Annotated in this window: 96 protein-coding genes, 2 tRNA genes and 2 pseudogenes (2 of these 100 cut by a window edge); 36 read left to right on the top strand and 64 right to left on the bottom strand. The window is 70.3% G+C overall.

Features of this window, described 5'->3' with window-relative positions; translation table 11 throughout:
* A protein-coding gene (dacB, locus tag OG485_RS24160) for a D-alanyl-D-alanine carboxypeptidase/D-alanyl-D-alanine endopeptidase (RefSeq protein ID WP_328670660.1) crosses the window boundary here: on the bottom strand, positions 1–1529 show its 5' portion. The gene continues 28 nt to the left of window position 1, outside the view; the window shows 1529 of its 1557 coding nt (coding positions 1–1529); its start codon is at positions 1527–1529; the stop codon falls past the left edge of the window.
* Positions 1530–1608: 79 nt separating this feature from the next.
* On the opposite strand from dacB, the gene OG485_RS24155 reads away from it, so the two are divergent.
* Together OG485_RS24155 and OG485_RS24150 are read left to right on the top strand one after the other, a co-directional pair.
* Complete coding sequence (locus OG485_RS24155; RefSeq protein ID WP_326786340.1) at positions 1609–2100, top strand: inorganic diphosphatase; 492 nt, start codon at positions 1609–1611, stop codon at positions 2098–2100.
* Between the two features lie 155 nt (positions 2101–2255).
* The gene (locus tag OG485_RS24150) at positions 2256–3914 is read left to right on the top strand and encodes a threonine/serine ThrE exporter family protein (protein WP_328670659.1); all 1659 of its coding nucleotides are present in this window, start codon (positions 2256–2258) and stop codon (positions 3912–3914) included.
* A 46-nt stretch (positions 3915–3960) separates the two neighbouring features.
* Here OG485_RS24150 and OG485_RS24145 read toward each other — a convergent pair whose 3' ends face one another.
* Positions 3961–5211, bottom strand: coding sequence for a DedA family protein (locus tag OG485_RS24145; RefSeq protein ID WP_328670658.1), 1251 nt, complete (start codon positions 5209–5211; stop codon positions 3961–3963).
* Positions 5212–5347: 136 nt separating this feature from the next.
* On the opposite strand from OG485_RS24145, the gene OG485_RS24140 reads away from it, so the two are divergent.
* A complete protein-coding gene (locus OG485_RS24140; protein WP_326786343.1) occupies positions 5348–5713 on the top strand; it encodes a YbjQ family protein in 366 nt (121 codons plus the stop codon).
* 133 nt (positions 5714–5846) lie between these two features.
* Here the strand turns inward: OG485_RS24140 and OG485_RS24135 are convergent, their stop codons facing one another.
* On the bottom strand, positions 5847–6614 hold the full coding sequence (locus OG485_RS24135) for a MerR family transcriptional regulator (RefSeq protein WP_328670657.1): 768 nt from the start codon (positions 6612–6614) through the stop codon (positions 5847–5849).
* A 152-nt stretch (positions 6615–6766) separates the two neighbouring features.
* Here OG485_RS24135 and OG485_RS24130 point away from each other — a divergent pair, with 152 nt between their 5' ends.
* Together OG485_RS24130 and OG485_RS24125 are read left to right on the top strand one after the other, a co-directional pair.
* Entirely contained in the window at positions 6767–8053 is a 1287-nt protein-coding gene (locus tag OG485_RS24130) for an ion channel protein (protein ID WP_328670656.1), read from the top strand.
* A gap of 96 nt (positions 8054–8149) precedes the next feature.
* A complete protein-coding gene (locus tag OG485_RS24125) occupies positions 8150–9556 on the top strand; it encodes a glutamate decarboxylase (protein ID WP_328670655.1) in 1407 nt (468 codons plus the stop codon).
* Here the strand turns inward: OG485_RS24125 and OG485_RS24120 are convergent.
* The 5 genes from OG485_RS24120 to OG485_RS24100 all read right to left on the bottom strand — a co-directional run bounded on the left by OG485_RS24120 (position 9462) and on the right by OG485_RS24100 (position 14173).
* A complete protein-coding gene (locus tag OG485_RS24120; RefSeq protein WP_328670654.1) occupies positions 9462–10277 on the bottom strand; it encodes an ABC transporter ATP-binding protein in 816 nt (271 codons plus the stop codon). The two genes, OG485_RS24125 and OG485_RS24120, sit on opposite strands and share 95 nt — an antisense overlap.
* A 146-nt stretch (positions 10278–10423) precedes the next feature.
* Positions 10424–11065 (bottom strand): PadR family transcriptional regulator, encoded by a 642-nt coding sequence (locus tag OG485_RS24115; protein ID WP_328670653.1) that lies wholly within the window; start codon positions 11063–11065, stop codon positions 10424–10426.
* 25 nt (positions 11066–11090) lie between these two features.
* Positions 11091–11639: a DinB family protein gene (locus OG485_RS24110; protein WP_328670652.1), complete on the bottom strand. Its 549-nt coding sequence runs from the start codon at positions 11637–11639 to the stop codon at positions 11091–11093.
* A 114-nt stretch (positions 11640–11753) separates the two neighbouring features.
* A complete protein-coding gene (locus OG485_RS24105; RefSeq protein WP_328670651.1) occupies positions 11754–13214 on the bottom strand; it encodes an aldehyde dehydrogenase family protein in 1461 nt (486 codons plus the stop codon).
* A 134-nt stretch (positions 13215–13348) separates the two neighbouring features.
* Positions 13349–14173, bottom strand: a complete 825-nt coding sequence (locus tag OG485_RS24100) for a helix-turn-helix domain-containing protein (RefSeq protein ID WP_328674609.1) — start codon at positions 14171–14173, stop codon at positions 13349–13351.
* Positions 14174–14510: 337 nt separating this feature from the next.
* Here OG485_RS24100 and OG485_RS24095 point away from each other — a divergent pair, with 337 nt between their 5' ends.
* Positions 14511–15032, top strand: a complete 522-nt coding sequence (locus OG485_RS24095; RefSeq protein WP_328670650.1) for an ATP-binding protein — start codon at positions 14511–14513, stop codon at positions 15030–15032.
* Between the two features lie 138 nt (positions 15033–15170).
* Here the strand turns inward: OG485_RS24095 and OG485_RS24090 are convergent, their stop codons facing one another.
* The 4 genes from OG485_RS24090 to OG485_RS24075 all read right to left on the bottom strand — a co-directional run bounded on the left by OG485_RS24090 (position 15171) and on the right by OG485_RS24075 (position 17300).
* Positions 15171–15455, bottom strand: coding sequence for a DUF397 domain-containing protein (locus OG485_RS24090; protein ID WP_328670649.1), 285 nt, complete (start codon positions 15453–15455; stop codon positions 15171–15173).
* A 206-nt stretch (positions 15456–15661) separates the two neighbouring features.
* Positions 15662–16204, bottom strand: coding sequence for an SRPBCC family protein (locus OG485_RS24085; protein WP_328670648.1), 543 nt, complete (start codon positions 16202–16204; stop codon positions 15662–15664).
* Positions 16201–16608, bottom strand: a complete 408-nt coding sequence (locus OG485_RS24080; RefSeq protein WP_328670647.1) for an ArsR/SmtB family transcription factor — start codon at positions 16606–16608, stop codon at positions 16201–16203. The genes OG485_RS24085 and OG485_RS24080 overlap by 4 nt, the downstream gene beginning before the upstream one ends.
* 305 nt (positions 16609–16913) lie before the next feature.
* Positions 16914–17300, bottom strand: coding sequence for a VOC family protein (locus OG485_RS24075; RefSeq protein ID WP_328670646.1), 387 nt, complete (start codon positions 17298–17300; stop codon positions 16914–16916).
* Between the two features lie 196 nt (positions 17301–17496).
* Between OG485_RS24075 and OG485_RS24070 the strand changes: the two genes are divergently transcribed.
* Both OG485_RS24070 and OG485_RS24065 read left to right on the top strand, forming a co-directional pair.
* Positions 17497–18003: a hypothetical protein gene (locus OG485_RS24070; RefSeq protein ID WP_328670645.1), complete on the top strand. Its 507-nt coding sequence runs from the start codon at positions 17497–17499 to the stop codon at positions 18001–18003.
* Positions 18004–18179: 176 nt separating this feature from the next.
* Positions 18180–18737 (top strand): DUF4232 domain-containing protein, encoded by a 558-nt coding sequence (locus OG485_RS24065; protein ID WP_328670644.1) that lies wholly within the window; start codon positions 18180–18182, stop codon positions 18735–18737.
* A gap of 155 nt (positions 18738–18892) precedes the next feature.
* Here the strand turns inward: OG485_RS24065 and OG485_RS24060 are convergent, their stop codons facing one another.
* A complete protein-coding gene (locus tag OG485_RS24060; protein ID WP_328670643.1) occupies positions 18893–20020 on the bottom strand; it encodes a DUF2786 domain-containing protein in 1128 nt (375 codons plus the stop codon).
* Positions 20021–20267: 247 nt separating this feature from the next.
* On the opposite strand from OG485_RS24060, the gene OG485_RS24055 reads away from it, so the two are divergent.
* The gene (locus tag OG485_RS24055) at positions 20268–21041 is read left to right on the top strand and encodes a Clp protease N-terminal domain-containing protein (protein WP_328670642.1); all 774 of its coding nucleotides are present in this window, start codon (positions 20268–20270) and stop codon (positions 21039–21041) included.
* Positions 21042–21111: 70 nt separating this feature from the next.
* Positions 21112–22803: a bifunctional 3'-5' exonuclease/DNA polymerase gene (locus OG485_RS24050; protein WP_328670641.1), complete on the top strand. Its 1692-nt coding sequence runs from the start codon at positions 21112–21114 to the stop codon at positions 22801–22803.
* Positions 22804–22932: 129 nt separating this feature from the next.
* On the opposite strand, the gene OG485_RS24045 is transcribed toward OG485_RS24050, so the two are convergent.
* From OG485_RS24045 to OG485_RS24035, 3 genes are all read right to left on the bottom strand, one after another.
* Positions 22933–27171 (bottom strand): AfsR/SARP family transcriptional regulator, encoded by a 4239-nt coding sequence (locus OG485_RS24045; RefSeq protein WP_328670640.1) that lies wholly within the window; start codon positions 27169–27171, stop codon positions 22933–22935.
* Positions 27172–27634: 463 nt separating this feature from the next.
* Complete coding sequence (locus tag OG485_RS24040) at positions 27635–28549, bottom strand: glycosyltransferase family 2 protein (protein WP_328670639.1); 915 nt, start codon at positions 28547–28549, stop codon at positions 27635–27637.
* 113 nt (positions 28550–28662) lie between these two features.
* Positions 28663–29088 carry a DUF3052 domain-containing protein gene (locus OG485_RS24035; RefSeq protein WP_328670638.1) on the bottom strand — a complete coding sequence of 142 codons (426 nt, stop codon included), beginning with the start codon at positions 29086–29088 and terminating at the stop codon, positions 28663–28665.
* A gap of 369 nt (positions 29089–29457) precedes the next feature.
* Here OG485_RS24035 and OG485_RS24030 point away from each other — a divergent pair, with 369 nt between their 5' ends.
* A complete protein-coding gene (locus OG485_RS24030; RefSeq protein WP_328670637.1) occupies positions 29458–31020 on the top strand; it encodes an APC family permease in 1563 nt (520 codons plus the stop codon).
* A 121-nt stretch (positions 31021–31141) separates the two neighbouring features.
* Here OG485_RS24030 and OG485_RS24025 read toward each other — a convergent pair whose 3' ends face one another.
* The 6 genes from OG485_RS24025 to OG485_RS24000 all read right to left on the bottom strand — a co-directional run bounded on the left by OG485_RS24025 (position 31142) and on the right by OG485_RS24000 (position 40590).
* Complete coding sequence (locus tag OG485_RS24025) at positions 31142–32755, bottom strand: MFS transporter (protein WP_328670636.1); 1614 nt, start codon at positions 32753–32755, stop codon at positions 31142–31144.
* A gap of 239 nt (positions 32756–32994) precedes the next feature.
* Positions 32995–33486: a MarR family winged helix-turn-helix transcriptional regulator gene (locus tag OG485_RS24020; protein ID WP_328449824.1), complete on the bottom strand. Its 492-nt coding sequence runs from the start codon at positions 33484–33486 to the stop codon at positions 32995–32997.
* Between the two features lie 676 nt (positions 33487–34162).
* Positions 34163–36799 carry a tetratricopeptide repeat protein gene (locus OG485_RS24015; protein WP_328670635.1) on the bottom strand — a complete coding sequence of 879 codons (2637 nt, stop codon included), beginning with the start codon at positions 36797–36799 and terminating at the stop codon, positions 34163–34165.
* A gap of 5 nt (positions 36800–36804) precedes the next feature.
* A complete protein-coding gene (locus OG485_RS24010; protein ID WP_328670634.1) occupies positions 36805–37254 on the bottom strand; it encodes a hypothetical protein in 450 nt (149 codons plus the stop codon).
* A gap of 1930 nt (positions 37255–39184) precedes the next feature.
* The gene (locus tag OG485_RS24005) at positions 39185–39991 is read right to left on the bottom strand and encodes a hypothetical protein (protein WP_328670633.1); all 807 of its coding nucleotides are present in this window, start codon (positions 39989–39991) and stop codon (positions 39185–39187) included.
* Positions 39992–39993: 2 nt separating this feature from the next.
* On the bottom strand, positions 39994–40590 hold the full coding sequence (locus OG485_RS24000; protein WP_328670632.1) for a sigma-70 family RNA polymerase sigma factor: 597 nt from the start codon (positions 40588–40590) through the stop codon (positions 39994–39996).
* Between the two features lie 61 nt (positions 40591–40651).
* Between OG485_RS24000 and OG485_RS23995 the strand changes: the two are divergent.
* A pseudogene (locus tag OG485_RS23995) lies at positions 40652–41017 on the top strand (tyrosine-type recombinase/integrase); the annotation flags it as partial.
* 47 nt (positions 41018–41064) lie between these two features.
* On the opposite strand, the gene OG485_RS23990 reads toward OG485_RS23995, so the two are convergent.
* The 11 genes from OG485_RS23990 to bldG form a co-directional block, all read right to left on the bottom strand.
* Positions 41065–41138: transfer RNA gene (locus OG485_RS23990), tRNA-Thr, on the bottom strand.
* Between the two features lie 108 nt (positions 41139–41246).
* Positions 41247–42833 (bottom strand): alpha/beta hydrolase, encoded by a 1587-nt coding sequence (locus OG485_RS23985; protein WP_328670631.1) that lies wholly within the window; start codon positions 42831–42833, stop codon positions 41247–41249.
* Between the two features lie 175 nt (positions 42834–43008).
* Positions 43009–44214: a DNA polymerase III subunit delta' gene (locus OG485_RS23980; protein WP_328670630.1), complete on the bottom strand. Its 1206-nt coding sequence runs from the start codon at positions 44212–44214 to the stop codon at positions 43009–43011.
* 338 nt (positions 44215–44552) lie between these two features.
* Positions 44553–47900 (bottom strand): dTMP kinase, encoded by a 3348-nt coding sequence (gene tmk / locus OG485_RS23975; RefSeq protein WP_328670629.1) that lies wholly within the window; start codon positions 47898–47900, stop codon positions 44553–44555.
* Between the two features lie 269 nt (positions 47901–48169).
* Positions 48170–50983: a type I DNA topoisomerase gene (gene topA / locus OG485_RS23970; RefSeq protein ID WP_328670628.1), complete on the bottom strand. Its 2814-nt coding sequence runs from the start codon at positions 50981–50983 to the stop codon at positions 48170–48172.
* 248 nt (positions 50984–51231) lie between these two features.
* Positions 51232–51429, bottom strand: a complete 198-nt coding sequence (locus OG485_RS23965) for a hypothetical protein (RefSeq protein WP_328670627.1) — start codon at positions 51427–51429, stop codon at positions 51232–51234.
* Between the two features lie 641 nt (positions 51430–52070).
* On the bottom strand, positions 52071–53600 hold the full coding sequence (locus tag OG485_RS23960; RefSeq protein WP_328670626.1) for a class I SAM-dependent methyltransferase: 1530 nt from the start codon (positions 53598–53600) through the stop codon (positions 52071–52073).
* 139 nt (positions 53601–53739) lie between these two features.
* Positions 53740–54336, bottom strand: coding sequence for a small secreted protein (locus OG485_RS23955; protein ID WP_328670625.1), 597 nt, complete (start codon positions 54334–54336; stop codon positions 53740–53742).
* 230 nt (positions 54337–54566) lie between these two features.
* Complete coding sequence (locus tag OG485_RS23950; RefSeq protein ID WP_328670624.1) at positions 54567–56975, bottom strand: sodium-translocating pyrophosphatase; 2409 nt, start codon at positions 56973–56975, stop codon at positions 54567–54569.
* 351 nt (positions 56976–57326) lie between these two features.
* The gene (locus tag OG485_RS23945; protein ID WP_326786415.1) at positions 57327–57752 is read right to left on the bottom strand and encodes an ATP-binding protein; all 426 of its coding nucleotides are present in this window, start codon (positions 57750–57752) and stop codon (positions 57327–57329) included.
* A 99-nt stretch (positions 57753–57851) separates the two neighbouring features.
* The gene (gene bldG / locus OG485_RS23940; protein WP_037625427.1) at positions 57852–58205 is read right to left on the bottom strand and encodes an anti-sigma factor antagonist BldG; all 354 of its coding nucleotides are present in this window, start codon (positions 58203–58205) and stop codon (positions 57852–57854) included.
* 80 nt (positions 58206–58285) lie between these two features.
* On the opposite strand from bldG, the gene OG485_RS23935 reads away from it, so the two are divergent.
* Positions 58286–60811 (top strand): DEAD/DEAH box helicase, encoded by a 2526-nt coding sequence (locus tag OG485_RS23935; RefSeq protein ID WP_328670623.1) that lies wholly within the window; start codon positions 58286–58288, stop codon positions 60809–60811.
* 208 nt (positions 60812–61019) lie between these two features.
* Here OG485_RS23935 and OG485_RS23930 read toward each other — a convergent pair.
* The 7 genes and pseudogenes from OG485_RS23930 to ssd form a co-directional block, all read right to left on the bottom strand.
* Positions 61020–61451 (bottom strand): annotated as a pseudogene (locus tag OG485_RS23930) (Rv3654c family TadE-like protein); the annotation flags it as partial.
* Positions 61448–61897 (bottom strand): TadE family type IV pilus minor pilin, encoded by a 450-nt coding sequence (locus tag OG485_RS23925; protein WP_328670622.1) that lies wholly within the window; start codon positions 61895–61897, stop codon positions 61448–61450. The gene OG485_RS23925 and the pseudogene OG485_RS23930, both read right to left, overlap by 4 nt.
* A complete protein-coding gene (locus OG485_RS23920) occupies positions 61884–62021 on the bottom strand; it encodes a DUF4244 domain-containing protein (RefSeq protein WP_382783924.1) in 138 nt (45 codons plus the stop codon). The genes OG485_RS23925 and OG485_RS23920 overlap by 14 nt, the downstream gene beginning before the upstream one ends.
* A 237-nt stretch (positions 62022–62258) precedes the next feature.
* Positions 62259–63041 (bottom strand): type II secretion system F family protein, encoded by a 783-nt coding sequence (locus tag OG485_RS23915; RefSeq protein WP_328670621.1) that lies wholly within the window; start codon positions 63039–63041, stop codon positions 62259–62261.
* Positions 63038–63910: a type II secretion system F family protein gene (locus tag OG485_RS23910; RefSeq protein ID WP_328670620.1), complete on the bottom strand. Its 873-nt coding sequence runs from the start codon at positions 63908–63910 to the stop codon at positions 63038–63040. Before OG485_RS23910 ends, OG485_RS23915 begins: the two co-directional genes overlap by 4 nt.
* A complete protein-coding gene (locus tag OG485_RS23905) occupies positions 63897–65246 on the bottom strand; it encodes a TadA family conjugal transfer-associated ATPase (protein ID WP_328670619.1) in 1350 nt (449 codons plus the stop codon). Before OG485_RS23905 ends, OG485_RS23910 begins: the two co-directional genes overlap by 14 nt.
* Positions 65247–65506: 260 nt before the next feature.
* Positions 65507–66601, bottom strand: coding sequence for a septum site-determining protein Ssd (gene ssd, locus OG485_RS23900; RefSeq protein ID WP_328670618.1), 1095 nt, complete (start codon positions 66599–66601; stop codon positions 65507–65509).
* A gap of 573 nt (positions 66602–67174) precedes the next feature.
* On the opposite strand from ssd, the gene OG485_RS23895 reads away from it, so the two are divergent.
* Positions 67175–68008 (top strand): HAD family hydrolase, encoded by an 834-nt coding sequence (locus tag OG485_RS23895; protein WP_328670617.1) that lies wholly within the window; start codon positions 67175–67177, stop codon positions 68006–68008.
* A gap of 367 nt (positions 68009–68375) precedes the next feature.
* On the opposite strand, the gene OG485_RS23890 is transcribed toward OG485_RS23895, so the two are convergent.
* Positions 68376–69200, bottom strand: coding sequence for an oxidoreductase (locus tag OG485_RS23890; RefSeq protein WP_328670616.1), 825 nt, complete (start codon positions 69198–69200; stop codon positions 68376–68378).
* Positions 69201–69301: 101 nt separating this feature from the next.
* Between OG485_RS23890 and OG485_RS23885 the strand changes: the two genes are divergently transcribed.
* The gene (locus OG485_RS23885) at positions 69302–70282 is read left to right on the top strand and encodes an ATP-binding protein (protein WP_328670615.1); all 981 of its coding nucleotides are present in this window, start codon (positions 69302–69304) and stop codon (positions 70280–70282) included.
* Positions 70283–70375: 93 nt separating this feature from the next.
* Here the strand turns inward: OG485_RS23885 and OG485_RS23880 are convergent, their stop codons facing one another.
* Entirely contained in the window at positions 70376–71668 is a 1293-nt protein-coding gene (locus tag OG485_RS23880; RefSeq protein ID WP_328670614.1) for a hypothetical protein, read from the bottom strand.
* 329 nt (positions 71669–71997) lie between these two features.
* On the opposite strand from OG485_RS23880, the gene OG485_RS23875 reads away from it, so the two are divergent.
* From OG485_RS23875 to OG485_RS23850, 6 genes are all read left to right on the top strand, one after another.
* The gene (locus OG485_RS23875) at positions 71998–74385 is read left to right on the top strand and encodes a SulP family inorganic anion transporter (RefSeq protein WP_328670613.1); all 2388 of its coding nucleotides are present in this window, start codon (positions 71998–72000) and stop codon (positions 74383–74385) included.
* Positions 74386–74775: 390 nt separating this feature from the next.
* Positions 74776–76776, top strand: a complete 2001-nt coding sequence (gene acs / locus OG485_RS23870; RefSeq protein WP_328670612.1) for an acetate--CoA ligase — start codon at positions 74776–74778, stop codon at positions 76774–76776.
* A gap of 326 nt (positions 76777–77102) precedes the next feature.
* Positions 77103–78497, top strand: coding sequence for a Na+/H+ antiporter NhaA (gene nhaA / locus OG485_RS23865; RefSeq protein WP_328670611.1), 1395 nt, complete (start codon positions 77103–77105; stop codon positions 78495–78497).
* Positions 78498–78540: 43 nt separating this feature from the next.
* Entirely contained in the window at positions 78541–79017 is a 477-nt protein-coding gene (locus OG485_RS23860; RefSeq protein ID WP_326786482.1) for a phage holin family protein, read from the top strand.
* Positions 79014–79964: an alpha/beta fold hydrolase gene (locus OG485_RS23855; protein ID WP_326786483.1), complete on the top strand. Its 951-nt coding sequence runs from the start codon at positions 79014–79016 to the stop codon at positions 79962–79964. The genes OG485_RS23860 and OG485_RS23855 overlap by 4 nt, the downstream gene beginning before the upstream one ends.
* A 162-nt stretch (positions 79965–80126) precedes the next feature.
* On the top strand, positions 80127–80306 hold the full coding sequence (locus OG485_RS23850; RefSeq protein WP_328670610.1) for a hypothetical protein: 180 nt from the start codon (positions 80127–80129) through the stop codon (positions 80304–80306).
* 14 nt (positions 80307–80320) lie between these two features.
* Here the strand turns inward: OG485_RS23850 and OG485_RS23845 are convergent, their stop codons facing one another.
* From OG485_RS23845 to nth, 3 genes are read right to left on the bottom strand one after another with little or no spacing between them, the layout of a single operon-like run.
* Positions 80321–81520 (bottom strand): MarP family serine protease, encoded by a 1200-nt coding sequence (locus OG485_RS23845; protein ID WP_328670609.1) that lies wholly within the window; start codon positions 81518–81520, stop codon positions 80321–80323.
* A gap of 13 nt (positions 81521–81533) precedes the next feature.
* Positions 81534–82244 carry an NUDIX hydrolase gene (locus OG485_RS23840; protein WP_328670608.1) on the bottom strand — a complete coding sequence of 237 codons (711 nt, stop codon included), beginning with the start codon at positions 82242–82244 and terminating at the stop codon, positions 81534–81536.
* Between the two features lie 52 nt (positions 82245–82296).
* Positions 82297–83421, bottom strand: coding sequence for an endonuclease III (gene nth / locus OG485_RS23835; protein ID WP_443048749.1), 1125 nt, complete (start codon positions 83419–83421; stop codon positions 82297–82299).
* A gap of 276 nt (positions 83422–83697) precedes the next feature.
* Here nth and OG485_RS23830 point away from each other — a divergent pair, with 276 nt between their 5' ends.
* On the top strand, positions 83698–84372 hold the full coding sequence (locus tag OG485_RS23830; protein ID WP_006382668.1) for a Crp/Fnr family transcriptional regulator: 675 nt from the start codon (positions 83698–83700) through the stop codon (positions 84370–84372).
* A 110-nt stretch (positions 84373–84482) separates the two neighbouring features.
* Positions 84483–85301: a nucleotidyltransferase domain-containing protein gene (locus OG485_RS23825; protein ID WP_328670607.1), complete on the top strand. Its 819-nt coding sequence runs from the start codon at positions 84483–84485 to the stop codon at positions 85299–85301.
* Positions 85302–85366: 65 nt separating this feature from the next.
* Here OG485_RS23825 and OG485_RS23820 read toward each other — a convergent pair whose 3' ends face one another.
* The 4 genes from OG485_RS23820 to OG485_RS23805 form a co-directional block, all read right to left on the bottom strand.
* Complete coding sequence (locus tag OG485_RS23820; protein ID WP_328670606.1) at positions 85367–86197, bottom strand: MBL fold metallo-hydrolase; 831 nt, start codon at positions 86195–86197, stop codon at positions 85367–85369.
* Complete coding sequence (locus OG485_RS23815) at positions 86194–87063, bottom strand: NUDIX hydrolase (RefSeq protein WP_328670605.1); 870 nt, start codon at positions 87061–87063, stop codon at positions 86194–86196. Before OG485_RS23815 ends, OG485_RS23820 begins: the two co-directional genes overlap by 4 nt.
* A 342-nt stretch (positions 87064–87405) precedes the next feature.
* Positions 87406–87876, bottom strand: a complete 471-nt coding sequence (locus tag OG485_RS23810) for a RidA family protein (RefSeq protein WP_326786491.1) — start codon at positions 87874–87876, stop codon at positions 87406–87408.
* Entirely contained in the window at positions 87873–88034 is a 162-nt protein-coding gene (locus OG485_RS23805) for a DUF4177 domain-containing protein (RefSeq protein ID WP_261704751.1), read from the bottom strand. The genes OG485_RS23810 and OG485_RS23805 overlap by 4 nt, the downstream gene beginning before the upstream one ends.
* 126 nt (positions 88035–88160) lie before the next feature.
* On the opposite strand from OG485_RS23805, the gene OG485_RS23800 reads away from it, so the two are divergent.
* Both OG485_RS23800 and OG485_RS23795 read left to right on the top strand, forming a co-directional pair.
* On the top strand, positions 88161–89138 hold the full coding sequence (locus tag OG485_RS23800) for an ArsA family ATPase (protein WP_328670604.1): 978 nt from the start codon (positions 88161–88163) through the stop codon (positions 89136–89138).
* On the top strand, positions 89135–90580 hold the full coding sequence (locus tag OG485_RS23795; protein ID WP_328670603.1) for an ArsA family ATPase: 1446 nt from the start codon (positions 89135–89137) through the stop codon (positions 90578–90580). The genes OG485_RS23800 and OG485_RS23795 overlap by 4 nt, the downstream gene beginning before the upstream one ends.
* 163 nt (positions 90581–90743) lie before the next feature.
* Here the strand turns inward: OG485_RS23795 and wblA are convergent, their stop codons facing one another.
* Positions 90744–91082 (bottom strand): transcriptional regulator WblA, encoded by a 339-nt coding sequence (gene wblA / locus OG485_RS23790; RefSeq protein WP_028799159.1) that lies wholly within the window; start codon positions 91080–91082, stop codon positions 90744–90746.
* A gap of 405 nt (positions 91083–91487) precedes the next feature.
* On the opposite strand from wblA, the gene OG485_RS23785 reads away from it, so the two are divergent.
* The gene (locus OG485_RS23785) at positions 91488–93767 is read left to right on the top strand and encodes a transglycosylase domain-containing protein (protein WP_328670602.1); all 2280 of its coding nucleotides are present in this window, start codon (positions 91488–91490) and stop codon (positions 93765–93767) included.
* Positions 93768–93911: 144 nt separating this feature from the next.
* Here OG485_RS23785 and OG485_RS23780 read toward each other — a convergent pair whose 3' ends face one another.
* Positions 93912–94376, bottom strand: a complete 465-nt coding sequence (locus tag OG485_RS23780; RefSeq protein ID WP_328670601.1) for a GatB/YqeY domain-containing protein — start codon at positions 94374–94376, stop codon at positions 93912–93914.
* 173 nt (positions 94377–94549) lie between these two features.
* Between OG485_RS23780 and OG485_RS23775 the strand changes: the two genes are divergently transcribed.
* From OG485_RS23775 to OG485_RS23765, 3 genes are all read left to right on the top strand, one after another.
* Positions 94550–95476: a metallophosphoesterase gene (locus OG485_RS23775; protein WP_328670600.1), complete on the top strand. Its 927-nt coding sequence runs from the start codon at positions 94550–94552 to the stop codon at positions 95474–95476.
* Positions 95477–95898: 422 nt separating this feature from the next.
* Positions 95899–96687, top strand: coding sequence for a Pr6Pr family membrane protein (locus OG485_RS23770; protein WP_328670599.1), 789 nt, complete (start codon positions 95899–95901; stop codon positions 96685–96687).
* A 28-nt stretch (positions 96688–96715) separates the two neighbouring features.
* A tRNA-Pro gene (locus OG485_RS23765) sits at positions 96716–96789 on the top strand.
* Between the two features lie 294 nt (positions 96790–97083).
* On the opposite strand, the gene OG485_RS23755 is transcribed toward OG485_RS23765, so the two are convergent.
* Positions 97084–97233: a hypothetical protein gene (locus OG485_RS23755; RefSeq protein WP_328670597.1), complete on the bottom strand. Its 150-nt coding sequence runs from the start codon at positions 97231–97233 to the stop codon at positions 97084–97086.
* A 582-nt stretch (positions 97234–97815) separates the two neighbouring features.
* Complete coding sequence (locus tag OG485_RS23750) at positions 97816–98025, bottom strand: helix-turn-helix domain-containing protein (protein WP_328670596.1); 210 nt, start codon at positions 98023–98025, stop codon at positions 97816–97818.
* Positions 98026–98233: 208 nt separating this feature from the next.
* On the opposite strand from OG485_RS23750, the gene OG485_RS23745 reads away from it, so the two are divergent.
* Positions 98234–98374, top strand: a complete 141-nt coding sequence (locus OG485_RS23745) for a hypothetical protein (protein ID WP_328670595.1) — start codon at positions 98234–98236, stop codon at positions 98372–98374.
* A gap of 251 nt (positions 98375–98625) precedes the next feature.
* Here the strand turns inward: OG485_RS23745 and OG485_RS23735 are convergent, their stop codons facing one another.
* The gene (locus tag OG485_RS23735; protein WP_328670594.1) at positions 98626–98904 is read right to left on the bottom strand and encodes a hypothetical protein; all 279 of its coding nucleotides are present in this window, start codon (positions 98902–98904) and stop codon (positions 98626–98628) included.
* A 244-nt stretch (positions 98905–99148) separates the two neighbouring features.
* Positions 99149–100102, bottom strand: a complete 954-nt coding sequence (locus tag OG485_RS23730) for an alpha/beta hydrolase (protein ID WP_328670593.1) — start codon at positions 100100–100102, stop codon at positions 99149–99151.
* A 48-nt stretch (positions 100103–100150) separates the two neighbouring features.
* Here OG485_RS23730 and OG485_RS23725 point away from each other — a divergent pair, with 48 nt between their 5' ends.
* Both OG485_RS23725 and OG485_RS23720 read left to right on the top strand, forming a co-directional pair.
* Positions 100151–100543, top strand: a complete 393-nt coding sequence (locus OG485_RS23725) for a MerR family transcriptional regulator (protein ID WP_328670592.1) — start codon at positions 100151–100153, stop codon at positions 100541–100543.
* A gap of 470 nt (positions 100544–101013) precedes the next feature.
* A complete protein-coding gene (locus OG485_RS23720) occupies positions 101014–101181 on the top strand; it encodes a hypothetical protein (protein WP_328670591.1) in 168 nt (55 codons plus the stop codon).
* Positions 101182–101414: 233 nt separating this feature from the next.
* On the opposite strand, the gene OG485_RS23715 is transcribed toward OG485_RS23720, so the two are convergent.
* Complete coding sequence (locus OG485_RS23715; RefSeq protein ID WP_328670590.1) at positions 101415–101792, bottom strand: hypothetical protein; 378 nt, start codon at positions 101790–101792, stop codon at positions 101415–101417.
* A 679-nt stretch (positions 101793–102471) separates the two neighbouring features.
* Between OG485_RS23715 and OG485_RS23710 the strand changes: the two genes are divergently transcribed.
* The gene (locus OG485_RS23710; protein ID WP_328674607.1) at positions 102472–104418 is read left to right on the top strand and encodes an NAD-binding protein; all 1947 of its coding nucleotides are present in this window, start codon (positions 102472–102474) and stop codon (positions 104416–104418) included.
* Positions 104419–104728: 310 nt separating this feature from the next.
* Here the strand turns inward: OG485_RS23710 and OG485_RS23705 are convergent, their stop codons facing one another.
* The gene (locus OG485_RS23705; protein WP_328670589.1) at positions 104729–106558 is read right to left on the bottom strand and encodes a S9 family peptidase; all 1830 of its coding nucleotides are present in this window, start codon (positions 106556–106558) and stop codon (positions 104729–104731) included.
* 207 nt (positions 106559–106765) lie between these two features.
* Here OG485_RS23705 and OG485_RS23700 point away from each other — a divergent pair, with 207 nt between their 5' ends.
* Positions 106766–107140, top strand: a complete 375-nt coding sequence (locus OG485_RS23700; protein ID WP_328670588.1) for a nuclear transport factor 2 family protein — start codon at positions 106766–106768, stop codon at positions 107138–107140.
* Positions 107141–107189: 49 nt separating this feature from the next.
* The gene (locus OG485_RS23695) at positions 107190–108047 is read left to right on the top strand and encodes an SURF1 family protein (RefSeq protein ID WP_328670587.1); all 858 of its coding nucleotides are present in this window, start codon (positions 107190–107192) and stop codon (positions 108045–108047) included.
* 54 nt (positions 108048–108101) lie between these two features.
* Here OG485_RS23695 and OG485_RS23690 read toward each other — a convergent pair whose 3' ends face one another.
* From OG485_RS23690 to OG485_RS23660, 7 genes are all read right to left on the bottom strand, one after another.
* Positions 108102–109235, bottom strand: coding sequence for a hypothetical protein (locus tag OG485_RS23690; RefSeq protein WP_328670586.1), 1134 nt, complete (start codon positions 109233–109235; stop codon positions 108102–108104).
* A complete protein-coding gene (locus OG485_RS23685; protein ID WP_326786515.1) occupies positions 109232–109858 on the bottom strand; it encodes a SigE family RNA polymerase sigma factor in 627 nt (208 codons plus the stop codon). Before OG485_RS23685 ends, OG485_RS23690 begins: the two co-directional genes overlap by 4 nt.
* Before the next feature lie 571 nt (positions 109859–110429).
* A complete protein-coding gene (locus OG485_RS23680) occupies positions 110430–111491 on the bottom strand; it encodes an aspartate-semialdehyde dehydrogenase (protein ID WP_328670585.1) in 1062 nt (353 codons plus the stop codon).
* Positions 111488–112780: an aspartate kinase gene (locus OG485_RS23675; RefSeq protein ID WP_328670584.1), complete on the bottom strand. Its 1293-nt coding sequence runs from the start codon at positions 112778–112780 to the stop codon at positions 111488–111490. The genes OG485_RS23680 and OG485_RS23675 overlap by 4 nt, the downstream gene beginning before the upstream one ends.
* Positions 112781–113083: 303 nt before the next feature.
* A complete protein-coding gene (locus tag OG485_RS23670) occupies positions 113084–113743 on the bottom strand; it encodes a DUF5063 domain-containing protein (protein WP_328670583.1) in 660 nt (219 codons plus the stop codon).
* Positions 113736–114335, bottom strand: coding sequence for a recombination mediator RecR (gene recR, locus OG485_RS23665; RefSeq protein ID WP_328670582.1), 600 nt, complete (start codon positions 114333–114335; stop codon positions 113736–113738). Before recR ends, OG485_RS23670 begins: the two co-directional genes overlap by 8 nt.
* A gap of 111 nt (positions 114336–114446) precedes the next feature.
* A complete protein-coding gene (locus OG485_RS23660) occupies positions 114447–114791 on the bottom strand; it encodes a YbaB/EbfC family nucleoid-associated protein (RefSeq protein WP_326786519.1) in 345 nt (114 codons plus the stop codon).
* Between the two features lie 316 nt (positions 114792–115107).
* On the opposite strand from OG485_RS23660, the gene OG485_RS23655 reads away from it, so the two are divergent.
* Positions 115108–115343 carry the 5' portion of an SLATT domain-containing protein gene (locus OG485_RS23655; protein ID WP_328450096.1) on the top strand. 508 nt of this gene lie beyond the right edge of the window, so 236 of the gene's 744 nt are visible here — the first part of the coding sequence; it begins with the start codon at positions 115108–115110; its stop codon lies off the right edge, out of view.

The following is a 115343-nucleotide window of genomic DNA, read 5'->3' as shown; positions in this document are numbered from 1 at the left end:
GTCGCCGCGTGGTCCAACGCCGCCCGGGCCTCCCGGGGGTTCGGGGGGTTGGCGGCGTCGGAGGTCAGGAAGGCGAACGCCAGCAGGCGGCCGTCCTTGTCGACGACGGTGCCGGCGAGGGTGTTGACCCCGGTCAGCGTGCCCGTCTTGGCGCGGACGACTCCGGTGGCGGTCGGAGTGTCGGTGTACCGGGCGCTGAGGGTGCCGGTGAAGCCGGCGACGGGCAGGCCGGTGAGGACCGGCCGGAGCTCGGGGTGGGCCGGGTCGCCGGCCTTGGCCAGCAGGGCGGTGAGCAGGTCGGCGGAGAGCCTGTCGGCGCGGTTCAGGCCGCTGCCGTCGGCGAACTGCGCCCCGGTCAGCGGGAGTCCGAGTTTCTTCAGCTGGGCGCGGATCGCCTTCGCGTCGCCGTCGAAGCTGGGTTCCTCGCCGGTGGCGAGGGCGACCTGACGGGCCAGCGCCTCGGCGATGTCGTTGTCACTGTTGGTCAGCATCCGCTCGACCAGGGCGGACAGCGGCGGCGAGGAGACGGAGGCGAGGGCCTGGGAGCGGCTCGTCGCCTTCGAGGGGCCGGGCGCCGTGGCGGTGATGCCGTGGCCGTGCAGCAGGTCCGCGAACGTCCGCGCGGCGTCCGCCGCCGGGTCCATGGCGCGCCCGGCCGGCCCGCTGGTCGAGTGGTCCAGGCGGCCCTCGTCGGCCATCAGGGGGGTGACCTTCGCGATGTTGTCGTTCACCCCGATGGGGTGAAGGCCGGGGCCGGAGTACAGCGAGGTGTCGTAGGAGAGCGTCACGTGGTCCATGTGACGGGCCTTCAGGGCAGTGGCCGTCTCCTCGGCGAGGGGGCCCAGGTCCGCCCAGCCGTCCGCGGGCTTGCGGGCGGTCAGCGTGGGGTCGCCGCCGCCGACGAGCACGACCTCCTTGGTGTCGGGCTCCAGGACCGTACGCGTCTGGATGCGGTGGTCGGGGCCCAGCGCGGTGAGGGCGGCGACCGCGGTCGCGATCTTCGTGGTGGAGGCCGGCGTCTGGACCTGGTCGGCACCCTTGCCGTAGAGCCGCTTGCCGGTCGCCACGTCGACCACGACCGCGGTGCGCACCGAGCCGAGGACGGGGTCGGCCAGCAGCGGGTCGAGGACGTTCGCGAGGGCCTTCCCGGCGGGGGCGGGCACGGCACTCGCGGAGCCGCCGAGTCCGGCCAGCACGGAGGCGGCGCTGGGGGCGGGCCGGGGTGACGTTCGGGGCGTACCGGATTTACGTGCGTGATCTGTGCCACCCTCGGGCGCCCGCGATGCGGCCCAGTCCCGCTCGGCCGTACGCTGGCCGGTGGAGTCCCAGGGACCGGCCGAGGTCACCACCCCGGCCGCGAGTGCCAGGCCGACGGTGGTCGCGACGGCTGTGAGCTGCGGCGTCGTCAGCCGCACGGCACGCGGCCGCACGGCTCGGGTGACCCGCGCCACATGCGGTTTCACCATCCGCGCGACCCGCACCACATGCGGTCTCGCGGCCCGCCAAGCCCTCAGCTCTGGCACGACCACCAGCCCCTTTCGCGATCACCCACCTGCGTGAGGGACACTTAATCACCAGAACTATGTGCTGATCATGGAGGAGCCACCGGTGGAGTTCGACGTCACGATCGAGATTCCGAAGGGTTCACGGAACAAGTACGAGGTGGACCACGAGACCGGTCGGATCCGTCTGGACCGTCGACTCTTCACCTCGACCAGCTACCCGGCCGACTACGGCTTCGTCGAGAACACCCTCGGCGAGGACGGCGACCCGCTGGACGCCCTCGTCATCCTGGACGAGCCGACCTTCCCGGGCTGCCTCATCCAGTGCCGCGCGATCGGCATGTTCCGTATGACGGACGAGGCCGGCGGCGACGACAAGCTGCTGTGCGTCCCGGCGCACGACCCGCGTGTGGAGCACCTGCGCGACATCCACCACGTGTCGGAGTTCGACCGCCTGGAGATCCAGCACTTCTTCGAGGTCTACAAGGACCTGGAGCCGGGCAAGTCCGTCGAGGGCGCCGACTGGGTCGGCCGCGCGGAAGCCGAGGCCGAGATCGAGCGTTCCTACAAGCGCTTGAAGGACCAGGGCGGTCACTGACCTCCTTGCGGGCGGTCGCTGACCTCCCCCTCTTCCGAACGGGCCGCGTGATCCCCCTGGGGCCACGCGGCCCGTTCGTGTGTCCGTACGCATACTGAGGCGTACGGAAGGCAAGAAGGAGAACGACACAGACGGGAAAGGCGAGGCTGGAGTTGGTGGCGGACCCGGAAGCGGAAGACCGCAAGCCGCACTCGGACGAGGCGAGGAGTGCTTTCAGCCCGCCCACGGGTGTGGCGCCGCCGGGCCCGGCGGCGGCCGACGAGGAATCGTCGACGACCTCGGAGTTCGCGCTCCCCCAGGGCCTCGACGCACCGCATCCCGCCGGGCCGGAGCACGGGGGCTCGGCGTTCAGCACTCCGCGCACCTACAGTGCCCGGGACGCGCCTCCCGCCTTCACACCGGCGACCGGCGTCCCCCTGGTCAGCCTGACCAAGGACGCGCCGTGGCAGGACCGCATGCGCACGATGCTGCGCATGCCGGTGACCGAGCGGCCCGCGCCCGAGCCCGTGCACAAGGAGGACGAGTCGGGGCCCGCCGTCCCGCGCGTCCTGGACCTGACCCTGCGCATCGGCGAGCTGCTCCTCGCGGGCGGCGAGGGTGCCGAGGACGTGGAGACGGCGATGTTCGCCGTCTGCCGCTCCTACGGACTCGACCGCTGCGAGCCGAACGTCACCTTCACCCTGCTGTCGATCTCGCACCAGCCGTCCCTGGTGGACGACCCGGTGACGGCGTCACGGACGGTGCGCCGCCGGGGCACCGACTACACGCGCCTGGCGGCCGTCTACCGGCTCGTCGACGACCTGAGCGACCCCGAGACCGCGATCCCCCTGGAAGAGGCCTACAGGCGGCTCGCGGAGATGCGGCGCAACCGGCACCCGTACCCCGGCTGGGTGCTGACGGCCTCCGGAGGGCTGCTGGCCGGCGCGGCCTCCGTGCTCGTCGGCGGTGACGCGATCGTGTTCGTCGCCGCCGCGCTCGGCGCGATGCTCGGCGACCGGCTCGCCTGGCTGTGCGCCGGACGCGGGCTGCCGGAGTTCTACCAGTTCACGGTGGCCGCGATGCCGCCGGCTGCGATAGGGGTCGCGCTCACGCTGGCGCACGTCGATGTGAACGCCTCCGCGGTGATCACCGGTGGGCTCTTCGCGCTGCTGCCGGGGCGGGCGCTCGTCGCGGGGGTGCAGGACGGGCTGACCGGCTTCTACATCACCGCGTCCGCGCGGCTGCTCGAAGTCATGTACTTCTTCGTGGGGATCGTCTCCGGCGTCCTGCTGGTGCTCTATTTCGGCGTGAAGCTGGGCGCCCAGCTCGACCCGGACGCGGCGCTGAGCCTCTCCGAGCGGCCCCTGATCCAGATCGCCGCGTCGATGCTGCTGTCGCTCACCTTCGCGGTGCTGCTCCAGCAGGAACGTTCCACCGTCCTCGCCGTGACCCTCAACGGGGGCGTGGCCTGGTCGGTGTACGGGGCGATGCACTACGCGGGTGGCCTCTCTCCGGTGGCCTCCACGGCCGTCGCCGCGGGCCTGGTGGGCCTCTTCGGGCAACTGCTCTCGCGCTACCGGTTCGCTTCCGCGCTGCCCTACACAACGGCCGCGATCGGCCCGCTGCTGCCCGGTTCGGCGACGTACTTCGGGCTGCTGTCGATCGCCCAGAACAACGTCGACAAGGGGCTGGTGTCGCTCACCAAGGCCGCGGCCCTCGCCATGGCCATCGCGATCGGCGTGAACCTGGGTTCGGAGATCTCGCGGCTGTTCCTGCGTCTGCCGGGCGGCTCCGCCGGCGGGCGGCGGGCCGCCAAGCGGACACGCGGCTTCTGAGGCCCGGTCCCGGAAAGCCCGGTCCGAGGAGGACCGGGCTGGTGCGTCAGTTCTGCGCGGGGCCCTGGCCGTAGGGGTGCTGTTCGGCACCGTACTGACGCCCGGGGTGGCCCTGGGGGTACTGCTGCGGGTGGGCCTGGCCCTGGTCATAGCCCTGCTGGCCCTGCTGGCCCTGCTGGCCCTGCTGGCCCTGCTGGCCCTGCTGGCCCTGCTGGTAACCCTGGTCGTACTGCTGCTGGTCGTAGCCGTAGCCCTGGTCCTGGCCGTACGGCTGCTGGTACTGCTGCTGGGGCTGGTACTGCTGCTGAGGCTGGGGCTGCTGCTGGGCCGGGTACGCGTCACCCTGACGGCCGTAGCCCTGGCCCTGGTTCCCGTAGGCCTGGCCGTGGCCCTGATTGCCGTACGGCTGACCCTGGCCCTGGTCCCCGTACGACTGATCCTGGCCCTGGTTCCCGTAGCCCTGCCCCTGGCCCTGGTTGCCGTAGGGACCGCCTTGGTTCTGGCCGTTGTACGACGAGTCCTGGCCCCCGTGGACCGGCGGGACGCGCAGCGGCCTGGTCGCGTCGTCCATGACGGGCGCGGCGGGACGGGTGCGGGCGCCCTCGGGCCGGGCCGGGAAGGGCTCCTGGAAGTCCTGGAAGTCCTGGGACTCCTCCGCCTGCCGGGGCGGGTTCTTCTTGGCCTGGGAGCGGGCGCGCAGGAACTCGATCATGATCGGGACGACCGAGACGAGCACGATCAGGATCAGGATCAGCTCGATGTGCTTGTTGACGAACTCGATCTTGCCGAGCCAGGCGCCGAGCAGCGTGACACCAGCGCCCCACAGGACACCGCCGATGATGTTGAAGGTGACGAAGGGGCGGTACTTCATGCCGCTGACGCCCGCGATGATCGGCGTGAACGTGCGCACGATGGGCACGAAGCGGGCCAGCACCAGGGACTTGGGGCCGTACTTCTCGAAGAACTCGTTGGCCTTGACCACGTTCTCCTGCTTGAACAGGCGGGAGTCCGGGCGCGTGAAGAGCGAGGGTCCGACCTTCTTGCCGAAGAGGTAACCCGCCTGGTCGCCGAGGACCGCGGCGAGACAGATCAGCGGGATCGCCGCCCACAGCGGGAAGTCCATGGCGTCCGTGGCGATCAGCAGACCGCAGGTGAACAGCAGCGAGTCACCCGGCAGGAAGAAGCCGATGAGCAGGCCGGACTCGGCGAACACCACCAGCAGCAGGCCCCAGATGCCGAAATTGTCCAGGAGCGTGTTCGGATCCAGCCAGCTGGGACCGAGGGCAAGCGTCATCACGGGTCCGGACTCCTGAGGGGTGAAGGGAGGGCAGTCCTGTACGGCCGGCCAAAGCTATCAACGCAATGTGCCGACGCCAGGTTCCACCCGTGACTCCAGGATGCACTGTGCGACGACTGGGACAAAGCTGTGGACCATGGGCATCGATGAATACGGCGGCGGCCAGAGTCCCCACGCGGACGTCCTGGTCGTCACGACGAACGACGTTCCCGGTCATCGCGTCGAGCAGGTCGTCGGCGAGGTCTTCGGTCTCACGGTCCGCTCACGCCATCTGGGCAGCCAGATCGGCGCGGGCCTGAAGTCGATGATCGGCGGAGAGCTCAAGGGGCTCACCAAGACGCTGGTGGAGACCCGCAACCAGGCCATGGAGCGGCTTGTGGAGCAGGCACGCGCGCGGGGCGCCAACGGCGTGCTCATGTTCCGCTTCGACGTCTCGGAGGCGGCGGACGTGGGCACGGAGGTCTGCGCCTACGGCACGGCCGTGGTCCTGGTGAAGGAATAGCCCCCGCCGCGGGACAGTGGCCCGCACCGGTGGAGACGGCGGGCCCTGCACTCCCCCGGCGACCGCTCCGTACAGGTAAGGGGCGCCCGCCCCTGTCGGCGCCCCTTACCTGTCAGGCTTCCCGGTTTCCCTGTCAGACTTCCCCGGTCTGCCGGGCGGCGTTCGCCGTGATCGCGTCCCTGAGGTGTCCGGCCAGCCCCGGCCGCATGGAGTCGTAGAACGCCTTGAACCGTTCGTCCGCGACGTACATGTCACCGAGGCCCCGGTGGATCTCGTACGTACAGGTGTAGAACCACTTGGTGATGTGCTGCCGGTGTTCCTCGGCCATGTCCATGGCCCGCACGCCGTCCGGCCGCTCCCCGGCCGCCATCAGGGCGTCGTACCGCTCGCCCCAGGCGGCCACCTCGGCCTGCATGCGCTTCCAGTCGTCCTTGGTGTAGCGGGCGGTGCGGCGCTGCGACTCGGCGTACGTCTCCGTACCGCCCCAGCGGCGTTCGGCCTCCTCCGCGTGTTCCTCGGGGTCCTTGTCCCCGAAGACCTCGAACTTCTCCTCGGGCGTGAGGTTGATGCCCATCGTGCGTGCCTCCATGGCGTGCTCCACGGCCGCGGCCATCTTCTGCAGCTTCTCGATCCGGGCGGTCAGCAGCTCGTGCTGGCGGCGCAGATGCGCGCGCGGGTCCGCTTCCGGGTCGTCGAGCAGGGCGGCGACCTCGTCGAGCGGAAAGCCGAGCTCCCGGTAGAACAGGATCTGCTGCAGCCGGTCGAGGTCGGCGTCGTCGTAGCGCCGGTGACCCGCGTGGCTGCGTTCGCCGGGCGCGAGCAGACCGATCTCGTCGTAGTGGTGCAGCGTGCGCACCGTGACTCCGGCGAACCCGGCGACCTGTCCCACTGAATAGCCCACTTCCGCTCCTTCCTCCGTACGCCCTTCACGATGAGGCCTGACGCGACGTGAGGTGCAAGCCCGGAGTCCAGGGGCCAGGCAATGCGGCTCGGGCGGCGTCCGGCGGCGACGCTCGGGATGTTATGTCCGATTCGCGCGCTTAGGGTGACCCCGTGACCCACGAAGCGGCTCCCCCGGGACCGGCCCCGACCCAGGCGACGCCCGCACGCACCCTGCTGCCACTGTTCCTCCCCGCCGTGGCCGTCGGCGCCGTCTCGAGCCTTCTCTACGTGGGGGTGAGCAAGCTCGCCGACCAGCTCAAGGACGTTCTCTGGACGGACCTGCCGGACGCGCTCGGTATCGGCGGGTACTCCTCGCTCTGGATGATCGTCATGCTCACCAGCACCGGCATCCTGGTCGGTCTGGTGGTGTGGAAGGCGCCGGGTCACGCGGGGCCCGACCCGGCCACCGTGGGGCTCCAGGAGGAGCCGATGGCCCCCTTCATCCTGCCCGGACTGCTGGTGGCGACCGCGCTGATGCTGGCGGGCGGCCCGAGCCTCGGTCCCGAGAACCCGATCATCGCCACCAACGTCGCGCTGGCGTTCTGGGCGGGCCGCAGGTTCGCGCCCGCGGCGCCCGGCGCGCTGTGGGTGATGCTGGCCGAGGCGGGAACGATCGGCGCCCTGTTCGGTACGCCGATCGCGGCGGCGCTGGTCATTTCCGAGGCGCTCGCCGGCCGGCAGATGAAGGGCCTGCTGTGGGACAACCTCTTCGCGCCACTGACGGCGGCGTCCGTGGGCTCGATGACCACGGCGCTGCTGGGCCACGCCAGCTTCGACCTCGATCTGCCCCCGCTCGGCAGTCCCGGCTGGGCCGATGTGCTGTCCGCCCTGGTGATCGCCTCCACGGCGGCGGTGCTCGGCATGGCCGCCGTCTACGTGTTCCCCTACATCCACAAGGTGTTCTCGCTCCTGCGCCACCCCATGATCGCCCTGCCCGCCGGCGGGCTCGTCCTCGGCCTGCTGGGCTGTCTGGGCGGACCGCTCACGCTGTTCAAGGGCCTGGACGAGGTCGCCGAGATCGCCCGGCACCCGAACGACTACTCGGCGGGCCGGTACGCGCTGATGGCCGTGGTGAAGCTGGTCGCGCTGGTCGTCGCGACGTCCTGCGGGTTCCGGGGCGGCCGGATCTTCCCGGCCGTCTTCGCCGGTGCCTCGTTCGGTCTGTGCGCCCACGCGCTCGTGCCCTCGGTCCCGGCCTCGCTGGGCCTGGCCGCCGGAGTGCTGGGCGTGCTCCTCGCGACCACCCGGCAGGGCTGGGTGAGCCTGTTCACGGCCGCCGTCCTGGTGTCCTCGCCCACGATCATCGCCCTGCTCTGCATCGCCTCGCTGCCGGCCTGGCTGCTGGTGACCGGACGGCCGCAGTTGCAACTGCGCGACGACGGAAGTTCGGTCCGGTGAACAACCGGAGAACCGCATCTCCAATGAACCAGCGGGAACCCCACATCCGATGAACCATGGGGACGCCCCGTCCCGCTGAACCATTGGGAGAAGCCCATGCCGCTCCATCAGGGCCGCTCGACGCCCGATGAACGCCCCGCCTCCGTCAACCCGTTCTACGGGGAGACCAATCCGGTCAGCGGCATGATCGAGGCACCGCCGAAGCACCGCCTCCCCGACGGCCCGCTGCCGCCCACGACCGCGCTCCAGCTCGTCCACGACGAACTCATGCTGGACGGGAACTCCCGGCTGAACCTGGCCACCTTCGTCACCACCTGGATGGAACCGCAGGCCGGGGTACTGATGGCGGAGTGCCGGGACAAGAACATGATCGACAAGGACGAGTACCCCCGCACGGCCGAACTGGAGCGACGCTGCGTGGCGATGCTCGCCGACCTGTGGAACGCGCCGGATCCGTCGGCCGCGGTGGGCTGTTCGACGACCGGGTCGAGCGAGGCCTGCATGCTCGCCGGCATGGCGCTCAAGCGGCGCTGGACCCAGCGCAACGCGGACCGCTACCCGGGCGCGCGGCCCAACCTGGTCATGGGCGTGAACGTCCAGGTGTGCTGGGAGAAGTTCTGCAACTTCTGGGAGGTCGAGGCCCGCCAGATCCCCATGGAGGGCGACCGGTTCCACCTCGACCCCGAGGCGGCGGCCGAGCTGTGCGACGAGAACACCATCGGCGTCGTCGGCATCCTCGGCTCCACCTTCGACGGGTCGTACGAGCCGATCCAGGAGCTGTGCGCGGCGCTGGACCGGCTCCAGGAGCGCACGGGCCTCGACATCCCGGTCCACGTCGACGGCGCGTCCGGGGCGATGGTCGCGCCGTTCATCGACGAGGACCTGATCTGGGACTTCCGGCTGCCCAGGGTGTCGTCGATCAACACCTCGGGGCACAAGTACGGCCTGGTCTACCCGGGTGTCGGCTGGGCGCTGTGGCGGACGGCGGCCGAGCTGCCGGAGGAACTGGTCTTCCGGGTGAACTACCTGGGCGGCGACATGCCGACCTTCGCCCTCAACTTCTCGCGCCCCGGAGCGCAGGTCGTCGCGCAGTACTACACGTTCCTGCGGCTGGGCCGGGCCGGCTACCGGGCCGTGCAGCAGACGACCAGGGACGTGGCCCGCGCCCTCGCCGAACGCATCGACTGTCTGGGCGACTTCCGGCTCATCACCCGCGGGGACGAACTGCCGGTGTTCGCCTTCACGACGGCGCCCGAGGTGACGGCGTACGACGTGTTCGACGTGTCCCGGAGAATGCGCGAGAGCGGCTGGCTGCTGCCCGCGTACACCTTCCCCGAGAACCGCGAGGACCTGTCCGTGCTGCGCGTGGTGTGCCGCAACGGTTTCACCTCCGACCTCGCCGACCTCTTCATCGGGGACCTGACGCGACTGCTGCCCGAACTACGTCGGCAGCCCCGTCCGCTGACCCAGGACAAGGAGGCGGAGACGGGTTTCCACCACTGAAGGCCCGCCCGGCTCCCCCTCCGGGCGGCCGGCCCCGACGAGGGGCCGGGCCGCCCCTGTGGTGCTTCGTCAGCGGCTCAGGCGCGAACCGCCGGACCGCCAGCGGGAAGAAGACCGCGAGCTGGTCCGCCTCCTCCAGGTACTGGGTGGTGAGCAGCACCGTCGTGCCGCCGCCGACCAGGGAGCGCACCGCCGCCCAGACCTCGGACCGGCCGCGCGGGTCGAGCCCGGTCGTCGGCTCGTCCAGGAACAGGACCTCGGGGTCCGTGATGAGCGACGCGGCCAGGTCCAGGCGGCGGCGCATGCCGCCGCTGTAGGCGCGGACCGCCTTGCGCCCGGTGCCGGCGAGACCGAAGCGCTCCAGGAGTTCGTCGGCCCGCGCCCGCGCGGCGCGGGAGCCCACGTGGTGGAGGCGCCCGAACATCTCCAGGTTCTGCCGGCCGCCGAGCTCCTCGTCGAGCGCGGCGTTCTGGCCGAGCAGGCCGATGCGCGACCGCACCCGGCGGGCCTCGCGCACCACGTCGTGCCCGGCGACCTCCACCCGGCCGCCGTCCGGCCGCAGCAGCGTCGACAGGATCCGGACCAGGGTGGTCTTGCCCGCGCCGTTGGGGCCGAGCACCGCGTGCACCGTGCCGCGCCCGGCCAGCAGGTCCAGTCCGTCCAGCGCGTGATGGTCCCCGTACCGCTTGCGTACGCCTTCGACGACGATCGCTCCGGTCATCCCGCTCCCTCCGTTCCGGCCCGTTTCCGGGTCGGCCCCAGAGCCAGTAATCAAACTTGACTACTGGCGCGCCAACGGAGGGTAGGCCGGGTCACGGCATTAGTCAAACTTGATGAGTAAGGGGACCGGCGCGGGTCGGCACGCGGTCAGCGCGCGTCCTCCGGGTGCCGCTCCCCCGTCGCGTAGGGGTTCTCCTCGTCGTCCCGGAGGACCCCGACGAACGACTCGCCCTCCCCTGCGAAGGTGTAGGCGCCACCCTCGACGCGGGCGATCAGGCCGCGGGTCCACGCGGCGTCGGCGTCGGCCGAGTGGACCCAGAGGTCCATGATCTCGCCGATGTGCCCGAGCTCGGCGGGGCCGTCCTCGGGCACGTAGTGCTCGGTGACAGCCGACCGCCACTGCTCGATCCCGCGGATCCGCTCCTTCAGGAGGGCCACCGCCTCGCCCCTCGGCAGGTCGACGATGAAGCCGATGCCCGCCGAGCGGACGTCCATCTTCTGGTCGTACGACGTCAGGGACTCGCGCAGCAGCGCCAGGAACTCCTCGGTCCCCTCGGCCGTGATCTCGTACTCGGTGCGCGGCGGCCCGCCGGCCGTGGACGGCGCGATCTCGTGGGCGCGCAGCAGCCCCTGCTTGGCCATCTGCTTGAGCGCGTGGTAGATCGAGCCGGGCTTGGCGTTGGACCACTCGTGCGCGCCCCAGTACTCCAGGTCGTTGCGCACCTGATAGCCGTGGGCCCGCCCGTGCTGGCGGACCGCGCCGAGCACGAGGAGACGGATCGCTGACATGGCGCCCAGCCTAGGGGTGCCGCGGTCAGCCCCCGGAGGAGCCCTGTTCCATCGCCACCAGTTCGAAGGCCGTCTTGCCGTCCAGGGATTCGCGGATGATGTCGGCGTGCCCGGCGTGCCGGGCCGTCTCGCGGATCAGGTGGAGGGCCACCCAGCGCATCGAGACACGGCCCTCGGGCGGGAACCAGGGGTCGGGCGGAAGCGCGAAGGAGTCGTCGAGGCTCGGCACCGAGCGCAGGAAGGCCTCCGTCTCGGCGGCGACCTTCTCCCAGTACGCGAGCTGCGAGGCGACCGTCTCGCCGTCGGCGAGGACGAAGCACTCGTGCCAGTTCGACTCGTCCCGCTTCACCGCGGGCGGCTCACCCTTGGCCCGCGCGATCCAGCCCTGCTCGACCTCGGCGGCATGCTTGAGCAGCCCGGAGAGGGAGAGTTCACTCGCGCTCGGCCTGCTCGCCGCCTGCTCCTCGGTCAGCCCGAGCAGCGACCGGCGGATACCGCCGCGCTGCTCCTCGATGAAGGCGAGCAGTGCCCCGCGCTCGTCGCCCCGTTCTTCCGCTCGCACATGCATGACCATGACCGGCCGCCTTTCATCGGGTCCTTCCGGATGACACCGATGACGCTACGGACCCTTGCGGTCAGTTTCTGTCCGCAAGGGTCCGGGCGCGCTGGACGATCACGCGAAGGCGTCTCAGAAGGGGAAGCGGCTCCGCCCGTGCTGCACCGAGATCCACTTCGTCGTGGTGAACGCGTCGACCGTCGTCTCGCCGTTCAGGCGGCCGATGCCGGAGTGCTTCTCACCGCCGAAGGGGACGAGCGGCTCGTCGTGGACGGTGCCGTCGTTGACGTGGAACATGCCGGTGTCGATCTGCTTGGCGAAGTTCACGCCGCGCTCGATGTCGGCCGTGTGGACGGCGCCCGAGAGGCCGTACGGGGTGTCGTTGACGATCCGGACCGCCTCCTCCTCCCCGTCGAACGGGACGAGGAAGACGACCGGGCCGAAGACCTCCTGGCGGAGCAGGTCCGATTCGGCGGGGACGCCGGTCAGGACGGAGGGCTCGACCAGGTTGTCCGTGGTGGTGCCGTGCAGCAGGGCGGTGGCGCCCTCGGTGATCGCCTGCTCGACGACGCCCGACAGCGCGTCCGCCTGGGAGGAGTTGATGACCGGGCCGATGACCGTCTGCGGGTCCCTCGGGTCACCGGTCTTCAGCGTCCTGACCTTGGCGACGAACTTCTCGGTGAACTCGGCCTCGATCGACCGGTCCACGAGGACGCGGTTGGCGGCCATGCAGACCTGCCCCTGATGGACGAAACGGCTGAAGACCGCCGCGTCGACCGCGTAGTCGATGTCGGCGTCCTCCAGGACCACCAGGGCGCTGTTGCCGCCCAGTTCGAGCACCGAGCGCTTGAAGTTCGCGGCGCAGACCGTGGCGACGTGCCGGCCGACCTTGTCGGAGCCGGTGAAGGAGATGACCTTCGGCACCGGGTGCTCGATGAAGGCGTCGCCGATCTCGGCGATGTCGGTGATGACGACGTTGAGGAGACCGCCGGGCAGGCCCGCCTCCTCGAAGATCTTCGCGACCAGGGAGCCGCCGGCGATCGGGGTGTTCTGGTGCGGCTTCAGGACCACGCCGTTGCCGAGCGCGAGGGCGGGGGCCACGGACTTGACCGACAGCAGGAAGGGGAAGTTGAAGGGGCTGATGACGCCGACGACACCGACCGGGGCGCGGTAGAGGCGGTTCTCCTTGCCGTCGACCGGCGAGGGGATGATCTTCCCCTCGGGGCGCAGCGCGAGCTGGACCGACTCGCGCAGGAACTCCCGGACGAGGTGCAGCTCGAAGGCCGCCTTGAGGCGGGTGCCGCCGAGCTCGGCGATGATCACCTCGGTGATCTCTTCCTCGCGCTCGTCGATGACGGCGAGCGCCTTCTCGAAGACCGCGCGGCGCGCGTACGCGTTCGTCGCGCCCCACTTCTTCTGGGCGCGCTCGGCGGCGCGGTAGGCGTCATCGACCTCGTCGACCGTGGCTATCGTGATCGACGCCAGCTTCTCGCCGTCGTACGGGTTGAAATCGATGATGTCCCAGGAGCCCGTTCCCGGGCGCCACTCGCCGTCGATGTACTGCTGGGCCAGGTCGGTGAAGTAGGACGACATGTGCTCCCTCAATCCCTGTGCTGCCGAGGCAGTCCTTGGCCCGGGTCAGCAGACATCCGATCACGGTCTGATCACATGTCATCGTACTTGTGTTTCAAGGGAGTTGAGGGATACCAGGGAAGTCCGGGCCGCTCTCAGGAGAGCTGGAGCAGTCCTCGCAGCAGATCGCGGCTCTCGTCCGGTCCGGGGCTGTCCTGCTGGAGCTGCTTGAGCGCGCCCTCGTACTGGTTGACGTCCTCGCGTTTGTCCAGATAGAGCGCGCTGGTGAGCTGCTCCAGATAGACGACGTCCGACAGATCGGACTCGGGGAAGCTCAGGATGGTGAAGGCGCCGCTCTCTCCGGAGTGCCCGCCGAAACTGAACGGCATGACCTGAAGCCGCACGTTGGGCCGCTCGGATACCTCGATCAGGTGCTGGAGCTGTCCGCGCATCACCTCGCGGTCGCCGTACGGGCGGCGCAGCGCGGCCTCGTCGAGGACGATGTGGAACTCGGGGGCGTTCTCGGAGACGAGGTACTTCTGCCGCTCCAGGCGCAGCGCCACACGCCGGTCGACGTCGCCGGCGGAGGCGCCCTTCATCCCGCGCCGGACGACGGCGTGGGCGTACGCCTCGGTCTGGAGCAGTCCGTGCACGAACTGCACCTCGTACACCCGGATCAGGTGGGCCGCGCCCTCCAGGCCGACGTAGGTGGGGAACCAGCTGGGCAGGACGTCGGAGTAACTGTGCCACCAGCCCGCGACGTTGGCCTCCTTGGCGAGCGAGACCAGGGACTTGCGCTCGGCCTCGTCGGTGATGCCGTAGAGCGTCAGCAGATCCTCGACATCGCGGGTCTTGAAGCTCACCCTTCCCAACTCCATACGGCTGATCTTCGATTCGGAGGCACGGATCGAGTAGCCGGCCGCTTCACGGGTGATGCCACGAGCCTCACGCAGGCGCCGCAGATGTGACCCCAGCAGCATGCGCCGCACCACCGAGCCGCTCGACTCACCAGCGCTCACGTTCGTCAGCCTCCCCAACCGTCTTCCAGACGCCGAAGTCTGCCACTAAAACACTTCAAGCAGTACTCGTTCAGTTACGGAAACGGAAAGCAGCCAAAGCTCACGCACAGGAAAGGATCACTGAAGCGTCGACAACCGAGAATAAGCTGAGGAAGAAATGAGCAAGAAGTAGCAGAGGAAGGTCCAATTCGGGCACGTGCACGTGCATCTGCCCTTGCATCTGCTGTACGCATTCGGAACCATGGTCCCCGCGCCACCGCTGCATCGCAACGACCGCGAACACCCGGGAGTGCCTCGCATGGGGACGAATGGATCGACCATGCTCGAACCCTTACGGCAGGGACTTCCGCCTCTCGATCCCGCGGCCGTGTCCAGCGCCGCTTCGTGCGCCTTGCCCGCCCGCTACGAAGCGGTGCGCGAGGCCCGGCAGTTCACCCGCGGAACGCTGGAACAGTGGGAGATCGGCGACCGTTTCGACGACGTCTGCCTGGTGGTCTCCGAACTCGTCACCAACGCCCTGCGGCACGCGCTGCCCGCGGACACCCCCCGCAAGGACGACCAAGGGCCGCCCGTACGGCTGCACTTGATGAGGTGGACCTCACGACTGGTGTGCGCGGTGCGCGATCCCAGCCACGAGAGTCCGGTCGCCGGCGACTCGGACGACTTCGCGGCGGAGTCGGGGCGCGGCCTCTTCCTGGTCGACTCGTTCTCGGACAGCTGGGGCTGGCACCCGCTCGCCGGAACGCTCAGCGGCAAGGTCGTCTGGGCGCTGTTCCGGCTGGGAGCACAGCCGGACACGGCCGCGCTCCACTCCGAATAACGACCGCGGCGCCTTTTGGCGCCGCGGTTCTACGCGCGTTACGGAACGCTGAGTGAACTTCACCCTCGGTTTACGTCATCCGTACCGTGGCCACCCTCCCGTGACCGACCGGTTCGGGACAGCTCGCGATCACTGCGGTCAGCCCGCGACCAAGTGGTCGAACTCGCCGTCCTTGATGCCCAGGAGCATGGCTTCGATCTCGGCACGTGTGTAGACGAGCGCGGGCCCCTCGGGGAACCGCGAGTTCCGCACGGCCACGTCACCGCCGGGCAGCCGCGCGAACTCCACGCAGGAACCCTGTGAGTTGCTGTGCCTGCTCTTCTGCCAGGCGACGCCGTCAAGCTCGGTCGCAGCCATGCCGTTGTACACGAATTCAGCCATACCGTCGTACACGTCATCCACGTCGAACACGTCGTGGTCCACAGGTCGCTCCCCGGTCGTGCAGTGGCTGAGGTGGCCATAGATGCAGTAGTCAACTGACTCGGATCATAGCTCTGTTCATGTGCAGATGCATGGGCAGATGCACGTGCACGCGGGGTGGTCCTGCGGTTACAGCTTTTACCGGCCCTTGACTACCGGCTGTCGTTCGCCCGACTACGGCCTGCACCTCACCGGAATGCGATACAGGCCTACATCCGGTCCAGCGCATTCCCCAGAGATCGCATCACATGCGACCTCCAGCCCCCGTCCATGATCTTCCGCGCCATCATCTGTGTGGGATCGTCCGGATCGAATCCCTCGTGTACTAGGAAGAGACGCGTACCGCGCCCTTCCTGTTCCAGCGTCCAGGTAATGGTCCAGTCCGCCGGTCGCCGCGCGTTCGCGTCCGCCCAGCGGACGCTCAGCATCCGCTGCGGCTCGTAGGCGAGAACACGCACGTCAACGGTGCCGGAGAAGTTCGTGTTGGGGCGCGGGACGGCGGTCAGCGTGTACCGGTGACCGACTTCGAGCCGGAAGTTCTCGGACCCCGGCATCTGCCACTGCACGAGCAGTTCGGGCTCCGTGAGCGCCCGCCAGACCTTGGCGGGCGGATGCGGCAGGAACTGGGCGACGCGGATGGTCGTCAGGTCGTCGTCGGCGGTGACCGGACCCCGCGCATCGGGGTTCACGCCCTCCGGGCCGGGGGTCGCACCCTGCGGGTCGGGGTTCATGTCCTGCGGGTCGGGGTTCATGTCTCGGCATCGTCGGGCATGCGGTCCAGGAGGTCGCCGAGGCCCTTCAGCCTGTCGCGCCAGAACCGCTCGTACGGATGGAGCCAGTCCTGGACGTCGGCGAGCGGGGCGGCCTCCAGGCGGTAGATGCGCTGCCGGCCCGCGCGCTCCTCGGACACGAGTCCGGCCTCCCGGAGCACCTTGAGGTGTTCCGAGAGGCTGGGGCGCCGCATGGCGAAGTGGTCGGCCAGCGCCTGAACGGGCTGGGGCCCCTGTTCACGCAGCAGCCGGAGCACCTCACGACGGGTGGAGTTGGCGAGCGCCGCGAAGAGCTGGTCCTCGCGGGCCGCGGGAGCGTCGACGGCGACACCGACGGCGGCTCCGGCTCCGGCTCCGGCTCCGGCTCCGGCTCCGGCTCCGGTCAAAGATCCAGCCCTGGCTCCGGCCCCGGCTCCGGTCGAAGATCCGGCCCTGGCCTCGGCTCCGGCTGAAGATCTGACCTCGGCTGAAGATCCAGCCGGCGCCCAAGGTCCGACCTCGGCTGAAGGCCCGGCCTCGACTGAAGATCCGACTCCGGTGGGACCTTCGGCGGCAACAGCGGCTCCGGCGGGAGATTCGGCTCCGGCTCCGGCGGCAGCTCCGGCGGAGGCTCCCGTTCCGGTGCGCACTCCGGCTGCGGCACCCGGTCCGGCCCCGATCTCCGTCATGGCGCGCTCAGCACCTTCCGTTCCTAATCCGAGGCCGACTCCAGGGCCTTTTCCGTGACCAGCATCAGACCGTTGCCGTCAGGGTCCCGGAACGAGGCCATGCGGCCCCAGGGAAGGTCGTCGGGACCATCCACCGTGACACCGGCGGCGGCGAGCCGCGTGCAGTCGGCGTCGACATCGGTCGTCACCAACATGATCCCCCGGGTCTCGCCGGGCGTGAAATCCCCCATACCCGGACCCGAGAGCGTGAAGACGGTCTGCGCCCCCTTCGGCGCCACCTGGAGCCACCGGCCGGGCGGCATGTCCAGGTCGGCGGTGACCTCGAATCCGAGGACGTCCCGATAGAAGCGAAGGGCCCGGTCCTGGTCGGCGACGGGAAGCGTGACGAAGGAGGCGTGAGTGATGTTCATGGTCCCCAGCATAGGTAGGAGATTACCTACGCGTCAACCGTAGGAACTCTCCTACCTATTGTCCTCTCGTCCCCGTCCCTGGCACACGCCCGTGAGCAAGCGCACGCCGGATTCCCGGAGGGGGTCACCAGGTCCTCCTGATAGCTTGCTGCGATCGTTCGGGCGACCCGCATCCATCCCACCCTTGGGGGCTTCAGTGACTACGGCGACCTTCCCGTCCCGCCACGCGCGTATCGCGGCCGCGACCGCGGGACTGGCGGCGGCGCTCGTACTGACCGGCTGCGGCAGTGGGGGCGACGACTCCGGGGACCCGTCGGCGAGCCCGAGCACGTCCGCGACGGACGGCGCCGGTACGGGCGGCGGCTCCGGTGCCACGTCCGCGGCGGGCGGCAAACTCCAGGGGAGCTGGCTCACCACCGCGGACGGCAAGGCCGTGGTGCTCATGGTCAACGGCAAGCAGGCGGGCCTCTTCGCGACCGGCGGCACCGTGTGCAGCGGAACGTCGTCCGACGAGGCGAGCATGCAGATGATCCGCCTGACCTGCACGGACGGCAGCAAGAAGCGCGCCGTCGGCATGGTCGACTCCGTCAGCGGTACGACTCTGACGGTCACCTGGGAAGGCGCCCTCGGCAAGGAGACGTACACCAAGAGCGAGGGCGGAAAACTGCCCACGGGTCTGCCCACGGCGGGCCTGGGCTCCTGATCGCCCGACCGCGCACCCCACGGGATCGCGCCGGCCCGTTCCGGCACAGCGGGAAAGTCCGCGATCAATATCGGGCGATACCCGTCCCGTGCGGGTGAACGGGGAGGGGTGCGCAACCTCGGCGGACCTCCGTGCGTGATGATCCATGCACATCGTCACGACTCCCAGGGGAACCCATGCGCGCTCTGCCCATCGCCGTCACCGTCCTCGCGGCGGCCCTCGCTCTGACCTCCTGCGACGGCGGCGGCTCCGGCAGCTCCAGCGGTTCCGGGAAGCCCGGTGACACGTCCGGTTCGGCGAAGAAGACCGCCGTCGCGGCCTGTGCGATCGGTGACGCCGGAATCCAGGTCGGTCCCGCGAACCCCGCCACGGCCGCCGGGGACACGGGCAACATCCCGGTCACCCTCACCAACAAGGGCGCCCGGTGCACCCTGAAGGGCTTCCCCGGACTCACCGTGGAGGCGGGCGGAACCTCCGCGGAGATCGCGACGGACGAGTCCGCGGCGCCGCAGGAGCTCACCCTCGCCAAGGACGACACCGCTTCCTTCACCATCACCTACGTGCGGGGCGCGGAGGGCGACGCGAAGACCCTCGCCGTGAAGACGCTGAAGATCAGCCTGCCCGGCGCCGACACCACGCAGAGCTTCCCGTGGTCGTTCGGTCCGGTGGCCGGGAAGGGATCGGCGACCGAGCCGAACGCCTCCGTGACACCGTTCCAGCACGCGGGCGACTGACGAGCGAGCCCCTGCCCGGGGCTGCTGCCGCGGGGCCCCACGGCAGCAGCCACCCCGGCGACGGCCGTGGCTCGCCCTACCGCAGCCGACGCCCCGACGACGGCCGTGGACTCGACGTACGGCAGCGGGCGCCGCGCCAGTGGTCTTGGCTCGTCCTACGGGAGCGGGCGCCTGCCCCTGACCTGGGCCCGGTCCGCCGCCGCGGCGCCCTCGTGCCATCCGGCCTCGTCGGTGACCCCGCGCATCCGGGTCGTCACCGTCTCCGGGAACATCCGGTCCAGATGGTCCGTGACCGCCACGTCACGGGCCGCCAGGACCGGCAGCAGCTCCCCCTCCGTGGCGGTCACCTGTTCCTCGGCGACCGACGCGAGCCGGTCGCCGATCCGGTGCGCGTACGCCGCCAGGAACGACTGCCGGAAGGCCTTCGTACGTTTGCGGCCGCCCGCCCTCTGCGCCGCCTCCGCCTTCGTCATCGCCGCCGTGGCCTGCACGAGGAGCGAGGTGTAGAGGAGTTCGACCGCTTCCAGGTCGGGTTCGAAGCCGACGACGGTCGAGAAGCAGAGGGCGTCGTTCCACACGGCCCGGCAGCGGTTCGCCCCCGCGACGGCGTCCAGGAGCACGGCCTTGGCCGTCTCGTACGGCGGCTCGACACCGATGCGGCAGGCCCCGGGCGCGTCCTTCGCGTGGGTCCGCGCCGCGAGCAGGGCCTCGTCGATACTGTGCCTCGCCATCAGCTCCTGCGCCTTGGCACTGAGCGCCTCCGCCTCCTCCGGGAACCCGGTCGCCTCCGCCTTCGCCAGCAGGGCGCGGATGCGGGTGAGCATGCGGGTCTCCTGCGGGGCGGAGGCCGTGACCGGCGATCGGGGCGGGTCCAGCGGCTCGATGGAGGGCAGGCGCAGGAGCAGACGGTAGAGCTCCAGGGTCGCGGTGGCGCGCGAGAAACGGTCGGCCCGGAGGTCGTGGGGTTCGGCCTCCAGCTCATCGAGCTGGGCGGCCCAGCGCGCACCCCGGGGCGCGCGGTCACCCTCCCTCTCCTCGAGCACCAGGGAGATCAGCAGGCGTACGTGTACGTCGTCCAGGTCGCGCCGCACGATCCGTACGACATCGGCCGGCTGCCAGCCGCGCCGCCAGGCCGCCGCGACGAACTCCGCACCGCGCCGGGCGAGTTCGGCGTCGGAGGCCGGATCGGCGGCGAGCACGGAGGCTCCGGTGTCGAGCGAGGTGTCGGTGTCGGCGTAGAGGGCGGCCGCGAAGGCGCGCTCCACGGTGCTGGACGTACTCATCCCCCGATCGTGTCACGGGCGGACCGGGGGCAGACGTACGCCCCGGCGCCGCGGCCGTCGACTCGTCCACAGCCTGTGGACAACGTTCCGCCCGCCGGAATCGGAGCGGCGGAAGCCCGGCCGCACTCCCCTCCGAGGGCTCCCCGTCGATGCCGCGCGGGCGTTCCGCACCACACGGGAGTGTCAACACCGCACCAGGTGTCAACTCTGGGTTGACACCCCTGCACTGTCAACCTAACGTTGACACATGACGACGAACTCACCAGGCAAGTCATCCGTGCGCCTCGACGACCTCATCGAGGCCATCAAGAAGGTGCACAGCGACGCGCTCGACCAGCTCCAGGACGCGGTGATCGCCGCGGATCACCTGGGCGACGTGGCCGACCATCTGATCGGGCACTTCGTGGACCAGGCCCGGCGTTCGGGGGCGTCCTGGACGGACATCGGCAGGAGCATGGGCGTCACCCGGCAGGCCGCGCAGAAGCGGTTCGTGCCGAAGGCGGAGACGGACCTCGACCCCAGCCAGGGGTTCGGCCGCTACACCGAGCGGGCCCGCAAGGTGGTCATGGTCGCGCACAACGAGTGCAAGGCCCTCGGCGGCACCGAGGGACTGCCCGAGCACCTCGTCCTCGGCCTGCTCAGCGAGCCCGACGCGCTCGGCGCACGGGCGATCACCGCGCAGGGAGTCTCCCTGGACGCCGTCCGCGAGGCGGCCGTCGCCGCGCTCCCGCCGGCCGCCGACGAGGTCCCCGAACTGGTCCCGTACGGACCGGCCGCCAAGAAGGTCCTGGAACTCACGTTCCGCGAGGCCCTCCGCCTGGGCCACAACTACGTCGGCACCGAGCACATCCTGCTCGCCCTGCTGGAGTTCGAGAACGGCGAGGGCGTCCTCAGCGGCGCGGGCGTCGACAAGGCGGCGACCGAAGCGCACGTCGGGCGCATGCTCACGGAGCTCGTGGAGCTCCTGGAACAGAAGGAAGCGCAGGCGAAGACGGAGGCCCGGTCCGAGGAGCGGCCGTAGCGGCGCCCGAAGGACCGGGAGGCCGCGTGGCCGGACGGCATTGTCAGACCCCCCTGCGAGACTCGGAGGCATGACCGAGCGCTGGGCTCTCGCGCCGGCCGAGGACGGTGGCGCCGAGATCGCCGCCCTCGGCCCGGACGGGCTGCCCACGGGGAAGGTCCGCCGGGAGGCGGACCTCGCGGAGGCCGTACGGGCCCGGCCGGACGTGAGCCGGTGGGTATGGCGGTCGACGGCCGATGTCTATCCGCGACTGCTCGCCACGGGGGTGCGAGTGGAGCGGTGTTACGACATGGAGGCCGCCGAGACCCTGCTGCTCGGACACGAGGGGCGGCTCGGCGAGCCCCGGTCGGCGGCCGCCGCGCTGGCGAGACTGCGCGGCGGCCCCGTGCCGCCCGACCCGCCGCAGCGTTCCGCCGAGCCCGGTTCGCAGTCCTCCCTGTTCGAACCCCGCCCGGTGCACGTGCCGCTGGCGGATCTCCTCACGGTCTACGCCGAGCAGCAGCGTCGCCATGCCGAGACCGCGCACCCGGACCGCATGCGACTGCTGACGGCCGCCGAGTCCGCGGGAATGCTGGTCGCCGCCGAGATGAACCAGTCGGGCCTGCCGTGGAGCGCGGACGTCCACCGGGACGTGCTGCACGAACTGCTCGGCGAGCGGTACACCGGAGGCGGTGAGCCCCGGCGCCTCGCCGAGCTCACCGCCGAGGTGTCCGCCGCGTTCGGACGACGGGTCAGACCCGACCTGCCGGCCGACGTCGTCAAGGCGTTCGCGCAGGCCGGCATCAAGGTCAGGTCCACCCGGCGGTGGGAGATCGAGTCGATCGACCATCCGGCCGTGAAACCGCTGATCGAGTACAAGAAGCTGTACCGGATCTGGGTCGCCCACGGCTGGTCCTGGCTCCAGGACTGGGTGCGCGACGGACGGTTCCGGCCCGAGTACCTGCCGGGCGGGACCGTCACCGGACGCTGGGTGACCAACGGCGGCGGCGCGCTCCAGATCCCCAAGGTGATCCGGCGTGCCGTCGTCGCCGACCCCGGCTGGCGGCTGGTCGTCGCCGACGCCGACCAGATGGAGCCACGCATCCTCGCGGCCATCTCCCGCGACCCCGGCCTGATGGAGGTCGCGGGCCGGGAGAGCGACCTCTACCAGGCGGTGTCGGACCGGGCGTTCTCCGGCGACCGGGCGCAGGCCAAACTCGCCGTGCTCGGCGCCGTCTACGGTCAGACGTCCGGCGACGGCCTGAAGAACCTCGCCCTCCTCCGCCGCCGTTTCCCCAAGGCGGTCGCGTACGTCGACGACGCGGCCCGCGCGGGCGAGGAGGGGCGCCTGGTGCGGACCTGGCTGGGGCGGACCTGTCCTCCGGCGGCCGGGGCGGGCGACGGCAGCGGGGACGAGGCGGGCATCCCGCAGGACGATCCCGTCGACACCACCGTCGACCAGGGCTGGGTGCCGGGCTACGCGTCCTCCGACTCCCGCGCCCGCGGACGGTTCGCGCGCAACTTCGTCGTGCAGGGCAGTGCCGCCGACTGGGCCCTGCTGGTGCTGGCGGCACTGCGCCGCACCTGCTCCGGGCTCGCCGCCGAACTGGTCTTCTTCCAGCACGACGAGGTGATCGTGCACTGCCCCGCCGAGGAGGCCGACACCGTGGTGGCCGCCATCCGCGACGCGGCCGAAGTCGCGGGACGCCTCACGTTCGGGCAGACACCCGTGCGCTTTCCCTTCACGACGGCGGTCGTACGGTGCTACGCGGACGCGAAATGACGCGGTCGGCCCGCCGCCGGGCGCCCTGAGACGCAGGCCGCCTTCATGGTCGGTCGCCTGTCGCCTTCACCGTCGGTCCGCCGGCCACCGGGTGGTCTGCCGTCCCAGAGGCTTCCGCAGTTCCGCCCGTCACCGGGCTGTCTGCCGCGCCAGCAGCTCCCGCAGTTCGCCGGTCACCGGGCTGTCCGTCTCCTCCAGGGCCTCCAAGGCCGACGTCCACTCCCGGTAGGCCGCTTCGGCGTCGCCGCGTTCCCGCAGCAGCAGGCCCGCCTGGTGACGGGCGAGGCCTCCGGTGTACCGGTCGGCACGGCGGTCGGCACGGCAGCGCAGCAGATCGCACTCGCGCGTGGCCCGTTCCCACTGGCCGACACCGCGCAGGGCCCGCACCAGGCCGAGCCTGGTCTGTGACTCGCCGTGCCAGTCACCATGGCCGCCCAGGATGCGCAGGCTCTCCTCGAAGTGCGGTACGGCGGCGGCCGGTTCGCCGAGCGTGAGGTGGGCGTAGCCGATGTTGCAGTGCGCGGAGTGCCGGATGATCACGTCCTGCACGGCGTCACCGATCGCGAGACTGCGCTTGTGGTGATCGATGGCGGCCCGCGGGTCGGTGTGCTCGTACAGGTTGCCGAGGTGGCTGTAGGTGATGGCCTCCATGTGCGGGTCGCCCAACTCCCGCGAGAACTCGAGGCTTTGCAGCAGAGCCTCGCCGGACTCGGTGTGACGGCCGAGGGATTCCAGGAGCATGCCCCGGTTGTTCAGCGCCCGCCGCTGACAGGAGCGCACCCCGAGGCGGCTCCAGATCGCGAGCGCCTCGTCGTTCAGGGTGAGGGCCTCGCCCACCCGGCCCGTCATGAAGTGCAGGCCCCCGAGGTCGCCGAGCGCGTACGCCTCGGCGGCCTCGTCGCCGAGCAGCCGCGCCGCCGCGAGCGCCGCCCGCTGAAGGACCTCCAACTCGGCGACGCGGCCACTGCGTTGGACGTACGGGTTGAGCAAGCGGGCCAGCAGGGGGAAGTACCGCGAGCCGTACGCGTGCCGCTCCGCGAGCGCGACCACGTTCGCCAGCTCCGTGTCGCCCCAGGCGAAGGCCTCCCGCCCGGAGCGGAACGGGGGCGTGGCCGCCACGTCCGCCGCGTGCCCGGCCGGCTGCGAGGGGGTCGGCCTGCCGCGGTCCTCCCTGTCGAGACCGGGTTCGAGGATCGCCTCCAGCGAGCGGGCGGCGACACCGGCGTACCAGCGCAGGGCACGCTCGGCGACGACCGCGCCATGACCGAGAGGTACGGCACCGCCGTGACCGCCCGGGAAGGCCGGACCGTCACCACCGAAACCGGCGGCGAACTCTCCGCCCCGGACGCCGACGGCCTCACCTCCAGGAGCGGCCCCGGTAGCCGCGAGGCCCGCGCCGGCACCGGCACCCGCACCGGCACCCACGGCCGCTGTCGACACTGCCGCTGCCGCTGCTGTCGCTGTCGCGACGACGCACTCCGCCGCGCCCGCGATCTCCCGGGCGAAATCCCGTACGAGATCGTGCGGCGCGTACCGCCCGTACGCGGTCTCCTCCAGGAGGGCGACATCGACGAGGCGGTCGAGCGCGGCCTCGGCGCGACGTTCGTCGGTGCCGGAGAGGCGGGCGACGAGGGCGGCTCCGTAGGCGGGCAGGTCGAGCGCGCCGATACGGCACAGCGCGAGCGCCGCGTCCCGGTCGGCCTCGCGCTCGGAGGCTCGCAGCGCGTCGTGCGCGACGGCGAGCGAACGGCGCACGCTCAGGTCGTCGTACTCCAGATGGTGCAACCGGCCTTCCGTGGCGGCCAGTTGACCGGCGAGAACGTCGGGGGTCAGGGCGCGGCGGGCGGCGAGACGGGCCGCGACGACGCGCAGGGCGAGCGGCAGCCGACCGGCGAGTTCGACGAGAGGGTGACCTCCGTCGAGTCCGTCCCGGCGGCCGGAGACCGCGCGGAGCAGGGCCGCGCTGTCCTCGTCCGTCAGGGGCGCGAGCGGGAAACGGTCGGCGCCGTCCAGCGCGGTGAGCGGCGAGCGGCTCGTCACGATCACCGCGCAGCCCGCGCCGGCCGGCAGCAGCGGCCGCACCTGGGCGGCGTGCGCCGCGTCGTCCAGCACCATCAGGGTGCGGGTGGGCGCGAGCATCGACCGGAGCAACGCCGCCGCCGCGTCGGGGTGTTCGGGGATGCGCCGGGGTTCCGCCCCCAGGTCGCGCAGGAGCGCGGCGAGCGCCTGACCGGCGGTGAGCGGGGTCATGCCGGGGGTGGCGCCGTGCAGGTTGACGTACAGCTGGCCGTCGGTGAAACGTTCCCGCAGTCCGTGCGCGACATGCAGCGCGAGCGCGCTCTTGCCGACGCCCGCCATTCCGCTGATCACCGCGACGCGGGGCAGCCCGGTGCCGGGGGCACCGCCGAAGGGGCGGCCGTACGCCGCGCCCCGCGTATCGCCTTTTGCCCGACCCGAGTTCACCCCGACGGGCGCCTGGCCGGCCGTCCCGCTGGTTGTCCCGCCGACTGTCCCCCCGGTTGGCAGGCCGGGCGCCCCGGCGATCGTCGTGGCACCGAATCCGGGTGCCATGGACGCACGGGCCGATGCACGGGCGGACGCGCCTGCGGATGCTCTCGCGGTGAGCCCGCAGTCCGGGTGCGCCGTGTCCTCCGGGTGCGTGAGACGCACGGAGTGTTCCGGGTCCAGGATCTGGAGCAGCCGGTCGCGGACGTCCTCGCGTCCGGTGAAGTGTGCTGGGGGCGGCGGGAGTTGGGCGGGGCGGGGAGGCGAGACGATGCCCTGTTCGACCCGGGCGGACTCGGCCGCGGACCCCGCCGCCCCACCGTCCACGTCCCGGCCACCGTCACCGCCGCCGTCGCGGCCGACGTTCCCGTCCCGGTCACCGACCCGGCCACCGTTCCCGAACCGGCCACCGTCGCCGTCGCCGTCGCGGCCACCGTTCCCGAACCGGCCACCATCGCCATCGCGGCCACCGTTCCCGAACCGGCCACCATCGCCATCGCGGCCACCGTTCCCGACCCGGTCACCGACGCCATCGCGGCCACCGTTCCCGACCCGGTCACCGACGCCATCGCCGTGCGGGCCAACGCTTCCGGCCCCGCCACCGACCCGGCCACCGTTCCCGACCCGACCACCGTCGCCGTCGCCGTCGCCGTCGCGGCCACCGTTCCCGAACCGGCCACCGTCACCGCCGACCCGGCCGGCATTCCCGACCCGGCCACCGTCGTCCTCACGGTCGGCGCTCCGGTCGGTGTCCCCGTCGCTGCCGCTGCCCCCGTCGGCGGCCGCGGTTCCGTCACCGTCGCTGTTCCGAGCCAGAGCCCGATCGCGATCACCGTCCCCGTCGCCGCTCCAGGCCCAATGGCCGGCCTCGTCGCCGGCCCTGCTCCGAGCCCGGTCGCCGTTGCCGTCCGCGCTCCGGTTCCGGCCCTCGTCACGGCCGTCGTACCGCCCCCGGTCGCCGTCCCTCTCCCGGCCCGCGTCCAGGCCCAGGTCACCGCCCCCGCGCCCCGCACCGCCCAGGGGTCCGCTCCCGCCCATGGCGCCGCCTCCGGCGCCGGATCCGCCCGAGGTCACGTCATCGGTGTGGACGTCACCGGGGACCCGGTCGTTGTCCCGCAGGATCTCCAGATGGGCCCTGCGCACGGCCGTTCCCGGCTCGATGCCGAGTTCGTCGAGCAGGCGGGCCCGCAGATCGCGGTGGACGGCGAGGGCCTCGGCCTGCCGTCCGGTGCGGTGCAGCACGAGCATGAGAAGCCGGTGGAACGACTCGCGGAGCGGATGCTCGGCCGTGCGGGCGGCCAGTTCCGGTGCCAGCCGGTCGAGCCGGGAGGCCGTCGGGTCGAGGCGCAGCTCCGCCTCGTACCCCCACTCCAGGACGAGCAGCCGGGCCTCCTCCAGCCGCTGGACGAAGGCGTGCCCGCCGGTCTCGGGCGGCAGGCCGCTGAGCGGGGTGCCGCGCCACAGCGCGAGCGCGGCGATGGACTCGCGCAGCGCCCGCTCCCAGTCGCGCCCGGCGTACGCGTCGCGCGCGACGGTGGCGTGCCGCTCGAAGACGCGGACGTCCAACTCGCCCTCGCCGACCCGCAGGACGTACCCCGGCGGTACCGCGCGCAGGCGTTCCGGATCATCGAGGAGACGGCGCAGCCGGGTCACATGGTTCTGGAGGGACGCCTGGGCGGAGGCGGGCGGGGTCTCGCCCCACAGCGCGTCCCTGAGCACGTCGACGGAGACGACCCGGCCCGGTTCGAGGAGCAACGCGGCCAGCAGGGCACGCATCTTCCGGCTGCCGATCGAGCCGATCTCGCCTTCGGCGCCGTACAGGACCGGCGGCCCCAGCAGCCCGAACCGCAGCCCGTTCCGCATCACGCCGCCCCATCGCCTCTCCGCCCGGCCGCACCGGCCGCGCACCACGGCGGCTTCGCGCCCTCCCAGGACGAGTTCACGCCGATCAAGTGATCGTTCCCGAGGGAACCGTTGGCCTCATGTTAGCGATCCGTTGGCGCAGGCTGATCTGATCATTCCATCGGATCTGGCCCGACGGTGCGCGCGTACTACGCGTAACTCGGGGGAGTGTCGCCGCCGCGGCCGGATCCGGGGACGTGAGAGGCCCCGGTCGTCGAGGTGATCGACCGGGGCCTCCGTCCGTATGAAATTCCCGTGCAGGTTCCGTACGGAATCCGCACGGAACCCCGTACCGAACCCCCGCACGGAACCCGTACAAGAACCCTCGTACCGCCCCCGGCGGGATTCCCCTGGAGGAATCCCACGCAGGACCGGCGTACGGGACTGGCGTACAGGACCGGCGTACGGGACCGGCGAGCCGGGTTCAGATGACCGGCGGACGCCCGAGACGGGTGAGCCGCCAGACCGTCCGCCACCGCATCGGGCGCCGCTCTCCGCCGGAACGCCGCAGCCCTTCCGCGAATCCGCCGAACCAGGCCCTCAGCCCGCCGACCGACCGCGTCCGCAGGAGCGTGAGCACGATCCAGATCCCCAGGTGCACGGGGATCAGCGCCAGGGGCAGGCGGCGGCGGGTGAGCCAGACCCGGTTGCGGGCGGTCACCCGGTAGTAGATGGCGTGCCGGGCGGGCGAGGTCTTGGGATGCTGGAGGAGCAGTCCGGGCTCGTACAGCACGGTCCAGCCGGCGTCGATCGCCCGCCAGGCCAGGTCGGTCTCCTCGTGCGCGAAGAAGAACTCGGCGGGCCAGTCCCCGGTCTCGGCGAGCATCGGCATGGACAGCGCGTGGCCGCCTCCGAGGAAGCCCGTGACCGGTCCGCCGCGCATCGGGTCCTTGGCCCCGACCCTCGGCACATGACGGCGCTGCGTCTCCCCGTGCTCGTCGGCGATGCGGAAGCCGACGATGCCGAGCCGCGGCCGGACGGCGTACAGGTCGCGCACCTTGCGCAGCACGTCGCCGTCGACGAGCAGCCCGTCGTCGTCGAGCTCGACGACGACGTCCACGTCCCCGAACTCACGGAGCCGGCTCAGGCCGACGTTCCGGCCACCGGGGCAGCCGAGGTTGTCGTCCAGTTCGACGGTGGTCACCTCGCCCGGCAGGCCGAGGCGTTCGGCGAACTCCGGCAGCGGGCAGCCGTTGCCGACGATCACGATCCGGGTGGGCGCCACGTCCTGCTTGGCCACGGAGGTGAGCAGTGCGTCGACCTCTACCGGCCGGTTGCCCATGGTGACCACGGCAACGGCGATCCGTGGCCCCTCCTCCGCCTGTGACACGACACCCACCCCATCCCGGCCGACAACTGTGCCGCGATGCTAGTCGTTCACCGGGATGACCCCTCACGTACGCCGTCAGGTCCGCCGCGCGTACATCCTGGTCTAGGCACATACGTCCGCGTTCAGGAGCGCCTGTTCTCCTTGCGGCGGACGAATTTCAGCCCCGACCAGTCCTCCCCCAGGGCCGCCACCTTCACGTCGACGACACCGAGGGGCAGGAAGAGGTCCCGCAGATCGTTCTCCGTGATGTCGCTGCGGTGACCGGCCGCGCGGCGGGGCCAGGCGATCCACAGCATGGCCTCGTCGGACAGGCCGGCGGCCAGTCCGGCCGCCTGTGCCGCGAGCCGGGCGCGCTCCCGGAAGAAGGCGACGGTGACGTCCGCCCCCTCCGGACCGCTCTCCCCGACCTCGCAGTCCTCGGGCAGCCCGGGAATCTCCCAGTCCCGCGGGCCGTGGACGAGCCGTACCCGGTGCCCCGCCTTGATACCGATCTTCCGGGCCAGCGGGGTATCCGAGTACCCGCCGCCCGCCGCGCTGGATCCCGTCATCCCCGCAGGATGACACCGCCCGGCCCGGCCGGCCCGTACACGCGCCCCTGACGTCGGCGTGCTCGACGACGGGCGAGCCGGCCATCCGGTTCCTCAGGCCCGCCCGGAACTCCCGGAACTCCCGGAACTCCTCGATCGCCGCCAGCCGGTTCTCCGTCCCGTCCGACGCGCGGGAGCGCGAAGGTGGGACAGCCGCCCCGGACGCGGCTCGACTACCGGTTGTCGGCGAGCGGGTTCATGCTGGTGGGAGCGGCCCGGTCCCCCGGACGTCCCCGGTGATCCCCGGGATACCCGAGGCTCCCCGGGCCGGGGACAGCGTGCGCCCGGTCCACCTCGGCGGGCGGGCGCCACCAGGTTCCGGAGGGCGTCATGAGCTCACCATCCGTCCCGCCGCCCGCGCCACTGCCACCGCTGGGCCCCGGGGCCACGGACAAGGGTCTCAAGGGCGGCGCCCTGGGCCTGTTCTCCAGCACGGTGATCGGACTGGCCTCCACGGCCCCCGCCTACAGCCTCGCGGCGACCCTCGGCATCATCGTCGGCATCGTGGGTTTCCAGTCGCCGATCGTGATCGTCCTCGCCTTCGTCCCGATGTTCCTGATCGCCTACGGCTACAAGGAGCTGAACCGGGCCGATCCCGACTGCGGCACCACGTTCACCTGGGCGGCCAGGGCCTTCGGCCCCCGTACCGGCTGGCTGGGCGGCTGGGGCATCGTCGCGGCCGACATCATCGTGATGGCCAACCTGGCCCAGATCGCCGGCGCGTACGGCTTCCAGCTCGTGGGCGCGGACGGGCTGGCGCAGGACACGTTCTGGGTGACCTTCGTCGGCGTGCTGTGGATCGCCGTCATGACCCTGGTCTGCTACATCGGCATCGAGCTCTCGGCCAACATCCAGAAGGCACTGCTCACCATCGAGATCGTGGTGCTGTGTCTGCTGGCGGTGACCGCGCTGGTCAAGGTGTACGGCGGCACGGCGCCGGACGTCTCCTCGGAGATCTCGTGGTCGTGGTTCAACCCCTTCGAGATCGACTCGTTCGACGACCTGACCAAGAGCATCCTCGCCGGAGTGTTCATCTACTGGGGCTGGGACACCGCGGTGTCCGTGAACGAGGAGACAGTCGACCGCGACCGCACTCCCGGCCGCGCGGCCGTCATGTCGACCGTCATCCTGCTGCTCGTCTACCTCATGGTCACCACGTCCGCGCAGGCCTTCGCGGGGGTCGGCGAACAAGGCATCGGCCTGGGCAACCCGGACAACTCCGGAGACGTCCTCTCCAGTCTCGGCGCCGAGGTCTTCGGCACCGGGGGCTGGGGCACGGTCGCCACCAAGCTCCTGATCGTGATGGTCCTGACCTCGGCGGCGGCCTCCACGCAGACGACCATCCTGCCGACCGCCCGCACCACGCTGTCCATGGCCGCGTTCAAGGCCATCCCGCAGCGCTTCTCCCGCATCCACCCCCGGTTCCTGACCCCGACCTGGTCGACCGTGGGCATGGGCATCGCCTCGATCGTCTTCTACGTCCTGCTGACCAGGGCGAGCGAGAACGTGCTGGCCGACTCCATCGGCTCGGTCGGCCTGATGATCGCCTTCTACTACGGGCTCACGGGCTTCGCCTGCGTCTGGTACTACCGCAAGGTCCTCACGCGCAGCCCGCACGACCTCTGGACGCGCGGGATCATGCCGGGCCTGGGCGGCCTGATGCTCCTCTACTTCTTCATCAACGCCTGCTTCGTGTACGCCGCCGCCGACTACGGCAGCACCTCGTGGACCCTGCCGTTCCCGCCGCACTGGCAATTCGGCGGCGTCTTCGTCACCGGCGTCGGCGCCCTTCTTCTCGGAGCCGTCCTGATGCTCCTGTACAGCGCGTTCCGCCCGTCCTACTTCCGCAAGGAGACGATCCCGGTCTCGTCCCACGACCGGGACGGCCACTGACCCGCACGTCAGGGGTGCGGGTCAGGACAGCGGTGAGCCGCCCCGGTGGCGCGGGGGAAGAAGCCACCGGGGCGGGTTCCGACGGGACGGTGGCGTCAGGCTGACCTGGAGGGACGGTGGCTCAGGCCGACGCGCCCACCGCGACGTCCGGCGAGCCGTCGGACCGCACGTCGCCGTCCTCGTCGACGTCCGGCGGAATGGTCGACAGCGCGCTGGCGTGCAGATCCTTCGTACGCAGCATCGTGAAGCCGATGACCGCGGCGATGAATCCGAGGATCGCGCTCAGGGTCATGGCGCCGTGGAAGGCGCTCATGAACGCGTCCTGCCCGGTGGCCAGCACCTTGTCGTGCAGCGGGCCCGAAGCCTTGGCGACGGCGTCGAGCGAGCCGGCGCTGATGCCGTGCGCGGCCTCCTCGGCGGCGCCGTTCCCCATCTGCCTGCCGACCGCGGAGGAGGTGAAGTCGTCGGCCACGCTGTGCTGGAAGTACGCGCCGACGGCGGCGATACCGACCGCGATACCGACCTGCTGGAAGGTCTCGTTGATGCCGGAGGCGACACCGGCCTTGGCCGGTTCCGTGACGCCGATGGCCAGCGCCGCCCTGGCCGGGTTGAAGGCGCCCATGCCGAAACCGGAGATGACCAGCGCCGGGACGAGCACGGTCCAGGACGAATCGGCCTCGGTGAGGTTCAGGAACAGGATGCCGACGGCCATGACCGCGGTCGAGCCACCCAGCAGCACCCGGAAGGGGACCTTGCCGATGAGCCCGCCGCCGAGCGCGCCGGCGACGAACATCGCGCCGGTCAGCGGCAGGAACCGCAGGCCCGTGCCCCAGGCGTCCACGTGCAGCATGTTCTCCAGGTAGCTGGTCTCGAAGAACACCGACGGCAGGGCTCCGGCGTTGCCGATCATGGCGACGAGGGAGATACCCACGAAGGTGGGGCTGCGGAAGAAGGCGAGATCGATCAGGGCCCGCTCGCCCAGCCGGCGCTCGATGACCACGAAGAGCACCAGGAAGAGGGCGCTGGCCGCGTACAGACCGAGCGTGATGCCGCTGGTCCAGCCCTCCACGGGGCCGCGGATGGTGGCGAAGACCAGTGCCCCGAGCGCGATGCTGAAGGTGGCGAGACCGATCCAGTCGGTCGGGTGGGCCCGCTTGTTGAGCGACTCACGCACGCGCAGCGCACCGACGAGGAGGGCGAGCGCGCCGACCGGCACGTTGATGTAGAAGATCCAGCGCCAGGACAGCGCGTTGATCAGCGAGCCGCCGATGAGCGGGCCGGTGGCGACGGCGAGACCGACGGCGGCGCCGAACGCGGTGAAGGCGGTCGCCCTCTCCTTGCCGTGGAACTCGTGACTGAGCATCGCCGGACCGACCGCGAACATGATGGCGGCGCCGACACCCTGGATGGCGCGGAACCAGCTCAACTGCCCGGATCCGTCGGCCAGGCCGCAGGCCAGCGAGGCGACGGTGAAGATGGCGAAGCCGACCTGGAAGACCTTCTTGCGGCCGATCCGGTCGGCGAGCGAACCCGCCGCCACCAGGAAGATCGCCAGCGTCAGGGCGTAGGCGTCGAACACCCACTGCAGGTCGGCGAAGCTGCCGCCCAGGGACCGGTGGATCTGCGGGAGCGCGATGGAGACCACGCTCAGATCGAGCATCAGCATGAACGAGCCCAACGCGACGATCCCGAGTGTCCACCACCTAGTGGGCGACGGAGCGCGTTCTGCGGACATGCGAGAACCTTCCAATCGACTGGATCTTTAGATGATAGAAATCTAGATGATTGGAAAGTCATGCGTCAACGTTCGTGACGTTCGGTAGCGACCGGCGAGTCGGCCGGACCGGCGACCCGCCCTTCACCGGAACGCGGCCACCCGGAGCGACAGCCACCGGGAACGACAGCCACCGCGAACGACAGAAGCCCGCGGCACCGTTGACACGGCACCGCGGGCTTCTGGATGGGAAGCGGGCGTCAGTCGGAACAGACGGAGGCGGGCCAGCGGCCCGCCATCAGGACGCCGAGCATCCTGCGCAACGCGTCGCGCTCGTCCTCCGCGAGTGCGCCGAAGAACGCCGACTCGACCTCCGTGGCCACCCGGTCCGCCGTCGCGAGCGCCGCACGGCCGGAGTCCGTGAGGATCAGGTTGTAGCGCCGCCGGTCCGCCGGATTGCGCCGGCGCTCGACATGCCCGTTGCGCTCCATCTCGTCGATCACCGTCACGACCGTGGTCGGATCGAGATTGAGCAGCCGGCTCAGGTCCTGCTGCGAGAGCTCGGGCCCGCCCGCCAGGGCGGCCAGCACGAAGAAGTCACGGATGCGCATACCGACCCCGGCCAGCGCCTTCTCCACATCCTCCACCAGCACCAGCCCCGCCTTGTGCAGCAGGTAGCCGGGCCGCTCGGCGATGAGGAAGTCCTTGCGGGGGGACGCCCCGTGCTGCTCGGCGTTACCGCTGCGCACCATGAGCCGACTCCTTAGATCGTGGCAGTCTCCACCATCGAAGATACAACGGTTCCCCCGGCGGGAAACCCCTCCCCCTGGCGGGATCGCCTCGACCACGACCCCCGCTCCGCAACGGTGGCCACCCCGCAGCAGACTTTGGACCGAGGGGAATTCACTCGTCCCCCTGTCACGGCAGACGCGTTGAAACCTGCGGCACACCCGGATCAGTCCGACGCGCTACGTCAAGAGCCGCTCGCATCTCGGGAAGGACCCGCGCCGCACGGGGGTCACCTTCATGCCCGCGCCCCGGAGCTTGCGCGGAGCGAGTGGCTGATACTGGACCGGAGACCAGAGACCGACGACCATCGCACGGCGCCGCCGTCACACTCGACAAAAAAGCAAAAGCCCCAGGTCACGGCGAGTGAGTCCTGAGGCTTCTGCAGAGCCGCCTTCGGGATTCGAACCCGAGACCTACGCATTACGAGCTGTCCGATCTTGTTCCACCGGATTCCAGGGGAGTCCGCTCATCGGTTCGCGCCGCAGGTCAGGCCGTGTGGCGGACGTTCACGGACGAGCGCGCACCGCACCGGATTGAGCAGCAATGGAGACTAGAACTGAGACTGCGGGTACCAGCATGCCGCCAGACCACAACGGACGAGTGCCCTGGTGAGGTCAGCGCCAACGAGGCGAGCGGCGCTCAGCACCGCCTCAGCCAGCGCTCGTTGTGCGTAACTGCCCAGGCAGCCAGCGCCGCACCTTCGCGGTGGCGGTCACCCAGCTCACGAAAGACGGTGACGGCCCGGGCGTAGGCGTCGATAGCCTCCTCGAACCGCCGCACCTCCAGCAGAGCGGTGCCGAGGTTGCTCAGCGCCTGGCCTTCGCGGTTGCGGTCACCCATGTCACGGAAGGCGGTGCCGGCGCGGGTGTGAGCGTCGATGGCCTCGTCGAACCGCCGCACTTCCTGCAGAACGGCGCCGAGGTTGTTCAGCGCCGCGCCTTCGCCATGACGGTCACCCAGCTCACGACAGATGGCCAGATCCTGGGTGTGGACATCGATGGCCTCCTCGAACCGCCGCACCTGCCGCAGGGCGGTGCCGAGGTTGTTGAGCGCAGTGCCTTCGCGGTGGCAGTCGCCCATGTCACGGAAGGCGGTGCCGGCACGGGTGTGAGCGTCGATGGCCTCGTCGAACCGCCGCACTTCCTGCAGAACGGCGCCGAGGTTGTTCAGCGCCGCGCCTTCGCCATGACGGTCACCCAGCTCACGACAGATGGCCAGATCCTGGGTGTGGACATCGATGGCCTCCTCGAACCGCCGCATCTCCGACAGGGCGAGGCCGCGGTTGCTCAACGCCGCGCCTTCGCGGTGGCGGTCACCCAGCTCACGGAAGGCGGTGGCTGCCCGGGCGTGAGCGTCGATTGCCTCCTCCAACCGCCCCACCTCCAGCAGGGCGAGGCCGAGGTTGGTCAGCGCAGTGCCTTCGCTGTGGCGGTCACCCAGCTCACGAAAGACGGTGACGGCCGGGGTGTAGGCGTCGATTGCCTCCTCGAACCGCCGCACCTCCAACAGGGCAGTGCCGAGGTTGGTCAACGCCGCACCTTCGCCATGGCGGTCACCCAGCTCACGAAAGACGGTGACGGCCCGGGTGTGAGCGTCGATTGCCTCCTCGAACCGCCGCACCTCCAACAGGGCAGTGCCGAGGTTGGTCAACGCTCCGCCTTCGCTGTGGCGGTCACCCAGCTCACGGCAGATGGTGGCTGCCCGGGTGTGAGCGTCGATTGCCTCCTCGAACCGCCGCACCTGCAGCAGGGCGGTGCCGAGGTTGGTCAGCGCTCCGCCTTCGCTGTGGCGGTCACCCAGCTCACGAAAGACGACCAGGGCGGTAGTGGTGAGAGTGATCCAGTCGTCGAAGTAGCGGCGGTGGTTGAGGTATCGGGCGAGGCCGATGGCGAGAGAGGTCGCGGTGGCGGGGTGACCGAGGGCTGGCGCGATGGTGGCGGTGCTGACCAGGTTGGCGTGTTCGGCGTCCAGCCATTGCAGGGCAGCGGCACGGTTTGGGAAGTGGGAGGCGCGGGGGCCCGGGAGGGTGTCCAGGTGGGCGTTGGCGGCTCGGGTGATGCCCTGATAGTGGGTGAACAGGCGAGTACGAGCGCTGTCGCGTTGGTCGCCGGTGGCGTGGGTATGGCCGTGTTCGTCGGCGTAGAGGCGAACCAGGTCGTGCATGCGCCAGCGGCCCCAGGCCGGGGCGGGCTCGATCAGATGTGCTTCGGCGAGGCGCTGCAGGAGTTCCTCGGCCTCGTCGGGGCTGGTGGCGGCGAGATGGGCGGTGGCGTCGGTGGACAGATCCGGGCCTGGGTTGAGGGGCAGTAGGCGAAACAGCCGGGCCTGGTTGGGGGTGAGGTACTGGTAGGACAGGTCAAAGGCGCCGCGCACCGCGCGATCGGGGCGGGCGAGCTTGTCCAGCCGGGCGTGTTTGGCTTGTAGCGCAGTGGCCAGGGACGCGGCAGGCCGGGTGGGAGCGGCGGCCAAGATGGCCGCGGCGATGCGCAGTGCGAGCGGCAGGCCCGCGCACAGTCGGGCGATCGTGGCGGCCGCTTCGGCATCGTCGGTGAAGCGGGTGTCGTGGTGGCCGCGGGCATGGCGCAGGGCTTGGTCAAGCACGGCGGTGGAGGCGGTTTCGTCGAGGGTGTCGAGGTCGTGGAGGCGGGCGTCGAGGCCGTCGAGGGTATGGCGGGAGGTCACGAGGGCGGCGGTGGTGCCGTCGGTGGGCAGCAGCGGGCCAGCCTGGCCGGTGGTGGAGGCGTTGTCGATGACCACGAGGATGCGCCGGTTCTCGCGGGCGTAGGCGGCCAGCACGCTGCGGTACAGCCGTTGCCGGTCCTCTAGGCCGTTGGGGATGTGCTCGCCGGGAATGGTCAGGGCGCGCAGCAGTCCTTCCAGGGCCCGTTCCGGGGAGAGGCGGCGTTCGGGGTCGTAGCCGGCGAGGTCGGTGAACAGCAGGCCGCCGGGGAACCAGTCCGGTTGTTTCAGGGCCTGGGCGCCGGTCTGGACGGCGAGTTCGGTCTTGCCGATGCCGGCCAGTCCCGACACCGCGCTCACCAGCACCGTGCGCTGCTCGCCCGCGCCGTCGATGGCGGGGTTCAGGTCTGCCAGCAGTTGCTCGACGTGCTGGTCCCGGCCGGTGAAGGCGGAGGCCGGGGCGGGAAGCCCGGACAGTGCCGGGGTGATGGTCGGCGGCAGCTGCACGGTGATGTCCCGGCCCTGGACGACCGCGTGGAAGGAGATCCCGCCGGTGATCGTGTTGCTGGTCGCGCCGCGGGCGCGGTCGTCGCTCACGCTGGTCACCGCGCGGAGTCGGATGCGCTGTCGCCCGGAGCGCCGAGGGAGGACGGGGGCGGGGTGGTGAAGGTCAGGTTGGAGAAGTCCCGGCCCTGGAGGACCGGCCCGTTCTGGGTACCGCCACTGATGGTGCTCGTCACCGCCCCGTCCCCGGTGCGCACCAGTTTGGCCTGCTCCTGCCAGGCCGCAAGATGGGTGCGGAAGTCCTCATCCACCGCGGCCCGCACCGCCAGCGCCGTGCTCAGCGCCTGCGCCCGCCCCTGATCGCCTGAATCTGCGGCAAGGAGCACCAGTTCCGCCTCCCCGGAACTAACCACCGGGGCCTGCCCGCCGCCATCCCGGCCAAACGGGCGCCGCACCAGCGCACTCAGCCCCGCCCAGACCTGCCGACCAACCTCCCCACCGGCCCCGCCAGCCAGAGCCGCCAGCAGCCCCACCGATACCGGATCCATCCCCCACCATCCTCGCCTTGCGCAATCAGACACTTGCATTCAGTGACGAACGGAAGGGGTAGACGGTTCCCATCCCACGCCACGCAACCCGCCCCTCCGGGCCACGATCGACGCCCGCCACAACCGACCTAACTGGCCAGCGCAGGAGAGAGCCGCCGCTACCACTTCCCTCACCGGCCGGTAGGCGCGCTTCTCGGCCTCCCCACTGACACCCGCAGAACTCTCGCAAAGGGGCTAGCTGAAGGCGCTCCAGCAGGCGGCTTGTGCGCGGCGCCAACGCCGGATCAGCCGCACAAAAGAGCCCAGCTCAGACAATGTCAGATATGGGCTTCAACCGAGCCGCCTTCGGGATTCGAACCCAAGACCCTCGCATTACAAGCTGTCCGGGCTTGTTCCACAGCGATCCAAGGACGTCCAGCAGTCAGCTCACCTTGCAGGTCAGGCGAAATGTCGGACGTTCGTGGACGGGTACAGATGACGCCGGATTCCCCAGCAATCGAGACTAGAACTGAGACTGACCCCAACCATCCGACTTCCCCACCCACTGATCCGTAGGTGGGTGTGCCGATATCCCTCAGACGGGCGGTGGGTCTGCACGTCCTGCCGGGATCGGCAAGCAGTTCCGAGATCAGACGCCCCCGCGAGATGCAAACTGCGATTCCCGCGTGGGCTCAACTTGAGAATGCGGTCGCACTGAGGTGTCACTAGGTCCGACCGTCCCAAGTAATCGCGTCTACCTGCATCGAGGCGTCGCCCACGCTCAGCACTCTAATGTACAAGACTGAACCGCCAGGCGTTATAGCGCAGTACGCGTCGCCACGACGCGATGTCTGCCCCTGCATCACTTCTTCTAGGGAGAGTGAATTGACTCCGGTTGAATTAATGCAATCGTCGCGACTGGGAACCCTTTCCGCCTCCCAGCGCCCCACCGAGGGGGTACTCCAAACGATTGCTCCATAAGTCATGGGCGATAGAATCAAAGTTCCATCGGAGCCGCCAACGGAAGGAGGAACGCTGTCGAAGTTGGCGATTTGATTTGTGATTCTCATCTTCCCCTTCCACAGCAGGTGACCATCCCGACGGGATTCAGATCTCTCATGCGTGGGACCTGAATTACCGCCTCCTGCGGCCGGATGACTGCCCGAGGCCACGCCAGGAGCGGAACCACTATTTCCCCCATTATTCTGACAGAGTGAACCCACGCTACAGGTGTTACTTGTGCTATTGCTAGTGCATGCAGACGCGGCAAGCGACAACATGAAAGCCATGCCTACGAAATGGAGTCGCTGAGCACGACGCCCCCCGTTCACCACGAATCACCTGACCTCACCCTGACAACGGAAAGTAACACAACCACCTAGCGGGACTTATTTCCGTTTCCATTTCCATTGATGCACGTACTGCCGTGGCAGTTATTTACATTCTCGTCTCCGCTATTAGCGATGTTGACGAGCAACCCGATAAGAGCTGCGATGATCATCGCAGCTCCGCCGATTAGAGCCGCCTGGATGGCCCTGTCTCTCCTTGCCGGCATGCCTCACCTCCACGTAGATCACTCCTCTTGATACCGGAATCGCCCGTGCGGCAAGCCCACACTCTCGCGTTCGTGCTGAACCGTTACAGACCTCCAAAGAAAAACGGGCATGACGTCCCAATGGGATATTTTTCGATTTCCACCGCCGAGTTTCGAAACATAGATGGTTAAGACGAAAGCGCCCCTACCGACCTGCGGGGGCTGGCAGGGGCGCTGCGCCAATCAGGCTCGAATCCTCCAACCAGTTCGAGTACGGCTGTGATCTGGACGAGGAGGGCCGCCTCGGGGTTACCGACCCGGATGACGGTGGCGATGCTCACCAGTACGCCCGCGCAGCGAGAGCGACACCTGCGCGCGTCCCGTACCAGACTGGGAACAGTCGCTGACCTAATGCGATCACCAGTGACAAAAGGCGACGGACGCGTCGTCGCCCGACTTGTAGCGTGGCCACCGTTGCCCCGTGGGGTCCGTGGCCTCGACTTTCCGGACGGTGTCGATCAGCTCTTGCGGTCCCCCGAAGCGGAGCATCGTGAAGACTTCGGACCACGTCGTCATGGTGTACTCGGTGACGAGACGTGACACACCGTCAGATAGGACCGCTGCGGCCTGCACGTCCTCGAAGGGAGTGCTGCCCACCAGTGCGTGATCCGCCGCTTCCGGGCCGGCTGCGGCCACCCAGTAGCCGGTTGGCGTGTTGCGGATTTGCCGCTGGTCTGCAATGAGCCGGCGCAGGGCCTCTTTGTGCTCGGCCGTATGTGTCTCGTGCTGCTTGACCTCGGCCCGCAGCTCGGGGAGGACTTCGTCCACCCGTAGGTCAGTGATCACGTTGAAGTCCTGGCGGCCTTCGAGAACGACCGGTGAGTCCGCCAGGACGAGGTGATCCAGGACCCCGTCCCGTTGCCGAAAGGCCGCGACTGTTGCCGAGGGCGTCCCTGGGTGGCCCAAGTCGCATCCAGGGTGCAGCGCCGCCACTCGTTCGAGCGCACCCGCCAGGCCGGCTGCGAGCGAGCAACCCGGGTCCGCCAATGCGGCGACAAGCTGACTGCCGAGGTGGGCCACGTACCACGGGACGCCATGACGGCATCCCGTGTCCAGGCCCGCCGTGCTGAGCCCGTCCAGCACGACGGCGAGAGTCGGCGTGGCTGCCACCCAGTCTTCGTTGGGGGCGGCTCCACCGGGTTGGGTGTCAATGGCGACGCGCATCCTCAGCCTTCGTGTCTGTACAGCGGGGTGACGCGTCGACTCTCCAGCACTTCGAGCGTCTTCGGGTCGTAACGGCACGAAATCAAGGTGGAGAAGCGGCGCGTGCGGACGTCTCGGTACAGCTCGGCCAGGTTGTTCTCCAGGTAGTGGACGACTCCGCTCGCCCCGATGGCATGGATGCCGACGATGTAAAGGAATGTCCCCTTACTGTCCGGACGGGGGAGTCTCCCCAGGTAACCGATGTCGCCGGCCGACCCGTCTTCGTCGAAGGGCGACCGGTACTTCTTCCCGGCCACCTGATCGACCAGGTGCCACGCCGTGTCCTTCTCAAACCGAAGACTGTCATCCCCTTCGAGGACCTGCGCCACGATCGGTGAGCGGCGAGGACCGCAGATGACGACGTGGTTGTCCCGGTTGAGATTGACGATTCCGGTCGGCGGAATGACCTCGTACTGCGCGTCAAGCTTCATGCCGATGACCAGCTTGCGCAGGTGTTCGAAGTTGTTCAGGTCTTCCCGAGTGACGACCTCGCTGGGGTGCTGATCGGGCCCCTTGCCTCCTTCGTACATACCGGCAACCGACACCGTGACCATGTCCATGCCGAAGAACGCACGCTCCGGCGGGGGGCCCGCAGAGGCGAGCTGACCGGCACGCCCACGGTTCACGCGACCCGACGGACGCCCCATCGACCCCCGCGACGACTGGGAGGAGTTCAAGGAGCTACTGGCGGAGGCGGGCATCGGAGACCGACGTCTCTACGACGGAAGCCGCCATACAGCGGGCACGATCCTGAACGAGTTGGGGGTGGACATGCCGACCATCATGGAGATCCTGCGGCACACCCAGATCAGTCAGACGCGCCGCTACGTCAAGGGCCGTTCGCATCTCTCGAAGGACGCCATGCGCCGCATGGGAGACGCCTTCCTGCCCTCACCGGAACCTGCCCCTGAGTCCGCAACTGAGACTAGGACTGAGACTGGAGGCCGTCGCGCGGCTCGCGCCCGCGCCCGCCGTCGCATCCGGTAAAAGCAAAAGCCCCAGGTCACGGCGAGTGAGTCCTGAGGCTTCCACAGAGCCGCCTTCGGGATTCGAACCCGAGACCTACGCATTACGAGTGCGTTGCTCTGGCCATCTGAGCTAAGGCGGCGCGCTGTCCACACCTATGGTGCGATCAGCAACGTCGGTAAGTCTACACAGTTTCCCCGAGTGCTCCGTACACGCCCCGGGGTGGGCCCTCCGCACCTGCCCGGCAGGGCTATGAGCAGCGCTTTCCCTTCTCTGGAGGGGTGCCCTGGAGGAGGTAACGGTTGATCGTGGAGTCGATGCAGGTGCTGCCGCGCCCATAGGCGGTGTGACCGTCACCGACGTAGGTCAGGAGCGTTCCGGAGGAGAGCTGGGAGGCCAGGGACTGCGCCCAGGGGTACGGGGTCGCCGGGTCCCGGGTGGTGCCGACGACGAGGATCGGCGCCGCGCCCTTCGCCTCGATGCGGTGAGGCTCGCCGGTGTTCCTGACCGGCCAGTACGCGCAGTTCAGCGAGGCCCAGGCCAGGCCCTCGCCGAAGACGGGGGACGCCTTCTCGAAGGAGGGGAGCGACTGCTCCACCTGGTCCGGGCCCGAGAAGGCGGGCGGCAGGTCGAGGCAGTTCACGGCGGCGTTGGCGGACATCAGGTTCGCGTACTGACCGTCGGCGTCCCGCTCGTAGTAGCTGTCGGAGAGGGCGAGCAGACCCGCGCCGTCGTTGTTCTTCATGGCGGAGGTGAGCGCGTCACGCAGCTGCGGCCAGGCCGTCTCGTCGTACATCGCCGCGATCACCCCGGTCGTCGCGAGCGCCTCTCCGAGCTTCCGGCCGTCCGGGTCGCCCGTCGGGATGGGCTCCTTGTCCAACTGCCGGAAGAACGCCTTCAGGTTCCTGCCCACCTCGTCCGGGCTCGTGCCCGCGTCGCCGAGGGGGCAGTCGCTCTGCCGCACACAGTCCTTCGCGAAGGACTGGAACGCCGTCTCGAACCCCGCCGTCTGCTCCTCGTTGAGCTTGCGCGCGTTCAGTGACGGGTCCAGCGCGCCGTCCAGCACCAGCCGGCCCACCCGGTCCGGGTAGAGGCCCGCGTACGTCGCTCCCAGGAACGTCCCGTACGACGCCCCCACATACGTCAGCTTCTCGTCGCCCAGCACGGCCCGCAGGATGTCCATGTCACGGGCCGCCTCGACCGTGGAGACATGCCGGAGCAGATCGGGCGAGTGCGCGCCGCAGCCCTCGGCGAACTTCTTGAACGCCCCGACGAGCCGGCCCGTCTCCCGGCTGTCGTCCGGCGTGGTGTCCGTCTGTGTGAACGCGTCCATCGCGCGGCCGTTGAGGCATTCGACCGGTTCGCTGCGGGCCACTCCCCGCGGGTCGACCGCGACCATGTCGTAGCGGGCACGGACGTCCGCCGGATAGCCGATCCCGGCGTACGACTGGAGATAGCCGACCGCCGAACCGCCCGGCCCTCCCGGATTGACCAGCAGCGAACCGAGCCGCTTGCCCGGACCTGTGGCCTTCTTGCGGGAAACCGCCAGCCTGACGTCGCCCGAGCCGGGCTTCGCGTAGTCGAGCGGCGCCTTCATCGTGGCGCACTCGAAGCCGGGGACACCGCAGCTGCGCCAGTTCAGCTTCTGCTCGTAGTACGGCGCCAGTGCCGAGGGTGTGGCGCGCGGCAGCACGGTGAGCACCGTCTCGGTCGTCGCGGCCGTCGTCGTGGAACTTTCCGAGGAGGAGCAGGCGGAGATGAGCAGCGCCGCGGCGGCCAGCAGCACGCCGCTCGCACGGAGGGGTCGGGTCGGCCGTGTGGTGCGCCTCATGTGCATCTCGCGAGCGTAACCTTGCGCGATCAATTGATCACCTTCAGTCCCGGAAGCGGCTCGTACGAGTGACCGGGTCAACCGCCCACCCGCCAGATCACCCCGGACGGGTACCGCGGACAGGTCGCCCCGAACGAGTCCTCCCGGTCGGGTCGCCCCCGACAGGGCGGGCAGGAGGGGGTCAGCCCGCGCGGAGTGCCATCGTCATCGCCTCCACCGCCAGCAGCGGAGCCACGTTGCGGTCGAGTGCCTTACGGCACGCGGCGATCGCGTCGATACGGCGCAGGGTCGACTCCGGCGAACTGCCGCGGGCCAGCCGTTCCAGCGTGTCCTCGGCCTCCGCGTTGGCGATGGCCAGACGGGATCCGAGCTGAAGGGCGAGCACATCGCGGTAGAAGCCGGTGAGGTCGATCAGCGCCAGATCCAGGCTGTCCCGCTGCGTCCGCGTTCTTCGGCGCTTCTGCCGGTCCTCCAGATCCTTCATGACGCCCGCCGTGCCCCGTGGCATCCGGCCGCCCTGCACCGCGCCGAGCGCCGCCTTCAGCTCGTCCGTCTCCTTGACGTCGACCTCCTCGGCGAGCTGCTTCGCGTCCTCGGAAGCCGTGTCGATCAGCTCCTGGGCCGCCTTGAGGCAGCCGCCGATGTCGTCGATCCGCAGCGGGAGCTTGAGGACGGCGGCCCGGCGCTGACGGGCGCTCGGGTCCGTCGCGAGGCGGCGGGCCCGCCCGATGTGGCCCTGCGTCGCGCGCGCGGCGGCCGCCGCGACGTCGGGCTCGATGCCGTCACGGCGGATGAGGATGTCGGCCACGGCGTCGACCGGCGGAGTGCGCAGCGTGAGCAGCCGGCAGCGGGATCGGATGGTGGGCAGTACGTCCTCGATGGACGGCGCGCACAGGAGCCAGACCGTACGGGGGGCGGGTTCCTCGACGGCCTTGAGAAGGACGTTGCCCGCGCCCTCCGTGAGACGGTCCGCGTCCTCCAGGACGATGACCTGCCAGCGGCCGCCCGCGGGGGACAGCTGGGCGCGGCGGACCAGGTCGCGGGTCTCCTTGACACCGATGGAGAGCAGGTCGGTGCGGACGATCTGCACGTCGGCGTGGGTGCCGACCAGGCTCGTATGACAGCCGTCGCAGAACCCGCAGCCGGGGATTCCGCCGAGCGCGCGGTCGGGGCTCACGCACTGCAACGCGGCCGCGAAAGCGCGGGCGGCCGTGGAGCGGCCCGATCCGGGCGGACCCGTGAACAGCCAGGCGTGCGTCATCTTGGACGCCTCGGGAGGCGGGGTCTTCGCGGCGACCGCCGTGACGAGGGTGTCGGCGTCCCGGGCAGCGGCGGCGAGCTGTTCGCTCACCTTCTCCTGGCCCACCAGGTCGTCCCACACAGGCATGGGCTCCGCCTTTCCGTCGCACTTTGTCTCGTGTCGTCCATTGTGCGGGTCGCCACTGACAACCGGGGCACACCCGCCCGTGCACCGGCTCGGGACCGAACGCCGACCGCCGTGCGCCGGGGTCGCACCGTCCCGGTGGGCCGCGAGCCGCGACCCACCGGACACCGACCCACCGGACACCGGCAGACGGCCCCGAGCCCAGCCATCGGCCGTCACCCATCAGCTGCCAGGCGCCGGGCGCCAGCCGTCAGCATGCGCCGCCGGCTCCGCGTTCCCCGCGTCACCGCCGCCCTACCGCTCTACCGCCTGCCAGGCCGTAGCCCCCGGCGTCGGCCGGACTAGCGTCGTCGTCCGCCCCTGCCGCGGCCGGGCCCCTCGTCCCAGTCGTCCTCGTCCTCGCGCGGGCCGAGCAGTTCGTCCGCCAGGGTCGGGAGGTCGTCGAGCGGGGTCTCCTCGGCCCAGTCGGGACGCGGCCTACGGCGCGGGGCGCCCGTCTCGTCCACCTGCGGCAGCTCCCTCGTGCGGTCGGAGGGGCCCTCGGGTCCCGCCGCCGGCCGCTCGTCGCGGAAGAAGCCCCGGGGCATCCGGTCCGCGGGGTCACCGGACGGCTCGTCCGCCTTCGTCCCCGCGCCCCTGCCCCGTACCGGAGGAAGGACGGCCGTCTCGTCGGCCGCACGCGGGTCCGGGGAGACGGGCGGCAGCACCGCCGTCTCGTCCGCCGCCCCGCCCGGAACCGGCGGCTTCGGAAGCGTGGCCGTGTCCTCGACGTCGGAGCGGGATCCCAGGCGGCTGCCCGAGCGGCCCTCACCCGGTCGTACGGGCGGAAGCACGGCGGTCTCGTCCACCGCCGCCGGGTCGGTGACGACCGGCGTGGGCACCGTCGGCTCGTTGTCCGGCGCGGAAACCGCCCATGAAGGCCTGGAGGCCGACGCGGAGGCGGAAGCGGACGGGGATGCGGTCGGGGATGCCGAGGGCTTCGAGGCCTCATCGGCGTCGCGTCCCGTCCCCGCACCGGTCTGCGAACCCGTCGGGACGTCGGACTTCGGAGCCGTACCGGCGCTCGACACCGCGGCTTCGGCCGAAGCCGCCGCGGCCGCCGAAGCGGCGACCGCCTCCGCGGCGATCCGCCGGGCCTCCTCGGCCCGCAGCAGCGCCTCCTCGGCCTTCCGCTGCTTCTCCAGGCGGCGCGCCTCGGCCTCGGCACGCAACCGCGCCTCCTCCTCGGCCTGCCTGCGCGCCCGCTCCTGCTCCGCGGCGCGGGCCTCTTCCTCGGCGAGAAGCCGGACCCGCTCCTCCTCGGCGCGGCGGCGGGCCTCCTCGGCGCGCTGCCGGGCCTCCTCCGCCTGGCGCTCGGCCTCGCGCCGCTGCGCCTCTTCCAGCTCGCGCTGCTTGCGCTCTTCTTCCTCGGCGCGCAGTTTCGCGAGCTGGGCCTGACGCTCGCGCTCCAGGCGCTCCTCCTCCGCCTTGCGGGCGGCCTCTTCCTCGGCCTTGCGCCGGGCTTCCTCCTCGGCCGCCCTGCGCGCCTCCTCCTGGGCCTTCACCTCGGCCTCGGAGAGGGGCAGCATCACGTCGAGCCGGTGCCGTACGACCGTGGTGACGGCCTCGGGCTCCTGCGCTGCGTCGACGACCAGGTAGCGGCCCGGGTCGGCGGCGGCGAGCGTCAGGAAACCGGACCGCACGCGCGCGTGGAACTCGACCGGCTCCGACTCCAGCCGGTCGGGCGCCTCGGTGAACCGCTCGCGGGCGGCTTCCGGCGACACGTCCAGCAGAACGGTCAGATGCGGTACGAGCCCGTCCGTCGCCCATCGGTTGATGCGGGCGATCTCCGTGGGCGACAGGTCGCGGCCCGCGCCCTGGTAGGCCACGGACGAGTCGATGTAGCGGTCGGAGATGACGATGGCGCCCCGCTCCAGCGCGGGACGGACGACCGTGTCGACGTGCTCCGCGCGGTCGGCGGCATACAGCAGGGCCTCGGCACGGTGCGAGAGGCCCGCGGACGACACGTCGAGGAGGATCGAGCGCAGCCGCTTGCCGACGGGCGTGGCGCCCGGCTCGCGGGTCACCACGACCTCGTGGCCCTTGGCCCGGATCCAGTCGGCGAGGGCCTGCGCCTGGGTGGACTTGCCGGCCCCGTCGCCGCCCTCCAGGGCGATGAAGAAGCCGCTCGTGGTGGGCGCCTGGGCCGGGTCGTCGCCACCGCGCAGCGCGTCCAGCAGGTCCTTGCGCAGCGGCACGCCGGAACGGTCGTCGACCTTGGCGAGCACCAGGGCGGCGACGGGCAGCAGCAGGGCGCCGACCAGCATCAGGGTGAAGGCGGCGCCGCCGTGCGCGAACACGAACTTGCCGTTCTCCAGGCGGTGCGGGCCGATCGCCGCGGCCACCAGCGGCGCCACGATCGCGCCGACCGCCACGAAGACCCGTACCACCGCGTGGAGGTGCTCGGTCGTGCGGGCCCGTCGGTAGTCCTCGGTCTCCTGGTCGAGCAGCGCGTGGCCGGTGTTCGCCGCGACACCCGCGCCCACGCCGGCGAAGGCCAGGATCAGCAGCACGGTGGTGACGTCCGGGACGAGACCGGCGGCCAGCAGCGCGATCCCGGTGAAGGCGATGGCGAGCGCGAGCAGCCTGCGCCGCGACAGCGACGGGAGCAGGGAGGGGGCCGTGCGGATGCCGGCGACGACGCCGCCGGTCAGGGCCAGCACCAGCAGCCCGTAGAGCACCGGTCCGCCGCCCAGGTCGATGGCGTCCAGCACGGCGACGGCGACGGCGGCCGAGATCGCCCCGGCGACGGCCGCGCAGGCCGGCACCAGGAGCGGGATCGCGCCGGTGCGGCCCTTGTCGTCGGCCGTGCCCGTCTTCGGGCGGCGCAGTCCTTCGAGCGGCGACCGCGCGCGCGGGGTGCGGGCGTCGGGCAGTTCGAGGAAGGTGACCACCGACAGGGAGGCCGCGAACAGTCCGGCCGCCACGTACGAGGCGAGGGCGGCCTGGTGGAGGTGGAACCAGTCGATCCCGGCGCCCAGCATGTTGCTGACGAGGGAGACGGCGACCAGGGTGAGGGCCGCGATCGGCACCGCGGCGAAGGCGGTACGCAGGGACAGCCGCCGCAGCGCGTCCATGTGGTCCGGCAGCGGGCGCACGGTGGCGCCCTCCAGCGGCGGCGCGGGCAGCAGCGCGGGCGCCGCGCTCTCCCGGCAGACCGTCCAGAACCGCTCGGCGACTCCGGACACGAAGACGATGACCAGGACCACGGCGAGCGCGTTGTCCGGGGTCCAGTCGATGAACAGGGGCGCGACGATGAGGAGCGCGGCCCGCAGGCCGTCGGCCACGAGCATGGTCCAGCGCCGGTCGAGGGGTCCGTCGGGGGAGGTGAGGGACGTCAGGGGCCCCAGGAGCACGGCTCCGAAGAGCAGGGTCGCCAGGACGCGCGTCCCGAAGACTGCCGCCACGGCGAGGGCGGCCCCGCGGGCGCCACCGCCGAAGGAACCCTCGGAGATCGCCGCCTGGAGGGCGAGGACGACCAGGACGAGCAGGGCCAGTACGTCCGCGACACCCCCCACGAGGTGTGCGCTCCACAACCGCTTCAGCTGCGGTTGACGCAGCAGGGCGCGGACGGCCCGCTCGCGCGAATCCGCGACCAGGGCTTCGTCGGGGGCCCAATTGTGGGCCGTTGGCTGCTCGGCTCGCGTCATCCTGCCAGCCTATCCGGACCCACTGACTCCCCGAAGGGGTGCCCGAACAAACGGACGCCCCCACACCAAATGGTGTAGGGGCTTCCGCTCTCTGACGTGGGCCCGGTCCCGTTGGAGGCCACCGGAATCGCGGAAATTTCGGGGGACTGCGGCTCGGAAGCCGCCGGATCCGACCGGTGGTCCATGTCACCGATCGGGTTCGGCCGGTGGCTCAGGATCCGGGCGGGTCCGGCCGGTGGCCCGGGAACCGGGCAGGTCCGGCCGGTGGCTCAGCCTTCGGAGGCCGCCGTCTTCTTCGCGGCGGTCTTCTTCGCGGGCGCCTTCTTGGCAGCCGTCGTGGAAGCCGTCGTCTTCTTGGCGGCGGTCTTCTTGGCCGGCGCCTTCTTGGCTGGTGCCTTCTTGGCAGGCGCCTTCTTCGCGGTCTTCTTGGCAGGGCCCTTGGCACGCTTCTCGGCGAGCAGCTCGTAGCCGCGCTCCGGCGTGATGTCCTCGACGCTGTCGTCGGAGCGCAGGGTCGCGTTGGTCTCGCCGTCGGTGACGTACGGCCCGAAGCGGCCGTCCTTGACCACCACCGGCTTCTCGCTGACCGGGTCGGTGCCCAGCTCCTTCAGCGGCGGCTTGGCGGCCGCGCGGCCCCGCTGCTTGGGCTGGGAGTAGATCTCCAGCGCCTCTTCCAGCGTGACGGTGAAGAGCTGGTCCTCGGAGGTGAGCGACCGCGAGTCCGTGCCCTTCTTCAGGTACGGACCGTAGCGCCCGTTCTGCGCGGTGATCTCGACACCTTCGGCGTCCGTGCCGACGACGCGCGGCAGCGACATCAGCTGAAGGGCGTCCTCCAGGGTCACCGTGTCGAGCGCCATCGTCTTGAAGAGCGAGGCGGTACGCGGCTTGACGGCGTTCTTGCCCGTCCTCGGGGTGCCCTCGGGGAGCACCTCCGTGACGTACGGGCCGTAGCGGCCGGCCCTGGCGATGATCTGGTGACCCGTCTGCGGGTCGGCGCCGAGCTCGAAGTCACCGCTCGGCTTGGCGAGCAGTTCCTCGGCGAGCTCGACCGTCAGCTCGTCCGGGGCCAGGTCTTCGGGCACGTCGGCGCGCTGGTGGTTCTCGGCGTCCTTCTCCCCGCGCTCGACGTACGGACCGTAGCGGCCCACGCGCAGGATGATGTCGTTGCCGACCGGGAACGAGGACACCTCACGGGCGTCGATGGCGCCCAGGTCGGTGACGAGTTCCTTGAGGCCGCCCAGGTGGTCGCCGTCGCCGTTGCCCGCGTCGGCGGCACCGGCCGCGTCGCCCTCGCCGAAGTAGAAGCGCCTGAGCCACGGCACGGCCTGCGCCTCACCGCGGGCGATGCGGTCGAGGTCGTCCTCCATCCTGGCGGTGAAGTCGTAGTCGACGAGCCGCCCGAAGTGCTTCTCCAGGAGGTTGACCACGGCGAACGACAGGAAGGACGGCACCAGGGCCGTGCCCTTCTTGAAGACGTAGCCGCGGTCGAGGATCGTGCCGATGATCGACGCGTACGTCGACGGGCGGCCGATCTCGCGCTCTTCGAGCTCCTTGACCAGGGAGGCCTCGGTGTAGCGGGCCGGCGGCTTGGTGGCGTGGCCGTCGACCGTGATCTCCTCGACGGACAGCGGGTCGCCCTCGTTGACCTGCGGAAGGCGGCGCTCACGGTCGTCGAGCTCCGCGTTCGGGTCGTCCGCGCCCTCGACGTACGCCTTGAGGAAGCCGTGGAAGGTGATCGTCTTGCCGGACGCGCTGAACTCGGCGTCCCGGCCGTCGGCGGACGTGCCCGCGATCTTCACGGTGACGGAGTTGCCGACCGCGTCCTTCATCTGAGAGGCGACGGTGCGCTTCCAGATCAGTTCGTACAGCCTGAACTGGTCGCCGGTCAGTCCCGTCTCGGCGGGAGTGCGGAAACGATCACCCGAGGGACGGATCGCCTCGTGCGCCTCCTGCGCGTTCTTGACCTTTCCGGCGTACGTACGCGGCTGCGCCGGCAGATAGTCGGCGCCGTACAGCTGGGTGACCTGGGCACGGGCGGCCGTGACGGCCGTGTCCGAGAGGGTCGTGGAGTCCGTACGCATGTAGGTGATGAAGCCGTTCTCGTACAGCTTCTGCGCCACCTGCATGGTCGCCTTCGCGCCGAAGCCGAGCTTGCGCGAGGCCTCCTGCTGGAGCGTCGTCGTACGGAACGGCGCGTACGGCGAGCGGCGGTAGGGCTTGGACTCGACCGAGCGGACGGCGAAGTTCGTGTCCTGGAGGGCGGCGGCGAGCGCGCGGGCGTTCGTCTCGTCCAGGTGGAGCGTGTTCGCGCCCTTGATCTGGCCGAGCGAGTCGAAGTCGCGGCCCTGGGCGACACGCTTGCCGTCGACCGAGGTCAGACGGGCGACGAGGTTGGCCGGGTCGCTCGCGTCACCGGTGCGGCCGGTGCCGAAGGTGCCGGTCAGGTCCCAGTACTCGGCGGAACGGAAGGCGATGCGCTCGCGCTCCCGCTCGACGACGAGCCGGGTCGCCACGGACTGGACGCGGCCGGCCGACAGCCGCGGCATGACCTTCTTCCACAGGACCGGCGAGACCTCGTAGCCGTAGAGACGGTCGAGGATGCGACGGGTCTCCTGCGCGTCGACCATGCGCTTGTTCAGCTCGCGCGGGTTGGCGACGGCGCTGCGGATCGCGTCCTTGGTGATCTCGTGGAAGACCATCCGGTGGACGGGAACCTTGGGCTTCAGGACCTCCAGGAGGTGCCACGCGATGGCCTCGCCCTCGCGGTCCTCATCGGTGGCGAGGAAGAGTTCGTCGGAGTCCTTCAGCAGGTCCTTGAGCTTCTTGACCTGGGCCTTCTTGTCGGCGTTGACCACATAGATGGGCTGGAAGTCGTTCTCGACGTCGACGCCGAGGCGGCGGACCTCGCCGGTGTACTTCTCGGGCACCTCCGCGGCGCCGTTGGGAAGGTCACGGATGTGCCCGACACTCGCTTCGACGACATAGCCGGGGCCGAGGTAGCCCTTGATCGTCTTCGCCTTGGCAGGCGACTCGACGATGACGAGTCGGCGGCCGCCGTGTGCGGTGTCGCTGGTCGGGGACAACTTCGCTCTTCTCTCCGGTCGACGCGGAATCTCCCCGGGGCTTGGCTCCCGAGGGATCGGGTCATGCTGACGCTGCGGAGTGTGACGGTACATCCCGCCCCCGTGTCAAACGGGAAAAGCCCGCAACGGCCACTCGAACGGTAACCCGACTACCGCCATTCCTGCCGCCCGGAGTGTCGACCTGCCCTTCTGGGCCTATCCGGAGGGTAACTTTCCAGTTACTCGAACCGGGGTCCTCACGCGCGGTCTCACACGCGCGTGAGGCACCACACTCCGAGCGCCAGCGCCCCGCTTCCGGCGACGCTCGCGAGGGTCGCCGATGCGACGCGGTTCACACCGTGGGCGACCGGCTCGCCCTGCCGCACCCGGACCACCGTCCAGGCCAGAATCCCGCCTCCGAACAGGGCGAACACCATCCCCACGAAGATCGCCGGCCCGCTTTCCATGGCTCTGTCCTTTCGCCCCGCACTCTCAGGCTCGGGAGGCTGACACGCCCCGGCAGCCGACGTACGAACCCACAGTGAACACCGGGCAACCAGCACCCCATGGGGCGCCCACACCCTCACCCGACGCCGCGTGCCCATCTGCCGTCCCCGCCGTGCCGACGCGCCCCCTGCGCTCCCGACTGTGGCGAATCCGTCCTTCCCGTCCCCCGCTACGCCCACGCCACAGCGCCTCGAAATGGACGGGCGGAGCGCGGGAACAGGAAAGGGCTGCATGAGCGGACAGGAAGGACAGGCACTGGTGCTGCCGCAGGCACCGGCGCTTGGGCTGGGGCTGGAGGCTGACGGCTGACGGCTGACGGCTGACGGCTGACGGCTGACGGCTGACGGCTGAGCGGAAGCATCCGCCGTCCATCAGATGTTGGCCGGTTTCGTCTCCCGGAAGATCCCGATCGGGTGTCCGGCCGAGCGCGACCAGCGGCGGCACCAACGGACGCCGGACCTCCCGGGCCGGTCCGGTTACCTCCTGCCGCCCCCGGCAGGAGGTAACCGGAGGACCAGACGGGAGAGGCCGGAGAGCCGGAGAGCCGGAGAAAGCGTGTCAGCGCCCCGGCGCGCCCGCTCCGCCCGCCCGGCATCACCAGCTACCCGACCGGCTCCAGGAATCCCTGCTCGACCAGCAGGCGGATCTGTGCGGGCGTCCGGTCTCGCAGCAACACCGGGTCCTCGCCGACCAGTTGGGCGATGGCATCCAGGATCCGCCCCGCGCTCAGCGTGCCGTCGCAGACGCCGGCGAAGCCCGCGCCGACCGTGTCCACCTTGGTGGCCCGGCGCATTCCCCGGTGTTGACGCAGCACCACATGCTCCGGGTCCTCGGCGCCGGGCAGTCCGACCTGCTCCTGCACGACCTCCGCCACCAGTCTGAAGTGACCGGCGAGCAGACCCGCGTCGTCGTGCCGTCTCAGATAGTCGACCCGCTCGAAGTGCTCACGTACGGCATCGCCGAGCGGCTGCTCGACGGAGTGCGGCCACTCCTCGACCGTGATCGAGGGCTCGGCCGCCGCCGTCCTGCGCAGGGTGATCCATCCGAAGCCGACAGCCTTCACCTTGCGGGCCTCGAACTCGTCGAGCCACGCGTCGTACCGCGCCTGATAGTCGGCCGGGTCGGCCCGGTGGTCGCCCGAGTCGCGCAGCCACAGCTCCGCGTACTGCGTGACGTCCTGCACCTCGCGCTGCACGATCCACGCGTCGCAGCCACGCGGCACCCAGGAACGCAGCCGGTCCTGCCACTCCTCGCCCTCCACGTGCTGCCAGTTGGCCAGGAACTGGGCGTACCCCCCTTCGTTCAGCCGGTCCCCCGCCTCCTGAACGAGCGTGCGGCACAGATCGTCCCCGCCCATCCCGCCGTCGCGGTACGTCAGCCGGGCGCCCGGCGAGATCACGAAGGGCGGGTTCGAGACGATCAGGTCGTACGTCTCGTCGGCTCGGACCGGCTCGAAGAGGGAGCCCTGGCGCAGGTCGGAGGCCGGGGCTCCGGAGAGCGCGAGAGTGAGCGCGGTGATGTGCAGGGCCCGGGGGTTCAGATCGGTCGCCGTCACGCGTGTGGCGTGCTGCGCGACGTGCAGGGCCTGGATCCCGGAGCCGGTGCCGAGATCGAGCGCGGAGTCGACGGGTGTGCGCACGGTGATGCCGGCGAGGGTCGTGGAGGCGCCTCCCACTCCGAGGACGACACCTTCCTCCCTGCTGCCGATGCCGCCCGCGCCGCCGACGGCGCATCCGAGGTCGGACACGATGAACCAGTCCTCGCCACCGGGCCCGCCGTAAGGCCTGATGTCGACGCTCGCCGCGACCTCGTCCCCGCCCGTCCGGGTCAGCCAGCCGCATTCCAGGGCGTCCTCGACGGGCAGCACGTCCGCCACACGCGCGTACGGCACGGGCTGCTGCAGCAGGAAGAGCCGGACGAGCGTCTCCAGCGGTGTGTCTCCGCGGGTCGCCCGGAGGGCGGGCACGGTCTCACTGCGTGCCAGGGCCGCGTACGCGGGGGCGCCGAGCAGGTCGAGGAGACCGTCCGCGGTGAAGGAGGCGCCTAGGAGCGCGCTCCGCAGCCGGGCGGTGATGTCGGCACGATCGGACGAGGGCAACGGTGACAGGCTGGTGTGACTCACGCCTCCCATTGTGTCCGCTATCGCCTACAGGCACCCACACCTGTGGACAGAGCTTCCCCTGTGGACAGCGAGCGCGGCACGGGCAGCACAGGCCGAGAGCCCGGCGCGCCTGCGTACCGGGCTCTCGGCTTCGATCCTGCGGACGGCCTCAGCCGTTGGCGGCCCCCGGCGACCCGGACGCCGACTTGCAGCTCTCCTGCTGCGCCATCGCCTTGCCCACGTCGCCCTCCTCCAGCTTCTTCAGGGCGTCGTTCCCGCTCTGGCTCAGTTGGCCGAGCTGGGTCGCGATGCCCTTGAGCCCCTCGGCGAACTTGGCCTGGTCCTTGGTGTCGAGCTTGGCGACCTGCGTCTTCAGGGCGGCGTACTGCGCGGAGATGCCGTTGAGCTCCTTGACGGCGTTGGTCTGCTTCGTCTTGCCGTCCTCGACGTCCGGCGGTCCCGCGTTGGAGACGGCGGTGCCGATCGCCTCGTAGGCGTCGGACATGTCCTGGAAAGCCTGTGCGTCGGTCTTCTGGACGGCCTCCGGCGTGCTGTTGTCCGAGGTCTGCTTCTGGATCGCGGCGTTCGCCTCCTCGATCTTCTGCGCCTGCGGCTTCACCGCGTCACAGACCTGCTTCGCCCAGGAGTTCAGCTTGTCGTTGCCGCTGTCCTCGCTGCTGCCGCATCCCGACAGCGCGAGCACCAGTACCGCACCGCCGGACAGTGCGGCCGCGAGCTTCTTGTTCACCGGTTCGGTCCCTTCCATGGCCCTCGGCCCCGGAACATACACGCCATGTGGGCGACACCCGTATGGCGAATGTCCACTACAACAGCTTTTGAAGCCGTTTGCACCAAGCGAGAGAAGGCTCACGACAGCGGCGTGAACACACACAGGGCGGGTGCACGGCACGTCAACACGCGCTGTGCACCCGCCCGTTGGTTCACTCCCCGACCCGGCACTCATTTCCGTGCCGCATCAGGCGTGGAACCTGTGAGCTACGAAACCACCGCCGGATCGGCCGACTTGGCGACCCCTTCGTCGTTCTCCTCCTCGTCGCCCATGACGATCCCGCGCCGCTTGGAGATGTACACGGCACTCACGATCACGATGAGCGCGAGAAGGGCGATGAACACCCGTACGCCGACGCTCTTGTCGTCGCCGTACGAGAACTTGACGATCGCCGGAGCGATCAGCAGCGACACCAGGTTCATGACCTTCAGCAGCGGGTTGATCGCGGGACCCGCCGTGTCCTTGAACGGGTCACCGATCGTGTCGCCGATCACCGTAGCGGCGTGGGCCTCGCTGCCCTTGCCGCCGTGGTGGCCGTCCTCGACCAGCTTCTTGGCGTTGTCCCACGCGCCACCGGAGTTGGCGAGGAAGACCGCCATCAGCGTGCCGGTGCCGATCGCGCCGGCGAGGAACGAACCGAGCGCGCCGACGCCGAGCGTGAACCCGATCGCGATCGGCGTGAGCACCGCGAGCAGGCCGGGTGTGGCCAGTTCGCGCAGCGCGTCCTTGGTGCAGATGTCGACGACGCGCCCGTACTCGGGCTGCTCGGAGTAGTCCATGATCCCGGGGTGCTCGCGGAACTGCCGCCGCACCTCGTAGACCACTGCCCCGGCGGACCGCGACACCGCGTTGATCGCCAGCCCCGAGAAGAGGAAGACGACCGCGGCGCCCGCGATGAGACCCACCAGGTTGTTGGGCTGCGAGATGTCCATCATCAGGTTCAGCGGCGCACCCGCTCCCGAGACCTTCTCGCCCACGTCGCTCGCGGCCGTGGTGATCGCGTCACGGTACGAGCCGAAGAGGGCCGAGGCCGCGAGCACGGCGGTGGCGATGGCGATGCCCTTGGTGATGGCCTTGGTGGTGTTGCCGACAGCGTCCAGGTCGGTGAGCACCTGCGCGCCCGCGCCCTCGACGTCACCGGACATCTCGGCGATGCCCTGCGCGTTGTCGGAGACGGGGCCGAAGGTGTCCATCGCGACGATGACACCGACCGTGGTGAGCAGGCCCGTTCCGGCGAGCGCCACCGCGAACAGCGCCAGCAAGATCGACGTACCGCCCAGCAGGAACGCCCCGTACACGCCGAGGCCGATCAACAAGGCGGTGTAGACGGCCGATTCGAGACCGATGGAGATGCCGGCGAGGACGACGGTGGCCGCGCCGGTGAGTGAACTCTTGCCGATGTCCCGGACGGGACGGCGAGTGGTCTCGGTGAAGTAGCCGGTCAACTGCTGGATGAGCGCGGCCAGCACGATGCCGATCGCGACGGCGATCACCGCGAGGACCCGCGGATCACCGCCCTTGGCCTTGATCGCCGCGTCCGTGACCCCGTCCAGTTCGGCGTAGGTCCCCGGAAGGTAGATGTAGACGGCGAGGGCCACCAGTACGAGCGAGATCACCGCGGAGATGAAGAACCCTCGGTTGATCGCGGACATGCCGCTGCGGTCGGACCGCCGGGGCGCCACCGCGAAGATGCCGATCATCGCGGTGAGTACGCCGATGGCGGGGACGATCAGCGGGAACGCGAGCCCGGCGTCGCCGAACGCCACCTTGCCGAGGATCAGCGCGGCAACGAGCGTGACGGCATACGACTCGAAGAGGTCCGCGGCCATACCGGCGCAGTCGCCCACGTTGTCGCCCACGTTGTCGGCGATGGTCGCGGCGTTACGCGGGTCGTCCTCAGGGATGCCCTGCTCTACCTTGCCGACCAGGTCGGCCCCGACGTCGGCGGCCTTGGTGAAGATGCCGCCGCCGACGCGCATGAACATGGCGATCAGTGCCGCGCCGAGACCGAAGCCTTCAAGGACCTTCGGCGCGTCGGCCGCGTACACGAGCACCACACAGGAGGCGCCCAGCAGACCGAGCCCCACCGTGAACATGCCGACTACGCCACCGGTGCGGAAAGCGATCTTCATGGCCTTGTGCGAGACGGCGGTGAGATCCTTTTCGGGCTCACCCTCCGCCGGGGTCGCTTCCCGTGCGGCCGCGGCCACGCGGACATTGCTCCGTACGGCGAGCCACATACCGATATAGCCGGTGGTCGCCGAGAACACCGCGCCGATCAGGAAGAAGATCGACCGTCCGGCGCGCTGATTCCAGTCGTCCGCGGGAAGCAGCATGAGCAGGAAGAACACCACGACGGCGAATACGCCGAGCGTGCGCATCTGACGCCCCAGGTAGGCATTCGCGCCTTCCTGGATCGCCGTCGCGATCTTCTTCATGCTGTCGGTGCCCTCGTCGGCCGCGAGAACCTGGCGCACCAGGATCCCGGCGACCACGAGCGCTGCCACGGCGACGACCGCAATGACCGTCACGATGAGACGGTTGCCGTCCGTCAGAACCGCGGCTGCGAAGGTTGTGGGGTGATCAAACTGATGAGGGGTAGAAAGCCCCGCCATTCGTCCTCCTTGACGCTTGGGCTGAGCTCAAGATGTGGACGGATTCTAGGTACCGGAACCTGATCAAAACAGTCCGCGGTAAGCGGAATTAATCTTCACTTGCTCTTCAGCAAATGATCAACAGGCGTCTACGGACCCAAATGCAGTAATGCCCCAGAAGCGTTGACGCTTGATCCAATTATCGCGCGAATGATCGTGAATCAATTCACGAAACGCCGTACGCGATCATCGAAGTAAACGATCACCATATGGGCGAGCGGGCACTGCCGGACATACCCCGGACCTGCCCCGGACATGCCGAAGGGCCCCACCGAGTAGGGCCCTTCGGGAGAAATTAAAGAGGGACGGCTGTCAGGAAAGAGCCACGGCCGGCGGCGTGGTGGGCCAGCTCATCCTGATCAGTCCGCCGTGCTCTCCGGCAATGACTTCCACGTCGTCGACGAGGCCGCTGATGACCGCGAGGCCCATCTCGTCCTCCTCGACCTCCGCGTCCGAGGCGGCGCCGGATGCTCCTCCGGGCACCGAACCCGGCGCCTCGTCACCGACCTCGATGGAGAACTGCTTCTCCTCCTCGATCAGCGTCACCTGCACCGGCGCCGCGATTCCGCCGCTCTGGTGCAGTCCGACGGCACGAGTACAGGCCTCGCCGACGGCGAGCCTGACCTCGTCGAGGACGGCCTCGTCCACTCCGGCCCTGCGCGCCACCGCTGCCGCCACCAGTCGGGCGGTCCTGACGTGCTCGGGCAGCGCGCTGAAGCGGAGTTCAACGGTGGCCATGCATCCCCCTCTGAACTACGGGCGTGCTGTCTGGGGGCCGGGCCGTGGGCCCGGTCCCCATGTATGCGATGCCGGGCCCACGACCCGGGAGACCGGTTGTCAGTCGGTCGCGTTGACCGCCTCGTCCACCGAGGTGTGGATCGGGAACACCTTGGTGAGACCGGTAATACGGAAGATCTTCAGAATGCGCTCCTGGTTGCAGACCAGACGCAGCGAGCCCTCATGGGCCCGGACGCGCTTCAGGCCGCCCACCAGCACGCCGAGACCGGTGGAGTCGAGGAAGTCCACGCCCTCCATGTCGACGACGAGGTGGAAACTGCCGTCGTTCACCAGCTCGACCAGCTGCTCTCGCAGCTTGGGCGCGGTATATACATCGATTTCGCCGCCGACCTCGACGACCGTACGGTCGCCATTAGGGCCGGACACATTGCGAGTCGACAGGGACAGGTCCACGGATCCTCCAGCACCTTGCTATCGAGCGGTCGCCCCATGGGACACCTCGGCAGAGCCCCCGGGACGGTTCGCCAGCCGCGATGGCATTCAATCACTTACCGGCAGGCGTGCACGACGCCTTGGGCCCATTGTCCGTCACGCCAGTGACACACTCGATGCCGATGGCCAAGAATCACCGATCCGATCGATCCACGGCGGACACCGCTTCCCGCCCCTCGCCGAGCACCGTCCTGGACCGGCTCGCCTCGGGGCCGAGCCGGGCTTCGCGCATCACTCATACGGAGCACTTGCCCCCGCGAGAGGGTCGTCATGCCGTCTGGCCCGACCGGATCCGTCCGGAGGTCATCGCCGCGGTGCAGGCCGCGGGCATCGAACACCCCTGGGCCCACCAGGCACGCGTCGCCGAGCACGCCCTGGACGGGGAGTCGGTGATCGTCGCCACCGGCACCGCCTCCGGCAAGTCCCTGGCCTACCTCGCCCCGGTCCTGACGGCCCTCCTGGAGGGCTCGGAGGCCCCGAACGGCCGGGGCGCCACCGCCCTCTACCTGGCCCCCACCAAGGCCCTGGCGGCAGACCAGCGCCGCTCGGTGAAGGAACTTTCACAACCGCTGGGCAATGCCGTACGCCCAGCCGTGTACGACGGCGACACGCCCTTCGAGGAACGCGAATGGGTACGCCAGTACGCCAACTACGTCCTGACCAACCCCGACATGCTGCACCGCGGGATATTGCCCTCCCACCCCCGCTGGTCCTCCTTCCTGCGCGCCCTGCGCTACGTCGTCATCGACGAGTGCCACACCTACCGCGGCGTCTTCGGCTCCCACGTCGCCCAGGTACTGCGCCGTCTGCGCCGCATCTGCGCCCGCTACGGCGCCTCCCCCGTCTTCCTGCTGGCCTCCGCGACCGCCGCCGAACCCTCGGTCGCGGCGCGCCGCCTGACCGGCCTCCCCGTCGTCGAGGTCGCCGACGACGCCTCCCCGCGAGGGGAACTCGTGTTCGCCCTGTGGGAGCCCCCGCTCACCGAACTGCACGGCGAGAAAGGTGCACCCGTCCGGCGGACCGCCACCGCCGAAACGGCCGACCTGCTGACCGACCTCACCGTCCAGGGGATGCGCTCGATCTCCTTCGTACGGTCCCGGCGTGGCGCCGAGCTGGTCGCGCTCATCGCCCAGGAACGCCTCGCCGAGATCGACCGCTCGCTGGCCCGGCGCGTCGCCGCCTATCGCGGCGGCTACCTCCCCGAGGAACGCCGTGCCCTGGAGGCCGCGCTGCACTCCGGAGAGCTCCTCGGCCTCGCCGCCACCACCGCCCTCGAACTCGGCGTCGACATCTCCGGCCTCGACGCCGTCGTCATCTCCGGCTACCCGGGCACCCGCGCCTCCCTCTGGCAACAGGCCGGCCGCGCGGGCCGGTCCGGCGAAGGCGCGCTGGCGATCCTGGTCGCCCGCGACGACCCACTGGACACCTTCCTCGTCCATCACCCCGAGGCCCTGTTCGACCAACCGGTGGAATCCACGGTCCTCGACCCGGACAACCCCTACGTCCTGGCTCCGCACCTGTGTGCCGCCGCCTCCGAAATCCCGCTCACGGACGAGGACCTGGACCTCTTCGGCCCCGCCGCCGCAGGACTGCTGCCGCAGCTAGAGGCCGCCAAGCTGCTGCGCCGCCGGGCCACGGCCTGGCACTGGACGCGCCGGGAGCGGGCCGTCGACCTGACCGACATCCGCGGGGGCGGCGGCAGCCCGGTGCAGGTCGTCGAGGCCGGGACCGGCCGCCTGCTCGGCACGGTCGACGAGGGCGCCGCGCACACGGCGGTCCACGAGGGCGCGGTCCATCTGCACCAGGGCCGTACGTACCTGGTGCGCAAGCTGGACCTGGAGGACTCGGTCGCACTGGTCGAGGAGGCCAGCCCGCCGTATTCGACGGTCGCCCGCGACACGACCACCATCGCCGTCCTCGAGACCGATGTCGAAGTCCCCTGGGGTGACGGCCGGTTGTGCTACGGCTCCGTGGAAGTCACCAACCAGGTCGTCTCCTTCCTGCGCCGGCGCGTCATCACCGGCGAGGTGCTCGGAGAGACCAAACTCGATCTCCCTCCCCGTACGCTCCGTACCCGTGCCGTCTGGTGGACGGTCACCGAGGACCAGTTGGACGCGGCCCGGATCAACCCGGAGATCCTCGGCGGCACCCTGCACGCCGCCGAGCACGCCTCGATCGGCATGCTGCCGCTGTTCGCCACCTGCGACCGCTGGGACATCGGCGGCGTCTCCGTCCCCCTCCACCCCGACACGCTGCTGCCCACCGTCTTCGTGTACGACGGTCACCCGGGTGGCGCCGGATTCGCCGAGCGGGCCTTCCACACCGCCCGCTCCTGGCTCACGGCCACCCGCCAGGCCATCGCCTCGTGCGATTGCGACGCCGGATGCCCCTCCTGCATCCAGTCCCCCAAATGCGGGAACGGCAACGATCCACTCCACAAGCGAGGCGCCGTACGCCTGCTCACGGAACTCCTGCGAGCGGCACCCGAGGAACCCGCTCCGAAGGAGCCCGGCCAGAAGGACTCGGGTCAGCAGGAGTCGGGTCCCGAGGAGTCGCGTCCGCGGTAGTCCGTTCGGGTAGCCACGGCGGCATGCGCGGGGGCGGAGAACCGGAAGAGTGAAAGTCGGAGGCGTCAGGGCCGAACGGGTGGATGTCCGGCGCGTGGCGGCCAGGGGCCGGGTTCGGCGGAGTGAGGGCGGGGCGCCCTGAGGGTAGTGAGTGCGGGGAGCGCCCTGAGGGTTCCGAGGAACCCTTGGGCCCCACAGGCTCCACAGGTCCGGGAGAACCGTCAGAACCCGGAGATTCCGGTGGCCCGGCCCTCGATCTGACCTCGGCGGTGATCGGTCCGGTTCCGGACGAGGCCGTCACGTCCGAGATCTGCCCCTCGACCGCGCACCGCACGAGCCGCGCGGTCTGTGCTCGGGCCACACGGTCCGCGCGGGCGCAGGCCGCCGTGCCGCCGTCGCTCCAGTGATCCGCCGCGGCGAGGGCCGCCAGGTCCGCGGCTCCCGCCGCCCGGTGCCGCACCACGACGGCCTGTCCCATCGACAGCACCGCTCCGAAGACGGCACACAGCACAGCGATCGCCCCCACCGTCCACACCGTCGCCGATCCTCTGTCGGAAGACACATGCCACCGCCCACGGCAGCCCCTCCCAACGGTTGACCACACCCATCGCCGGCTCCGCCGGCGCCTCCGGCTCCTCATCTCCCGTCCACCCCCACAGCCGTATCCCCCGCGTCCGTGTCCCCCACCGTGTCTCCCACCGTCTCCTCCGCCAGTGCCACCGCCTCGTCCTTCAGTTCAAGGGACAGCGCGGCGGGACCGGGTGTCATCGCGCCGACGGTGACCCGGACCAGATCGCCCTCCCTGCCCACGGTGACCTTCGCCCCGGGCGGGGCCGCACGACGGGCCGTCGCCAGGACCGTTTCCGCCGGGTCCTGGCGCGCCGCCGACCGAGCGCCCGCCCTCGCCGCGTCCACGCACTGGATCTCCGCGGACGCGGCGAGCAGGGCCCAGACGAGCGCCATGCCGACGAGCACCAGAGAGGGCAGGACCACGGCGGCCTCCGCGGTGACGAATCCACCGTCCCGGCGCAGAGCCCAACCCGCCCTCAACCGGTCCTGACTCAAACGGCGTTCACATCTGGACATTGAGGGCCCGCCCCACGATGCCCTGCAGCTCCTCACCGACCTGCCCGCTCGTCACCACCTTGTAGAGCGCGGCGGCGAAGGCCACCGCCGCGATGACACCCACCGCGTACTCGGACGTGACCATCCCCGCGTCCCTCCGCGCCGCGATGGACGCGAGCATCCAGGCCCGCATCCGCGCACGCCGTTGTCGTTGCCCTTGTCCGTGCCCTTGTCCGTGCCCTCGTCCGTGCCCTCGTCCTTGCCTTCGTCCTCGCTCCAGTCCGAGAACTCGCACCGTCCTGCTCATTCCAACCTCCTTGAGATTCAGCCCTGTCGGGCACTTCGCCGGTTGCCGTTCACCCATCACCACTGCCGCCGTCCCTCACCCCCCGCCCCCTCGCAGCAATCCGCCGGCCAGACCGATCACCACGGGCAGCACCCCGATCGCGAGAAAGGCGGGCAGAAAGCACAGCCCCACCGGGGCGGTGACCATGACGGCCGCCCGGCGTGCCCGCGCCGTCGCGGTGCGCGCCCACTCGGCGCGGGCCTCCGCCGCGAGCCGGCCGACCGGCACGGCCGCTGGCACACCCGACTCGCCCGCCCGTTCCAGCAGCCGCGCCAATCCCTGAGCGCCCGGAAGCGACGCCAACCTCCGCCACGCGTCGACCGGTTCACCGCCGAGCCGCACCTCCGCCGCGCCCCGGGCCAGCCGCTCACCCACCGGACCGCCCAGCGCCTCACCGACGGCCTGGGCGGCCGCCACCGGGCTCGCCCCGGCCGCGATGCAGGCGCCCACCAAGTCGGCGGCCAGGGGCAGTTGGCGGGCGGCCGGCCCCACGTCGCACTCCTCCCGAGGTGCCGGATTCCGCCGCCGGAGCCACCACCGGACTCCGAAGCCGGCCGCCAGTCCGACCAGAACTCCGACGACGCCCCCGATCAGGACCCAGCCGGCACATCCGACACCCACCACAGGCAGCCACCGTCGGCCGTAGTTCCGCACCTCGTGGCGCGGCGGTGACGGCGCGGGTTCCGGGAGCAGCAGCGCGGCCAGCCGTCCGCGCACTCGCCTCGCCCGCCGCACCGTCCCGAGCCAGCGGGCCGGTGAGCCGACCAGGAGCACTCCGCACACAAGTACCCCCAGCCTGTGGACAACTTCCGCGCTCATACCGTCTCCGCTCCTCGTACGATCCGCAGCGCCCACCACAGCCCCACGCCCTCCAGCGCCCCGCCGACGAGCAGGCAGCCCAGCCCGGGACCGGTGTGCAGCAGCACGTGCAGGGGGTCCGCGCCGAGCGCGGTGCCGAGCAGAAGGCCGAGGACCGGCAGGCCCGCGAGCATGGACGCCGTCGAGCGTGATCCGGCCAACTGGGCCCGCATGTCGTCTCGTTGATCACGCTCGGCTCGCAGCGCGCCCTCCAGCCGGTCCAGTCCCGCCGCGAGCCCCGCACCCCGGTCCACGGCCACACGCCAGCACGCGGCGAGCCCCACCAGTCCGTCGGCGCCGGGCTGCCGTGCCGCCTCGGTCAGCGCACCCGGTACATCCCCGCCGAATCTCGCCGCGGCCAGCACCAACGGCTGTGCCTCGGCGAGTCCGTCCGAGTCGCGTGCGGCCGCGAGCAGTGCCTCACCCGGCTGACGTCCCGCCCGCACCTCACCGGCGAGTGCGCCGCACAGGGCGATCACCGCGTCGCCACGTCGCTCCCGCTCCCGCCGGACCTCCCCCGCTCGCCGCACCCGGCGCAGCAAGGGCATGCCGACGGCTCCGAGGAGGAGTGGCACGACCGACGTGCCCAGTACCGCGATCACCGTTCCCGCCACCAGCGACCAGGCTTCGGGCCGCAGCCGCCCCCGCAGCCGATGCCAGTCCACACGGGCCCAATGCCACAGAGGCGGACCTGTCACCGCCCCACCGCCGGCGAACAGCACCCTGGCTCTGCGCGCGCCCGAGCCGTGCCCGCCGATCAGCCAGGCCGCGATCCCGGCACACGCCATGGCCGCTCCCACGGGCGCGTCCGCCATCTCACCGACCCTCATCCCGCTCCCCGTTCGCATCCCGACGCCCGGCCCCTGTCAGCATCTCGGCGTCCACAGCCTCGGATGGGCTCCCGTACTCCTCCGGTCCGGCGGCACCTCCCCTCCCGAGCCCGATCGGCTCGCGACGTTCCTGGCTTCGGTATCCCTGGCTTCCCTCCCGAAGGAGCTCCCTCAGCCGCTCCCACCCCCGCTCGTACGCGAAGGCGTCCTCGCCCCACCGCAGCGCCGGCACCGTCACCACCAGCCCCGACGCGTCGCGTTCCAGCACATGCACCTCGGCGATCCGGCGCCGTCCGGTCCGGTCCCGGACGAGGTGCAGGACCACGGACAGTGCCGCCGCCAGCTGGCTGTGCAGCGCGGCCCTGTCGAGCCCGGCCGCCGTGCCCAGGGCCTCCAGCCGGGCCGGGACCTGGGCCGCCGCGTTGGCATGAAGAGTTCCCGAACCGCCCTCATGTCCTGTGTTCAGCGCGGCCAGCAGCGAGACGACCTCGGGACCGCGCACCTCGCCGACCACCAGTCGGTCCGGTCTCATCCGCAGGGCCTGCCGGACGAGATCCTGGAGCGAGACGAGGCCGACGCCCTCCTGGTTCGCGGGCCGCCCTTCCAGGCGCACCACATGCGGATGGTCGGGCCGTAGCTCGGCCGAGTCCTCGGCGAGCACGATCCGCTCTCCTGGACCCACGAGTCCCAGCAGCGCGCTCAGCAAGGTCGTCTTGCCCGAGCCCGTGCCTCCGCTGATGAGGAAGGACAGCCGGGCGTCCAGCAGCGCTCTGAGCACCCGGTCCCCGCCGGGCGGCACGGTTCCCGCCGCCACCAGCTCGTCGAGGGTGAAGGCGCGTGGCCGTACGACCCGCAGGGAGAGGCAGGTGGAGCCGACCGCGACCGGTGGCAGCACCGCGTGCAGACGGGTTCCGTCCGGCAGTCTGGCGTCCACCCAGGGGCGGGCGTCGTCGAGCCGTCGGCCGGCCACCGCCGCGAGGCGCTGCGCGAGACGTCGTACGGCTGCCGTGTCCGGAAAGGACACGCGGGTCAGCTCCAGGCCGCCACCGCGGTCCACCCAGACCCGGTCGGGCGCCGACACGAGCACGTCGGTCACCGACGGATCGGCGAGCAGGGGTTCCAGCGGACCGCTGCCGACCAGCTCGGAGCGCAACCGCTCGGCCGCGCCCAGGACTTCGGCGTCCCCGAGCACCCGCCCCTGCTCACGCAGCGCCTGTGCCACGCGCGCGGGGGTGGGTTCGGATCCGTTCTCGGCCAGCCATTGGCGCACGCCGTCCAGCAGTCGCGCGCCTCCGTCCGGACCGGCCCCGGGCCCGTCCCACGTCTCCGTTCCCACGGGCACGAAGCCTGTGGGGCCGCCCCGCGATTCCCTCCGCCGCGAGAGATAGGGCCGGGGTCCGTCCCGCGCGTCGGCGCGTCCGGGCGGATGCGGCCCGGGCCCCTCCCGCGGGTCCGTGGGGCCGGCCGGAGAAGCCGCGTGTACCTCCCGCGGGTCCGTCCGCACGGGCGCGTGGCCCGCGAATGTGCCCTGCGGCCGCGCTCCCGGTCGGCCGTCGATTCCCGCACCGTGGTTCGTGACTCGGGTCGCGTCCCAGCTCATACGCCCCCTCCTTCGACCGGAACCCGCTCCCAGAAGGCCGTGCAGAACCGGGCCAGAGGGCCCTTCGCCGCGCTCCCCGGTGGCGGCCCGCCGTCCATCGGGAAGGACTCCGCCGGCAGTTCACCCACCAGCGGCAGGTCGAGCAGACGGGCGACCTCACGATCGTCGAGGCCTGGCGCGCAGGGTCCGCGGACCACGATCCGCAGATCGCGCAGAACCATGCCGACCACGGACGCCACCCGTCCGGCCGCCGCGATGGAGCGCAGGTCGGCGGGGACCACCAGCAGCCCCATGTCGAGCTGGGCAAGGATCTCGGCGACCCCTTCGTCGATACGGCGGGGCAGGTCGACGACCACCGCACCACCGCGCCGCCTGGCGGCGGCCAGCACCGCGCGGACCGCCTGCGGGGGAACGGTGACCGCGTCGCTCCGGTCCCAGCTCAGAACCCGCAGGGCGTGCAGTCGGGGCAGGGACTCCTCCAGGGCGCCTCCGCCGACCCTGCCGCGGGAGGCCGCGAAAGCCGGCCAGCGCAGCCCCTCGGCCGTCTCTCCGCCGAGGAGTACGTCGAGTCCGCCTCCGAGAGGGTCCGCGTCCACGAGCAGGGTGCGCTTCCCCTCACGCGCCGAGGTGACGGCGAGCGCGCAGGCCAGCGTGGAGGCACCGGCCCCGCCACGGCCGCCGAGCACGCCGACGGTGAGAGCGGGCCGGCCCACTCCTTCGGCCACATCCGCGATGCGGTCGACGAGCCATTGCTCGCCGTCCGGCAGTACCAGGACGTGATCGGCGCCGATCTCGACGGCCCGCCGCCAGACTCCCGAGTCGTCCTGGTCCCGGCCGACCAGGACGACTCCCCTTCTCCGCGCGGCGCCCCGCACGCGCGGTGCCGCGTCGTCGCCGACCAGGACGAGAGGTGCCGCCTCCCAGCTGCCCCTGCGTTCCGGAATCCCGTGATGGACCTCGGGCCGCGCGCCCGCGGCGGCGCACAGGCGCAACAGGTCGTCGAGGAGGTCGACATCCTCGGTGACGATCAATGGTCCGCCCTGCCGCCCTTCGGCGGTGGGCGGCCGGTCATGGATGATGGCTCCCGCCACGATCTCCAGCCCCCTTCGCTGCTTCTTGCGCGGGGCCCTCCAGGACCCCGTGAATCCCGCTCGTGTGAAGAGCCGGCAAGCGGCCTCCATATGCACGGCCGATACGAACCGGCCGAACGCGTCCGACAAACGGAACCCGGCCATGAACGGGCCGCGAACGGAGCGCGTGAGAATCACGGTGCAGCGATCCCGGAAATCATGTGGATCTTGGTCGAAAACTGTGGACAACTCAGCGGCTGTGAATATCGCCTTCACGCCTACCGGTGAACGCTCAACGGCTTCCGCAGAGCATCCCGACGGCTACGCACAGTGACGGATCATGGGCACGCGAAGAGCGCGGAACCAAGAGCGCCGAGAAGGCTCCGGGGCCGCGCAGAAGAGGAGAAAACCCATCCGGACATGCGACGACCCCCGCCGGGGGGGAGAGCGGGGGTCGTCCCCACGGCCGACTCGGGGGGGGGAGGAGTCGGACCGGGTTAGCACGGTCGCGAACGATCCGTGACTTCCATGGTGTACCCGAGAGCCTTCTCAGGCAAACCCACGCGCCTCACCTTACGCCGAATGGTGGGCCCTATGCTCAACCTCGTGGAAAACCACTCCTTGCCTCGCACAGCGGCCTTCTTCGACCTGGACAAGACGGTCATTGCGAAGTCGAGCACGCTCACCTTCAGCAAGTCGTTCTACCAAGGCGGACTGATCAACCGCAGGGCGGCCTTGCGCACCGCATACATCCAGTTCGTGTTCCTGGCGGGCGGCGCCGACCACGACCAGATGGAGCGGATGCGCAAGTACCTGTCCTCGATGTGCCGCGGCTGGAACGTCCAGCAGGTCAAGGAAATCGTCGCCGAGACCCTGCACGACCTCATCGACCCGATCATCTACGACGAGGCCGCGTCACTCATCGAGCAGCACCACAAGGCCGGTCGCGACGTCGTGATCGTGTCCACGTCCGGCGCCGAGGTCGTGGAGCCGATCGGTGAACTGCTCGGCGCCGACCGAGTCGTGGCGACCCGCATGGTCGTCGGAGAGGACGGCTGCTTCACCGGCGAGGTGGAGTACTACGCCTACGGGCCGACGAAGGCCGAGGCGATCAAGGAGCTGGCCGCCTCCGAGGGCTACGACCTGCCTCGCTGCTACGCCTACAGCGACTCGGCGACCGATCTGCCGATGCTGGAGTCCGTCGGACACCCGCACGCGGTCAATCCGGACCGCACACTGCGCCGCGAGGCGCTCGCGCGCTCATGGCCGATTCTGAATTTCCACCGCCCTGTCCGGCTGAAGCAACGGCTGCCCGCCCTGTCCGTACCTCCTCGCCCCGCTCTCGTGGCGGCGGCGGCGATAGGAGCCGCGGCGGCCACGGCGGGGCTCGTCTGGTACGCCAGCCGGCGCCGCGCGACGGCGGTGTGAACGGTCACGCGCGCGTGACGACTCCATTGAAGTCCATTTCCCACCCTTTTGAACCTAAAAGTAAAGAAGTGTGGTCAGGGGTTCCGCTTCCTCCGGACCTGGAGTACAAAGGGTTTAACGGCCCGCGAGACCAAGGACATCCGCGAGGATCACCTTCGAACGCAACCAGGCCCCACGGACCGAGCATGAACATCGAGCACCCACGCGACGTCGACCCGTCGATTACGGGCCAGCCGCACCAGGTGACGGGCAAAGTTCCCGACCTGATGGGCAATATCTCGAGGACGCTTGGTAACCCGGTGAACATGCCAGCGGCGGTACGAGAACTCGTACCGCCGCAACCCTTTTCCAGGCGATCGGACACCCGCTACGCGGCCCCGCGCTGCAGCGCCTCACAGACCGCGGCGGACTCCCTGGCGCCCAGCTCGACGGCCCGGCCGCAGTGCGCGATCCAGGCAGCCATGCCGTCCGGGGTGCCGGAGACGTAACCGTCCAGGGCCGCGAGGTAGGCCGCCCGGCCGAGTTCCGCGTGACCGACCTCCGCCGGACAGATGGACTTCGGGTCGAGACCACTGCCGATCAGAACGATGCGTTCGGCAGCGCGCGCGACCAGTCCGTTGTGGGAGCCGAAGGGGCGCAGGGCGATCAGTTCACCGTGAACGACGGCCGCCGTGACCAGGGCCGGGGCGGAACCGCCAGCGATGATCAGCTGGGACAGCCCTTCGAGACGGCCCGCGACCTCGTCCGCGTCCGGCAGTGGCAGCTCCACCAGAGGCTCATCGGCCTTCTCCCCGCTCCTCCTCGGCCGGCCCACCGCGTCGCCCCGGTCGGCCGCCGCCACCAGGTGGAGCCGGGCGAGCACGCGCAAGGGCGACTGCCGCCAGATGGACAGGAGCTGGCCCGCCTCGGCGGTCAGCCGCAGAGCGGCGCCGACCGTACGGTCCTCCTCCCCCGCGCTGAAGTCGGTACGCCGGCGCACCTCTTCGAGGGCCCAGTCGGCACCGGACAGCGCCGCGGAACCACGGGCCCCGCGCAACGCCGCCTCGGACGTGATCTCGTTGCTGCGGCGCCGCATGATCCGGTGTCCGTAGACCCGGTCCACAGCCTTGCGCACGGACTCCACGGAATCGGCCACCCCGGGAAGTGAACCGAGGGCCGCGAGCGGATCGGCGGCCGCACCTGTCGTACTCATGAGTACGACATTACGCACCCCGGGCCCGCACCCCACGAAGGAGTGGTCTTCTTCACGCGGTGCGAGCACCTGGAGCGACGATCGCACTACCCTTGGTGAACATGAAAATTGCTTTCGTCGGGAAGGGCGGCAGCGGCAAGACCACCCTGTCGTCGCTCTTCATCCGCCACCTCGCCGCCTCGGGGGCACCTGTCGTCGCCGTGGACGCCGACATCAACCAGCATCTGGGGGCCGCGCTCGGGCTCGAAGAGACGGAGGCCGCGGCGCTCCCCGCCATGGGTGAGCGGCTGCCGCTCATCAAGGACTATCTGCGCGGCTCCAACCCGCGTATCGCGTCCGCCGAGACGATGATCAAGACGACCCCGCCCGGGGAAGGCTCCCGGCTGCTGCGGGTCGGTGAGACCAATCCGGTGTACGACGCCTGCGCCCGGCCGGTGGAACTCGACGGCGGTGTCATCCGTTTGATGGTCACCGGCCCGTTCACCGAGGCCGATGTGGGGGTGGCTTGCTACCACTCCAAGACCGGTGCCGTGGAGCTCTGCCTGAACCATCTCGTCGACGGCCGGAGCGAGTACGTCGTCGTCGACATGACGGCGGGCTCCGATTCCTTCGCGTCCGGCTTGTTCACCCGCTTCGACATCACGTTTCTCGTCGCCGAGCCGACCCGGAAGGGAGTCTCCGTCTACCGCCAGTACAAGGAGTACGCCCGCGACTTCGGCATCGCCCTGAGGGTCGTCGGCAACAAGGTGCAGAACCAGGACGACATCGACTTCCTGCGAGCGGAGGTAGGTGACGACCTCCTGGTGACGGTCGGGCACTCGGACTGGGTGCGCGCCATGGAGAAGGGCCGCCCGCCCCGGTTCGAGGCTCTGGAAGCGGACAACCGGCGCTCGCTGCACGCCTTGCGGACCGCCGCCGACGCCACCTACGAGCTGCGCGACTGGGAGCGGTACACGCGCCAGATGGTGCAGTTCCACCTGAAGAACGCCGCCGGCTGGGGCAACGCCAAGACCGGGGTGGATCTCACCGGACAGATCGACCCCGCTTTCGTGCTGGGCGAGAGCCCCATGGCCACCGCCTGAGCAGCCGGTCGGCCGACAGCGCCGCTTCGGGCTGAGAGACGGACCGCCCGAAGCGCCACTTCCACCTGAGCGTCGGAGCGGCCCGGGGCACCCCTACGGCTTGGGCTCGGACACCCCGGACCTGAGCGGGGGCGCCCCGGGGACCCCCTTCGGGGCCGGGGCCGGGCGTCCGGAGAGGAACGACGCCCAGCCCTGCTTCGGGGCCTCTCCGACCTGGAGGCCGCGGAGCTTGTCGAGGATGGCCGGATCCTGGGCGTCGAGCCAGTCGGCCAACTGCCGGAAGGAGACACAGCGCACCTCGGCCCTGGTGCAGACCCGCTCGACGACCTCGTCGACGGCACGCATGTAGGTGCCGCCGTTCCAGGACTCGAAGTGGTTGCCGATGATCAGTGGCGCGCGGTTGCCGTCGTAGGCTCGGCCGAAGCCCTTCAGCAGCCCGTCACGCATCTGACGGCCCCAGAACTCCTGCTTGCCCGGGTCGCCCTGAGTCCGCGTGCCCGACTGGTCGACCATGAAGTTGTAGTCCATGGTGAGCTGCTCGTAGGAGTGCCCGGGGAAGGGCACGAGCTGCATCGACAGGTCCCACAGCCCTTCCTTCCTCTTCGGCCAGACCTGGTCGCCGACGCCGCTGGTGTCGTAGCGGAAGTCCAGCGCGCGGGCCGCCTTCATGAAGTTCTCCCGGCCCTCCAGACAGGGGGTACGGGCGCCGACGAGTTCCTTGTCGTAGTCGAAGGGCAGCGAAGCCGCGCTCTTCAGGCCCGCGTTGGTCCTCCAGGACTTCACGAACGACTTCGCCTGGGCGATCTCGCTCTTCCAGTCCGCGACCGACCACTGCCCGACCCCGGCCTCCGTGCCACAGAAGTGGCCGTTGAAGTGCGTGCCGATCTCGTTGCCCTCCAGCCACGCGCCGCGCAGCTGCTTCACGGTGTCCGAGATGCCCTGCACGTCGTTGAAGCCGATCTCCGAGCTGCCGGGCGTGTGCCGTGGCGGCCGGTACAGGTCGCGCTTGTCCTCCGGCAGCAGGTACACGCCGCTCAGGAAGTACGTCATCGTCGCCCGGTTGGCCCTGGAGAGCTTCCGGAAGTGGGAGAAGAGCTTCTGGCTGTCCTCGTCGGCACCGTCCCAGGAGAAGACGACGAACTGCGGTGGCCTGTGGCCCGGCTTCAGCCGCTCGGGCCGCGGCAGATGCGGCTGCGCCCCGGTGTACGAGGTGGAACCGTCGCCGATCAGGCGGACCGCCACCTTGGGCGCCGGGGCCCCCGCCGTCCTCTTCACACCGTGCGCGCGTTCACGGGAAGGCGTGCCGGCGCCCGCGCAACCGGCGAGCGCCGTGGCGCAGGCCGCGGCGACCGCCACACCCGCGGCGATCCTCTGGGTGGCGGCCATGTCCCGCCCTCCTTCTCCTCGGTCGGGCGGCGCCGGTCGGGGCGCCGGCTCGGCTGTGCACCGGCAGCGCCGCCAAGGTTTCACGGGACCGAAAAGGAGTAAGTACGACAAGCCGATCAAAAGCCCACTTCACTCCAGAGGATGAATTAATACCCCATTTGCCCCTATTTTCAGCATCGACCCTTTACTCTGCATTACGATCCGTTTACCGAGCGTTGAAGAATCCCGCCGCTGCACGCCGTGACCCACGGCCGCGACCCGCCCCCCGCCGCCTCAGGACGGGGGATCACCTGTTCCGCGACCGCGCTGCCCCGGAGGAGACGGGAACCATGTCTGCCTGCGTCCCCACCCGCGCCGCCGACCCGACTCGGCCCGCGCAGGTTCACCAGTCCCACAGCCCCCCGCCGACCCCGCCCCGACGCTTCCGTGTCGCGGGCGCCGATCTGTCCGCCTCGATCGCGGTCTTCCTGATCGCCCTCCCCCTGTCCCTCGGCATCGCCCTCGCCACCGGCGCGCCGCTCCAGGCCGGCCTTGTCGCCGCCGCCGCCGGCGGACTGGTCGCGGGACGGCTCGGCGGCTCACCGCTCCAGGTGAGCGGGCCCGCCGCCGGGCTCACCCTCGTCACGGCCGAGCTCATCCAGCGCTACGGCTGGCGCGCGACCTGCGCCATCACCGTGCTGGCGGGAATCACCCAGTTGGGTCTCGGCTGCCTGCGCGTGGCCCGTACGGCCTTGGCCGTCAGCCCCGCCATCGTGCACGGCATGCTCGCCGGCATCGGGGTGACCATCGCCGTGGCCCAGCTCCACATCGTGCTGGGAGGCATCCCGCAGAGCTCCGTCCTCGACAATCTCGTCGGACTGCCGGACCAGGTGGCCCGCCTGCAGTCCGCAGCGGTGTCGATGAGCGTGCTGACGCTGGTGCTGCTGTTCGCCTGGCCGCGCCTTCCCGGACGGGCCGGGCGGGCGCTGCGCAAGATCCCCGCCGCGCTGGTCGCCGTCTCCGGAGCCACCCTGACCGCCTCCCTCGCGGGACTGACGCTGCCGAGGGTCGAGCTGCCGTCCTGGAGCAGCCACGCGCTGGCCGGGCTGCCCGAGGGCCCGGTGCTCGGCATCGTCGCCGCCGTCCTCACCGTGACGCTGGTGTGCAGCGTGCAGTCGCTGCTCGGGGCCGTCGCCGTCGACAAGCTGGTGAGCGGCCGCCCGGAACTCCAGGGTCGTGTGGGGCGTTCCCGTCTCGACCGGGAGCTGCTCGGGCAGGGCGCCGCCAATGTCGTCTCCGGCGCGCTCGGCGGACTGCCCGTCGCCGGGGTCGCGGTGCGAAGTGCCGCGAATGTGCAAGCGGGCGCCGTCAGCCGGAACTCCACGATCCTGCACGGCGTTTTCGTAGTGATTGCCGCGCTGCTGATGGTCCCGATCCTCGAGCTGATCCCCCTCGCGTCGCTCGCCGCCCTGGTGATGGCCGTCGGCATCCAGATGGTGTCCTTGCACCACATCCGCACGGTCACCCGCCACCGCGAAGTGCTGGTCTACGCCGTCACCACGCTCGGCGTCGTGTTCCTCGGCGTTCTCGAGGGCGTGGCGCTGGGGGTCTCCGTCGGCGTCGGTGTCGCCCTGCAGCGTCTCGGCCGCACCCGCATCACCCACGAAGAGAGAGAAGGAGTCCATCACGTACACGTACGAGGCCAGTTGACGTTCCTGGCGGTGCCCCGGCTCAGCCGCACCCTGCACCTCGTGCCCCAAGGGGCGGACGCCGTCGTGCGGTTGGACGGATCGTTCATGGACCACGCGGCATACGAGTCACTGCAGGACTGGCAGAGCACCCACGTCGCCCAGGGCGGCACGGTCGATCTCGGCGGGCGGACCGGAACGCGGATCGCCGAACCCGCGAACTCCAGACACTGCCGCTGCCGGCCCTGGACACCCTGGCGGAACCACCAGTGTCATGCCGCCGCCGAGCCGGGGCCCCTGCCCTCGGAGGCGCTTTCGGACGGACAGGAGGAGGAGTTGGGCGAGGCCAGACCGAGCGGACATCAACTGGCGCGCGGAATCAGCGCGTTCCAGCGCAACACCGCACCCCTGGTGCGCGATGAGCTGGCCCGCCTGGCCAGGGAAGGGCAACAGCCGTCCCAGCTGTTCCTGACCTGTGCCGACTCCCGGCTCGTCACCTCGATGATCACGTCCAGTGGTCCGGGAGACCTCTTCGTCGTACGCAACGTCGGCAACCTCGTGCCGTTGCCAGGAAAGGAGAGCGGGGACGACTCGGTGGCCGCGGCCATCGAGTACGCGGTGGACGTGCTGAAGGTGCGGTCCATCACGGTGTGCGGGCACTCCGGGTGCGGCGCCATGCAGGCCTTGCTGGCGTCGGAGCCGGGTGGGACGCTCACGCCGCTCAAGCGGTGGCTGCGGCACGGGCGGCCGAGCCTGGACCGGATGGCCGCCGACGACAGACCGTGGGCGCGGATCGCCGGACGGGCACCCGCCGACTCGGTGGAGCAGCTCTGTCTGACCAACGTGGTGCAGCAACTGGAGCACCTGCGGGCACATGAGTCCGTGGCGCGCGCCCTTCGGGAGGGCGTGCTCGAACTGCAGGGGATGTACTTCCACGTCGGGGAGGCCCAGGCGTATCTGCTGGCCGAGGCCGATGGCGACGGACTGTTCGACCACGTAGGCGCGTTCGGTCCTGCGGGCACGGCGGAGGAACTGCGGCATCCGGCGTGATCGCACGGTGGTGCGCGGTCCCGGTCGGCGGGGCCGCGCACCACGTACAGCGTCCGCTGCCCGGGCTCCGGCCCCGCTCACGGTCGCGGGGCGGGGCGCCGACACGCCTGGCCGAGAGAGTCGACACCGCCGGCCGACGAACGGGCGGAGGTGACCGGGGCGCCAGGTGGGGCCGGGTGGGCCAGGTACCCCGAATGAACCCGGTGGCCGGTACGTGCGTGTCACAAGGGGGCAGACTCGTGCGGACCCGCGTGGTCGCGTGAAGGCCGGCGGGCCGTACCTCGGGGCGCGGGTGTGCCGTGTGGAGCGAGAGCCCGGGCCGGCGGCCAGGATAGGTCTAAACCAATTTCGGGTCGGCTCTTGTCACCAGGCCCCCCGGTCTGATGAGCTGTGGCCTGGGACACAACGGACACCCTGGGAAAGGGAGATGTCGTGAGCAACGAAAGCCTGGCCAACCTGCTGAAGGAAGAGCGCAGGTTCGCGCCGCCCGCCGACCTGGCGGCGAACGCCAATGTCACCGCGGAGGCGTATGAGCAGGCCAAGGCTGACAGGCTCGGCTTCTGGGCCGAGCAGGCCCGCCGGCTGACCTGGGCCACCGAGCCGACCGAGACGCTGGACTGGTCCAACCCGCCGTTCGCGAAGTGGTTCGCCGACGGAAAGCTGAACGTCGCGTACAACTGCGTGGACCGGCATGTCGAGGCCGGGAACGGCGACCGCGTCGCCATCCACTTCGAGGGCGAGCCGGGCGACAGCCGGGCCATCACCTACGCCGAGCTCAAGGACGAGGTGTCGAGGGCCGCGAACGCCCTCACCGAGCTGGGTATCGAAAAGGGCGACCGGGTCGCCGTGTACCTGCCGATGATCCCCGAGGCCGTCGTCGCGATGCTGGCCTGCGCCCGTATCGGCGCCGCGCACTCGGTGGTGTTCGGCGGATTCTCCGCGGACGCGATCGCCACCCGCATCCAGGACGCCGACGCCAAACTGGTCATCACCTCCGACGGCGGTTACCGGCGCGGCAAGCCCTCCGCGCTCAAGCCGGCCGTCGACGACGCGGTGAGCCGGGTCGACGGGGTCGACAAGGTGCTGGTGGTGCGCCGCACCGGCGAGGACGTCGCCTGGACCGAGGGCCGCGATGTGTGGTGGCACGACATCGTCGGACGGCAGTCGGCCGAGCACACGCCGGAGGCGTTCGACGCCGAGCAGCCGCTGTTCATCCTCTACACGTCCGGGACCACCGGGAAGCCGAAGGGCATCCTGCACACCTCGGGCGGCTACCTCACGCAGGCCTCGTACACCCACCACGCCGTCTTCGACCTCAAGCCGGAGAGCGACGTGTACTGGTGCACGGCCGACGTCGGCTGGGTCACCGGGCACTCCTACATCACCTACGGACCGCTCTCCAACGGCGCGACACAGGTCATGTACGAGGGGACCCCGGACACACCGCACCAGGGCCGGTTCTGGGAGATCGTCCAGAAGTACGGCGTCACCATCCTGTACACGGCGCCCACCGCGATCCGTACGTTCATGAAGTGGGGCGACGACATCCCCGCCAAGTTCGACCTGTCCTCGCTGCGGGTGCTCGGGTCGGTCGGCGAGCCGATCAACCCCGAGGCGTGGATCTGGTACCGCAAGCACATCGGCGGGGACCGTACGCCGATCGTCGACACCTGGTGGCAGACCGAGACCGGCGCGATGATGATCTCGCCGCTGCCCGGGGTCACCGAGACCAAGCCGGGCTCGGCACAGCGGGCACTGCCCGGCATCTCGGCCACGGTGGTCGACGACGAGGCGAACGAGGTCCCCGACGGCGGTGGCGGCTACCTCGTCCTCACCGAGCCGTGGCCCTCCATGCTGCGCACGATCTGGGGCGACGACCAGCGCTTCCTCGACACGTACTGGGCACGCTTCGAGGGCAGGTACTTCGCCGGCGACGGGGCCAAGAAGGACGACGACGGCGACATCTGGCTGCTCGGGCGCGTCGACGACGTCATGCTCGTGTCCGGGCACAACATCTCCACGACCGAGGTCGAATCCGCCCTCGTCTCCCACCCCGCGGTCGCCGAGGCGGCGGTCGTGGGCGCGGCGGACGAGACCACCGGGCAGGCCATCGTCGCCTTCGTCATCCTGCGCGGGACGGCCTCCGCCGACGACCCCGGACTGGTAGCCGACCTGCGCAACCACGTCGGCACCACCCTCGGCCCGATCGCCAAGCCGAAACGGGTCCTGCCGGTCGCCGAACTGCCCAAGACCCGCTCCGGGAAGATCATGCGCCGCCTGCTGCGCGACGTCGCCGAGAACCGCGAACTCGGTGACGTCACCACACTCACCGACTCCACCGTGATGGACCTGATCCAAGCGAAGCTGCCGGCCGCACCCAGCCAGGACTGACCCGGGAGCACCCCGCCGGCCCGGCCCTGAGGGGTGCGGGAGCACGCTCACCGTGCTCCCGCACCCCTCACGCATTTCCCCGGACCGCCCGCCGAACCTCGTGGCCCCGGCCGCCGACTGCCGATGCCGATCAGCCCAGTGCCCCATCGGCCCATCCAGCGGGCCCCGCACCCGGTTCGGCCGTACCTTGAAGATCCCCCACCGAGCCGGCCGCACCATGGGTAAAGTAAGCAAAGCGTCAAAGACGCGACAAGATCGTTCGTGGTGTGCCGGGAAGTCTGGTCGGCGAGTACTCCGCCCTGCCTGCTCGACCGGAGGTCCTCCCCGTGGCCACGCCCCCCAACACCAACCACAAGTTCTTCGGCCGACTGTCCCTGCCCGAGCGGAACTTCGTGGCGGACGCGCTGCGCACCGAGACGGTGGGCGGCGTGCTCCTGCTGATCGCGGCGGTCGCGGCACTGACCTGGGCGAACACCCTGCCGCACAGCTATGAGGCCGTCTCGCACTACCACTTCGGACCGGCCGCCCTCGGGCTCGATCTCTCCGTGGAGCACTGGGCGGCCGACGGACTGCTCGCCGTCTTCTTCTTCGTCGCCGGGATCGAGCTGAAGCGCGAGCTGGTGGCCGGGGATCTACGGGACCCGAAGGCCGCGGTGCTGCCCGTGGTCGCCGCGGTCTGTGGCATGGCCGTTCCCGCGGTCGTCTACGTCCTGACCAACGTGCTCGGCGGTGGCTCGCTCCAAGGATGGGCCGTCCCCACCGCCACCGACATCGCCTTCGCGCTCGCCGTGCTCGCCGTCATCGGGACGTCGCTGCCGTCCGCCCTGCGCGCCTTCCTGCTCACCCTCGCCGTCGTCGACGACCTGTTCGCGATCCTGATCATCGCGGTCTTCTTCACCGACTCCATCAACGTCGCGGCCCTCGGCGGGGCCGTCGTGGGCCTCGGCGTCTTCTGGCTGCTGCTGCGCAAGGGCGTGCACGGCTGGTACGTGTACGTGCCGCTCGCACTGGTCGTCTGGGCCCTGATGTACAACAGCGGCATCCACGCCACCATCGCCGGTGTCGCCATGGGCCTGATGCTGCGCTGCCATCCGCACGAGGGCGAGGAGCACTCCCCCGGTGAGCACATCGAGCACCTGGTGCGCCCGGTGTCGGCGGGACTCGCCGTACCGCTGTTCGCCCTGTTCAGCGCCGGCGTCGTGGTCTCCGGCGGCGCGATCCACGATGTGTTCACCCGGCCCGAGACGCTCGGCGTGGTGCTCGGACTCGTCGTCGGCAAGGCGGTCGGCATCTTCGGCGGTACGTGGCTGACGGCCCGGTTCACCCGGGCCTCGCTCAGCGACGACCTGGAATGGGCCGACGTCGCCGCCGTCGCCACCCTCGCCGGCATCGGCTTCACCGTCTCCCTGCTCATCGGTGAGCTCGCCTTCGAAGGCGATACGAGCCTCACCGACGAGACCAAGGCCGCCGTCCTGATCGGCTCGTTCATCGCGGCCGTACTCGCCACGGCGATGCTGAAGACGCGCAACTCCAAGTACCGCTCGCTGTGCGAGGCCGAGGAGCGCGACGAGGACCACGACGGCATCCCCGACATCTACGAAGAGGACAAGCCGGCGTACCACCTGCGCATGGCCGCGATCTACGAACGGAAAGCCGCGGAACACCGCAGGCTTGCCGAAGTGGCGGGTGGGGCAAGCGAGGGGGACGACGGTCCGGCATGATCTGACAGGACCGTACAAACACATGCAGAAGAGGGAGATCGCGATGAGCGCACCCGACGGGAGCCCGGTCGGTGCCGAACGCAGCATCGGCCAGTTGGTCGCCGCGGCGACGACCGAGATGTCCGCGCTGGTGCACGACGAGATCGCGCTGGCGAAGGCTCAGCTCAAGCAGGACGTCAAGCGCGGTGCCGTCAGTGGCGGGGCGTTCTCGGCGGCCGGCATGACCCTGATCTTCTCCCTGCCGATGCTCAGCTTCGCCCTCGCGTACGGCATCCGAACCTGGAGCGACTGGAATCTCGCGATCTGCTTCCTGCTGTCGTTCGCGGCGAACGTGCTGGTCGCGGCCGTGCTCGCGCTGATCGGCGTGATCTTCGCGAAGAAGGTCAAGAAGAGCCAGGGCCCGCAGAAGGTGGCCGCCTCCGTGAAGGAGACGGCGGGTGTTCTGCCGAACGCCAAGCCGCACCCCCGGCCCGAACCGGTCGAGGACGCCGTCAAGGCTGTGGCACGCTCATCCTCATGACGGACCCCGCCACACCTTCGGCGCAACCCACCTCGGTCGTACGGATCGACCTTCCCGGCGGCCGCAAAGTCACGCACCGGGACGTGGCCGCCAACGGCGCGCGCTTCCACATCGCCGAGCTCGGCGACGGGCCGCTCGTCCTGCTGCTGCACGGCTTCCCGCAGTTCTGGTGGACCTGGCGGCACCAGCTCGTCGCGCTCGCCGACGCCGGGTTCCGGGCCGTCGCCATGGACCTGCGGGGCGTCGGGGGCAGCGACCGCACCCCGCGCGGCTACGACCCCGCCAACCTCGCTCTCGACATCACCGGGGTCGTACGTTCCCTCGGCGAGCCCGACGCCGCTCTGGTCGGGCACGACCTCGGCGGCTATCTCGCGTGGACGGCGGCCGCCATGCGGCCCAAGCTCGTCCGCAGGCTCGCGGTGTCGTCCATGCCGCATCCGCGGCGCTGGCGTTCCGCGATGCTCTCCGACATCAGGCAGACGACGGCCGGGTCGTACATCTGGGGGTTCCAGCGCCCCTGGATCCCCGAACGCCAACTCCTCGCCGAGGACGCCGCCCTGGTGGGCCGTCTGGTGAGCGACTGGTCGGGTCCCCGGCAGCCGGACGAGGACACCCTGGAGACGTACCGCCGGGCCATGCGCATCCCGTCGACCGCGCACTGCTCCATCGAGCCGTACCGGTGGATGGTGCGGTCCATGGCGCGCCCGGACGGCATCCAGTTCAACCGGCGCATGAAGCCGCCGGTGCGGGTGCCGACCCTGCATCTGCACGGCTCACTCGATCCGGTGATGCGGACGCGCAGCGCGGCGGGCTCGGGAGAATACGTCGAAGCGCCGTACCGCTGGCGGCTGTTCGACGGGCTCGGCCACTTCCCGCACGAAGAGGATCCGGTCGCTTTCTCCACCGAACTGATCAACTGGCTGAAGGATCCGGAACCCGATCGGTGACACCTCGGTCACCCCGGCGTGACCGTGCCAACGCGCCCGGTGTCGCGTCCGGAACGCGGACGGTGAACACCTGTCCCCCGAACGGCCAATTGCCTGGCGCATAGGCCAATTGAGGGGTCGGGGCGAGGTTATCGACCTTGGGGCAGGGGCAGACGTCGGGGTATGGGCTGGACGCACGACTACAGTGACGCAGCACGCAATCGCCGCTCGGCCTCGGGTCTGAGCTCTCGTCAGGGGGGCGACCCGCAAATGACGGGCACGGATCCGCGTGTGGGAATTCCGCATATTCTGCGGCGCCGGGCTCGCTGGGTATCCGTGCGGCTGCGCCATCCACGCGGCTGAGTCCCGCCCACCGGTCAGAGCGCGCAGCTGTCGCTGTCCACCTGCTGGTTGGCCGTCCGCCCCTTGGCGATGTCCTGCCGGATCTCGTCCGCGGTGAGCGCGTAACCGGTCTCGGCGTCGTCGAGCGACTTCGCGAAGACCACGCCGTACACCTTGCCGTCGGGTGTCAGCAGCGGTCCGCCGGAGTTGCCCTGACGGACCGTCGCGTAGAGCGAGTAGACGTCGCGGCGCACCGTCTTGCGGTGGTAGATGTCCGGGCCGGTGGCCGTGATGCGGCCTCGCACGCGCGCGGGCTGGACGTTGTACGAGCCGTTCTGCGGGAACCCGGCGACGATCGCGCTGTCGCTGCTGGCCGCGTCCTGGGTGCTGAACCGCAGCGCGGGCGCCTTCAGATTCGGTACGTCCAGTACGGCGATGTCGCGCTCCCAGTCGTACAGGACGACCGTGGCGTCGTACTTCTTGCCCTCGCCGCCTATCTGGACGGTGGGTTCGTCGACTCCGCCGACCACGTGCGCGTTGGTCATCACGCGGCGGTCGCCGAAGACGAATCCGGTGCCTTCAAGGACCTTGCCGCAACTCTGGGCGGTGCCCATGACCTTGACGATGGAGTTCTGCGAGCGGATGGCGACGGGACTGGCGGCGAGCTGGGGATCGGGCGGCTGGACCTCGGTGATGGGTTCGTTGGCGAACGGGCTGAAGACCTGCGGGAAGCCGTTCTGCGCGAGGACCGAGGAGAAGTCGGCGAACCAGGTGTTGGCCTGGGCGGGCAGCGCGCGGGAGACCCCGAGCAGCACCTTGGAGCTGCGGACCTCCTTGCCGAGCGTCGGCAGTGTCGTGCCGGCGAGGGCGGAGCCGATCAGCCAGGCGACGAGCAGCATCGCCACGACGTTCACCAGGGCGCCGCCGGTCGCGTCCAGGGCTCTTGCCGGGGACCAGGTGATGTGCCGCCGGAGCTTGTTGCCGAGGTGGGTGGTGAGGGCCTGGCCGACGGAGGCGCAGACGATCACGACGACCACGGCGACGACGGCGGCGGTCGTACTCACCTTGCTGTCGTCGGTCGTCCAGCTCCAGACGACGGGGAGCAGGTAGACGGCGACGAGACCACCGCCCAGGAAGCCGATCACCGACAGGATGCCGACGACGAAGCCCTGGCGATAGCCCACGATCGCGAACCACACGGCGGCGACCAGCAACAGGATGTCCAGCACATTCACGAAGGTCACCTTGTCACGCGCGCCAGTCCAGCGGGACCTGCTTCTCGCGGTCCCACGGACGCTCCCAGCCCGCGAAGTGCAGGATCTTGTCGATCACTCCGGCCGTAAAACCCCAGACCAGGGCCGATTCGACCAGAAATGCCGGGCCTCGGTGACCGCTGGGGTGGACGGTGGTCGCGCGGTTGGCGGGATCCGTGAGATCCACCACGGGGACGGTGAAGACCCGGGCCGTCTCGCCCGGGTCGACGACGCCGACCGGCGTCGGGCGGCGCCACCAGCCGAGGACGGGGGCGACCACGAACCGGCTGACCGGGATGTACAGCTTGGGCAGTACGCCGAAGAGCTGGACGCCGCTCGGGTCGAGGCCGGTCTCCTCCTCGGCCTCGCGCAGGGCGGCGTTCAGCGGCCCTTCGGTCCTCGGGTCGCCGTCCTCGGGGTCGAGGGCGCCACCGGGGAAGGACGGCTGCCCGGCGTGCGACCTGAGGGTGCCCGCCCGTTCCATGAGGAGCAGCTCGGGGCCGCGCGGGCCCTCGCCGAAGAGGATGAGCACCGCGGACTGGCGGCCAGCGCCGTTCGCCGGCGGCAGGAAGCGGCTCAGTTGGAGCGGTTCCACCGTCTCCGCGACCCGCGCGACCGGGTCCAGCCAGCCGGGCAGACCTTCCTTGCTGAGCACCGGCCCGCCCGCCGCGTCGCTCGTGTTCTGCGTGTTGCCTGCGCGCTTCATCGCCACCCCCGTTCCGCTCTTCCCAACGCCCGCCGGGACCGTGTTCGTTCCGTCATCCGGCGCCCAGCGGGGGTGCGGGCCTGCCGCCCGCGTCCAGATAGGCCTGCGGGGGGTTGAGCCGCTGTCCGGGGAAGCCGCCCTTCTCGTACTTCAGGAGCTTCTTCGCCTTCTCGGGGTCCGTCTCGCCCTCCCCGTACGCCGGACAGAGGGGGGCGACGGGGCAGGCGCCGCAGGCGGGCTTGCGGGCGTGGCAGATACGGCGGCCGTGGAAGATCACGTGGTGCGACAGCATGGTCCACTCGTTCTTCGCGAAGAGCCCGCCGACGGCCGTCTCGATCTTGTCCGGGTCGGTCTCCGTGGTCCACTGCCAGCGCCGCACCAGCCGCTGGAAATGGGTGTCTACGGTGATCCCGGGCCGCCCGAAGGCGTTGCCGAGCACGACGAAGGCGGTCTTGCGGCCCACTCCGGGCAGTTTCACGAGGTCTTCGAGGCGGCCGGGCACCTCGCCCCCGAAGTCGTCCCTCAGGGCCCTGGAGAGCCCTATGACGGATTTGGTCTTGGCCCGGAAGAACCCGGTCGGACGCAGGATCTCCTCGACCTCCTCCGGGTCGGCCTCGGCGAGGTCCTCGGGGGTCGGGTACTTGGCGAAGAGCGCCGGAGTCGTCTGGTTCACCCGCAGGTCGGTGGTCTGCGCGGACAGGACCGTGGCGACGACGAGCTGGAAGGGGTTCTCGAAGTCCAGCTCCGGGTGGGCGTACGGGTACACCTCGGCGAGTTCGCGGTTGATCCGGCGGGCACGGCGGACGAGGGCGGTGTGCGACTCGTTCCGCGGCGGCACGGGGGCGGCGGTCGTCGTCTTCTTCTTGGAGACGGCTGCGCCGGGCGACGCCTTCTTGGAGGCGGCTTTCACCGGAACGGCCTTCTTCGAGGCAGATTTCCCGGAGGCCGTCCTTCCGGAGGTCGCTTCGGCCGGGGTCGCTTCGGCTCGGGTCGCCTTCTTGGCGGCCGTTCTCGCGGGTGTCACCTTCTTGGCGGTCCGCGGGGCCGCCTTCTTCGCGCTCTTCCCTTCGGCGGCCGTCGATGCCGCCTTCGACGCCGTCCTCGGCACCGCCTTCACCGGCGTCGACTTTGCCGCTTTCGCCTGTTCTTCGGTTCCGCCGGGGGCCTGTTCGCCCACAGCGGAATTGCGACGTACACCCACCCGTCCAGCCCCCTTGGCCTGTGCTCTCACCGGCGTTTTGGACACCCGGCCAGCCTAAAGCCCGGCACCGACATCTGCCCCGGACCCTGAAGATCGGCCCCCAATTGGCCCCCTGCCGCACTCGTCGGGACGCCAGTGCGGCAGACTTGTGACTGATCACACTGTTTGGACCGTCCGGCAAGATGGGGAACACGGTCCCCTGGTACCAAGGGGGAGCACGGTCCCCTGAGCAGGTCGACAAGGAGAGAACTCGTGGACGACGTTCTGCGGCGCGCCCCGCTCTTCGCGGCGCTCGATGACGAGCAGGCCGCGGAGCTCCGCGCCTCCATGAGTGAGGTGACCCTCGCGCGAGGCGACGCCCTCTTCCATGAAGGCGACCCCGGCGACCGCCTCTATGTGGTCACCGAGGGCAAGGTGAAGCTCCACCGCACCTCCCCCGACGGGCGCGAGAACATGCTCGCCGTCCTCGGCCCCGGGGAGCTGATCGGCGAACTGTCGCTGTTCGACCCGGGCCCGCGCACGGCGACCGCCACCGCGCTCACCGAGGTCAAGCTGCTCGGCCTCGGCCACGGCGACCTCCAGCCCTGGCTGAACGCCCGCCCCGAGGTGGCCGCCGCCCTGCTGCGCGCCGTCGCCCGGCGCCTGCGCAAGACCAACGACCAGATGTCCGACCTGGTCTTCTCCGACGTGCCCGGCCGTGTCGCGCGCGCCCTGCTCGACCTGTCGCGCCGCTTCGGCGTGCAGTCCGAAGAGGGCATCCACGTGGTGCACGACCTCACGCAGGAGGAACTGGCCCAGCTGGTCGGCGCCTCCCGCGAGACCGTCAACAAGGCGCTCGCCGACTTCGCGGGCCGCGGCTGGCTCCGCCTGGAGGCCCGCGCGGTGATCCTCCTGGACGTCGAGAGGCTCGCCAAGCGCTCGCGCTGACGCCTTTGGCCGTACGACGACGGGGTCCCGCCTTCCACCGAGGCGGGACCCCGTCGTCGTCACCCGTAAATGACCTGCGCCGCGGCAGTCCTTCCCCGCACAGTGGGCGCATGGCCGCACAGGGGCACCGCAAAGGGCTCGACGCCCAGGGGTACATCGAGCGCGAAGGGTCACTCGCGCGCGTCCCGTACGCCTTCAGGACCGTCGTCGCGGCGGCCCGCGACCGGGTCCAGGACATGTTCGGGGCGCGGCTGGACAGCGCGTACCTCTACGGCTCGATCCCACGCGGGACCGCGCGCGTGGGACGCTCCGATCTCGACCTGCTGCTGTCGCTGCGCGAGGAGCCGACCGACACCGACCGTGCCGCCGCCCGCGCGCTCGAAGCGGCGCTCGACAAGGAGTTCGCCGAGATCGACGGTGTGGGAACGCTGCTGTTCGGCCGGGCACGGCTGCTGAGCGACCTGGAGACCCACGACCTCGGCTGGTTCGTCGCCTGCCTGTGCACCCCTCTCCTGGGCGAGGACCTGGCCGGACACCTGCCGCGCTACCGCCCCGACACGCTGCTGGCCCGCGAGACGAACGGCGACCTCGCCCTGCTGCTGCCGCGCTGGCGCGAGCGGATCGCCGCGGCCGCGGACACCGACGACGCCAGGCGCCCCCTGGTCCGCTCGATGTCCCGGCATCTCGTGCGCACCGGCTTCACGCTCGTCATGCCGCGCTGGAACGGCTGGACCAGCGACCTCGGGGAGATGGCCGAGGCGTTCGGCGCGTACTACCCGGAGCGGGCCGCCGACCTGCGCGGCGCGGCCGTACGCGGGTACGAGCCGGCCGGCGACTCCGGTGTGCTCCGCTCGTACGCGGACGACCTGGGGCCATGGCTGGCCGGGGAGTACGCGCGCGTGCACGGCATCAAGGCGCCCCGCCCCTGAACGCCTCCTCCAGAACCCCGGAAAACGGCGCCACGGACACAGCCCCCAGCCACGGACACACGCCCCTAGATGAGGCCGTGCTCCCGCAGATAGTCCATCTGGGCCCGCACCGACAGCTCGGCCGCGGGCCACAACGACCGGTCCACGTCCACGTAGACGCGGGCGACGACCTCTTCGGGCGACCGGAGGCCGCTCTCGACGGCGGTCTCGACCTGGGCGAGACGGTGGGCACGGTGGGCCAGATAGAACTCGACCGCGCCCTGCGCGTCGTCGAGGACCGGTCCGTGACCGGGCAGGACGGTGTGGACGCCGTCGTCGACCGTCAGCGAGCGGAGGCGGCGCAGCGAGTCGAGATAGTCGCCCAGGCGCCCGTCCGGGTGGGCCACCACGGTCGTCCCGCGCCCCAGGACGGTGTCCCCGGTCAGCACTGCCCGATCGGCCGGGAGATGGAAGCACAGCGAGTCGGCGGTGTGCCCGGGAGTCGGCACGACACGCAGTTCGAGCCCGCCGAGGCTGATCACGTCTCCCGCGGCCAGTCCCTCGTCCCCGAGCCGCAGCGCGGGATCCAGGGCGCGGACGGCGGTCCCCGACAGCTCGGCGAAGCGCGACGCGCCCTCCGCGTGGTCGGGATGCCCGTGCGTCAGCAGGGTCAGCGCGACCCGCTTTCCCGCCTTCCCGGCCGTGTCCAGCACCGTGCGCAGATGGACGTCGTCCAGCGGGCCCGGGTCGATGACGACCGCGAGCTCGGAGTCGGGCTCGGACACGATCCACGTGTTCGTGCCGTCCAGGGTCATCGCGGAGGCGTTGGGGGCGAGGACGTTCACCGCGCGCGCGGTGGCGGGGCCGGAGAGGACGGTTCCTCGTGGCTGGCCGGGGAGCGCCACTGCGTCGGTCATGCGGATGCTCCTCCGGTCGGGATGTGCTTGGTGAACTCGTCGTGTCCGGGCCAGGAGAGGACGAGTTCACCGCCCTCCAGGCGCGCCTCGGCCAGGACGGGGGTCAGATCCCGGGCGGCCGCGCCGGCGAGGGCGTCCGCGGAGCTCTCGTACTCCACGAGCCCGCGCAGGGTCGCGATGGTGGGCGGCATCATCAGCAGCTCGCCCTTGTCGTAGCCCGCCGCCGCGTCGGCGGGACGGATCCACACGGTGCGGTCGGCCTCCGTGGAGGCGTTCCGCGTGCGCTGGCCCTCCGGGAGAACGGCCACGAAGAACCACGTGTCGTAGCGGCGGGACTCGAACTCCGGAGTGATCCAGCGGGCCCAGGCCCCGAGCAGGTCCGAACGGAGCACGAGCCCTCTGCGGTCGAGGAACTCCGCGAAGGACAGATCCCTGGCGACCAGAGCCGCCCGGTCCGCCTCCCAGTCGTCCCCCGTGGTGTCACCGACCACGCTGTCCGGGCTGGGGCCGGCGAGCAGGACGCCCGCCTCCTCGTACGTCTCCCGTACCGCCGCGCAGACGATGGCCTGGGCGGAGGTCTCGTCCACGCCGAGCCGCCGCGCCCACCACGCGCGCGTGGGACCCGCCCAGCGGATCTGCTGCTCGTCGTCGCGCGGGTCCACGCCGCCGCCCGGATACGCGTACGCGCCTCCGGCGAAGGTCATGGAGGCGCGTCGGCGCAGCATGTGGACCACGGGGCCGGCCTCGTGGTCCTTGACCAGCATCACCGTGGCGGCGCGCCGGGGCGTGACCGGCGTCAGCGTGCCCTCGGCGAGCGCCCGAATCCGTTCCGGCCACTCCGCCGGAAACCATTGCCCATTCCCCATGGCCGGAGGCTATCCCGAGCCGGGCGGATGTTCGAGGCCTCACCGCCCCACAAGCCCTTTTCGCCCCCTCCGCCCCTGCCCGGGGCTCCGCCCCAGACCCCCTCCTCAATCGCCGGCGGGGCTGAAAATCACGCAAGTGAGGGGCCACACAGGAACCACCGGCGCACCCGCAGCCGGGAACGCGCGGAAGGGGCCGTGCCGGTACATCGGATGCCCGTCGCCTGCGTCCGGATCGAGTAGCGGTTCCCATGGAAACTCACGTCCGATCCAGCGGCGACGGGCGGATGTACCCGGCACGGCCCCGACCCACAACGAACCAGGCACCCGAAGACGCCCGGAGGGCTATGCGTGCGTCAGCTCCACCTGGATCTCGACCTCGACCGGCGCGTCCAGCGGCAGCACGGCCACGCCGACCGCGCTCCGCGCGTGCACACCCTTGTCGCCCAGTACCGCGCCCAGCAGCTCACTCGCGCCGTTCAGCACACCCGGCTGCCCGGTGAAGTCCGACGCCGAGGCCACGAAGCCCACGACCTTGACGACACGCGCGATGCGATCGAGGTCGCCCACGACCGACTTCACCGCCGCCAGGGCGTTCAGCGCGCACGTACGGGCCAGCTCCTTGGCCTCCTCGGCGGTGACCTCGGCCCCCACCTTCCCGGTGACCGGAAGCTTCCCGTCCACCATCGGAAGCTGCCCCGCGGTGTACACGTACACGCCCGACTGCACCGCGGGCTGATACGCGGCCAGCGGCGGAACGACGCCCGGAAGGCTCAGCCCGAGTTCGGCGAGCTTCGCCTCGACAGCCCCGCTCACGCGGACTTCTCGCGCTTCAGGTAGGCCACCAGCTGCTCGGGGTTGTTCGGCCCGGGCACGACCTGGACGAGCTCCCAGCCGTCCTCGCCCCAGGTGTCCAGAATCTGCTTCGTGGCGTGGACGAGCAGCGGCACGGTTGAGTATTCCCACTTGGTCATGTGGCCGACTGTAGCCGCTGAGGACCGCCGTCTCCCGCCCGAGCCACCCGTTGTCCCGCCCCCGAAAGCGCGGCTTGTCCACAGCCTCCTGCTTACTCCGGCGGCGGACTGGTTAGGCTCGAATACGTGAGCAGGCTCCAGGTCGTCAGCGGCAAGGGCGGTACCGGCAAGACCACGGTAGCCGCGGCCCTCGCGCTCGCCCTCGCGACCGAGGGCAAGCGCGCCCTCCTCGTCGAGGTCGAGGGCAGACAGGGCATCGCGCAGCTCTTCGAAACAGAAGCGCTGCCCTACGAGGAGCGGAAGATCGCCGTCGCTCCGGGGGGCGGGGAGGTGTACGCCCTCGCCATCGACCCCGAACTGGCGCTGCTGGACTACCTCCAGATGTTCTACAAACTGGGCGGAGCCGGCCGGGCGCTCAAGAAGCTCGGCGCGATCGACTTCGCGACCACCATCGCGCCCGGACTGCGGGACGTCCTCCTGACCGGCAAGGCCTGCGAGGCGGTGCGGCGCAAGGAGAAGAGCGGCAGCTTCACGTACGACTACGTGGTCATGGACGCGCCGCCCACCGGCCGCATCACCCGCTTCCTGAACGTCAACGACGAGGTCGCCGGTCTCGCGAAGATCGGCCCGATACACAATCAGGCCCAGGCCGTCATGCGTGTCCTCAAGTCGCCGGAGACGGCGGTCCACTTGGTGACCCTGCTGGAGGAGATGCCCGTACAGGAGACCGCGGACGGGATCGCGGAGCTGCGCGCGGCGAAGCTTCCCGTGGGCCGGATCATCGTGAACATGGTGCGCCCGGCACTCCTCGACGGCGTCGACCTGGAGCTGGCGAAAACGGCTCCCCATTCGGCGATCGCCAAGTCGCTCTCCTCGGCCGGCCTCGGCGGCGCGCGTCGCGGCGGGCTCGCCGAGCGGCTGGTGGACCCGCTCCTCCAGCAGGCCGACGAGTACGCGGAGCGGTACACACTGGAGACCGAGCAGCGGAGCGTGCTGGCCGAGCAGGGCCTGCCGTCGCACGAACTCCCGCTGCTCGCCGAGGGCCTGGATCTGGCGGGACTGTACGAACTGGCCGCACAGCTGCGTAAGCAAGGGATGTCATGAGTCTGGACCCCGCCCGCGTCCTCGATCTCGACCCGCTGCTCGACGACCCTGAGACCCGCATCGTGGTGTGCTGCGGCTCGGGCGGCGTCGGCAAGACGACCACGGCGGCGGCTCTCGGGCTGCGGGCCGCGGAGCGCGGCCGCAAGGTGGTCGTGCTCACCATCGACCCCGCGCGCAGGCTGGCGCAGTCGATGGGAATCGACTCCCTGGACAACACTCCGCGCCGGGTGAAGGGCGTCGAGGGGAGCGGCGAGCTGCACGCCATGATGCTCGACATGAAGCGCACGTTCGACGAGATCGTCGAGGCGCACGCGGACGGCGACCGGGCGGCGGCCATCCTCGGCAACCCCTTCTACCAGTCGCTTTCGGCGGGCTTCGCGGGCACGCAGGAATACATGGCGATGGAGAAACTGGGCCAGTTGCGGGCGCGCGACGAGTGGGACCTGATCGTGGTCGACACGCCCCCGTCGCGCTCGGCACTGGACTTCCTGGACGCCCCGAAGCGGCTCGGTTCGTTCCTCGACGGGCGGCTGATCCGGCTGCTGACGGCGCCGGCGAAGCTGGGCGGCCGGGCGGGCATGAAGTTCCTGAACGTCGGGATGTCGATGATGACGGGCACCCTGGGCAAGCTGCTCGGGGGCCAACTCCTCAAGGACGTGCAGACGTTCGTCGCGGCCATGGACACCACGTTCGGCGGTTTCCGTACGCGGGCCGACGCCACGTACAAACTGCTCCAGGCGCCCGGCACGGCGTTCCTGGTGGTGGCGGCGCCCGAGCGGGACGCGCTGCGCGAGGCCGCGTACTTCGTGCAGCGGCTGGCCGCGGAGGAGATGCCGTTCGCCGGGCTGGTGCTCAACCGGGTGCACGGCAGCGGGGCCACCCAGCTGTCCGCCGAGCGGGCGCTCGCCGCCGCGGAGGATCTTGATTCCGCCGACGACTCCGGCGACCCGGAGAACCCGGAATCCACCGGGGACACTGCTGACACCGCCGCAGCGGAAAACCCGGAAACCGCCACCGCGGAAAATCTTGCCGAGGCCCGCATTGTGGATCAGGCGGACGGGAAAGCTGGACTTCGTAACGCTCCCGGCACGTACGGCAGTTCAGAATCACCGGCTTCCGGTGCATCAGCTCCCGACGAAGGCTCCCCCGCCATCACGGACAGAACGGCCGGCACGGACCACACCACCGCTACGGACAGGACCGCCGCCACGGACCCCGAGCGATCCATCGACCAGCTCACCGCAGGCATGCTGAGACTGCACGCCGAGCGCATGCAGTTGCTCTCCCGCGAGCAGCGCACGCGTGACCGCTTCGCCGCGCGCCACCCGGAGGTGCCGGTGGCCGAAGTGGCCGCGCTGCCCGGCGACGTGCACGATCTCGCGGGGCTGCGGGACATCGGGAACCGGCTCGCGGCCCACCGGCCGGAGCTCCCCGAAAGCTGAGCCGCGGCCCACCGGCCGGAGCTCCCCGAAAGCCGAGTGCGGAGACCCCGCGGGGACGCTTCAGTCCCTGCCCGGCCCCCGCGACCACCGAGCGGGCCCGGGAAGGGCCCGCGCGGGCCTGAGGGGCCCGAGAGCGGCGTCCTGGCCGCGCCGGGCGTTCCCCTCACCCCACGGCCGCGTAGCGCTCGTACACCTCTTCCTCGTCGAGGGGCAGCAGACCCGCCCCGCGCTCGTACTCCGTACGCGCGGTCTCGAGCAGGCGACGCCACGAGGTGACGGTCGGCCGCCGGCGCAGCAATGCGCGGCGCTCACGCTCGGTCATGCCACCCCACACGCCGAATTCGACGCGGTTGTCGAGCGCGTCGGCGAGGCACTCCGTGCGAACCGGACATCCGGTGCACACTGCCTTGGCCCTGTTCTGCGCTGCTCCTTGAACGAACAGTTCATCTGGATCGGTAGTGCGGCAGGCCGCCTGCGCACTCCAGTCGGTTACCCAGCCCATACCGGCGCCGTCCTCTCCCGAATCGAGGCTCCCCCACGGCGGCAGCGGCATATTCACCGCCGCCAGTTGAGGACGTTACGGAAGGTGGGCACAGCGCAACACCCCCTTCGGGCCCAATCTTGAATGGCCCGAACGGACTATGCGTAAGCGGCAGATCACCCGGGGGAGTGAGCCGAGGACATGCGCGACCATCCCGGCAAACCAGGACAGTTGGGTCGAGTCGCAGCGGGCACCATGTGACACACAAGGTTGATTCGGACACGCGCTCCACAAGAACGCGGAACCTCCGGAACGATTCGGGGTCGCCGGACGTATTGATACGTGGCCGCACTGCTGTGACAGTTGAGAGCAGCTTAGGCCAAGGCATATACGCGTGTCCGGCGAATGAGAACGTAGGCTGCCCTCATGCCAAAGAAGCGCTCGGGCGGTGGTCTGTCCACTACGCAGCAGGCCGCCAAGTTCCTCGGTGTCAGCGTGCTCGCGGGCGCCGTCATGGCCGGAATCGCGCTGCCCGCCGCGGGCGCGCTCGGTCTGGCGGCCAAGGGCTCGGTCCAGGGGTTCGACGACATTCCGGACAATCTGAAGAGTCCGTCGCTGAGTCAGCGGACCACGATCCTGGACAGCAAGGGCGGGCAGATCGCGACGGTCTACTCGCGCGACCGCACAGTGCTCGACCTCAAGAACATCTCGCCCTACATGCAGAAGGCGATCGTCGCGATCGAGGACTCGCGCTTCTACGAGCACGGCGCGATCGACCTGAAGGGCATCCTCCGCGCGGTCAACCAGAACGCGCAGAACGGCGGGGTGGCCCAGGGTGCCTCCACCCTGACCCAGCAGCTGGTGAAGAACTACTTCGTCGAAGAGGCCGGCGACGACCCGACGAAGGTCGCCCAGGCCACCCAGCAGACCATCGGCCGCAAGATCCGCGAGCTCAAGTACGCGATCCAGCTGGAAGAGAAGCTGGGCAAGAAGAAGATCCTCGAGAACTACCTGAACATCACGTTCTTCGGGGAGCAGGCGTACGGCGTCGAAGCCGCCTCCCAGCGCTACTTCTCCAAGCCCGCCAAGAAACTGAACCTCCAGGAGTCCGCGCTGCTCGCGGGCATCGTCCAGTCGCCGAGCCGGTACGACCCGGTGAACGACGAGGAGGAGGCCCTCAAGCGCCGCAACACCGTGCTGCAGCGCATGGCCGAGGTGCACGACATCTCCCAGGAGCAGGCCGACGCCGCCAAGGCGACGAAGCTCGGGCTGCACGTCAGCCGGCCGAAGAACGGCTGCATCACGGCCGTCAAGGGCGCCGGCTTCTTCTGCAAGTACGTGGAGAAGGTCTTCCTGAGCGACCCGGTCTTCGGCAAGACCAGGGAGGACCGGGCGAAGGTCTGGAACCAGGGCGGCCTGACGATCCGTACGACGCTCGACCCCCAGTCCCAGGCGTCGATCCAGGCGTCGCTGAAGGACCACGTCTACAAGTCCGACAAGGTCGCGGCGGCGGCCACCCTGGTCGAGCCCGGCACCGGGAAGATCCTCGGGATGGGCCAGTCGAAGGCGTTCGGCACCGGAACGAACGAGACCGAGTACAACTACTCGGTCAACTACGACATGGGCGGCTCGAACTTCGGCTTCCCGACCGGTTCGACGTTCAAGCCGTTCGTGGCCGCGGCCGCGCTGGAGCAGGGCCGGCCGTCGACGCAGGAGTACTCCTCGCCGAACTCGATGCCCTACCCCAGCCCGGTGCAGACCTGCGGCAGCAAGCCGTGGACGAACCAGGGGAACGAGAAGGTCCCGAACGAGAGCGAGTCCGAGCAGGGCCCGTATCAGCTGAAGGAGGCGATGGCCAAATCGGTCAACACCTACTTCGTGCAGATGATCTCCGACATCGGCCTGTGCCCGGTCATGAACCAGATCGACAAGCTCGGCGTGGTCCAGGGCAACGGCGACAAGCTCCCCCAGGTGCCCTCCATCGCCCTGGGCGCCAAGGGCATCTCACCGCTCACCATGGCCACGGCCTACGCCGCCTTCGCCTCCCGCGGCATGTACTGCACCCCGGTCGCCATCGAGTCGATCAGCCAGCAGATCGGCGGCCGCGAGAAGTCCCTGGACGTGCCCAAGTCGACCTGCTCGCGTGCCATGTCCGAGACGACCGCGGACACCGTCAACAGCCTGCTGAGCGGCGTGATCGACTCCGGTACGGGCCAGCAGGCCGGTCTCACCGACCGCGCCAACGCCGGTAAGACGGGTACCACCGACGAGCGCAAGAACGCCTGGTTCGTCGGCTACACACCGAACCTGTCCGGCGCGGTCTGGGTCGGCAGCGCCACCCAGCAGGTCCAGATGAGAAACATCAAGATCGGCGGCGTCTGGCACGACAAGGTGTACGGCGGTCAGGTCCCCGGCCCGATCTGGCGGGACCTGATGACGGGCGCTCTCACGGGCAAGGACGCCCCGTCCTTCAACCTGATCAACATTCCCGACCCCGACAGGAACAAGGACAAGGGCCAGGACGACGACAACCGCGGCCGCGGCCGGCACGGCGGCAACGGAAACGGCAACACCACCGACGGCAGCACCATCAGCGGCCAGAGCGACGGCGGAGTGGTGTTCCCGACGCCTTCCTTCTCCTTCCCCGACGGGTTCATCCAGGGCAACACGAACAGCGGCAACGGAGGCGACGGCGGCCAACGCTGACCCGTACGCCGGGAGCAGACGCGCGAACGCCCCGTGGGCCAGGATCGATTCCTGGCCCACGGGGCGTTCGGCGTCAGAGGCTTCGGGTGTCGAGTGTCGCGTGGCGGCGCGACCGGACCCGTACAGGCCCCATCGGCGATGGCGTCAGCCCGCGAGCAACTGCTTCACGACGGCGGCGACGCGGCCGCCCTCGGCCTGCCCGGCCACCTTCGGGTTCACGATCTTCATGACGGCGCCCATCGCGCGCGGCCCCTCGGCGCCGGCCGCCTTGGCCTCCTCGACGGCCTGGGCGACGATCTGCTGAAGCTCCTCGTCGGAAAGCTGCTTGGGCAGATACACCGCGAGGATCTCGCCCTCCGCCCGCTCACGCTCGGCCGACTCGGGACGCCCGCCCTGCGTGAAGGCCTCGGCGGCCTCACGGCGCTTCTTCGCCTCGCGGGCGATCACCTTCTGCACTTCGTCGTCGGAGAGTTCGCGCTTGGTCTTGCCCGCGACCTCCTCATTGGTGATCGCGGAGAGGGTCAGCCGGATCGTCGAGGAGCGGAGCTCGTCGCGCCCCTTGATCGCGGCGTTGAGGTCTTCCTGCAACTTCGACTTGAGCGTGGTCATGCCGTCAAGTGTCGCAGGTGCGGTGATGCGGACGCCTGTTGATTTCGCGGCGCCGCCCCGACCGAGGGCCGGCGGCCTGTCCGGAACCGCCGTCTCCCGCTGTCCCGGACGGGGTTGCCGGGGCTGTCCACAGGCGGTCAAGAGCGCTCACCGGAGTCTGACACGATGGGAGTATGCGCGCGCGATACGGAGTACCCCTGGGAATCACGGCGGTGGGCGCCGCCGGTCTGCTGTACTCGGCGGGGTTCGAGGCCCGTTCCTTCCGCCTGCGGCGGGTGACCGTTCCGGTCCTGCCGCCGGGTATGCGTCCGTTGCGCATTCTCCAGGTCTCGGACATCCACATGGTGAGCGGACAGCGAAAGAAGCAGCGCTGGCTGCGCTCCCTGGCCGGGCTGCGCCCCGACTTCGTGATCAACACCGGGGACAACCTCTCGGACCCGGAGGGCGTGCCCGAGGTGCTGGACGCACTCGGCCCCCTGATGGAGCTGCCCGGCGCCTACGTCTTCGGTTCGAACGACTACTACGGCCCCACACTCCGCAACCCCGCCCGCTACTTGTTCGAGAAGGCGGCGGGCCGTCACGGGCTGAACGGCAACAAGCCGGTCGTGGGAGCCGTCCACAACCCGTGGGAGGACCTGCGCGACGGTTTCGACACCGCGGGCTGGCTGAACCTGACGAACACGCGGGGGACGCTGAAGATCGAGGGCACGGAGATCGAGCTGACCGGCGTCGACGACCCGCACATCAAGCGCGACCGCTACGCCCGCGTGGCCGGCGGCCCGTCCGCGTCCGCCGACTTCTCGATGGGCGTCGTGCACGCCCCGTACCTGCGCAGCCTGGACGCCTTCACGGCCGACGGCTACCCCCTGATCCTGGCCGGCCACACCCACGGCGGCCAGATCTGCCTCCCCTTCTACGGCGCCTTCGTCACCAACTGCGACCTGGACACGGACCGCGTCAAGGGCCTCTCCAGGCATACGGCGGAGGGCCGGACCTCGTACATGCACGTCTCGGCGGGCTGCGGCGCGAGCCGCTACACACCGGTCCGCTTCGCCTGCCCGCCGGAGGCGTCCCTGCTGACGCTGGTGGAGCGGGCGTAGGGGTTCCGGGGACAAGGGGCGAAGGCGGTCGCGGGCTACGGCCGAGGGTCGGCGGCCGGTGGGCGGCAGCCGGTGCCCTGGTCGGGGTCGGGGCGCACCATGGCTGGCCCGGAGCCCGGTCACGTCATGGCCGGGCGGCCCGGGACGGGGACGGATTCCGCCGGCCCGTGAAGACGCGGGCTCGACTGCCACAGACCGAAGACGCCACAGAGTCCCGCTGACACGAACCGTCACCGCAGGGCGCGGCGGACGGCGCCGACGTCGGTGCGGCGACGCCACCGGGCGACATCACCGCAGGACGTCGTCACCGCAGAACGTAGGACGTCACCGCAGGACGTCACCGAACGGCCGCGTAACCCACCCAGTCGACCCATATCGCCCAAATGCCCCGATCCGCTTAGCGTGAGGGCATGATCACCCCTATGCCAAGGGACATACCCGATCTCCCCGCGATACCGGGCATCCTCCCGTCGACCCGCTCCTTCGTCCCCGCGACGGCGGTGGTGGCTCCCTCCCGCCGCCCGGCCGCGGCGGCCTACCGCGTCCTGGTGGCCATCGCGGCGATGGCAGGCGTGGCCATCGAGATGAAGCTGGGCTCCCCGGCCCGGGTGCTGAGCTACTTCACGATCCAGACCAATCTGCTCGTCGCCGTGGTCTTCGCGGCATCCGCCCGCCGGGCCTGGTCGGCACGCAGGCCCCTGCCCGGGGGGCTGACCGGCGGCACGTTGATCTACATCTCGATCACGGGCCTGGTCTATCACCTGATCCTGGCGGACCAGTCGACTCCGTTCTCCATGACGGGTGGCAACGACGCGCTCTCCGGCTGGCACGCGCTCGCCAATCAGCTCCTCCACACGGTCACGCCGATCGCCGTGGTCCTCGACTGGCTGCTGCTGACCCGCCCGACCCCGCTGGCGCTGCGCAACGCGGCGACGTGGCTGATCTACCCCCTCACCTACCTGGCCTTCTGCCTCGCCCGCGGCGCGATGCTGACGCCCGGAACCCCGGCGCGCTACCTCTACCCCTTCGTCGACGTGGACCGGCACGGCTACGGAGGCGTCCTCGGCAACACCGCCATCCTCGGCGTCGCCTTCTACGCCCTGGCCCTCCTCATCGTCGTCCTCGACCACGTGCGCCCAGACCCGGTCCGACGCCGCCTCCGACGCCCAGAAAACCGGATTTCGTCTCAGGCCACCGGTGGGCTAAAGTAAACGACGTCGCCGCGAGAGCAGCGACAATCGGGGTGTAGCGCAGCTTGGCAGCGCGCTTCGTTCGGGACGAAGAGGTCGTGGGTTCAAATCCCGCCACCCCGACGCTGGTCAGAGGCCACATACCAACACTGGTATGTGGCCTCTGTCGTGCTTGGGGACCAAACAGGGGGCCAAGGCTTTGGGTCAAGCCCCGTGGGCCTCTGCCCCTCCATCGTCATCGGCGAAGATCTCGTCCATCGCTTCGGCCCCCTGCGTGATCACCGGCCGGAGCTGCTTCCTGTAAACGGCTTCCGTCGTCGCCTGGCTACTGTGACCGACCAGGAGCGCGATCCGCTCCAACGGGATCCCGTGATCCGAAAGCAGGGACACGAAGCTGTGCCGTAGCTCCCGCGGTGTCTACTCCGGCTCCAGCCCTGCTTTCTTCACGATGGTCTTGAAGTCGCGCCGGACGTTGGCGGCATCAAGCCGTTCACCGCTCCGAGTCGTGAAGACACGGACGGCCGGGCTCCACTCCATCCCCTGGATGCCCGCTCCTGCTTCTGCCACCTCAAGTGTTCTTCGAGGACGTTCTTCCTGGTCCTCGTCTCCCCGTGCTTACGCACCGAGCGCCACACCGCGACGTGCGACGGCGCCCCCTCCAGTGGTGACAGGAAAACGTGATCCCACGTAAGAGGACGCGCTTCGTCGGTGCGAACGCCGCTGAGGAGCGAGACCACGAGATAGGCGTACAACCGTGACGGCCGAGCGGCGACGAGCACGGCCTTTGCCTGCTCCAGGTTCAGAGCCTTGCTCGGACGACCGGGGCGCCCCTCTGGCGCGGTCACGAGTAGGGCGACGTTCCGCGCGGCCTTGTCCCGTCGCTGAGCATGCGCGATGGAGCGGCGCAGGATGGCGAGCAGGTCGCGCAGGCTTCGCGTCGGCCACGGTGTAGTTGGCTGGCGCCTTGACGCCCGTCTGTACCTCCTTCTTCAAATCCCGGATCTTCTGACGGACTTCGGTCTTCGTCTTGCCATATACCTTCGGTCGCCGGCGCTTGCCATTCGGCGTCTCGGTCATGCTGCGTTGTGCCTCCATAGGACAGGGCCGCGCCATGTGGGCGTGGCCCTGTTGCGGTGGGTGGTTGGGAGTTCAGGTGGTGGCTTCTGCCTCGCGCTTGAGGAGTTCGGCGTACTGCTCGATGTACTCAGGCGGTACGAGTCGACGACGACCGATACGAACGGTCTGAAGTCGTCCGAGACGTATCTCCTCGTAGACCATCGAGCGGCCGATCCTGAGAGCCTTGGCGGCCTCTTCGGGCCTGTAGAGGAGTTGTTCGGCAGGTGCAGTGGCGGGGCTCATGCAGTGGTGCCTCCTCGGCAGGGAGTCGTGGGTGGTGACCCCCTTCCTGTCAGGTCCGCTACTTCCCGCTACCTCCGCTACCGCCCTGGTCAGAGGCGTGATCGAGGTAGCGGATAGAGGTACCGGTAGCGGATAAGTCCGCTACCGGTCCGGGCGCGGTGGCCGCAGGCGGTAGCGGACGGAGCAGGTTCGACGCTTGGATGAGGACATGCCGAACAGCGACGACCACGCGAGAACCAGCGCCAGACTGACCACTTACGGCTGCCTGGCTGGGCTGGCACTCGCCCTGATCGCTGTCTTCGGCTTCCCTCTGTGGATCTTCCTGGCGTTCCAGTTCGGCTCCCGCTAGCCCGCCCCAGACCTGGTGGCGCTGGGGCAGGTAGCGGATGAGGCGGTACGGGTAGCGGATAAATCCGGGCTTGCCGCTACCTTTTTCAGGCCTTCGACCTGCGCGGTAGCGGAGGTAGCGGAAGTAGTGGACTCTCAGGGGGCGGGGGCAGTAGCGCTCCCACGCGTCGTGAAGGTCCGCGGCGTAGTAGCCCTTCATCACGTTGCCGCCCGTCTTGATGTTCCGGGCCGCTACCGGGGTGTTGTCCGCGGTCATGTACTCGCGCAGCATCCGCGCGAGCTTTCGGCGTCTTCACCGAGCGCGTGCCCGGACAGGGTGCCTTCGGCCTTGCGCAGGGCGAGGGCGCGCTGGGCGATGGTGTCGGTGGCCGGGTCGTCGAGGTAGGCGGTGCGGACCACGCTCGGCAGGGGGCCGGCACCGGCGAGGTAGCCGTTACCTGCGTCGATCTCCGAGCGGGACGCGGTGGCGCGCACGCCATTCCGGTACGCGCTCGTGCCGAGGATCATGTCGTTCTCGACCTGGCAGGCCACACGCACCCGAGCGGCCGGCGCAGGCCGGAAGCGAGTCGGGCACGCCCCACCAGCGGCGCCAACTTCCCCGCCCGCACGTTCGAACGAAGCCGGCTTCTCCTGCGGCTGGTGATCCGCATGTGGTTTGCTCCGGTCGGCTCAGCTGATAAGCGCTGGTTCGCTTCGGCAGGAGCTCATCCCCGCGCTTCCCGTGCAGACCGGGTGCCTCGAGCAGCAGATCAGAGGGTTTCGGCACCGTCTACCGTCACCGCGTGAACACCGTCGCTAGCGCGAGGGCCGCCTCACGCCGGGCTTTTCCGCTGTCGTCGAACGGGTGGCGGACGAACTCGTGGATCATCCCCGGATACCGGGACACCGTCACCGGGACGCCCGCCTTCTCCAGTCGCCGCCCGTACTCCTCCCCCTCGTCGCGCAGCGCGTCGAACTCGGCGGTGACGATCAGCGCCGGCGGTAGACCGGTCAGGTCGGACGCCAGCAGCGGGGAGACGCGGGGGTCCAGCTTGTCCTGTTTGTTGGTGAGGTAGTTGTCCATGAACCAGTGCTGGGCGGCGCGGCTGACGTTGCCGAATCTCCCTGCGAAGGCCTGGATGCTGTGGTTGGCCCTGCGGAAGTCGACGTCCGGATAGATCAGCAGTTGGAAGACCAGTGCCGGTCCGCCGAGGTCGCGTGCGAGCCGTGCGACGACAGCCGCCAGGTTCCCGCCCGCGCTGTCGCCGCCGACCGCGATCCGTGCAGGGTCTCCTCCGACGTCGCCCGCGTGCTCGGCGACCCAGACCGTGGCGGCGAGGCAGGCCTCGGGTGCGGCGGGGAACTTGTGCTCGGGAGCCAGCGGGTATTCCACCGAGACCACGACACAGGTCGCGCCGTTGGCCAGGCTGCGGCACAGGCCGTCATGGGTGTCCAGGTCGCCCACGACGAAACCGCCGCCGTGGAAGTACACCAGCACAGGGAAGGGGCCGGTGCCGCTGGGAGTGTAGATCCGCACCGGGATCGGACCGGCCTTGGTGACGATCCGTCGGTCCTCGACCGCCGCAATGGGTTCCGGCTCGCCCAGGAGGGCGATCTGCCGACGCCAGCCCTGTCGCGCCTGCTCAGGGGTGAAGGTGTGCAACTCGCCGACGTTCGCGGCGGCCAGGCGGTCCAGGTAGGCCTGGACCTGCGGGTGCGGGAAGCCGAGTGGTGCTGTCGTGTCAGTCATGGGTTTATGCTCCGACTTGAAGCGAAGTTCAAGTCAAGGAGGGGTTTCATGACCCTGCTCGATATTGCCGAGGTGGCCGAACGATCCGGACTGGCGCCGTCGGCGCTGCGCTACTACGAACGCCGGGGCCTCATCGCCTCCGAGGGCCGCAACGGACTGCGCCGCACCTTCCGCTCCGAGGTGCTGGCCCGCCTGTCCCTGGTCGCGTGTGCCCGTGCCTCGGGTTTCACCCTCGCCGAGATCGCCCGGTTCGTGACCGCAACCCCCGACGACACCGAACTGCGCGTCCACTTGGCGGCCAAGGCTGAGCAGTTGGACACCGAGATCGACCGGCTCACTCGTATGCGCGACAGTCTCCGCCACGCCGCCGTCTGCACCCGTTCCCCCCTGGTCGAATGCCCCGACTTCAAGCAGGCCATCTCCGACGACCCGGCCAGCTGACACCAACTCCATGACCATCGCACTGTGGATCGCGCAAGGCTTGCTCGCCGCCTTCTTCCTGGGCTCTGGGGCCACGCTTGTGACACCCGTCGCGACCGGATGTCAGAAAGCACCACAAGACTGACGTCACTGCACGATCCAAGTCGCAACCAATACCGTGCCCCGCCAGCCCAAGAAGACCACGGTCACCAAGCCCTGAAACTACCGCCCGGTTACGTGTTCCCCGGTGTCCGAGCTGGGACTCCGGGGCCGGCACCAGGGGACCCCAGTACAGCCGCATGCCCCTCCCGTGGAATGGGTCCCCGAAACCTGAGACGTGGCGTTCGAACGTGCGGGCGGGGAAGTTGCCGCCGCTGGTGGGGAATCGTTGGTGAGCGCCCCCACCTGCGCATATACGATCCCTGGCCATCCATGCAGACCCCCACTAGAGGTAGCCTTCCAGTCCGATCGATGCCCCCTGGAGGCTCCCCGTGCACGCCACCGTTTTCCTGCTGCGGAGCGCGCTGGGCCTTGGTGCCGGGCTGGTGATCACGTGGGAACTGAACCGCCAGGCTTCGGGACCGGGCTGGAGGAAGCCGCGGGTCTTCGCTGCTGCGGCGGCTGGGCTACTCGCCGCGCTGCTGGCCGCCTACGCCTAGAGGGCGCCGGTCGACGTGCCCCTCCCGTGCCCGTTCTGTCGGGAAACAGCGGGGAGTCACGGGCGCCGGCGGACACCGGGCATGAGAACGGACCCTGACCGATTTGCCTGGTCAGGGTCCGTTTCTGCTGGCGGTGGGGGTGGGATTTGCACCCACGGTGACGTCGCCGCCAGGGCGGCTTTCAATACCGTACGCAGCCCAAAGCGTGCGGATCCGGCGGTAGTTGGGGCCTGTCATCCTCCTGTCACAACAGGAACGACTACTGCTGCGACAGCAGAGAGCAGACCTCCCACAGCCAGGAAGGCGTTGAACTTCTCTTTCGCGGTCGGGAAGACAGCACGGCTCACGTCCCCGGCCTTGCTCCGCAGCACGATCATCTTTAGCTTCTGCCACCGATGTTGGCGGTTTCGGCACCCCATCAGCACGCCGTAGGCATTGTTCCGACAGTAGGTCTTGCCGCCTCGATTGACCGCTCCGCACCAGACCGGTACCCGGAAGGAGGCGTAGGCGAAGACCGCCATGGACAAGACGGCGATGATCGGGAGAGTCCATTGCTGGGTCCACGCGACGATGAGCGCCCCAGCCGCGATGTATCCCCAGTACAGGCTCATGGCTTTCCCCATGAGGACGCGGCGTAACGGCATATGCCCAGGCCGGGCAGCGGCATGAACCAGACAGAATCTCCGTCATGGCGAGTAGGCCCCTCTTGACTACCGCTGCCTCTCACGAAGTGGCCTGGGCCGTCCGAGGCCGCTCAACACCGGCCGATAACGTCCGATGACGACCACTCAGGCGACTGCGACCAGGCACCGGAGCTGCAAGAACGCAGGCTCTCAACGTCCCCGGCAAGGCTCAGGACAAGAAGTAGTAAGCGCCCACGGGCAAGCCCCCTGCTTGCCCGCGACCCCACCTGGCGCATGAGTGCATCCATGGATGGCAAACTCCCGGCTACCCCGAGGATGGACTCTTCAAGAGATCCGCGATGTATCGGGGGACCGAGAGGCTGTCGTCCTGGATCCCGATCGGTCAGTGAAGTGGGTCGCCTTCGCCGGGGCCTACGAGATGTCACGCCCAGAGATCGTTCTCGGGTTCCGCGGCCTGTGTCTCGTGAAACCTGAGTGAGTCATGCTGCGGGAAACCGCAGCACAGGGGCCCCCTCGTCTCTTCCGGGAGGGGCGGCGGCCGTTGTTGCCGGGGCTCCTCTCTGGAACCACCCGTATCCGTACGGCAGTCTTCTCCTTCGTGGGGAATCTTCCGTCTCAGAGCGCGTCGAGCGACGCCGCCGAGCACATGGTGGTGGCCGGTGACGACGCCCTGGCCCAGCGGCTGGCCGCCGAGTTGCGTGGGGTGTACGGCGAGCGGGTGACCCTTGTGGTGCCGCCCGCGCAGGGCGGCGTGCGGCTGCCGGTCGTCGGGCGGGCGCGGGCCACCGCCCTGCTCGACCGGGTGTCCGCGGCGGTCAACCGGGCCTCCGGCAACGGGAACGGGGGAGGGGCCGGGGCCGGGGGAGGCACCGGCGCGGGCGACGAGCCGCCCGGATCCGAGCGGCTCGTGGAGGTCGCCGAGCTCACCGAGCTCACGCTCGCCCACGCGGGTGTCGATCGGGCCACCGCGCTCGCCCTCGTGTACGACGACGACGAGACCAACATCCGTGCCGCCCTCACCGCCCGGCGGCTCAACCCGCGGATCCGGCTGGTTCTGCGGCTCTACAACCGGCGTCTCGGACAGCACATCGAAGCCCTCCTCGACCAGGCCTCGGCCCTGGCCGCCGGGGGCGCCCCGGGGGCGGACGCCTCTCCGGCGGGCGCGAACACCGAGGTCTACGACACCTCCACCACCGTGCTGTCCGACGCCGACACGGCCGCCCCCGCTCTCGCCGCGACCGCCGTGACCGGTACCAGCAAGGTCGTCCAGACCGACGGGCTGATGCTGCGCGCGGTGGAGCGGCCGCCGCCCGGTCCGGGCGAGGTCGCCGATCCGGGGCTGTGCACACTGGCGTTGCTCTCCGCCACGACCAACGACCCCGCCGGCGCCGACGGTTCCGAGAGCAGTGGCGCGCAGGGGCCCCAACTCCTGCCCGACGAAAGGGCGGTGGCCGCCGCCACCGGGCGCGGCACCGTCGTCCTGGAGAACGTGTCGTACTCCGGTCCCGAACTGAACCCCGGACGAGGGGTCGTCCCGTGGTTCGGCTCGCTGCTGTCCCGGAGGCTGCGCTGGTCGTTCGTGGGGCTCGTCTCGTGTGTGGTCGGGCTCGCCGTGGCCTCGATGCTGGTCACCGGGGAGCCCCCGCTCCAGGCGACCTATCTGACGCTGCTCGATCTCTTCGCCATCAACGATCCGGCCATCGGGCAGTCGCTCGGGCGGCAGATCCTCCAACTCTGCTCGGGGCTGGTCGGGTTGCTGCTCCTGCCGGTGCTGCTCGCCGCCGTACTGGAGGCGCTCGGCACCTTCCGCAGCGGGACCGCTCTGCGGAAGCCGCCCCGCGGGCTGTCCGGACATGTGGTGCTGCTCGGGGTCGGCAAGATCGGTACGCGGGTGCTGGCGCGGCTTCGTGAGCTGCGTATCCCCGTGGTGTGCGTGGAGGCCGATCCGGAGGCCCGGGGGCTCGCGCTGGCACGGAGTCTGCGCGTTCCCGTGGTGCTGGGGGACGTCACGCAGGAAGGGGTGCTGGAGGCCGCCAAGATCCACCGTGCGCACGCGCTGCTCGCGTTGACCAGCGCGGACACCATGAACCTGGAGGCCGCGCTCTCCGCCCGCACCCTGAACCCGGACCTGCGCGTCGTACTTCGGCTGTACGACGACGACTTCGCGACCGCGGTCTACCGCACCCTCCGGGCCGCGCATCCCGGCGCGCTCACCCGGAGCCGCAGCGTGTCCCATCTGGCCGCGCCCGCGTTCGCGGGGGCGATGCTGGGGAGACAGATCCTCGGGGCGATTCCCGTCGAGCGGCGGGTGCTGCTGTTCGCCGCGGTGGACGTGGGCGGGCATCCGCAGTTGGAGGAGCGGACGGTGGGTGAGGCGTTCCGGGCGGGGGCCTGGCGCGTGCTCGCGCTGGACACGGCGACTCCCGAGGAGCGCCGGGCGGACCAGGCGTCCGGCGCGCGCGGTCCCCGGCTGGTGTGGGACCTGCCCTCCACCTATGTCCTGCGGCCCGAGGACCGCGTGGTCCTCGCCGCGACGCGGCGGGGCCTGGCGGAACTGCTCGGCCGCCGGCCCCGGCAGCGCGCAGGGGCGTAGACGGGACGGAGACGGGACGGAGACGGGACTGAGCGGGGCTGGGCTGGGCTGGGCTGGGCTGGGCTGCGCGGGCATACGGTCAGGGGCACACACAGTCCAAGGACACGCGGCCGCGAGCACACAGTCCGAGGGCACTCGTCCGTGAGCACACGGTCCGAGGACACGCCGCCGCGAGCACGCAGTCCTCGGGCATGCAGTCAGCAGGCGCTCTCGGGACAGCCCGCACAACCCCGCCCCCGGGACAACCGGCACCACCCCGGTCCCGGGGCCCTCTGTCAGAGCCCCGGGACCCCCGGCGGCACGCCGGGTGTCACCTGACCAGGTGTCGTTCCGCGAAGTCGAGTTCCAGGCGGACCTGCTTGATGCGTTCGTCGACGACCAGGGAGCCGTGGCCCGCGTCGTAGCGGTAGACCTCGTGGACGGCTTCGCGGGCGGCGAGGCGGGTGACGTAGTTGTCGATCTGGCGGATGGGGCAGCGGGGGTCGTTGACACCGGCCGAGATGTACACGGGGACCTTGACCGCGTCGACGTAGGTCAGCGGGGAGGACGCCTCGAAGCGTTCGGGGACCTCCTCCGGGGTGCCGCCGAGGAGCGTGCGGTCCATGGCCTTCAGCGCCTCCATCTCGTCGTGGTACGCCGTGACGTAGTCGGCGACCGGGACGGCGGCGATGCCGAGGGCCCAGGCCTCGGGCTGGGTGCCGACGCCGAGAAGGGTGAGGTAGCCGCCCCAGGAACCGCCCGTGAGGATCAGCCGGTCGGGGTCGGCCAGGCCGGACGTGACCGCCCATTCGCGGACCGCCGCGATGTCCTCCAGCTCGATGAGGCCGACGCGGTGCTTGAGCGCGTCGGTCCACGCGCGGCCGTAGCCGGTGGAGCCGCGGTAGTTGACCCGGACCACCGCGTAGCCGTGGTCGACCCAGGCCGCCGGGCCCGCCGCGAACGAGTCGCTGTCGTGCCAGGTCGGACCGCCGTGGATCTCGAAGACGGTGGGCAGCGGGCCGGTGGTGCCGGCCGGCTTCTGGATCAGGGCGTGGATGCGGCCGCCGGGGCCCTCGACCCAGACGTCCTCCACCGGCACGGATCCCGGGGACTTCTGGCCGGGCGGGTCCAGGACGATCTCGCCGGTCGTCGAACGGACGGCCGAGGGCTCGGCCGCCGACGACCACAGGTACTCCACCGTGCCGTCCGGGCGGGCCGTCGCCCCTGACACCGTGCCGGGCGGGGTCGGGACCCGGGTCAGTTCACCGGAGGCGAGGTCGTAGCGCCACAGGTCGCTGCGCGCCTCGAAGCTGTGGGCGATGAGAAGGGCGGAGCCGTCCGGATACCACTCCGCCGCCACGTCGCCGGGCAGGTCGAGGCCCAGGTCGGTCTGCTCGCCGGTGACCACGTCCCACACCAGGGGTTCCCAGCGGCCGCGCCTCTGGTGCCCGATGAGCAGCCGGCTGTCCCCGTCGACAGGGGCGAAGCCCAGCACCTCGAGGCCCAGCTCGACCGTGCCGCCCTCGGTGTCGTCGAGCTCGGCGACCGCCGAACCGTCCGGGCGCAGCACCCTGAGCGCCGAGTGCATCGCGTCGCCGTGCTCGGTGTGCTCGACGGCGATCAGCGAGCCGTCGTGCGAGAGGTCGCCGACCCCGGCCGACTCGCGGTGCCGGTAGATCTCCACCGTGGCCTCGCCGCCGCGGGCCACATGGATCGTCGATCCGTCGTCGTCCGTCGAGCGGCCCACGACCGCCGTACGCCCGTCGCGGCCGATGGCCAGGCCCGCCGGGTAGGAAGGGTCGAGGCCGGGAACCGCCGGCTCGTCGGCAGCGCCCACGACCAGGGCGGCGCCGAACGGGCGGCGCCGCCAGACGCCGAACTCGTCGCCGTCCTTGTCGTCGAACCACCAGATCCACTCGCCGTCGGGCGAGAGCACCCCGTCCGTCGTGCCGTTCGCCCGGTGGGTGACCTGGCGCTGCTCCCCCGTCGCGCGGTCCCATGCGTACAGCTCGTACGTCCCCGTCGCGTTCGAGACGAACAGGGAACGGTGCGGGGCGTCCTCCGCCCAGTCCGGCAGCGACACCCGCGGTGCCCGGAAGCGCTTCTCCCAGTCGGGCATGTCTGCCTGCTGCGGCTCGATGGACCTGGTGCTCTCAGTCATGGCCCCATAGTGCCTGGCCCGGCCCGCCTCGCGCCGGAGAGGTCCCCGGCCTGTGGACAACCTCGCGGCCCCCGCGTACTCGACAAGCCGACGAACGGCACGCGAAGCCGCCCCGGCGCTCCGGGAACGAGGTCGGGGCCGGTCGTTCCGCAGGGCCGTGTGCGCAGGTCAGGGCCGTTGTCAGTGGCGGGGTGCAGACTTTTTCGCATGACCGATCTACGCAAGGCCGTCGAGAGCTACTGGGCCGCCGCGGACGCCCGGGACTGGGAAGCATTCGCGGAACTGCTCGCCGAGGACGTCGTCTACACCCTGCCGCAGACACGGGAGCGCATCAGCGGCCGGGAGCGGTACGTCGAGTTCAACCGCGAGTATCCGGGCGACTGGCATGTCCAGATCGAGCGCGTCATAGCCGAAACCGGTCAGGCCGTCACCTGGACCCGCGTCACGGTGGGCCTGGAGGAGATGCACGCGATCACGTTCTTCACGGCGGACGCGTCGGGGCGTATCGCCACGGTGACCGATTTCTGGCCCGAGCCGTACGAGCCTCCGGCGGGCCGGGACCATCTTGCCGAGCGGTACTGAGCGGGCCCCACGGGCGAGTCCGGCTCGGGGGCCCCGTACCGTGGACGGCGTGTACCGGTTCCTGCTGACGCCCCGCTGGTGGGGGATCAACGTCTTCGTGCTGTTGGCCATCCCCTTCTGTGTCTTCATGGGGTCGTGGCAGTTGGGGCGGTTCGAGGACCGGGTGCAGGACCACCGGACGGCGGACGCGGCGGCCTCGGCGGCCAAGACGGACCCGGCCCGGCCGCTGGCCTCGATGCTGCCCGTGACCACGCAGACGTCCGGCAGGCAGACCACCGCGAAGGGCCGGTACGACAAGCAGCTGCTGGTGCCGGGCCGGGAACTGGACGGCAGGAGCGGGTACTACGTACTGACCATGCTGCGGGTCGACGGCGGCAAGGCACTGCCCGTCGTCCGGGGCTGGCTGCCCGGTACGGCGGACGCGGCGAAGGCCCCGGCCGCGCCTACCGGCGAGGTCACGGTCACGGGCGCCCTCCAGGCGTCCGAGAGCCCCGGTGCGAACGGTGTCAGCGCGGTCGGCGGGCTTCCCCCGGGGCAGACGGCCGCGATCAGCGCCTCGTCGCTGGTCAACCTCGTGCCGTACACCCCGTACGACGCGTGGATCACGCTCGACAAGGCCGACGCCGGAATGAAGGCGGTGCCTCCGTCCGCGCCGGCGAACACCGGCCTCGATCTCAAGGCGTTCCAGAACCTCGGCTACACCGGAGAGTGGTTCGTCTTCGCGGGCTTCGTCGTCTTCATGTGGTTCCGCCTGCTGCGCCGCGAGGTGGAGTTCGTCCGCGACGCCGAACTGGGACTGCTCCCGGACACCCAGGAGACCTCGGGCACCCCCGAAACCCCGGCCACCCCGGAGAACGGGGCCGAGGAGGCCGGCGTCACCGCGGTCAAGCCGGCGACGAGGGCCTGACAGGGCGGCGTCGCACAAGCGCCGCCGCCCGATGCCGTGCTGGTCACCGGTCCGTCAGGACGAGGCCAGGATCCCCGTGTGATACACCGTGCCCGCGCAGGCGTTGGCCACGGTGACCGATGCCGTCGCGCCACCCGTCGCCGCCGTGCTGGAGACGACGACGCTGCCGTCCAGCGTGCCGTCCTCGACGAGAAGCTGGGGCGAGGTGCCGGACACCGCGGAGTCGGTGGTCGTGCCGCCGGTTTCGCCGGTGCCCTGCGTCGGGGTCGGGTCCGGTGTGGGCTCCGCCGCGGTCGGGCACGTCGACGAGGGCACCCAGGCGAACTTCACCACGTACGAGGTGCCCGGCTGGAGCACCAGGGAGATGACCTCCGTGGAAGGGTCGGGCAGCCCGGTGGCCGCGTCGCCCCCCACATGCGTCGCCACGCGGACGTTGGCGCCGTCCGCCGCGCCCTGGACGAGTGTGCTGACCGTGCCGGCGCCGGTGACCGTGCAGGCGGAGGCGGAGACGTTCGAGACGGTGAAGGAGCCGTAGACCGCGCCGGTGGCGTCCGGTGCCGCGGCCGTGCCGGAAGCCCCGCCGAGCTGGTCAGCGGTGCACGTGAGGGCGGCCGGGGCGGAGGCCGAGGGACCGGTGCCGCCCGTGCCGACGCCGCCCGCGTTCTTGTCCTTGTCGCCCGGTGACTGGGTCTTGCCGCTGTCGCCGTCGCCCGCGGACGTGCCGGCCGAGCCGCCCGTGTCCTTTCCGGAGTTGCCACCCGAGCTCTTGCCCTGACTCACGCCGCCCTGGGCCTGTGAGCTGTTGGCCGCGATGGACGGGTCGGGGTTCGACCCCGAGGAGTTGGAGACGTGGACGAACGCCGGGATCGCCGTGCCCATGAAGAGCGCCGCCGCCGCCATGCCGACCACGGCCTGCCGCTTGCGGGCGCGCCGCGCCGGTACCGCCCGGCGCAGATGGTCCAGGGTGCCGCCGGACGGTTCGATCTCCTGAACGGCCTGGTGCAACAGCCGGCGCAGTGCCAGTTCGTCGCTGCCGAGCCCTTCGGTTCCCGGTCCGTCCATGTCCGGTGTTCCGGGCTGTTCGTCGGGGCCGTGGTTCACATTTCCGTTCCCAGCGTGCGATTGCTTGTGCTCGTGGTCCGGGCGCCCCTTGTCCTCGGGGTGCCGCCGGTCGTCGTGCTCGCTCATGCCGAAGCTCCCATGGCGACGCGGAGCGCGGCGATGCCCCGCGAGCCGTACGCCTTCACCGAACCCAGGGAGACACCGAGCGTCTCGGCGACCTGGGCCTCGGTCATGTCCGCGAAGTAGCGCAGCACCAGGACCTCGCGCTGGCGCCGCTGGAGTCCCTTCATCGCCTTGATCAGGGCGTCGCGCTCCAACTGGTCGTACGCGCCTTCCTCGGCGCTCGCCATGTCGGGCATCGGCTTCGAGAGGAGCTTGAGGCCGAGGATGCGCCGGCGCAGGGCCGAACGCGACAGGTTGACGACGGTCTGACGCAGATAGGCGAGCGTCTTCTCGGGGTCCCGGACGCGTTTGCGCGCCGAGTGCACCCGGATGAAGGCCTCCTGGACGACGTCCTCGCAGGAGGCCGTGTCGTCGAGGAGGAGCGCCGCGAGACCGAGGAGGGACCGGTAGTGCGCCCGGTAGGTCTCGGTCAGATGGTCGACGGTCGTGCCCGCCGCCAGGCTGTCCTCGGCGCCGTCACGCTGACTGGGGATGCGGGCGGGCCGCGCTGAGGGCATGGGCGCGATCACCGGCATGCCGCCGGGCGCGCCGGGGCTGCGGAGTCGGCGGGGTGGACGCAGGGCCATGCCCCTTGTCTGGACCGCGGTGAATTCGAGTACCTCTGCCACGCCAGTTGGACACACGTCCCCCCAGGAGGGTTGTACGCGAACGTCATCGCATTCGTGTCGTGTGCCACATCCGCCGGAGTCACGCCCTTCGGAACGCCGCCCGGACCCCCCGCCGTCACACGGACCCGCGCGCGCGGCAGTGCACCAGATGTCCTCATGCGTAACAGCTCTTCCCCTGTGCCCAATGCTCTGCCGCCCCCCGGACGCCCCTGAATGGCGACGGCGAAGACGCTCACCGTCCCGCGCACGGTTGCGGCGGGGCGGTAGCAAAATCTTCGAACGCCGATACGGGTCCGTTCAAGTGGTCAGGACCATTAAGTTGATCACTGGACCGACAGGAATCTTACAAAACCGCCCTCCGCTGGGCACCGGGTTTACGGCCGGAAGGCGCCGGGAGCGCAGAACCTGCGGATCTTACAACCCCGACGGAGAACCGGATCCAGAGGGTCCGGATGAGACACCGGCTCCGGATGGGACACCGGGGCCTGATGGGACATCGCGTCCTGACGATCCACCGGGTCCTGACGGTCTACGAGGCCCTGCCGATCTCCGCCGCCACCAGCTCGGCGATCTGAGCCGTGTTCAGGGCGGCGCCCTTGCGCAGGTTGTCCCCGCACACGAACAGTTCGAGGGCCGTCGGGTCGTCCAGTGCCCGGCGGACCCGGCCCACCCAGGTCGGGTCGGTGCCCACCACGTCGGCGGGCGTGGGGAACTCGCCGGCGGCCGGGTTGTCGAAGAGCACGACGCCGGGCGCGGTGTCCAGGATCTCCCGGGCCTTGTCGACGGTCACCTCGTCCTGGAAGCGGGCGTGCACCGTCAGGGAGTGCGTGGTGACGACGGGAACGCGGACGCAGGTCACGGCGACCTTCAGCCGGGGCAGCCCGAGGATCTTGCGGGTCTCGTCGCGGACCTTCATCTCCTCCGAGGACCAGCCGTCCTCGGCGAGCGACCCGGCCCACGGCACCACGTTCAGGGCGACCGGCTCCGGGAACGGACCCGTGTCGTCGCCCACGGCCCGGCGTACGTCACCGGGGCTGTTCCCCAGTTCCGTGCCCGCGACGAGGGACATCTGCCGGCGCAGGGTGTCGACACCCGCGCGGCCCGCACCGCTGACCGCCTGGTACGAGGAGACGACGAGTTCACGCAGTCCGAACTCGGCGTGCAGGGCACCCAGCGCCACGATCATGGACAGGGTCGTGCAGTTCGGGTTGGAGACGATCCCGCGCGGGCGCACCCGCGCGGCGTGCGGGTTCACCTCGGGGACGACCAGGGGCACTTCCGGGTCCATCCGGAAGGCGCCGGAGTTGTCGACGACGACCGCGCCCTTGGCGGCGGCGATCGGCGCCCACTGGGCGGCCACCTCGTCCGGGACGTCGAACATGGCGATGTCGACCCCGTCGAAGGCGTCCTCCGACAGAGCCGTCACCTCGACCTCCACACCGCGCACGGCCAGCTTGCGGCCGGCCGAGCGCGGCGAGGCGATCAGTCGGATCTCACCCCAGATGTCCGCGTGCTGGGACAGGATCTGGAGCATGACCGTGCCGACGGCCCCGGTCGCTCCCACGACCGCGAGCGTCGGTCGTCGGGTCATCGCCCGGTGCCTCCGTAGACGACGGCCTCGTCGCTGTCGGAGTCGAGCCCGAAGGCGGTGTGCACGGCGCGTACGGCCTCGTTGACGTCGTCGGCGCGGGTGACCACGGAGATACGGATCTCGGAGGTCGAGATCAGCTCGATGTTGACCCCGGCGTCGGTGAGCGCCTCGAAGAAGCCGGCCGTGACACCCGGGTTCGTCTTCATGCCGGCGCCGACGAGCGAGATCTTGCCGATCTGGTCGTCGTAGCGCAGGGACTCGAAGCCGATCACGCTCTTCGCCTTCTCCAGGGCGTCGATGGCCTTGCGGCCCTCGGTCTTGGGGAGGGTGAAGGAGATGTCCGTCAGGCCCGTGGTCGCCGCCGACACGTTCTGCACGATCATGTCGATGTTGATCTCGGCGTTGGCGATGGCGCGGAAGATCGCGGCGGCCTCGCCCGGCTTGTCCGGGACGCCGACGACCGTGACCTTGGCCTCGGAGGTGTCGTGAGCGACACCGGAAATGATGGCCTGCTCCACCTTCTGGTCCCCTTGCTGCTGTGTCTTTCGAACGAGCGGTGCGCTGCTGACCCAGGTGCCCTGAAGTCCGCTGAAGGACGAGCGCACGTGGATCGGGATGTCGTAGCGGCGGGCGTACTCCACACAGCGGTGGAGCAGCACCTTCGAGCCGGAGGCGGCGAGCTCCAGCATGTCCTCGAAGGCGATCCAGTCGATCTTCTTCGCCTTCTTCACCACGCGCGGGTCGGCGGTGAACACGCCGTCCACGTCGGTGTAGATCTCGCACACCTCGGCGTCGAGCGCCGCGGCCAGCGCGACGGCCGTGGTGTCGGACCCGCCGCGGCCCAGCGTGGTGATGTCCTTCTTGTCCTGCGAGACGCCCTGGAAGCCGGCGACGATGGCGATGTTGCCCTCGTCGAGCGCCGTACGGATACGGCCCGGGGTGACATCGATGATCCGGGCTTTGTTGTGGACCGAGTCGGTGATGACGCCTGCCTGGCTGCCGGTGAAGCTCTGGGCGCTGTGGCCCAGGTTTTTGATCGCCATCGCCAGCAGGGCCATGGAGATCCGCTCTCCGGCGGTCAGCAGCATGTCGAACTCCCGGCCGCTGGGCATCGGAGATACCTTCTCGGCGAGATCGATCAGCTCGTCCGTCGTGTCGCCCATCGCGGAAACGACCACGACCACCTGGTGGCCGTTCTTCTTCGCTTCCACGATCCGCTTGGCGACGCGCTTGATGCCCTCGGCATCGGCTACGGAGGAACCTCCGTACTTCTGCACGACAAGGCCCACGTGCGCTCCTCGCTCAGTCCGTCTCTGCACCGCACTACTGCGGTCGGCTCAGTCTAACGAGCGGCCGGATTTCCCTTCCGGGGTATCGCATCGTGAGATGTCCCGCTCACGACGTGATCACTCCGGGCTGTCAGGTCGGTAAGGGAGATCCGGCCGCTCCGAGACGGCACCTGCCCGTGCCGGAGCCCCGCCACTCCGAACGTGCCCCAGGTCACACCACGGACGGTCGGGACGCGGCCGTCGGCACGGCGGGCCCTCTCCCGCGCCCGTCGGCACGGCGGGCCCCCGCCGGAGCGCGGTCGGTCACTTGACCGTGCGCAGGCCCAGCGGCCCGGCGATCTCCTCCGCCATCACCTTGCCCGCCTCTTCCGCGAGGACCTCCTCGCCGAGGTCCTGGTCGGTGTCCAGGCCGTCGAGCTCCTCCAGGGGCTGGTTCAGCCGGACGTGGGCCACCACGGACTGGAGCGCGCGCAGGGCCGCGGAGGCGGTGGAACCCCAGTTGGAGAAGTAGGAGAACTGCCACCACCACAGGGCCTCCGTGGTGCGGCCCGCGCGGTAGTGCGCCATGCCGTGGCGCAGGTCGGCCATGACGTCGGCCAGGTCGTCGGAGATACGGGCCGGGACGGGTGCCTTGCGGGGCTCGTAGGGGTCGAAGACCTCGGAGTAGACGTCGATCGGTTCGAGCATCACCGCGAGACGCTCACGGATTTCGTCCACATCCGCTTCCGGGCCGAGGTCCGGCTCGTAGCGCTCGTCGGGGACGATGTCCTCGTGCGCGCCGAGACGGCCGCCGGCCAGGAGGAGCTGGGAGACCTCCAGGAGGAGGAAGGGCACGGCCGAGTCCGGCTCGTCGCCCTTGGCCACCTCGGTGACGGCGACCAGGAAGCTCTCCACCTGGTCCGCGATCTGGACCACGAAGTCGTCGGGGTCCGGGCTGGTCGCGTGCAGCGTGGCGTCAGACATCTAGAAGTCGTCTCCCCTCGAAGGCGCGGCCGAGCGTGACCTCGTCCGCGTATTCCAGGTCGCCGCCCACCGGGAGGCCGCTGGCCAGGCGGGTGACCTTGAGGCCCATGGGCTTGATCATGCGGGCGAGATACGTGGCCGTGGCCTCGCCCTCCAGGTTCGGGTCCGTGGCCAGGATGAGCTCGGTGACCGCTCCGTCGGCGAGACGGGTCAGGAGTTCCCTGATCCGCAGGTCGTCCGGGCCGACGCCCTCGATCGGGCTGATCGCGCCGCCGAGCACGTGGTACTTGCCCCGGAACTCACGCGTCCGCTCGACCGCGACGACGTCCTTCGGCTCCTCCACCACACAGATCACCGAGAGGTCGCGGCGCGGGTCGCGGCAGATGTTGCACAGCTCCTCCTGCGCCACGTTGCCGCAGGTCGCGCAGAAGCGGACCTTCGCCTTGACCTCCATCAGGCACTGCGCGAGCCGGCGGACGTCCGTCGGCTCCGCCTGCAGGATGTGGAAGGCGATCCGCTGCGCGCTCTTGGGACCGACGCCGGGGAGCCGCCCCAGTTCGTCGATGAGGTCCTGAACAACGCCTTCGTACAACGGACTGCCTTTCCGAGTGCTCCGGTACCGCCTGGTCCCGTCCTGCTGTTCTTCCCGCTGATCTTCCTGCTGTTTCTTCCTGGTGCGTACGGTAGTTGGATGCCGCCGGTCTTAGAAGGGCAGACCGGGGATGCCGCTGCCGCCGCCGAGCCCCTGGGTGAGCGGGCCGAGCGTCTGCTGCTGGAGCGCCTGCGCGTTCTCGTTCGCCGCCTGGACGGCCGCGACGATCAGGTCGGCGAGTGTCTCGGTGTCCTCGGGGTCGACCGCCTTCGGGTCGATCACCAGGGCGCGGAGCTCTCCTGAGCCCGTCACGGTCGCCTTCACCAGGCCGCCGCCCGCCTGGCCCCCGACCTCGGTCCGCGCCAGCTCCTCCTGCGCGTTCGCAAGGTCCTGCTGCATCTTCTGGGCCTGCTGCAACAACTGCTGCATATTGGGCTGGCCACCACCGGGAATCACGATCAGCTCCTGGTTCGAGTACGGCTGTCCGAGCGTTTTCTCCTGTCCAGCATGAGCCTACGTGGTCGACGGGCCCGTCGCCCAAGCACTCTTTCGAGTGACATCACAGCGGCGCCTATACCTGATCAAGGCCCACTTCCGGGCGGAAAAGCCGGTAAAGCCGGTCCATCGCCACCCATTGAGCGGTAGGAAGGGGGCCGCGCATTCGCACCACGCGTCACACGACGTCACGCGCTGTCGGTGCCGTCGCCGTCGTCACGGTCGTCAGCGTCGTCCCCATCACCGTCGTCAACTGTCGTCAACTAGGGAGTGCCGGGTGAGTCAGCCGGAGATGCAGCCGGAGGGGCCGCTCCAGGACGGGCGGAGCGAGGGCGCGGCGGGGCTGCGGCCGGGGGACCTGACCGGTCGGCCGTTTCCGCTCGGCGACTGGGGGGAGCCCGCCGAACGGCTCCACGAGCTCTACCGCTGGGTGGAGCAGGGGGCGCTCGACACGGCCGCCTGGTATCTCTCCGACCGCGTGTGGAAGCGACGGACGGCGCGGGTGCTGCGGTC

The organism is Streptomyces sp. NBC_00328, from assembly GCF_036139655.1.
GTDB lineage: Bacteria > Actinomycetota > Actinomycetes > Streptomycetales > Streptomycetaceae > Streptomyces.
This window is presented reverse-complemented; position numbering and strand designations above follow the sequence as displayed.

What these genes read in the sequence shown, in the direction of transcription:
- OG485_RS24110 (WP_328670652.1), bottom strand. Translation starts at nt 11,639, where the DNA reads ATGGTCATGCATGTGCGAGCGGAAGAACGGGGCGACGAGCGCGGGGCA.
- OG485_RS24050 (WP_328670641.1), top strand. Translation starts at nt 21,112, where the DNA reads ATGACCGAGCGCTGGGCTCTCGCGCCGGCCGAGGACGGTGGCGCCGAG.
- OG485_RS23885 (WP_328670615.1), top strand. Translation starts at nt 69,302, where the DNA reads ATGAAAATTGCTTTCGTCGGGAAGGGCGGCAGCGGCAAGACCACCCTG.
- OG485_RS23895 (WP_328670617.1), top strand. Translation starts at nt 67,175, where the DNA reads ATGCTCAACCTCGTGGAAAACCACTCCTTGCCTCGCACAGCGGCCTTC.
- OG485_RS24075 (WP_328670646.1), bottom strand. Translation starts at nt 17,300, where the DNA reads ATGAACATCACTCACGCCTCCTTCGTCACGCTTCCCGTCGCCGACCAG.
- OG485_RS23750 (WP_328670596.1), bottom strand. Translation starts at nt 98,025, where the DNA reads ATGAGCCCCGCCACTGCACCTGCCGAACAACTCCTCTACAGGCCCGAA.
- OG485_RS23780 (WP_328670601.1), bottom strand. Translation starts at nt 94,376, where the DNA reads ATGACCACGCTCAAGTCGAAGTTGCAGGAAGACCTCAACGCCGCGATC.
- OG485_RS23725 (WP_328670592.1), top strand. Translation starts at nt 100,151, where the DNA reads ATGACCCTGCTCGATATTGCCGAGGTGGCCGAACGATCCGGACTGGCG.
- OG485_RS23685 (WP_326786515.1), bottom strand. Translation starts at nt 109,858, where the DNA reads ATGGCCCTGCGTCCACCCCGCCGACTCCGCAGCCCCGGCGCGCCCGGC.
- OG485_RS24105 (WP_328670651.1), bottom strand. Translation starts at nt 13,214, where the DNA reads ATGTCGTCCTACTTCACCGACCTGGCCCAGCAGTACATCGACGGCGAG.
- OG485_RS23945 (WP_326786415.1), bottom strand. Translation starts at nt 57,752, where the DNA reads ATGGCCACCGTTGAACTCCGCTTCAGCGCGCTGCCCGAGCACGTCAGG.
- OG485_RS24005 (WP_328670633.1), bottom strand. Translation starts at nt 39,991, where the DNA reads ATGCGCGTCGCCATTGACACCCAACCCGGTGGAGCCGCCCCCAACGAA.
- OG485_RS24125 (WP_328670655.1), top strand. Translation starts at nt 8,150, where the DNA reads ATGCCGCTCCATCAGGGCCGCTCGACGCCCGATGAACGCCCCGCCTCC.
- OG485_RS23795 (WP_328670603.1), top strand. Translation starts at nt 89,135, where the DNA reads ATGAGTCTGGACCCCGCCCGCGTCCTCGATCTCGACCCGCTGCTCGAC.
- OG485_RS23880 (WP_328670614.1), bottom strand. Translation starts at nt 71,668, where the DNA reads ATGGCCGCCACCCAGAGGATCGCCGCGGGTGTGGCGGTCGCCGCGGCC.
- OG485_RS23700 (WP_328670588.1), top strand. Translation starts at nt 106,766, where the DNA reads ATGACCGATCTACGCAAGGCCGTCGAGAGCTACTGGGCCGCCGCGGAC.
- OG485_RS24065 (WP_328670644.1), top strand. Translation starts at nt 18,180, where the DNA reads ATGCGCGCTCTGCCCATCGCCGTCACCGTCCTCGCGGCGGCCCTCGCT.
- OG485_RS24115 (WP_328670653.1), bottom strand. Translation starts at nt 11,065, where the DNA reads ATGTCAGCGATCCGTCTCCTCGTGCTCGGCGCGGTCCGCCAGCACGGG.
- OG485_RS23840 (WP_328670608.1), bottom strand. Translation starts at nt 82,244, where the DNA reads ATGAAGCGCGCAGGCAACACGCAGAACACGAGCGACGCGGCGGGCGGG.
- OG485_RS24095 (WP_328670650.1), top strand. Translation starts at nt 14,511, where the DNA reads ATGGGGACGAATGGATCGACCATGCTCGAACCCTTACGGCAGGGACTT.
- OG485_RS23980 (WP_328670630.1), bottom strand. Translation starts at nt 44,214, where the DNA reads ATGCCTGTGTGGGACGACCTGGTGGGCCAGGAGAAGGTGAGCGAACAG.
- OG485_RS23965 (WP_328670627.1), bottom strand. Translation starts at nt 51,429, where the DNA reads ATGGAAAGCGGGCCGGCGATCTTCGTGGGGATGGTGTTCGCCCTGTTC.
- OG485_RS23770 (WP_328670599.1), top strand. Translation starts at nt 95,899, where the DNA reads ATGCCAAGGGACATACCCGATCTCCCCGCGATACCGGGCATCCTCCCG.
- OG485_RS23815 (WP_328670605.1), bottom strand. Translation starts at nt 87,063, where the DNA reads ATGGGGAATGGGCAATGGTTTCCGGCGGAGTGGCCGGAACGGATTCGG.
- OG485_RS23985 (WP_328670631.1), bottom strand. Translation starts at nt 42,833, where the DNA reads ATGCACATGAGGCGCACCACACGGCCGACCCGACCCCTCCGTGCGAGC.
- OG485_RS24045 (WP_328670640.1), bottom strand. Translation starts at nt 27,171, where the DNA reads ATGCGGAACGGGCTGCGGTTCGGGCTGCTGGGGCCGCCGGTCCTGTAC.
- OG485_RS23935 (WP_328670623.1), top strand. Translation starts at nt 58,286, where the DNA reads ATGGCATTCAATCACTTACCGGCAGGCGTGCACGACGCCTTGGGCCCA.
- OG485_RS24140 (WP_326786343.1), top strand. Translation starts at nt 5,348, where the DNA reads ATGGGCATCGATGAATACGGCGGCGGCCAGAGTCCCCACGCGGACGTC.
- OG485_RS23910 (WP_328670620.1), bottom strand. Translation starts at nt 63,910, where the DNA reads ATGAGGGTCGGTGAGATGGCGGACGCGCCCGTGGGAGCGGCCATGGCG.
- OG485_RS23715 (WP_328670590.1), bottom strand. Translation starts at nt 101,792, where the DNA reads ATGAGCCTGTACTGGGGATACATCGCGGCTGGGGCGCTCATCGTCGCG.
- tmk (WP_328670629.1), bottom strand. Translation starts at nt 47,900, where the DNA reads ATGACGCGAGCCGAGCAGCCAACGGCCCACAATTGGGCCCCCGACGAA.
- OG485_RS23710 (WP_328674607.1), top strand. Translation starts at nt 102,472, where the DNA reads ATGGTGGTGGCCGGTGACGACGCCCTGGCCCAGCGGCTGGCCGCCGAG.
- OG485_RS23730 (WP_328670593.1), bottom strand. Translation starts at nt 100,102, where the DNA reads ATGACTGACACGACAGCACCACTCGGCTTCCCGCACCCGCAGGTCCAG.
- OG485_RS24035 (WP_328670638.1), bottom strand. Translation starts at nt 29,088, where the DNA reads ATGACGGGATCCAGCGCGGCGGGCGGCGGGTACTCGGATACCCCGCTG.
- wblA (WP_028799159.1), bottom strand. Translation starts at nt 91,082, where the DNA reads ATGGGCTGGGTAACCGACTGGAGTGCGCAGGCGGCCTGCCGCACTACC.
- OG485_RS23805 (WP_261704751.1), bottom strand. Translation starts at nt 88,034, where the DNA reads ATGACCAAGTGGGAATACTCAACCGTGCCGCTGCTCGTCCACGCCACG.
- OG485_RS23955 (WP_328670625.1), bottom strand. Translation starts at nt 54,336, where the DNA reads ATGGAAGGGACCGAACCGGTGAACAAGAAGCTCGCGGCCGCACTGTCC.
- OG485_RS24025 (WP_328670636.1), bottom strand. Translation starts at nt 32,755, where the DNA reads ATGTCCGCAGAACGCGCTCCGTCGCCCACTAGGTGGTGGACACTCGGG.
- OG485_RS23855 (WP_326786483.1), top strand. Translation starts at nt 79,014, where the DNA reads ATGACGGACCCCGCCACACCTTCGGCGCAACCCACCTCGGTCGTACGG.
- OG485_RS24120 (WP_328670654.1), bottom strand. Translation starts at nt 10,277, where the DNA reads ATGACCGGAGCGATCGTCGTCGAAGGCGTACGCAAGCGGTACGGGGAC.
- OG485_RS23915 (WP_328670621.1), bottom strand. Translation starts at nt 63,041, where the DNA reads ATGAGCGCGGAAGTTGTCCACAGGCTGGGGGTACTTGTGTGCGGAGTG.
- OG485_RS24010 (WP_328670634.1), bottom strand. Translation starts at nt 37,254, where the DNA reads ATGGATCCGGTATCGGTGGGGCTGCTGGCGGCTCTGGCTGGCGGGGCC.
- OG485_RS23825 (WP_328670607.1), top strand. Translation starts at nt 84,483, where the DNA reads ATGGCCGCACAGGGGCACCGCAAAGGGCTCGACGCCCAGGGGTACATC.
- OG485_RS23785 (WP_328670602.1), top strand. Translation starts at nt 91,488, where the DNA reads ATGCCAAAGAAGCGCTCGGGCGGTGGTCTGTCCACTACGCAGCAGGCC.
- OG485_RS23850 (WP_328670610.1), top strand. Translation starts at nt 80,127, where the DNA reads ATGGGCTGGACGCACGACTACAGTGACGCAGCACGCAATCGCCGCTCG.
- OG485_RS24100 (WP_328674609.1), bottom strand. Translation starts at nt 14,173, where the DNA reads ATGCTGCTGGGGTCACATCTGCGGCGCCTGCGTGAGGCTCGTGGCATC.
- OG485_RS24055 (WP_328670642.1), top strand. Translation starts at nt 20,268, where the DNA reads ATGACGACGAACTCACCAGGCAAGTCATCCGTGCGCCTCGACGACCTC.
- OG485_RS23745 (WP_328670595.1), top strand. Translation starts at nt 98,234, where the DNA reads ATGCCGAACAGCGACGACCACGCGAGAACCAGCGCCAGACTGACCACT.
- OG485_RS23775 (WP_328670600.1), top strand. Translation starts at nt 94,550, where the DNA reads ATGCGCGCGCGATACGGAGTACCCCTGGGAATCACGGCGGTGGGCGCC.
- OG485_RS23820 (WP_328670606.1), bottom strand. Translation starts at nt 86,197, where the DNA reads ATGACCGACGCAGTGGCGCTCCCCGGCCAGCCACGAGGAACCGTCCTC.
- OG485_RS23705 (WP_328670589.1), bottom strand. Translation starts at nt 106,558, where the DNA reads ATGACTGAGAGCACCAGGTCCATCGAGCCGCAGCAGGCAGACATGCCC.
- OG485_RS23920 (WP_382783924.1), bottom strand. Translation starts at nt 62,021, where the DNA reads ATGGTCACGTCCGAGTACGCGGTGGGTGTCATCGCGGCGGTGGCCTTC.
- OG485_RS23860 (WP_326786482.1), top strand. Translation starts at nt 78,541, where the DNA reads ATGAGCGCACCCGACGGGAGCCCGGTCGGTGCCGAACGCAGCATCGGC.
- OG485_RS23925 (WP_328670622.1), bottom strand. Translation starts at nt 61,897, where the DNA reads ATGTCCAGATGTGAACGCCGTTTGAGTCAGGACCGGTTGAGGGCGGGT.
- OG485_RS23960 (WP_328670626.1), bottom strand. Translation starts at nt 53,600, where the DNA reads ATGGGAGGCGTGAGTCACACCAGCCTGTCACCGTTGCCCTCGTCCGAT.
- OG485_RS23680 (WP_328670585.1), bottom strand. Translation starts at nt 111,491, where the DNA reads ATGACCCGACGACCGACGCTCGCGGTCGTGGGAGCGACCGGGGCCGTC.
- OG485_RS24020 (WP_328449824.1), bottom strand. Translation starts at nt 33,486, where the DNA reads ATGGTGCGCAGCGGTAACGCCGAGCAGCACGGGGCGTCCCCCCGCAAG.
- OG485_RS23875 (WP_328670613.1), top strand. Translation starts at nt 71,998, where the DNA reads ATGTCTGCCTGCGTCCCCACCCGCGCCGCCGACCCGACTCGGCCCGCG.
- OG485_RS24060 (WP_328670643.1), bottom strand. Translation starts at nt 20,020, where the DNA reads ATGAGTACGTCCAGCACCGTGGAGCGCGCCTTCGCGGCCGCCCTCTAC.
- OG485_RS24085 (WP_328670648.1), bottom strand. Translation starts at nt 16,204, where the DNA reads ATGAACCCCGACCCGCAGGACATGAACCCCGACCCGCAGGGTGCGACC.
- OG485_RS23890 (WP_328670616.1), bottom strand. Translation starts at nt 69,200, where the DNA reads ATGAGTACGACAGGTGCGGCCGCCGATCCGCTCGCGGCCCTCGGTTCA.
- OG485_RS24030 (WP_328670637.1), top strand. Translation starts at nt 29,458, where the DNA reads ATGAGCTCACCATCCGTCCCGCCGCCCGCGCCACTGCCACCGCTGGGC.
- OG485_RS23690 (WP_328670586.1), bottom strand. Translation starts at nt 109,235, where the DNA reads ATGAGCGAGCACGACGACCGGCGGCACCCCGAGGACAAGGGGCGCCCG.
- OG485_RS24000 (WP_328670632.1), bottom strand. Translation starts at nt 40,590, where the DNA reads ATGGACATGGTCACGGTGTCGGTTGCCGGTATGTACGAAGGAGGCAAG.
- OG485_RS23670 (WP_328670583.1), bottom strand. Translation starts at nt 113,743, where the DNA reads ATGTCTGACGCCACGCTGCACGCGACCAGCCCGGACCCCGACGACTTC.
- OG485_RS23950 (WP_328670624.1), bottom strand. Translation starts at nt 56,975, where the DNA reads ATGGCGGGGCTTTCTACCCCTCATCAGTTTGATCACCCCACAACCTTC.